At 69.6% G+C, this 112,306-nt stretch carries 106 protein-coding genes, 1 tRNA gene and 8 pseudogenes (1 of these 115 cut by a window edge); 55 read left to right on the top strand and 60 right to left on the bottom strand.

Going from position 1 to position 112,306, the window contains the following annotated elements:
- The 3 genes from J7E96_RS13650 to J7E96_RS37310 all read left to right on the top strand — a co-directional run.
- Window positions 1-831 carry the 3' portion of an FAD-binding oxidoreductase gene (locus tag J7E96_RS13650; RefSeq protein WP_215130934.1) on the top strand. Its footprint begins 552 nt before the window's first position, so the window shows 831 of its 1,383 coding nt (coding positions 553-1,383); its start codon lies beyond the left edge, outside the window; it ends in the stop codon at window positions 829-831.
- Between the two features lie 35 nt (window positions 832-866).
- Window positions 867-1,757 (top strand): arginase family protein, encoded by an 891-nt coding sequence (locus J7E96_RS13645; protein WP_215130932.1) that lies wholly within the window; start codon window positions 867-869, stop codon window positions 1,755-1,757.
- A gap of 91 nt (window positions 1,758-1,848) precedes the next feature.
- Window positions 1,849-2,598 (top strand): SDR family NAD(P)-dependent oxidoreductase, encoded by a 750-nt coding sequence (locus J7E96_RS37310; protein ID WP_251069849.1) that lies wholly within the window; start codon window positions 1,849-1,851, stop codon window positions 2,596-2,598.
- A gap of 248 nt (window positions 2,599-2,846) precedes the next feature.
- On the opposite strand, the pseudogene J7E96_RS37305 reads toward J7E96_RS37310, so the two are convergent.
- Both J7E96_RS37305 and J7E96_RS38165 read right to left on the bottom strand, forming a co-directional pair.
- Window positions 2,847-3,296: pseudogene (locus J7E96_RS37305) on the bottom strand (aquaporin); the annotation flags it as partial.
- 130 nt (window positions 3,297-3,426) lie between these two features.
- Window positions 3,427-3,549, bottom strand: coding sequence for a hypothetical protein (locus tag J7E96_RS38165; RefSeq protein WP_285439450.1), 123 nt, complete (start codon window positions 3,547-3,549; stop codon window positions 3,427-3,429).
- A gap of 320 nt (window positions 3,550-3,869) precedes the next feature.
- Here J7E96_RS38165 and J7E96_RS13635 point away from each other — a divergent pair, with 320 nt between their 5' ends.
- Window positions 3,870-4,031, top strand: coding sequence for a hypothetical protein (locus tag J7E96_RS13635; RefSeq protein ID WP_215130928.1), 162 nt, complete (start codon window positions 3,870-3,872; stop codon window positions 4,029-4,031).
- Between the two features lie 26 nt (window positions 4,032-4,057).
- Here the strand turns inward: J7E96_RS13635 and J7E96_RS13630 are convergent.
- Window positions 4,058-4,723: pseudogene (locus J7E96_RS13630) on the bottom strand (NAD-dependent deacetylase); the annotation flags it as partial.
- 122 nt (window positions 4,724-4,845) lie between these two features.
- Between J7E96_RS13630 and J7E96_RS13625 the strand changes: the two are divergent.
- Together J7E96_RS13625 and J7E96_RS13620 are read left to right on the top strand one after the other, a co-directional pair.
- On the top strand, window positions 4,846-5,472 hold the full coding sequence (locus J7E96_RS13625) for a histidine phosphatase family protein (protein WP_215130924.1): 627 nt from the start codon (window positions 4,846-4,848) through the stop codon (window positions 5,470-5,472).
- Window positions 5,473-5,549: 77 nt separating this feature from the next.
- Entirely contained in the window at window positions 5,550-5,792 is a 243-nt protein-coding gene (locus J7E96_RS13620) for a DUF6296 family protein (RefSeq protein ID WP_215130922.1), read from the top strand.
- A 24-nt stretch (window positions 5,793-5,816) separates the two neighbouring features.
- Here J7E96_RS13620 and J7E96_RS38765 read toward each other — a convergent pair whose 3' ends face one another.
- Entirely contained in the window at window positions 5,817-6,089 is a 273-nt protein-coding gene (locus tag J7E96_RS38765) for a dihydrofolate reductase family protein (RefSeq protein ID WP_374196666.1), read from the bottom strand.
- On the opposite strand from J7E96_RS38765, the gene J7E96_RS38760 reads away from it, so the two are divergent.
- The 3 genes from J7E96_RS38760 (at window position 6,021) to J7E96_RS13605 (ending at window position 7,588) form a co-directional block, all read left to right on the top strand.
- Window positions 6,021-6,221, top strand: a complete 201-nt coding sequence (locus tag J7E96_RS38760; protein ID WP_374196678.1) for a hypothetical protein — start codon at window positions 6,021-6,023, stop codon at window positions 6,219-6,221. The two genes, J7E96_RS38765 and J7E96_RS38760, sit on opposite strands and share 69 nt — an antisense overlap.
- Before the next feature lie 294 nt (window positions 6,222-6,515).
- Entirely contained in the window at window positions 6,516-7,232 is a 717-nt protein-coding gene (locus tag J7E96_RS13610) for a sortase domain-bontaining protein (RefSeq protein WP_215130920.1), read from the top strand.
- 68 nt (window positions 7,233-7,300) lie between these two features.
- Window positions 7,301-7,588 carry a hypothetical protein gene (locus tag J7E96_RS13605; RefSeq protein WP_215130918.1) on the top strand — a complete coding sequence of 96 codons (288 nt, stop codon included), beginning with the start codon at window positions 7,301-7,303 and terminating at the stop codon, window positions 7,586-7,588.
- A 294-nt stretch (window positions 7,589-7,882) separates the two neighbouring features.
- Here J7E96_RS13605 and J7E96_RS13600 read toward each other — a convergent pair whose 3' ends face one another.
- The 3 genes from J7E96_RS13600 to J7E96_RS13590 all read right to left on the bottom strand — a co-directional run bounded on the left by J7E96_RS13600 (window position 7,883) and on the right by J7E96_RS13590 (window position 10,658).
- Window positions 7,883-9,229, bottom strand: coding sequence for an MFS transporter (locus tag J7E96_RS13600; protein WP_215130916.1), 1,347 nt, complete (start codon window positions 9,227-9,229; stop codon window positions 7,883-7,885).
- Between the two features lie 81 nt (window positions 9,230-9,310).
- The gene (locus tag J7E96_RS13595; protein ID WP_215130914.1) at window positions 9,311-9,730 is read right to left on the bottom strand and encodes an Asp23/Gls24 family envelope stress response protein; all 420 of its coding nucleotides are present in this window, start codon (window positions 9,728-9,730) and stop codon (window positions 9,311-9,313) included.
- 169 nt (window positions 9,731-9,899) lie between these two features.
- Window positions 9,900-10,658, bottom strand: coding sequence for a DeoR/GlpR family DNA-binding transcription regulator (locus J7E96_RS13590; RefSeq protein ID WP_215130912.1), 759 nt, complete (start codon window positions 10,656-10,658; stop codon window positions 9,900-9,902).
- Window positions 10,659-10,731: 73 nt separating this feature from the next.
- On the opposite strand from J7E96_RS13590, the gene J7E96_RS13585 reads away from it, so the two are divergent.
- Window positions 10,732-11,919, top strand: coding sequence for an MFS transporter (locus tag J7E96_RS13585; RefSeq protein WP_215130910.1), 1,188 nt, complete (start codon window positions 10,732-10,734; stop codon window positions 11,917-11,919).
- A gap of 30 nt (window positions 11,920-11,949) precedes the next feature.
- Here J7E96_RS13585 and J7E96_RS13580 read toward each other — a convergent pair whose 3' ends face one another.
- Window positions 11,950-12,666, bottom strand: a complete 717-nt coding sequence (locus J7E96_RS13580; RefSeq protein ID WP_215130908.1) for a cation transporter — start codon at window positions 12,664-12,666, stop codon at window positions 11,950-11,952.
- The gene (locus J7E96_RS13575; protein WP_215130906.1) at window positions 12,666-13,001 is read right to left on the bottom strand and encodes a helix-turn-helix transcriptional regulator; all 336 of its coding nucleotides are present in this window, start codon (window positions 12,999-13,001) and stop codon (window positions 12,666-12,668) included. Before J7E96_RS13575 ends, J7E96_RS13580 begins: the two co-directional genes overlap by 1 nt.
- A 278-nt stretch (window positions 13,002-13,279) precedes the next feature.
- Between J7E96_RS13575 and J7E96_RS13570 the strand changes: the two genes are divergently transcribed.
- From J7E96_RS13570 to J7E96_RS13560, 3 genes are all read left to right on the top strand, one after another.
- Window positions 13,280-15,166 carry a protein-arginine deiminase domain-containing protein gene (locus J7E96_RS13570; RefSeq protein ID WP_308295935.1) on the top strand — a complete coding sequence of 629 codons (1,887 nt, stop codon included), beginning with the start codon at window positions 13,280-13,282 and terminating at the stop codon, window positions 15,164-15,166.
- A gap of 179 nt (window positions 15,167-15,345) precedes the next feature.
- A complete protein-coding gene (locus J7E96_RS13565) occupies window positions 15,346-15,501 on the top strand; it encodes a DUF6131 family protein (RefSeq protein ID WP_214967764.1) in 156 nt (51 codons plus the stop codon).
- 108 nt (window positions 15,502-15,609) lie between these two features.
- On the top strand, window positions 15,610-16,488 hold the full coding sequence (locus J7E96_RS13560) for a YhjD/YihY/BrkB family envelope integrity protein (RefSeq protein ID WP_215130901.1): 879 nt from the start codon (window positions 15,610-15,612) through the stop codon (window positions 16,486-16,488).
- Between the two features lie 35 nt (window positions 16,489-16,523).
- On the opposite strand, the gene J7E96_RS13555 is transcribed toward J7E96_RS13560, so the two are convergent.
- Together J7E96_RS13555 and J7E96_RS13550 are read right to left on the bottom strand one after the other, a co-directional pair.
- Window positions 16,524-17,387, bottom strand: a complete 864-nt coding sequence (locus J7E96_RS13555; RefSeq protein WP_215130899.1) for an oxaloacetate decarboxylase — start codon at window positions 17,385-17,387, stop codon at window positions 16,524-16,526.
- 120 nt (window positions 17,388-17,507) lie between these two features.
- Window positions 17,508-18,410, bottom strand: a complete 903-nt coding sequence (locus J7E96_RS13550; protein WP_215130897.1) for a LysR family transcriptional regulator ArgP — start codon at window positions 18,408-18,410, stop codon at window positions 17,508-17,510.
- A 68-nt stretch (window positions 18,411-18,478) separates the two neighbouring features.
- Between J7E96_RS13550 and J7E96_RS13545 the strand changes: the two genes are divergently transcribed.
- Together J7E96_RS13545 and J7E96_RS13540 are read left to right on the top strand one after the other, a co-directional pair.
- The gene (locus J7E96_RS13545) at window positions 18,479-19,102 is read left to right on the top strand and encodes a LysE/ArgO family amino acid transporter (RefSeq protein WP_215130895.1); all 624 of its coding nucleotides are present in this window, start codon (window positions 18,479-18,481) and stop codon (window positions 19,100-19,102) included.
- 121 nt (window positions 19,103-19,223) lie between these two features.
- Window positions 19,224-21,395, top strand: a complete 2,172-nt coding sequence (locus J7E96_RS13540) for a SpoIIE family protein phosphatase (RefSeq protein ID WP_215130892.1) — start codon at window positions 19,224-19,226, stop codon at window positions 21,393-21,395.
- Between the two features lie 123 nt (window positions 21,396-21,518).
- Here J7E96_RS13540 and J7E96_RS13535 read toward each other — a convergent pair whose 3' ends face one another.
- Window positions 21,519-23,210, bottom strand: coding sequence for a lysyl oxidase family protein (locus J7E96_RS13535; RefSeq protein ID WP_215130890.1), 1,692 nt, complete (start codon window positions 23,208-23,210; stop codon window positions 21,519-21,521).
- Between the two features lie 250 nt (window positions 23,211-23,460).
- On the opposite strand from J7E96_RS13535, the gene J7E96_RS13530 reads away from it, so the two are divergent.
- The 10 genes from J7E96_RS13530 (at window position 23,461) to J7E96_RS13485 (ending at window position 34,403) form a co-directional block, all read left to right on the top strand.
- On the top strand, window positions 23,461-23,931 hold the full coding sequence (locus tag J7E96_RS13530) for a GNAT family N-acetyltransferase (RefSeq protein WP_215130888.1): 471 nt from the start codon (window positions 23,461-23,463) through the stop codon (window positions 23,929-23,931).
- A 436-nt stretch (window positions 23,932-24,367) separates the two neighbouring features.
- A complete protein-coding gene (locus J7E96_RS13525; RefSeq protein ID WP_215130886.1) occupies window positions 24,368-26,509 on the top strand; it encodes a hypothetical protein in 2,142 nt (713 codons plus the stop codon).
- 75 nt (window positions 26,510-26,584) lie between these two features.
- A complete protein-coding gene (gene pelF, locus J7E96_RS13520; RefSeq protein ID WP_215130884.1) occupies window positions 26,585-28,087 on the top strand; it encodes a GT4 family glycosyltransferase PelF in 1,503 nt (500 codons plus the stop codon).
- A complete protein-coding gene (locus J7E96_RS13515) occupies window positions 28,084-29,436 on the top strand; it encodes a hypothetical protein (RefSeq protein WP_215130882.1) in 1,353 nt (450 codons plus the stop codon). The genes pelF and J7E96_RS13515 overlap by 4 nt, the downstream gene beginning before the upstream one ends.
- Before the next feature lie 51 nt (window positions 29,437-29,487).
- The gene (locus J7E96_RS13510; RefSeq protein WP_215130880.1) at window positions 29,488-30,489 is read left to right on the top strand and encodes an SDR family NAD(P)-dependent oxidoreductase; all 1,002 of its coding nucleotides are present in this window, start codon (window positions 29,488-29,490) and stop codon (window positions 30,487-30,489) included.
- Window positions 30,490-30,536: 47 nt separating this feature from the next.
- Window positions 30,537-31,250 carry a nucleotidyltransferase family protein gene (locus J7E96_RS13505; RefSeq protein ID WP_215130878.1) on the top strand — a complete coding sequence of 238 codons (714 nt, stop codon included), beginning with the start codon at window positions 30,537-30,539 and terminating at the stop codon, window positions 31,248-31,250.
- Between the two features lie 7 nt (window positions 31,251-31,257).
- Complete coding sequence (locus J7E96_RS13500) at window positions 31,258-32,148, top strand: NAD(P)-dependent oxidoreductase (protein ID WP_215130876.1); 891 nt, start codon at window positions 31,258-31,260, stop codon at window positions 32,146-32,148.
- A 37-nt stretch (window positions 32,149-32,185) separates the two neighbouring features.
- Complete coding sequence (locus tag J7E96_RS13495) at window positions 32,186-32,860, top strand: spherulation-specific family 4 protein (protein ID WP_215130874.1); 675 nt, start codon at window positions 32,186-32,188, stop codon at window positions 32,858-32,860.
- The gene (locus tag J7E96_RS13490; protein WP_215130872.1) at window positions 32,857-33,681 is read left to right on the top strand and encodes an endo alpha-1,4 polygalactosaminidase; all 825 of its coding nucleotides are present in this window, start codon (window positions 32,857-32,859) and stop codon (window positions 33,679-33,681) included. Before J7E96_RS13495 ends, J7E96_RS13490 begins: the two co-directional genes overlap by 4 nt.
- A gap of 62 nt (window positions 33,682-33,743) precedes the next feature.
- Entirely contained in the window at window positions 33,744-34,403 is a 660-nt protein-coding gene (locus J7E96_RS13485) for a DUF2278 family protein (RefSeq protein WP_215130870.1), read from the top strand.
- A gap of 100 nt (window positions 34,404-34,503) precedes the next feature.
- Here the strand turns inward: J7E96_RS13485 and J7E96_RS13480 are convergent, their stop codons facing one another.
- The 5 genes from J7E96_RS13480 to J7E96_RS13460 all read right to left on the bottom strand — a co-directional run bounded on the left by J7E96_RS13480 (window position 34,504) and on the right by J7E96_RS13460 (window position 39,145).
- Window positions 34,504-35,145: a carbonic anhydrase gene (locus J7E96_RS13480; protein ID WP_374196665.1), complete on the bottom strand. Its 642-nt coding sequence runs from the start codon at window positions 35,143-35,145 to the stop codon at window positions 34,504-34,506.
- A 216-nt stretch (window positions 35,146-35,361) separates the two neighbouring features.
- Window positions 35,362-36,276, bottom strand: a complete 915-nt coding sequence (locus J7E96_RS13475; RefSeq protein ID WP_308295934.1) for an AAA family ATPase — start codon at window positions 36,274-36,276, stop codon at window positions 35,362-35,364.
- Between the two features lie 3 nt (window positions 36,277-36,279).
- Window positions 36,280-37,527 (bottom strand): T4 RnlA family RNA ligase, encoded by a 1,248-nt coding sequence (locus J7E96_RS13470; protein WP_251069848.1) that lies wholly within the window; start codon window positions 37,525-37,527, stop codon window positions 36,280-36,282.
- 637 nt (window positions 37,528-38,164) lie between these two features.
- Complete coding sequence (locus tag J7E96_RS13465) at window positions 38,165-38,425, bottom strand: hypothetical protein (RefSeq protein ID WP_215130866.1); 261 nt, start codon at window positions 38,423-38,425, stop codon at window positions 38,165-38,167.
- Between the two features lie 138 nt (window positions 38,426-38,563).
- Complete coding sequence (locus J7E96_RS13460) at window positions 38,564-39,145, bottom strand: TetR/AcrR family transcriptional regulator (RefSeq protein ID WP_215130863.1); 582 nt, start codon at window positions 39,143-39,145, stop codon at window positions 38,564-38,566.
- A gap of 79 nt (window positions 39,146-39,224) precedes the next feature.
- Here J7E96_RS13460 and J7E96_RS13455 point away from each other — a divergent pair, with 79 nt between their 5' ends.
- Window positions 39,225-40,382, top strand: coding sequence for an agmatine deiminase family protein (locus tag J7E96_RS13455; protein ID WP_251069847.1), 1,158 nt, complete (start codon window positions 39,225-39,227; stop codon window positions 40,380-40,382).
- 28 nt (window positions 40,383-40,410) lie between these two features.
- On the opposite strand, the gene J7E96_RS13450 is transcribed toward J7E96_RS13455, so the two are convergent.
- Together J7E96_RS13450 and J7E96_RS13445 are read right to left on the bottom strand one after the other, a co-directional pair.
- On the bottom strand, window positions 40,411-40,959 hold the full coding sequence (locus J7E96_RS13450; protein ID WP_215130861.1) for a CchlQ: 549 nt from the start codon (window positions 40,957-40,959) through the stop codon (window positions 40,411-40,413).
- 85 nt (window positions 40,960-41,044) lie between these two features.
- The gene (locus J7E96_RS13445) at window positions 41,045-41,560 is read right to left on the bottom strand and encodes a hypothetical protein (protein ID WP_251069846.1); all 516 of its coding nucleotides are present in this window, start codon (window positions 41,558-41,560) and stop codon (window positions 41,045-41,047) included.
- 220 nt (window positions 41,561-41,780) lie between these two features.
- On the opposite strand from J7E96_RS13445, the gene J7E96_RS13440 reads away from it, so the two are divergent.
- Window positions 41,781-43,091 carry a phytase gene (locus tag J7E96_RS13440; protein ID WP_215130859.1) on the top strand — a complete coding sequence of 437 codons (1,311 nt, stop codon included), beginning with the start codon at window positions 41,781-41,783 and terminating at the stop codon, window positions 43,089-43,091.
- A 154-nt stretch (window positions 43,092-43,245) separates the two neighbouring features.
- Window positions 43,246-44,868 carry a sigma-70 family RNA polymerase sigma factor gene (locus J7E96_RS13435; protein WP_215130857.1) on the top strand — a complete coding sequence of 541 codons (1,623 nt, stop codon included), beginning with the start codon at window positions 43,246-43,248 and terminating at the stop codon, window positions 44,866-44,868.
- A 45-nt stretch (window positions 44,869-44,913) separates the two neighbouring features.
- On the opposite strand, the gene J7E96_RS13430 is transcribed toward J7E96_RS13435, so the two are convergent.
- Window positions 44,914-45,534: an L-threonylcarbamoyladenylate synthase gene (locus J7E96_RS13430; RefSeq protein WP_215130854.1), complete on the bottom strand. Its 621-nt coding sequence runs from the start codon at window positions 45,532-45,534 to the stop codon at window positions 44,914-44,916.
- Window positions 45,535-45,881: 347 nt separating this feature from the next.
- Between J7E96_RS13430 and J7E96_RS38160 the strand changes: the two genes are divergently transcribed.
- Window positions 45,882-46,013 carry a hypothetical protein gene (locus J7E96_RS38160; RefSeq protein ID WP_285439449.1) on the top strand — a complete coding sequence of 44 codons (132 nt, stop codon included), beginning with the start codon at window positions 45,882-45,884 and terminating at the stop codon, window positions 46,011-46,013.
- A 195-nt stretch (window positions 46,014-46,208) separates the two neighbouring features.
- Here the strand turns inward: J7E96_RS38160 and J7E96_RS13425 are convergent, their stop codons facing one another.
- The 3 genes from J7E96_RS13425 to guaD form a co-directional block, all read right to left on the bottom strand.
- On the bottom strand, window positions 46,209-46,757 hold the full coding sequence (locus J7E96_RS13425) for a hypothetical protein (RefSeq protein ID WP_215130852.1): 549 nt from the start codon (window positions 46,755-46,757) through the stop codon (window positions 46,209-46,211).
- Window positions 46,758-46,779: 22 nt separating this feature from the next.
- Window positions 46,780-47,424 carry a lipoprotein gene (locus tag J7E96_RS13420; RefSeq protein ID WP_215130850.1) on the bottom strand — a complete coding sequence of 215 codons (645 nt, stop codon included), beginning with the start codon at window positions 47,422-47,424 and terminating at the stop codon, window positions 46,780-46,782.
- A 332-nt stretch (window positions 47,425-47,756) separates the two neighbouring features.
- Window positions 47,757-49,241: a guanine deaminase gene (gene guaD, locus J7E96_RS13415; protein WP_308295933.1), complete on the bottom strand. Its 1,485-nt coding sequence runs from the start codon at window positions 49,239-49,241 to the stop codon at window positions 47,757-47,759.
- A 194-nt stretch (window positions 49,242-49,435) separates the two neighbouring features.
- Between guaD and J7E96_RS13410 the strand changes: the two genes are divergently transcribed.
- Both J7E96_RS13410 and J7E96_RS13405 read left to right on the top strand, forming a co-directional pair.
- Window positions 49,436-50,131: a L,D-transpeptidase gene (locus J7E96_RS13410; protein ID WP_215130848.1), complete on the top strand. Its 696-nt coding sequence runs from the start codon at window positions 49,436-49,438 to the stop codon at window positions 50,129-50,131.
- A 121-nt stretch (window positions 50,132-50,252) separates the two neighbouring features.
- Window positions 50,253-51,086, top strand: coding sequence for a class II glutamine amidotransferase (locus J7E96_RS13405; protein WP_215130845.1), 834 nt, complete (start codon window positions 50,253-50,255; stop codon window positions 51,084-51,086).
- Between the two features lie 25 nt (window positions 51,087-51,111).
- Here the strand turns inward: J7E96_RS13405 and J7E96_RS13400 are convergent, their stop codons facing one another.
- The 16 genes and pseudogenes from J7E96_RS13400 to J7E96_RS13325 form a co-directional block, all read right to left on the bottom strand.
- Window positions 51,112-51,600 carry an ATP-binding protein gene (locus tag J7E96_RS13400; RefSeq protein ID WP_215130843.1) on the bottom strand — a complete coding sequence of 163 codons (489 nt, stop codon included), beginning with the start codon at window positions 51,598-51,600 and terminating at the stop codon, window positions 51,112-51,114.
- Window positions 51,601-51,689: 89 nt separating this feature from the next.
- Window positions 51,690-52,373 (bottom strand): hypothetical protein, encoded by a 684-nt coding sequence (locus J7E96_RS13395; RefSeq protein WP_215130841.1) that lies wholly within the window; start codon window positions 52,371-52,373, stop codon window positions 51,690-51,692.
- A 52-nt stretch (window positions 52,374-52,425) separates the two neighbouring features.
- Window positions 52,426-52,941, bottom strand: coding sequence for a hypothetical protein (locus J7E96_RS13390; protein WP_251069844.1), 516 nt, complete (start codon window positions 52,939-52,941; stop codon window positions 52,426-52,428).
- A complete protein-coding gene (locus J7E96_RS13385; RefSeq protein ID WP_215130839.1) occupies window positions 52,938-54,203 on the bottom strand; it encodes an MCE family protein in 1,266 nt (421 codons plus the stop codon). Before J7E96_RS13385 ends, J7E96_RS13390 begins: the two co-directional genes overlap by 4 nt.
- Window positions 54,200-55,543, bottom strand: coding sequence for an MCE family protein (locus tag J7E96_RS13380; RefSeq protein WP_215130838.1), 1,344 nt, complete (start codon window positions 55,541-55,543; stop codon window positions 54,200-54,202). The genes J7E96_RS13385 and J7E96_RS13380 overlap by 4 nt, the downstream gene beginning before the upstream one ends.
- On the bottom strand, window positions 55,540-56,712 hold the full coding sequence (locus tag J7E96_RS13375) for an MCE family protein (protein ID WP_215130837.1): 1,173 nt from the start codon (window positions 56,710-56,712) through the stop codon (window positions 55,540-55,542). The genes J7E96_RS13380 and J7E96_RS13375 overlap by 4 nt, the downstream gene beginning before the upstream one ends.
- Window positions 56,709-57,692: an MCE family protein gene (locus J7E96_RS13370; RefSeq protein WP_215130836.1), complete on the bottom strand. Its 984-nt coding sequence runs from the start codon at window positions 57,690-57,692 to the stop codon at window positions 56,709-56,711. Before J7E96_RS13370 ends, J7E96_RS13375 begins: the two co-directional genes overlap by 4 nt.
- On the bottom strand, window positions 57,689-58,726 hold the full coding sequence (locus J7E96_RS13365; RefSeq protein ID WP_215130835.1) for an MCE family protein: 1,038 nt from the start codon (window positions 58,724-58,726) through the stop codon (window positions 57,689-57,691). Before J7E96_RS13365 ends, J7E96_RS13370 begins: the two co-directional genes overlap by 4 nt.
- The gene (locus J7E96_RS13360; RefSeq protein ID WP_374196664.1) at window positions 58,723-59,997 is read right to left on the bottom strand and encodes an MCE family protein; all 1,275 of its coding nucleotides are present in this window, start codon (window positions 59,995-59,997) and stop codon (window positions 58,723-58,725) included. Before J7E96_RS13360 ends, J7E96_RS13365 begins: the two co-directional genes overlap by 4 nt.
- 7 nt (window positions 59,998-60,004) lie before the next feature.
- Window positions 60,005-60,769, bottom strand: coding sequence for an ABC transporter permease (locus J7E96_RS13355; RefSeq protein ID WP_069930222.1), 765 nt, complete (start codon window positions 60,767-60,769; stop codon window positions 60,005-60,007).
- A gap of 53 nt (window positions 60,770-60,822) precedes the next feature.
- Window positions 60,823-61,542: an ABC transporter permease gene (locus J7E96_RS13350; protein ID WP_251060027.1), complete on the bottom strand. Its 720-nt coding sequence runs from the start codon at window positions 61,540-61,542 to the stop codon at window positions 60,823-60,825.
- A gap of 47 nt (window positions 61,543-61,589) precedes the next feature.
- Window positions 61,590-62,588: an ABC transporter ATP-binding protein gene (locus J7E96_RS13345; protein WP_215130834.1), complete on the bottom strand. Its 999-nt coding sequence runs from the start codon at window positions 62,586-62,588 to the stop codon at window positions 61,590-61,592.
- A gap of 100 nt (window positions 62,589-62,688) precedes the next feature.
- Complete coding sequence (locus tag J7E96_RS13340) at window positions 62,689-63,819, bottom strand: RNA polymerase sigma factor (protein ID WP_251069843.1); 1,131 nt, start codon at window positions 63,817-63,819, stop codon at window positions 62,689-62,691.
- Between the two features lie 86 nt (window positions 63,820-63,905).
- Window positions 63,906-65,075: a lytic transglycosylase domain-containing protein gene (locus tag J7E96_RS13335; protein WP_251069842.1), complete on the bottom strand. Its 1,170-nt coding sequence runs from the start codon at window positions 65,073-65,075 to the stop codon at window positions 63,906-63,908.
- 100 nt (window positions 65,076-65,175) lie between these two features.
- Window positions 65,176-65,475 (bottom strand): annotated as a pseudogene (locus J7E96_RS13330) (hypothetical protein); the annotation flags it as partial.
- A 258-nt stretch (window positions 65,476-65,733) separates the two neighbouring features.
- Window positions 65,734-67,842, bottom strand: a complete 2,109-nt coding sequence (locus J7E96_RS13325) for a SpoIIE family protein phosphatase (RefSeq protein WP_215130833.1) — start codon at window positions 67,840-67,842, stop codon at window positions 65,734-65,736.
- Window positions 67,843-68,218: 376 nt separating this feature from the next.
- Here J7E96_RS13325 and J7E96_RS13320 point away from each other — a divergent pair, with 376 nt between their 5' ends.
- Window positions 68,219-68,650 carry a VOC family protein gene (locus J7E96_RS13320; protein WP_215130831.1) on the top strand — a complete coding sequence of 144 codons (432 nt, stop codon included), beginning with the start codon at window positions 68,219-68,221 and terminating at the stop codon, window positions 68,648-68,650.
- Between the two features lie 115 nt (window positions 68,651-68,765).
- Here the strand turns inward: J7E96_RS13320 and J7E96_RS13315 are convergent, their stop codons facing one another.
- The gene (locus tag J7E96_RS13315; RefSeq protein ID WP_215130829.1) at window positions 68,766-69,617 is read right to left on the bottom strand and encodes a DUF817 domain-containing protein; all 852 of its coding nucleotides are present in this window, start codon (window positions 69,615-69,617) and stop codon (window positions 68,766-68,768) included.
- Window positions 69,618-69,794: 177 nt separating this feature from the next.
- Between J7E96_RS13315 and J7E96_RS13310 the strand changes: the two genes are divergently transcribed.
- Complete coding sequence (locus tag J7E96_RS13310) at window positions 69,795-70,283, top strand: cupin domain-containing protein (RefSeq protein ID WP_215130827.1); 489 nt, start codon at window positions 69,795-69,797, stop codon at window positions 70,281-70,283.
- A gap of 645 nt (window positions 70,284-70,928) precedes the next feature.
- On the opposite strand, the gene J7E96_RS13305 is transcribed toward J7E96_RS13310, so the two are convergent.
- On the bottom strand, window positions 70,929-71,585 hold the full coding sequence (locus J7E96_RS13305; protein ID WP_215130825.1) for a response regulator transcription factor: 657 nt from the start codon (window positions 71,583-71,585) through the stop codon (window positions 70,929-70,931).
- Window positions 71,582-72,832, bottom strand: a complete 1,251-nt coding sequence (locus J7E96_RS13300) for a sensor histidine kinase (protein ID WP_308295932.1) — start codon at window positions 72,830-72,832, stop codon at window positions 71,582-71,584. The genes J7E96_RS13305 and J7E96_RS13300 overlap by 4 nt, the downstream gene beginning before the upstream one ends.
- Before the next feature lie 133 nt (window positions 72,833-72,965).
- Here J7E96_RS13300 and J7E96_RS13295 point away from each other — a divergent pair, with 133 nt between their 5' ends.
- The 3 genes and pseudogenes from J7E96_RS13295 to J7E96_RS13285 all read left to right on the top strand — a co-directional run bounded on the left by J7E96_RS13295 (window position 72,966) and on the right by J7E96_RS13285 (window position 76,149).
- On the top strand, window positions 72,966-73,877 hold the full coding sequence (locus J7E96_RS13295; RefSeq protein WP_215130823.1) for an ABC transporter ATP-binding protein: 912 nt from the start codon (window positions 72,966-72,968) through the stop codon (window positions 73,875-73,877).
- Window positions 73,874-74,737: an ABC transporter permease subunit gene (locus tag J7E96_RS13290; protein ID WP_215130821.1), complete on the top strand. Its 864-nt coding sequence runs from the start codon at window positions 73,874-73,876 to the stop codon at window positions 74,735-74,737. The genes J7E96_RS13295 and J7E96_RS13290 overlap by 4 nt, the downstream gene beginning before the upstream one ends.
- A 181-nt stretch (window positions 74,738-74,918) precedes the next feature.
- Window positions 74,919-76,149, top strand: a pseudogene (locus J7E96_RS13285) (GDSL-type esterase/lipase family protein).
- A gap of 37 nt (window positions 76,150-76,186) precedes the next feature.
- Here the strand turns inward: J7E96_RS13285 and J7E96_RS13280 are convergent.
- The gene (locus J7E96_RS13280; RefSeq protein WP_215130819.1) at window positions 76,187-76,786 is read right to left on the bottom strand and encodes a TetR/AcrR family transcriptional regulator; all 600 of its coding nucleotides are present in this window, start codon (window positions 76,784-76,786) and stop codon (window positions 76,187-76,189) included.
- A 73-nt stretch (window positions 76,787-76,859) separates the two neighbouring features.
- Between J7E96_RS13280 and J7E96_RS13275 the strand changes: the two genes are divergently transcribed.
- Window positions 76,860-77,696 carry a class I SAM-dependent methyltransferase gene (locus J7E96_RS13275; RefSeq protein ID WP_215130817.1) on the top strand — a complete coding sequence of 279 codons (837 nt, stop codon included), beginning with the start codon at window positions 76,860-76,862 and terminating at the stop codon, window positions 77,694-77,696.
- Window positions 77,697-78,123: 427 nt separating this feature from the next.
- Here the strand turns inward: J7E96_RS13275 and J7E96_RS13270 are convergent.
- Together J7E96_RS13270 and J7E96_RS13265 are read right to left on the bottom strand one after the other, a co-directional pair.
- Window positions 78,124-78,197 (bottom strand) — tRNA-Met (locus tag J7E96_RS13270).
- A gap of 142 nt (window positions 78,198-78,339) precedes the next feature.
- The gene (locus J7E96_RS13265; RefSeq protein WP_215130816.1) at window positions 78,340-78,834 is read right to left on the bottom strand and encodes a hypothetical protein; all 495 of its coding nucleotides are present in this window, start codon (window positions 78,832-78,834) and stop codon (window positions 78,340-78,342) included.
- Between the two features lie 219 nt (window positions 78,835-79,053).
- On the opposite strand from J7E96_RS13265, the gene J7E96_RS13260 reads away from it, so the two are divergent.
- The 3 genes from J7E96_RS13260 to J7E96_RS13250 all read left to right on the top strand — a co-directional run bounded on the left by J7E96_RS13260 (window position 79,054) and on the right by J7E96_RS13250 (window position 83,059).
- A complete protein-coding gene (locus J7E96_RS13260) occupies window positions 79,054-80,460 on the top strand; it encodes a hypothetical protein (protein ID WP_215130814.1) in 1,407 nt (468 codons plus the stop codon).
- Between the two features lie 71 nt (window positions 80,461-80,531).
- Window positions 80,532-81,794, top strand: coding sequence for an AAA family ATPase (locus J7E96_RS13255; RefSeq protein ID WP_215130812.1), 1,263 nt, complete (start codon window positions 80,532-80,534; stop codon window positions 81,792-81,794).
- Window positions 81,791-83,059, top strand: a complete 1,269-nt coding sequence (locus J7E96_RS13250; protein ID WP_308295930.1) for a VWA-like domain-containing protein — start codon at window positions 81,791-81,793, stop codon at window positions 83,057-83,059. The genes J7E96_RS13255 and J7E96_RS13250 overlap by 4 nt, the downstream gene beginning before the upstream one ends.
- 261 nt (window positions 83,060-83,320) lie before the next feature.
- On the opposite strand, the gene J7E96_RS13245 is transcribed toward J7E96_RS13250, so the two are convergent.
- Window positions 83,321-83,779, bottom strand: a complete 459-nt coding sequence (locus J7E96_RS13245; RefSeq protein ID WP_215130810.1) for a nuclear transport factor 2 family protein — start codon at window positions 83,777-83,779, stop codon at window positions 83,321-83,323.
- 294 nt (window positions 83,780-84,073) lie between these two features.
- Entirely contained in the window at window positions 84,074-84,718 is a 645-nt protein-coding gene (locus tag J7E96_RS13240) for a TetR/AcrR family transcriptional regulator (protein ID WP_215130808.1), read from the bottom strand.
- Between the two features lie 245 nt (window positions 84,719-84,963).
- Here J7E96_RS13240 and J7E96_RS13235 point away from each other — a divergent pair, with 245 nt between their 5' ends.
- From J7E96_RS13235 to J7E96_RS13220, 4 genes and pseudogenes are all read left to right on the top strand, one after another.
- Window positions 84,964-86,295: a YncE family protein gene (locus J7E96_RS13235; RefSeq protein ID WP_215130806.1), complete on the top strand. Its 1,332-nt coding sequence runs from the start codon at window positions 84,964-84,966 to the stop codon at window positions 86,293-86,295.
- A 299-nt stretch (window positions 86,296-86,594) separates the two neighbouring features.
- Window positions 86,595-86,825 carry a hypothetical protein gene (locus tag J7E96_RS13230; protein WP_215130804.1) on the top strand — a complete coding sequence of 77 codons (231 nt, stop codon included), beginning with the start codon at window positions 86,595-86,597 and terminating at the stop codon, window positions 86,823-86,825.
- Window positions 86,826-86,883: 58 nt separating this feature from the next.
- Window positions 86,884-87,714, top strand: coding sequence for an ammonia-dependent NAD(+) synthetase (nadE, locus tag J7E96_RS13225; protein ID WP_215130802.1), 831 nt, complete (start codon window positions 86,884-86,886; stop codon window positions 87,712-87,714).
- Window positions 87,715-87,850: 136 nt separating this feature from the next.
- Window positions 87,851-87,949, top strand: a pseudogene (locus J7E96_RS13220) (IS5/IS1182 family transposase); the annotation flags it as partial.
- A 106-nt stretch (window positions 87,950-88,055) separates the two neighbouring features.
- Here J7E96_RS13220 and J7E96_RS13215 read toward each other — a convergent pair.
- The gene (locus tag J7E96_RS13215) at window positions 88,056-88,529 is read right to left on the bottom strand and encodes a carboxymuconolactone decarboxylase family protein (RefSeq protein WP_215130800.1); all 474 of its coding nucleotides are present in this window, start codon (window positions 88,527-88,529) and stop codon (window positions 88,056-88,058) included.
- 26 nt (window positions 88,530-88,555) lie between these two features.
- Complete coding sequence (locus J7E96_RS13210; RefSeq protein ID WP_215130799.1) at window positions 88,556-88,879, bottom strand: hypothetical protein; 324 nt, start codon at window positions 88,877-88,879, stop codon at window positions 88,556-88,558.
- Window positions 88,880-89,122: 243 nt separating this feature from the next.
- Between J7E96_RS13210 and J7E96_RS13205 the strand changes: the two genes are divergently transcribed.
- Window positions 89,123-90,109 carry an MsnO8 family LLM class oxidoreductase gene (locus J7E96_RS13205; protein ID WP_215130797.1) on the top strand — a complete coding sequence of 329 codons (987 nt, stop codon included), beginning with the start codon at window positions 89,123-89,125 and terminating at the stop codon, window positions 90,107-90,109.
- A gap of 241 nt (window positions 90,110-90,350) precedes the next feature.
- Here the strand turns inward: J7E96_RS13205 and J7E96_RS13195 are convergent, their stop codons facing one another.
- The gene (locus J7E96_RS13195; protein WP_215130795.1) at window positions 90,351-91,808 is read right to left on the bottom strand and encodes an MFS transporter; all 1,458 of its coding nucleotides are present in this window, start codon (window positions 91,806-91,808) and stop codon (window positions 90,351-90,353) included.
- 278 nt (window positions 91,809-92,086) lie between these two features.
- Complete coding sequence (locus J7E96_RS13190) at window positions 92,087-93,454, bottom strand: MFS transporter (protein WP_215130792.1); 1,368 nt, start codon at window positions 93,452-93,454, stop codon at window positions 92,087-92,089.
- 657 nt (window positions 93,455-94,111) lie between these two features.
- Between J7E96_RS13190 and J7E96_RS13185 the strand changes: the two genes are divergently transcribed.
- The 4 genes and pseudogenes from J7E96_RS13185 to J7E96_RS37295 form a co-directional block, all read left to right on the top strand.
- Window positions 94,112-94,423 carry a trypco2 family protein gene (locus tag J7E96_RS13185; RefSeq protein WP_215130790.1) on the top strand — a complete coding sequence of 104 codons (312 nt, stop codon included), beginning with the start codon at window positions 94,112-94,114 and terminating at the stop codon, window positions 94,421-94,423.
- A gap of 10 nt (window positions 94,424-94,433) precedes the next feature.
- Window positions 94,434-94,973, top strand: coding sequence for a trypsin-like peptidase domain-containing protein (locus tag J7E96_RS13180; protein WP_215130788.1), 540 nt, complete (start codon window positions 94,434-94,436; stop codon window positions 94,971-94,973).
- Between the two features lie 5 nt (window positions 94,974-94,978).
- Window positions 94,979-97,387, top strand: coding sequence for a tetratricopeptide repeat protein (locus J7E96_RS13175; RefSeq protein ID WP_215130786.1), 2,409 nt, complete (start codon window positions 94,979-94,981; stop codon window positions 97,385-97,387).
- A gap of 296 nt (window positions 97,388-97,683) precedes the next feature.
- Window positions 97,684-97,782, top strand: a pseudogene (locus J7E96_RS37295) (ATP-binding protein); the annotation flags it as partial.
- A gap of 223 nt (window positions 97,783-98,005) precedes the next feature.
- Here the strand turns inward: J7E96_RS37295 and J7E96_RS13165 are convergent.
- Together J7E96_RS13165 and J7E96_RS13160 are read right to left on the bottom strand one after the other, a co-directional pair.
- Window positions 98,006-98,605 carry a TOPRIM nucleotidyl transferase/hydrolase domain-containing protein gene (locus J7E96_RS13165; RefSeq protein WP_215130784.1) on the bottom strand — a complete coding sequence of 200 codons (600 nt, stop codon included), beginning with the start codon at window positions 98,603-98,605 and terminating at the stop codon, window positions 98,006-98,008.
- A gap of 983 nt (window positions 98,606-99,588) precedes the next feature.
- The gene (locus tag J7E96_RS13160; protein ID WP_215130782.1) at window positions 99,589-100,707 is read right to left on the bottom strand and encodes a sugar ABC transporter substrate-binding protein; all 1,119 of its coding nucleotides are present in this window, start codon (window positions 100,705-100,707) and stop codon (window positions 99,589-99,591) included.
- Window positions 100,708-101,141: 434 nt separating this feature from the next.
- Here J7E96_RS13160 and J7E96_RS13155 point away from each other — a divergent pair, with 434 nt between their 5' ends.
- Window positions 101,142-102,008 carry an N-acetyltransferase gene (locus tag J7E96_RS13155; protein WP_215130780.1) on the top strand — a complete coding sequence of 289 codons (867 nt, stop codon included), beginning with the start codon at window positions 101,142-101,144 and terminating at the stop codon, window positions 102,006-102,008.
- 229 nt (window positions 102,009-102,237) lie between these two features.
- Here the strand turns inward: J7E96_RS13155 and J7E96_RS13150 are convergent, their stop codons facing one another.
- From J7E96_RS13150 to kdsA, 5 genes and pseudogenes are all read right to left on the bottom strand, one after another.
- Entirely contained in the window at window positions 102,238-103,122 is an 885-nt protein-coding gene (locus J7E96_RS13150) for a hypothetical protein (RefSeq protein ID WP_308295929.1), read from the bottom strand.
- A gap of 301 nt (window positions 103,123-103,423) precedes the next feature.
- Window positions 103,424-104,290, bottom strand: a complete 867-nt coding sequence (locus J7E96_RS13145; protein WP_215130777.1) for a TIGR03620 family F420-dependent LLM class oxidoreductase — start codon at window positions 104,288-104,290, stop codon at window positions 103,424-103,426.
- Window positions 104,291-105,227: 937 nt separating this feature from the next.
- A complete protein-coding gene (locus tag J7E96_RS38755) occupies window positions 105,228-105,689 on the bottom strand; it encodes an SIS domain-containing protein (RefSeq protein ID WP_374196672.1) in 462 nt (153 codons plus the stop codon).
- 176 nt (window positions 105,690-105,865) lie between these two features.
- Window positions 105,866-105,994, bottom strand: coding sequence for a hypothetical protein (locus J7E96_RS38750; protein ID WP_374196671.1), 129 nt, complete (start codon window positions 105,992-105,994; stop codon window positions 105,866-105,868).
- Between the two features lie 43 nt (window positions 105,995-106,037).
- Window positions 106,038-106,715, bottom strand: a pseudogene (gene kdsA, locus J7E96_RS38745) (3-deoxy-8-phosphooctulonate synthase); the annotation flags it as partial.
- Between the two features lie 296 nt (window positions 106,716-107,011).
- On the opposite strand from kdsA, the pseudogene J7E96_RS13135 reads away from it, so the two are divergent.
- Window positions 107,012-107,230 (top strand): annotated as a pseudogene (locus tag J7E96_RS13135) (IS110 family transposase); the annotation flags it as partial.
- Window positions 107,231-107,624: 394 nt separating this feature from the next.
- Here J7E96_RS13135 and J7E96_RS13130 read toward each other — a convergent pair.
- The gene (locus J7E96_RS13130; protein WP_215130773.1) at window positions 107,625-109,637 is read right to left on the bottom strand and encodes an ABC transporter ATP-binding protein; all 2,013 of its coding nucleotides are present in this window, start codon (window positions 109,635-109,637) and stop codon (window positions 107,625-107,627) included.
- 425 nt (window positions 109,638-110,062) lie between these two features.
- Between J7E96_RS13130 and J7E96_RS13125 the strand changes: the two genes are divergently transcribed.
- Window positions 110,063-110,353 (top strand): hypothetical protein, encoded by a 291-nt coding sequence (locus J7E96_RS13125; RefSeq protein WP_215130771.1) that lies wholly within the window; start codon window positions 110,063-110,065, stop codon window positions 110,351-110,353.
- A gap of 5 nt (window positions 110,354-110,358) precedes the next feature.
- A complete protein-coding gene (locus tag J7E96_RS13120; protein ID WP_215130769.1) occupies window positions 110,359-110,685 on the top strand; it encodes a hypothetical protein in 327 nt (108 codons plus the stop codon).
- Window positions 110,686-110,705: 20 nt separating this feature from the next.
- Here the strand turns inward: J7E96_RS13120 and J7E96_RS38155 are convergent, their stop codons facing one another.
- Window positions 110,706-110,960 carry a DUF1427 family protein gene (locus J7E96_RS38155; RefSeq protein WP_215130767.1) on the bottom strand — a complete coding sequence of 85 codons (255 nt, stop codon included), beginning with the start codon at window positions 110,958-110,960 and terminating at the stop codon, window positions 110,706-110,708.
- Window positions 110,961-111,374: 414 nt separating this feature from the next.
- Here J7E96_RS38155 and J7E96_RS13110 point away from each other — a divergent pair, with 414 nt between their 5' ends.
- Window positions 111,375-111,542, top strand: a complete 168-nt coding sequence (locus J7E96_RS13110) for a hypothetical protein (RefSeq protein WP_215130765.1) — start codon at window positions 111,375-111,377, stop codon at window positions 111,540-111,542.
- A gap of 147 nt (window positions 111,543-111,689) precedes the next feature.
- Window positions 111,690-112,244 carry a quercetin 2,3-dioxygenase gene (locus J7E96_RS13105; protein ID WP_215130763.1) on the top strand — a complete coding sequence of 185 codons (555 nt, stop codon included), beginning with the start codon at window positions 111,690-111,692 and terminating at the stop codon, window positions 112,242-112,244.
- Window positions 112,245-112,306 lie beyond the last annotated feature (62 nt).

Here is a 112,306-nt window from a genome sequence, read left to right as displayed (position 1 = left end):
GCACTGCGCGGCGGCGGCGGGAACTTCGGCATCGTTACGTCGTTCAGCTACCGGCTCCACCCGGTGGACACCGTGGGCGTCGGGGTCACCGTATGGCCCGTCGACAGCATGCGCGAGGTGCTGCGCTGGTACCGCGACTTCCTTCCGGAGGCGCCCGACGACCTGAACGGCTTTTTCGCGTTGCTCACTGTTCCGCCCGGCCCGCCCTTCCCGGAAGAGATCCACTACCACAAGATGTGCGGAGTCGTGTGGTGCTGGACAGGGGACCTGGACCGCCTGGAGGAGACCCTCACGGTCGTGAACCAGCCAGGCCCGCCGGCCTTCCATTTCGCGGCACCGATGCCCTACCCCGCGCTGAACGGCATGTTCGACGCGCTGCTCCCCCCAGGCCTGCAGTGGTACTGGCGCGGCCACTTCTTCGACCGGATCACGGACGAAGCCATGGACGTGCACGCCAAGTACGGCGAAAGCCTCCCGACCGAGCTGTCGATCATGCACCTCTACCCGGTGGACGGAGCCGCGAGCCGGGTCGGCCCGGACGACACGGCGTGGAGTTACCGGGACGCCGTCTGGTCCGGTGTCATCGCCGGCGTCGACCCCGACCCAGCCAGCGCCGAGGCTGTCAAGCAGTGGTGTGTGGACTACTGGGAGGAACTGCGACCGCATTCCATGGGCGCCGCTTACGTCAACTTCATGGGCGCGGAGAGCCAGGACCGGGTCAGGGCCGCCTACCGAGGCCATTACGACAGGCTGGCGGCAATCAAGCGAACGTACGACCCGCACAACTTCTTCCACGCCAACCAGAACATCGAGCCGGCGGAGCAGTACTGAAGTAGCAGTACTGAACCGCCCGAAGGGGTTCGGCGGTGCGGCAACCAGCGGTCATCGAGGCGCCGTCCGTACTCGGCCTGCGGCCTTCCGGCGTACAGGACTTGCCGACGGCTCTCCTCGACACCGGTCTGCTGACGCACCTCGGGGCGGTGTGGGCCGGCCGGATCGAAGCACCGGCGTACGACCCCGGGCGCGACGCCGGCACCGGGATCCTGAACCCGGTCGGCATCGCGCAGTACTCGGTGCGACTGGCGGACCTGGTCGGCAGCGTCCTCGGCCGTGGCTGCTTTCCCGTGGTCCTCGGCGGCGACTGCAGCATTCTGCTGGGCAACCTCCTCGCTCTGCGACGGCGCGGGCGTTACGGGCTGCTGTTCCTCGACGGCCACACCGACTTCTACCAGCCGTCGGCGGAGCCGACCGGCGAGGCCGCGTCGATGGAACTCGCCCTGGCTACGGGCCGCGGCCCTGCGCTGCTCGCCGACCTTGAAGGCCGCGGGCCCCTCGTACGGGACGAGGACGTCGTCGCCTTCGGCTTCCGTGACGCCGCCGAGTCCGCCGAGGCCGGGATGCAGCCTTTGCCGCCTCGGCTGAACGCGATCGACATCGACGGGGTACGCGCGGCCGGAGCCGCCGCGGCGGCGCGCCGGGCGGTCGACCGGCTTGCCGGCGCTGGACGCGCCGGGTACTGGGTCCACCTCGACGTGGACATCCTGGACGACGCGATCATGCCGGCCGTCGACTACCGCCTTCCCGGCGGACTGACTTGGCTCGAACTGGAGAGTGTGCTGCGGACCGCGCTCGCCGGCGAGCGCCCCCAGGGACTCGACGTCACGATTTTCAACCCCCGCCTGGACCCGGACGGAACGATCGGCGTCCGCCTCGGCGAGTGCCTGCGCCGAGGGCTGTCGGTGCGCACAGGCAACTGAAGCTGAGCCACGGCCCCCTGGGGACGCGCGCGGAGTTGAGGTATGACTTGGTCGGACCATGGTCATACCAGCGATGCCAGGAGGACAGCCCATGTCACGTCCGGTCAGTCCGGTCACCATCGTCACAGGCGGCAGCCGAGGCATCGGCGCCGCCACGTGCGTCCGGCTGGCGGAGGACGGACACGACCTTGCCCTGGGATACGTCGCCAACAAGGCGGCCGCCGAGGAGACCGCGGCGGCCGTGAGGGCAGCGGGGGCGCGCTGCGTCACGGTGCGGGTGGACACCTCCGACGAGGCGGACGTGGAGCGGCTGTTCGACACCGCCGCGGCCGGCCTCGGCCGGGTGACCGGGTTGGTCAACAACGCAGGTGTGACCGGCCCGCTGGGCAGACTCGCCGATGCCCGCACCGAGGATCTGCGACGGGTGCTGGAGGTCAACCTGCTCGGCTACCTGCTGTGCTGCCGCCGAGCCGCCCGGGACATGGCGGAGTCCGGCTCCGGCGCCATCGTCAACATCTCCTCCGCGGCCGCCACGCTCGGCAGCCCGGGCGACTATGTCCACTACGCGGCCACCAAGGCGGCCACCGACGCCCTGACCGTCGGCCTGGCCAAGGAGCTCGGCCCGGACGGCATCAGGGTCAACGCCGTCGCGCCCGGCATCATCAACACGGAGATGCATTCCGCCATGGGGGATGCCGACCGTCCCGCCAGGGCGGCCGCTCAGATCCCCCTCGGCCGCCCCGGCGAGCCCTCCGAGATCGCCGGCGCCGTCGCCTGGCTCCTGTCGGCCGATGCCTCGTACACCACCGGCACGGTCCTCAGGGTCTCCGGCGGCCGCTGAGCCACAGAGCGAGCTGCGGTCCGTCCGTACACGATGGCCGCCAGGCCCACGCCGAGGAGTCCGCCGAGGAGTTGGGCGGCGATGAAGCCGGGGAGTGACGCGGGGGCGATGCCGGTGAGGGAGTCCGTGAGCGTCCGGCCCACCGTCGCGGCGGGGTTGGCGAAGGATCCCGACGAGGTGAACCAGATCGCCGCGCCGATGTACGAAGCGACCGCGACCGGGGCGAGCTGTGCCCGGCCTATGCGGTCCAGCCCGTACACCACCAGCACAAGCCCGGCCGTGGCGACCGTTTCACCGAGCAGCAGATGGCCGGCCGACCGTACTTGGGTGGACCAGACACCGGGCGTCCGGCCGAACATGGTCTCGGCCAACAGGGCTCCTGCGACGGCCCCGGTCAGCTGCGCCGTGATGTAGAGGGCGACCTGTTGGCAGCTGAAAGGGCTTTCGCCGCGTCGCTGCGACCACCACGCGAAGAGTGTGATCACGGGGTTGAGGTGAGCCCCCGAGACCGGGCTGAGCAGGACGATCAGCAGGCCGAGCCCGACCGCCGAGGCCAGTGCGTTGGCGAGGAGCTGGACTCCGGTGTCCTGGCTGAGGCCGGCGGCCTGGAGGCCGGAACCAATGATCACGGTCACCAGCGCTGCGGTCCCTACCAGCTCGGCAGCCGCCCGGCGTGGCAGTGCTCTGTCGATGACCATGATCTGGTTTCTCCCCCGGATGACGCTACAGCGGAAAATATATTCCGTATCTTGGAAAGAATGTAGAGGGGGAGGGGCTCGGAGGGCCGGTCATGCCGGTCAGGTGCGGGAGGCCGTTGCGAGCAGCACCTCATGCGTAAGCGTCGCGGCCTTCGTCCGTCAGCGTGATGATGCGTGTGCTCCCCTGACATACGAGCCGGGAGGCATCCAGCGCGAGCAGTGCCCGGGCGGTCATGGCGTCGGTGATCGCCACACCCAGGGCGGACCGGCGCAACCTGGCGCCCATCTCGTCGGCCTGGGTGCTGGGGCAGCATGTGGTCCTCGGTCTGGGAAGCGAGAGCCAGACGGCCCGGAATTTCGCCGTACGGCCGGAACTGGTTGGGGTCACGGCTTCCGCTCGGAGACGACCCGGCACCTGCCATGAGCCGCGCTGTGGGCACGCCGTAGGCTGCGGGGCACGGAGACCGGGCACGGGGGCGGCATGCTCCGGCGCTCCCCAGGGCGCCTACACTCGTCCTTCGTTCTGGCTGCCGCCAGAGACGGCACGTACCGACTTGAAGGGCCCTCTTCGACGTGAGTTCCGCAAACCGTGCCGAGGCACCGATCTATGCAGGCCTCATAGAGGAGCGGGGCGATGTACCCGCCGAGGTACGCCGGGCCGCCGAGGAGACGCTCCGGGAGGTCGAGCAGGCGATGGACTTCAGCTCTGTGCGTGCGACGGCGATGCGCTGGTAGGCCGAGCGGTACGCGGCAAGCCGGCCTCAGGCGGCCAAGTCCTTCAGCAGGGCGGGCAGCGCCATCCCGATGGGCTCGCGTACGACCTCGTCGGCCAGTGCGTCGTAAGGCGTCGGCTCGGCATTGACGACGATCAGCCGTGCGCCGTACTCCGCGGCTGTCCCCGCCAGCGAGGCGGCCGGCTGCACCTTGAGGCTGGTGCCGACGGCCACGAACACGTCGCTCGCTTTGGCGATCGCCAAAGCCTGAGCCATCACCGCGGGGTCGAGGCGCTGCCCGAACATCACTGTGGCCGACTTGAGGATGCCCCCGCACGCACGACACGGCGGGTCTTCCTCGCCTGCCCGCACCCGCGCCAGCGTCTCCTCCATCGGAGAGCGGCTGTGGCAGCCGGTGCACACCGACGTCCGGGCCGTCCCGTGCAGTTCGAGCACCTTACGGGCGGGCAGACCGGCGAGCTGGTGCAGCCCGTCGACGTTCTGGGTCAGGACCCTGACCGGAACCCCCGAGCGTTCCAGCTCGGTGATCGCCCGGTGCGCGTCGTTCGGCCGGGCCCGCAGCGCGGGACTGTCGACGCGCATGCGCCAGGCACGGCGCCGGACGTCCGGGTCGGCCATGTAGAAGTCGTACGTGACGAGCTTTTCGGCCTCCGGATCGCGTCGCCACAGGCCGTTCGGCCCCCTGAGCGTAGGCGGCGGGACACGTCGGCGTCGACGGGATTGAGGGCCTAGCGCCCCGGGGAACCGAGGGGGATGACTCGCGCGTCGATGTCCCCGATGCGCAAGATCGAAGACGTTCTCGGGGGACCTCGGACATGACGGACGGCACGGCCACTCGGTACCTCTACCTCGCCCGGCACGGTGAGGCGTCACCGGACGAGACAGCTCTGACCGAAAACGGGCGCCGCCAAGCCGTTCTGCTCGGTGAACGGCTCCGGAGTACGCCCCTGTCCGCGATCCATCACGGTCCGCTGCCCCGGGCGGCGCAGACGGCTCGGCTGATCGGCGAGCAGCTCGTCGGCGTACCACTGCACCAGTGCGAACCGGCCGGCGACTACATCCCCTACCTGCCGCGGAAGCAGGAGCTGCCGCCGGATTCGGCCGACCGCATGCTCAGCTTCCTCGCGCAGTTTCCGGAAGGTGAGCGTGAGCGTGGTCCGGCGCTCGCCAGGGAGGCACTCGCGGCGTTCGCCGGACCGGTGGAGGGTGACGAGCCTCGTCATGAGCTGGTCGTCACCCACAACTTCCTCATCGGCTGGCTGGTACGAGCCGCCCACGACGCGCCACAGTGGCGCTGGATGGGGCTCAACCACGGCAATGCGGCTCTGACGGTCATCCGCTATGCGCCCGGCAGGCCGTCCTCCGTGCTCTTCTACAACGACATGCGGCACCTGCCCGCAGAACGGCGCTGGACCGGCTTCCCGCGTGAACTCCACATCTGAGGTACGGCCGCCCCGTTCGTAATGCGCGACTATGGATGCATGTGTGCGGCGTAACGGCTTCTCACCGAGGAGGCGACATGGGCAGGTCTGATCACTACGAGTTGGTTTTCACACACCCAGGCGCACCCGCAGCCGTTCCGGAGGCCGCGGATGTCGTGGAAGTGCACCGTACGGATCGCAGTGGGCCCGGTGGCCACCCGGTGTACGCGGACGACACCGGCATCGTCCTGGCCGAGATAAGCGACCGTGACGAAGTACGGATTCTCGCCAGTGGCGGACATCAGGATCCCGCGGCGGCGGTTCAGGTACGTCCGGCTTGATGAGCCCGTGGCTGCGAGCGGCGGTCAGAGGCCCGGCGGTCCGGGGCCTGGCAGTGGGCAGTTTTTGCTGTGGCGCGGCCGACGCGTGTGATGGAAGGGGAGTGATCCATTCTGGATCTCGCATTGCACCCCGGCAGGGTGGACCCTGCCGCGGAGTGCGGCAGGAACTGCTTCGAGGCCTTCTCCGGCATCGCGCTTCAGCCGTCTGGACATCGGCACGATCACTACGTGCATTTCATCGACCAGCCCCGCGCGCAGGAACTGCTGAATGGTCGCGGCGCCTCCGCCGAGCCGCACATCCTGCCCGTCCGCCGCTTCGAAGGCCGCAGAACGGTCTCGGGGCCGCCGTCGGTGAAGTTGAAGGTCGTGCCGCCGTCCATGGCCAGTGACGGCCGGGGGTGGTGGGTGAGGACGAAGACGCCGTGGTGAAAAGGCGGGTTGTCGCGGCCCATGGTCGTCGCGCCGACGCCGGCCTCACTGCGGGCGACGAATTTCGTCGTCGAGGCCTTCCACCCCGCCCGGACCACGCATCGTCCGCGTCGCGGCGGGCCACGGCGCTGCTGCGTGGCGCACGCGTCCGAGGTGAAATCGAACGTACGCGTCGTTCGTTTCGCTATGGATCGAGGACGGGAACACCCGACCGGACCGCGTTGTTTTGACGGGAAAGCCGGCCACCGTCTCCTTACCTGAGACGTGTCCGACACCCTCTGCCCCCGGGATGCCATGTTGACTCCCCGCCCGCTTCCCGCCGCGCTCGCAGGCGCACTCATAGCCGTGCTGGTCGGCTGTGCCACCGGGGCCACCGGTGCCGCCGATGCGGCGCAATCGCCGGGCACCACCGCGGTGGCGTCGGCGACAGTCACCGAACCGACCCTCTCCTCGTCCCCTGCCGAGCCGGTCGTGCGCAAGAGCAGCACGCGGAATGAGACGGCACTGCTGGGCATCCCCTCGATCGGCGTCAAGAACCTGCGTGTCGTCCCGTACGAGGGGACGACCGACGACTGGCCGGGTACGCGCATCCAGAACCGTGGTGTGGCCGCCAGTCCGTACGGCGACGAAGGCGGTGTCGGGCCCGGCGAGGTCGGCAACTACCTGGTCACGGCCCACCGCCTCTCCTCCGGAGGACCGCTGCGCGACCTCCCGTCCGTCGGCAAGGGCGACTCCGTATTCGTCACGTCGGGCGGCAAGGTGTACGAGTACAAGATCGCCGACACCAGGAAGACATCCTTCCGCTCCGAGCGGTCACTGGCCGAGCAGCGGGCCGCGGTCCCGGGATCGCCGGGCAAGAAGCCGACCAAGGCAATGATCACTGTCTCCACCTGTGCGACGCCGGAGGATGACGCGGCCGGGAACTTCTGGCGTGACGACAAGGGCAATCCCGAGCATCGCATCGACAAGATCGGCGTGCTGGTCTCGTCGCGGGCAGCGCCAAGCGAGTAAATAAAGCTTGTGGGTGATGGGCGACGGGCAGCCGTGTCCGTGGGACGGCCTCGGCCGTTGCTTCGGGCATGATCAAAGCAAAGAGCGTCCTCGCCGTCGCAGCCCTCGCTGCCGGCGTCACAGCACTCGCCGCCCCCACCGCGTGCGCTGCCGACTCGTCCGGCCCGTACATGCTGTCCGTCACCGATGAGCTCGACAAGCTTGGCTCGACCGCCGTGCCTGCCGACCGCCGGGCGGAAGTGCCGACCGTCACCGATCAGCTCAGGGGGCTCGGCCAACTGCACAAGCTCAACGAGCTTCAGCAGTTCACTGGCATGGTTACCCCCGTCACAGGGCTGATTCCCGCCGTCGAGTAGTACGTGCCCCCGGGCGCGCTCCGTGATGCTGCCGCAGTCGCGGCAGCGCGCCCTGCGTAGGCTTTGCGGGTTTTACGAGGACCTCAGCCTCTACTCCTACTCGGACGACGGAGAGTCGTTCACCGTTTCCGTCGAGTGAGTACGTCGCGTCGCCGGACAGGGCCGGCCTCAGGCGACCGCTACGTCGTCGCCGTCCAGGTTTCTGCGGCGGCCCACCAAGGGTCTCCCCAGCGCCAGTGCGTCGATCCAGCCCGGCGAGCCGATCGGCACATCGGCGAAGCGGCGCGCCGGCCATCACCCCGACTCGTCCGGCGCCAGGGGCCGTTCGGCAGGGGTTGCCGCTGGCTGCTCGTGTCCCGCTCCGCCCGGCCGCTCCAGCGCACCCGGCCAGGCGGCCACGCCCGCCGCCACCGCCGTCGCGGCCGCCGCGGCGAGAAAGCCCCACACCGGCCCGGAGGGCTGGTCCGCGACAACGTTGAGCATTCGCTCCGGGACCAGCTTGCCCACCAGCTCCGCCTCCACCGTCAGTGCGGGCGCTATGACCGCGCCGGTGAGGAACAGGAGGCCGCCGAGGGCCACCGAGCCGGGCATAAGGGCCCACAGCGCGTAACCGGCCGCCAGCGCGGTCAGCAGCCAGGCGAACCGGCGGACCAGCGGCGCGGCGAACTGCCTGCTGCCGTACCAGATCCCGGCCACCGCGCTGCCGATGCTCCATACGGCGATCAGCACCCCCGTCGCACTCCCGGCGGCCGCCCCGTCATGGGCCTTGGTGAACGCCGCGATCGCGACCGGCGCGCCGCCGAAGGAGAAGGCGATGCCCGCGGCACACACCAGCAGCGCGGGCAGCCCCGGCTCCCGCAGCGGCCCGAGCCCGCGCGCCCGTGCACCGGCGGAAGCCGGACGCAGTTCGCGCATCGCGCGGCCACGGACCAGCGCCAGAGTCCCGAAGCCGGTACACAGGGCCGCGCCGGCCAGCGCGGCTGCCGGACCCGCGATGCCCGCGTCGGTGCCGAGGACGGAGCCGAGCGGCCCGCCGATCAGCATGAACCCCGAGAACAGCAGCGGGCCGACCACGAAGACCAGCTCGAAGAGCGTCGACTCGGCCGCCATCGCCGCCGTACGGGCCTTACCGCGGCCGCTCTCCGCACTCGTCAGTACGGTCCACGCCGCCCGCAGCGCGGGACTGATCGCGGGGAACGCGGCACCGGACACCGCCGCGATCACGCACAGCACCGGAACCGGAAACTCCGCCAGCACCGCGGCCAGCAGACCGAGTTGGAGTGCGGCGTACACAGCGGCGTAGTACGGCAGCACCCGGCCCGCGCCGAAACGGTCGGCCAGCCGTCCGGCCATCGGCGCCGTCACCGCCGTGGCCAGCGAGGTCGACGCGCCCACCAGACCGGCCTGGCCAAAGCTGCCGGTGGTCTCTTTGACCAGCAGCAGCCAGGCGAGCACCGTGACGCCCTGGCCGAGCCGGGCCACCACCCCGCCCACCAGGAGCAGCGGCGCGCCGGGGACGCGCCAGACCGTCGCGTACTGTCCGAAGGCTGTCGCGTGGTGCTCCCGCAGGGGACGCCGCGGCCCCGGAAGTGGCGGGCGGTGGCGACGACGGCAGCTTCGACGCCGGCCGAAGCCCGTCATGTGCAGAGCTGGGTTATGGACATGAGTAAAACCATATCCATAACGACAATCATTTTCGCCAACTCCACGCCGCCGGGTCGGCTAGCGAAGCTTTGGCTGCTCTTCTTCCTCTTCTTCCTCTTCGTCCGGAAGCTTCACGTCGGAGACGGCGATGTTGACTTCGACGACTTCCAGGCCCGTCATCCACTCGACGGCGGAGACCACGTTGCCTCGCACGGCGCCGGCGACATCCGTGATCGAGACGCCGTAGTCGACGACGATTTCCAGATCGATCGCCGTCTGCTTCTCGCCCACTTCGACCTTGACTCCCCGCGATACGGACTTTCCGGTGCCGGGCACGCGTTCCCGTGCGGCTCCGAAGGCGCGGGAGATCCCGCTTCCCATCGCGTGGACGCCTGTCACATCGCGGGCTGCCATGCCGGCGATTTTTTCGACCACACCGTCGGCGATGGTGGTCCGGCCCCGGGCGCTGGGACCGTTCTGCTGTCCGGTTTCGGTCATAGCTCGTTCCTTTCCAAGGAGAGGAGCCTGCTACCCGTCCCTCCACGTTAGGCACGTGACACCGTGCCGCGCAGCCTGGGCGCGATCTGAAAGCAGGGGCCCCCGGTCGTCAGGAACCGGGGACCCCTGCGCTAGGGGGGTGGGGGCGCGCCGGCGCCGGGTCGCGCGGTCACACCTTGCGTACGGTCGCGCCGGCTGTGGTCAGTGCGTCGGTCTCGTCGTCCGAGGCGGCGTCGTCGGTGACGACGAGGTGCAGGGCGGAGACAGGGGCGACGAAGGCGAGAGCGGTACGGGAGAGCTTGGTGGCTTCCGCGACGGCGATGACGCGGCGGGCCGAAGCGATCGCGGCGCGCTTGACGGCGGCGTCGTCCAGGTCGTACGCGGTCAGTCCGTCCGTCGCGTTCAGCCCGCAGCAGCCGATGACGGCGGTGTCGAACCGCAGGGCGGCCAGCGACGCCGTGGTCAGCGGGCCGGTCAGCGCCAGCTCGCCCGGCCGCGGTCGCCCGCCCGGCACCAGCAGCGTCAAGTGCGGCGCCGCGGTCAGCGCGTTGGCTCCGTGGAGGGACAGCGGCATCACGGTCAGGCGGCGGTGTTCCAGCGCGCGGGCCACTTCCAGGCAGGTGGTGCCGCTGTCGAGGACGACGGACTCGCCGTCGGAGATGAGTGCGGCGACCGCGGCGGCGATGCGCTGCTTGGTCTCCAGCCCCTCCCGTGCCCGCAGTGCGAAGGGCGGTTCATCGCCGTACCGCAGCAGACTTCTGGCTCCTCCGCGGTAGCGCTCCAGGACTCCCTGGTCGGCCAGGGCCTCCAGATCGCGGCGGATGGTCATCTCCGAAGCGCCGGTGAGTTCGGCCAGCTCCGCGACGCCCATGCGGCCCGCCTCGCGCACGGCATCGGTGATCTGCCTCCATCGGTCTGTGCTTGCCATGCCCTCATTGAACATAAGTTGCGTTTGAAATGCAACCTTACGAACATTTACTTTGTTCGTTATGTTCGTAGGCATGGAAAAAACACTGCGGGCAGGCCGTCTGGCCACCTTTGCCTATTTCGCCCTGAACGGCTTTCTCATGGGGATGTGGATCATCCACATCCCTGCCATCGAGCACCGTGCCGGGACGAGCCACGCCGTGCTCGGCTGGCTCCTGCTGCTGCTCGGCGCGGGAGCCTTCGCGGGCATGCGGATCGTCGGCCCGCTCGCCGACCGCTCCGGCGCCCGCATCGTCGTACCGGTCAGCGCGGCACTGTGCAGTGCCGCCCTCGTCCTCCCGGGCCTGGCCACGAACGCCTGGACGCTGGGTGCGGCGCTGCTGGTGCTCGGCTTCGGCAACGGCTGTCTGGACGTCAGCATGAACGCCCATGCCGTTCAGGTGGAGCGCGGCTACGAGCGACCCGTCATGTCCGCCTTCCACGCCACCTTCTCCATCGGCGGCGTCCTGGCCGCTCTCGTCGGCGCACGCACACTGAGCTGGGGTTCAAGTCCTGCGCTGTCCCTCGGCGCGGTGGCGCTGTTCGGCGTCTTCGTGGCCGTGCTCGCCGCCCCCGCGCTGCTGCGTCCCGAACCTGCCCGCACCGAGGAGGTCTCCGCTGCCGCGGCGAAGGCCCGCCGCGGCACACCCCGCCGCATCTGGGTACTGGCCGCTCTCGCCCTGATGCTCATGCTCTGCGAAGGCGTGGCCAACGACTGGAGCGCGCTCCATCTGCGGGACGTCCTGGACGCGTCCGCCGCCACGGCCGCCCTCGCGTACGGAGCCTTTGCCACGGCCATGACCATCGGCCGCCTGCTTGCCGACCGGGTGGCCGCGCGCTTCGGCCCGGTGGCCATCGTCCGGTACGGCGCGTCCCTGGCCGCACTCGGTCTGACGCTGGCGGCGCTGTCTCCCTGGATTCCGCTGGCGCTCGTCGGCTGGACCCTGTTCGGGACCGGGCTGTCCGGCTGCATTCCGCAGCTCTTCAGTGCTGCGGGCCACGCAGACCCGGACGCCGCCGGAGCCAACGTTTCCCGGGTCGCCGGCCTCGGTTACCTCGGCATGCTCGCCGGGCCCGCGATCATCGGACCGCTCACCCACTTCGTCCCGCTCAACCTCACGTTCCTTCTGCCCGTGGCGTTCTGTGTCGTCGCCGCCTGCGCGGCCGGCATCCTGCGGTCCCGGCACAACGCCCCGACCCCGCTCGAGGCTGAGGTCGTATGACCGGCCTCCCAATGCTCTGATCCGTCCAGATCAGCCGCAGCAGCCGCCCCCGGACCGGCAGCCGCACGCGTCCGCCTCGCCTTTGAGGACCGTCGCGGTGGCCGGTGCGGCGCAGCAGCCCTCACCGCGCCAGGCGTCGAAGCCCTCCTTGACCGCGATGACGGCGATGACGAGGGCGGCGATCGGATCGGCCCACGTCCAGCCGAGGGTGGCGTTGAGAACCAGGCCCACGAGGAGGACGGCGGACAGGTAGGTGCACAGCAGGGTCTGCTTGGAATCGGCGACGGCGGAGGCCGAACCCAGCTGCCGCCCGGCCTTGCGCTGGGCGGCGGAGAGGAACGGCATCACGGCCAGGGACAGGGCCGCCAGCACGATGCCGGGTATGGAGCGGTCGGCCTCGCCGGTGCCGGCCAGTGCGCGGACGGCGTCGACACCGACGTACGCGGCGAGCGCGAAGAACGAGACCGCGATGATGCGCAGAGTCGTCTTCTCGCGGGCCTGGCGGACGGCGTGATCGCGGGCCGAGAACTGCCAGGCGACCGCCGTGGCGGAGGAAACCTCGATGACCGAGTCCAGGCCGAAACCGACCAGCACGGTGGAGGAGGCGATCGTACCCGCGGTGATCGCGACGACGGCCTCGATGACGTTGTAGGTGATGGTCGCCGCGACCAACAGACGTATCCGGCGCGCCAATACCTCGCGGCGAGCGGGGGCCGGCTCCGCGTCGAGGGGTGTCCCGGCGCTCATCAGCAGCAGCCCCGCTCTGCCGCGTCCGGGCAGGTACGGTCCGCCTCGACCGCCAGCACTGTGGTCCGCAAGGCGTCCAGCGCGTGTCCCAAGCGCTCGTCCGCCAGCTCGTAGCGCGTGCGGCGGCCGACGGGCACAGCCACGACCAGGCCGCAGTCCCGCAGACAGGCAAGGTGGTTCGACAGCCTTGTGCGGGAGATGTCCAGGGCGTCGGCGAGGTCGGCGGGATGGGCCGGGGCCTCGCGCAGGGCGAGCAGGATCCGGCAGCGGATGGGGTCGGCGAGCGCGCGGCCGAACCGCGCCAGCACTTCGATGTCGTCAGCGAGAGTCAGCACCCTCTGAAAGTACACGAACACCTGAATTCAGTCGATCGTGAATCGTGGCCGGTCCGTGCCGTTGGCGGCTGACGCCGTTAGCCGAGCACGCCTCACATTTCGTCATGCCCCGGACGGACACCGCCTCCTCCGCCGGTCGCACCTCGCGATGCCTCCGGGATGATCCCTGCGCCGACAGGCAACGGACCGCTCGTTCCCAGCCTCTTCGGGCCCGAGGCCGACAGCCGGCCATCAGGAGGGGACACATCTTGGGTACGAGCCATGTGAGACATGGGGCAGTGGCCCTCACCGCGATAGGGGCCGTACTGGCCCCCGTGTCACCGGTGTTCGCGGCCGACACACCCCGGGCCGACCTGCGGGCCGACGTGAACCGGGACGGACGGGTGGACGCCACCGGCGCGACGGACACCGCCGGTGAGGACAGCTGGTCCCCCCGCAGAGGGGCCGTCTTCCTGCCCAACATCGACGACGACACCAAGCGGTGCGCGGTCAAAGGCCCGAACGGCAGGCCGCTGCCCGATGCCAAGCTCGCCGCGTGCAACGACGCGGCCGACACCAAGGTCAACGGCTCCGGCGACGCGGCCGACCTGGCCCGCGTCCGGTCCGTACCCATGACGAAACTGCCCGCGACGGCGACCGGCACGCTGAAGGCCGTGGCCGGTGGCACCAAGACGCGGGTCTTCGTCAAACGCTCCTCCGGCTGGACCTGGGTAACGGCCGGGACCCGTCTGTCCGCCGCCGAGCTCCGCTCAGGTGTGGAGTTCGGGGTCGAGGGCACGGACGTGATACGCGACAGCGCGGTCTGGGACGGCCGCGCCGTGATACGCCTGACGGTGACCTCCGGCGGGAACAGCACGTCGGACGACGTGACTCTGCGGGTCGCCCCGCTGCTCACCCACCACCACCTGCAGAATGCCCAGCAGTTGATGGTCACCAAGGTGCGGGGGACAGACGATTACGCGCGCCGGCAGCAGGCGTTCGTCAACGGCCTCGCGGCCGAGGTCAAGTCGGCCGGGATCAACAAGCCGCTGCTGACCTTCGACAAGTACGACGACATCTGGGCGCAGGACTTCGTCGAACCCGGCTACGTCAGCATGGCCGGTCCCGGCGGGAGGCGGCAGGCGATGCGCGTCATGCTGCGCTCCGCGCAGCCGGACCGCGCGGCCGGCCGGGAGCTGTTCGAGAAGCTGCGCGGCGACGGCGTGGGTGTGGTGCAGGTGTCCGGGGTGCGTGACTCGGAGGAGGCGACCCTCAACTCGATGGGGAACCTGGAAACCATCCCCCCGTACGCGCACGGCGGCCGGTCCTTCCCGGCCGGGCGCATCATCATGGGGGAGCGCAAGGACAACGGCTCCAAGCCCGCGAAGGCGATGCGTACGCTCCTGAAGTCCCAGGGCTTCCAGGACCCGCTGCTCCTCGACACCTCGTGGCTGCACGTGGGCCACGTGGACGAGTTCGTCCAGTTCCTCCCGGCGGACACCCCGCGCGGCTGGAAGATCGGAATCGCCGATCCCGAAGCGGGGCTGCGGCTGCTGCGCGAGGCGCAGGAGGCCGGCCACGGCAGGACGCGGATGTTCTCGGTGCCGGGCAGCTCGGGTATGCCGGCTCCCAAGGAGACCATCGACCAGGCGCTCGCATCGAGGTGGCTGGTGTCCGACAACACCATGGCCGCGAAGCGGATCAAGGCGAATCTGGAGGTGCTCCAGCGCGAGACGGGCGCGACCGACGCCGAGGTCGTACGGGTGCCCGCCCTGTACACCCGCGGTACGGAAGAGGGCGAGCGCGGCGAGCGCATGCCACGGCTGACGCGGATGGGCGCGGGCAAGGTGCCGGACGTAGTCCGCGAGTACGGGCAGCAGAAGGAGCTCGCGCGCCACACCGACCGCGCCGGTGCCGCCCCGGAAACAGTCATGACCAGCGCCTACGTCCCCGGTGCGGTCAACGGGATCGTGCTCGGCGGGGGCCGCTACCTGGCCCCGCGGCAATGGGGTCCCGTCATCGGGGGCAAGGACATATTCACGTCCGCCGTGAACGCCGCGTACGCCGGGGCCGGCATGAAGGTGTCGTACCTCGACGACTGGTACACGTATCACCTCGGCCAGGGCGAGGTGCACTGCGGCACGAACACCCTGCGCGATGCCTCCGGCGCCTGGTGGAAGCAGTAGCTCCGACCGGCTGACCATTCGGACGCACCATGGCTCTGTACGGCCGTCGGGTGCGGCCGCCCGCCTGTCCGGGAGGGCGGCCGCACCCGTCGGTCCACTGGGCAAGTGCGCAGGTTTGACCTGGTGGTGGCGGGGGACCAGCTGGGTAGAGAAACCGTTCTGCGAGATCGGCGGACACCATGATCGTCCTCGGAATCATTCTGCTCATCATCGGCTTGGTAGCCGACATCGGCATCCTTTGGACCATCGGGATCATTCTCGTCGCCATCGGAGCCGTCCTCTGGATCCTCGGATCGCTGGGGCGGGCGGTCGGTGGGCGACGTCACTACTGGTGAGGCACGGGTGCCCCGGTCCGCCGGGGCACCCACCCCTGCGCGCGGCCGGGGCACCCGTTCGGCGGCACGCCGGAGGCAGCGGGAGCGCTTGCGGGTACTCGACGGGACATGCCCCTGAAATCCGGTACGCCTCATGAGGGCGGCCCGCAGCACGGAAATCGGTTCGAGCGACTTCAGCGACGACTGCGGGACTCGGTGGTCGGGCTTACCTGGAACCGTGGGCGCGAGGTGGAGCTCATGCACCGTGCCATGGGCTTCGCGGCGCTGAGTTTCCTCACGCTCGTGCCCCTGCTGGTCGTCGTCGCCGCGGCCGACCTCGCGAGCGGGCAGGGCTTCGCCCGATGGCTGGTGGCGGGGCTCGGCGTGTCCGAGGTGTCACAGGCGGAGGTCGAGGAGCTGTTCGGCCGGCCGGGCCAGGCATTGCAGCGAACCACGGCATTCGGTCTCGCCGCGCTGGCCACGTTCGGCGTCACGTTCGGATCCGCCGTACAGAGCGGGTACGAACGCATCTGGTCCCTGCCGACCGCCCGATGGCACACGATGTGGCGCCATGTGGTCTGGCTGGCGCTGCTGGTCGCCGCCCTCCTGATCTTCGTCAAGACACCTGCTCCGGAACAGTCGTCCGCCCTCGTGACCACGCTTGTGGCCGGGGGCGATGTCATCGGCCTGTTCTTCTTCTTCTGGTGTTCGCAGCGACTGCTGCTGGGCGGCCGGATCCGGTGGCGTGCGCTGGCGCCGGGGGCCGCCCTGACGGCTGTGGGGCTGTTGGGCCTGCGGATCTTCTCGCAGTACGTCTTCTCGCCGCTGATCGCGTCGAACGCGGTGACGTACGGCCCGTTCGGGACGGTCCTGGTCCTGCAGTCCTGGCTGGTGGGAGTGGGATTCGTGGTGTACGGCGGGGCGCTGGCCGGGCGGCTCCTCCACGAGTGGGAGGCCCGGCGCAGCCTGAGCCCGACCCTGAGAGGGACGAACCGACGGTGGCGGTAGGCGGGTGGCGTCGGGCGCCGTACCCGACTGTCCGACTACGGATTTCCCCGCGTCGCCGTGCTGTGCCGACGGAGGTTTTCGGTCAGCAGTGCGGTGGCCTCGCCGACACCGATTCCGCCGCCGGTGGCGTGGGCGGCGGGGAGGCGTCCGTCCGTGGATTTGAGTTCGGTCATGGCCTCCTCCATCGCGCGGTGTGCGGCAAACAGGCACGGCGTGCTGTAGATCGCCACGTCGACGCCGAGCGCCGCCAGTTCGGAGAGCGACAACCGCGGTGACTTTCCGCCGGCGATCTGGTTGAACAGCAGCGGTTTGTTGCTGATGACTTCACGGATCCGGCGGATCGCCTCGGCACTGCGCACCCCGTCGACCAGCACCACGTCCGCGTCGGTCGCCGCCAGGGCTTTCGCGCGGTTCAGGATGTCCTCGTCGTCGGTGGCATCAGTCCGTGCGACGACGACCAGGTCGGTCCGGCTCGCGAGTACCTGGTGCAGTTTGTCGAGGTACTCCTCCAGCGGCAGGATCTGCTTGCCGTCGGTGTGGCCGCAGCGGCGTGGGCGCTTCTGGTCCTCAAGGATCACTCCGGAGATCCCCGACCGCTCCAGGCGCCGCACCACGTGACAGGCCAGTTCCGGGTCGGCGTAGCCGTCGTCGATGTCCACGAGCAGGTGGTGCCGCGGAAACGCGCCGCGCAGCCGTTCGGCGAAGGCCACCATGTCCGGCCAGGCGATGAACCCGATGTCGGGAAGCCCGTAGTAGGAGGCGGCGAAGCCGAAACCGGATACGAAGAGACCGTTGTAGTGCCCCGCGGCGAGGGATGCGGAGTACATGTCGTACACGCCGATGAGAGGTGTCGTCCCGGCGGAGGCGATCTCGTCGCGCAAGGCCTGTCCGTACAGCATGGGCTGGCTGGCTCCTGACGGTGGCGGGGAGGCCCGCGGGCGGGCATACGTTGATCACGCGGGATGATCAACGCGGGGTGCGCGCACCGGTTGCGACAGATCACCCCAAAGGTCGTCCGCTCAGGCCGGGGCCAGCAGTGCCTCGGCGGCGGTGCGGGTGACCGCGTCCGCCACGGCGGCCAGAGCCGGCGAGTCCAGCTTCCACTGCTGCCAGAACAGCGGGATGTCCACGGGGTGCCCGGGCGCGAGGAGGGTGAGCGCGCCCGCGCGGAGCAACGGCGCCGCCTGCGGTTCCGGCACCAGGCCCCAGCCCAGTCCGGCGGCCACCGCGTCGCAGAACCCCTCCGACGTAGGCACGTGGTGGCGTACCCGGCCCGCGCCCGTCCCGTCGTTCGTGAGCGATCGTACGAAGGCGTCCTGGAGGTCGTCACGGCGGTCGAAGACGATCACCGGGGCGTCGCGCAGGTAGCGCTCCAGAGGCCCGGTCAGATGACGCGCGGCGAAACCGGGGCTCGCCACCGGCAGGTACCGGGCCAGGCCCAGGCGGCGTACCGTGCAGCCCGCCACCGGGTCGGGCGACGACGTGACCGCCGCCATCACCTGCCCCTCCCGCAGCAGCGCCGTGGTGTGGGCCTCGTCCTCGCGGTGCAGCTCGAAGCAGACCGGCGGGTCCTGAGGTACGCGCCTCAGTGCCGGCAGGAACCAGGTGGCCAGGGAGTCCGCGTTGACCGCGATGGGCAGCCGCGCCGGGCCCTGCCCGTCGGCGATCCCCAGCTCTGCCCGCGCGTCCAGTTCCAGCCGGGCCAGCTGCCGCGCGAACCGCACCACGACCTGCCCGGATTCCGTCGGGCGCACCGGCTTCGTCCGCATCAGCAGAACCCGGCCGGTGCGCTGCTCCAGCGCCTTGACGCGCTGACTGACGGCCGACGGCGTGACGTGCAGGGCCGCCGCGGCCGCGTCGAAGGTGCCCTCGTCCACGGCCGCGAGCAGCGTAGGTACCTGGTCCAGGGGAAGCTCGTCCATCACAAACGCTAAGGGTACGTTAGAATCTTTAGCTGTACTGATGCCCGGTTGATCCATACCGTCGGGGCATGACCCACGGAATCCTCACGGCGGCACTCATCGGCTTCGGCACCGGACTCTCACTCATCGTGGCCATCGGCGCGCAGAACGCCTTCGTCCTGCGCCAGGGGGCGCGCAGGCACGCAGTCCTCGCCGTGGTCGGCATCTGCGCCGTGTCCGACGCGGTCCTCATCGCGCTCGGCGTCACGGGAGTAGGAGCCGTGGTGACCGAGTGGCCTGCCGCCCTGACCGTGGTCGGCCTGGCCGGCGGCGGATTCCTGATCTGTTACGGCGTCCTCGCCGCCCGGCGTGTGCTCAGGCCCGCACCCGGCGCCGCGCTCAGCACGCAGGGCGCCACGGCCGGGTCGGCCCGCAAGGCCGTACTGACCTGCCTCGCGATGACCTGGCTCAACCCGCACGTCTACCTGGACACCGTGCTGCTGATCGGTTCGGTCGCCGCCGACCACGGCTCCCTGCGCTGGGCCTTCGGGCTGGGCGCGGTGCTCGCCAGCCTGACGTGGTTCACCACACTCGGCTACGGGGCCCGCCTGCTCAGCGGCCTGTTGTCGCGCCCCGCCGCCTGGCGGGTCCTGGACGGCCTGGTCGCCGCCACCATGGTCACCATGGGAGGGATGCTGGTGGCCGGCGCCTGACGCGCCGTTCCTCCCGGCAGGTCCGCGCCGTACACGTTGCGGGTGCGCCATCAGCGGTCCGGGCGTAGCGTCCAGAGATATGTCTCTTGTGGGGCCGCGCGCACCAGCAGGACGGTAATCCATGGCATCGCCGGACGACGAGACCGGACAGCCGGAGGTACTGGACCGGCTGCTTTCCCGGGTGCTGCGCGAATCCGATGCCTACGGCGGCGGGATCTACGTGCTGACGTCGAGCGGCCAAGTGCTCTCGGCCGTGGTACTCGCCGGTGTGCCGTCCAGCCTCGCGATGCCCTGGGCCCGGGTGGGCATGTCCGCCTCGGGTCCGCTGGCGGAGGCGGTACGGGAGGGCCGCCTGGTCTGGGTCGGAGCGGAAGGCGAGCTCGCCCGCCGCTACCCGCGCATCGGCCTGGCGCTGCCCTACTCCTTCGCCCTCGCGGCCGCGCCGGTGGTCAGCGCGCAGCGGACCTGGGGCGGGCTGGTGCTGCTGTGGCCGGGCTCCCACCCGCTGGTGATCGAACCCGAGCGGCAGAGAGCGATCGAAAAGGCATCCGGATACGTCGGTGCGGCTCTGCGCCGCGCGGAGGAGAGCGGCCACCCCATCCGGCCCATGCCCGAACCGAGAATTGTGCCGGTGCCGCGGCGCCGCATGGTCACGCAGGTCGAGGCCCAGGCCGCGGTGGATTTCACCGAGCGGCTTCCGGAGGGCTGCTGCGCGCTCGACCTCGACGGCCGCATCACCTTCATCACCCCCAACGGGGCGGAGCTGGTCGGCAGCACAGTTCCCGCGCTGCTCGGAACACGGCCGTGGGAAGCCATGCCCTGGCTGGACGACCCCGTATTCGAAGACCGCTACCGGTCGGCCGTGATGAGCCGCAACCCCACGTCTTTCACGGTTCGGCGCCCCGATGACCTGTGGCTGTCCTTCGAGCTCTATCCCGACGCACGGGGGATCAGCGTGCGTATCTCCCGCTCCCGCGTGGCTGGAGCGGCAGCGGGAGCGGGAGCCGCGGCCGGAGGAGCCGCGTCCCTGCCCCAGCCCCCGCTGCCGGACTCCGCCGTGCCGCCGCCGGCGGGAGCCGCGCCGCCCCGCGCGGGGGTGCTCTACCAGCTCGCGCATCTGGCAGCGGCGCTCACCGAAGCCCTCAGCGTGCCCGACGTGATCAAGCTGGTGGTCGACCAGATCGCCCCCAGCTTCGGCGCGCACGCGGTCGCCCTGTTCGCCGTACAGGCCGGCAAACTGCGCCTTCGGGGCCACCATGGCTACGGCGCCGGGGAAATGGAACGGCTCGGTGACGTGCCCCTGTCGCCCGACCACCCCGGCGGCCGCGCGGTGACCACGGCCGAACCGGCCTTCTTCGCCTCCCGCCGCGAACTCCACGACGCCTTCCCGCTCGCCGTGGACGACGACGGCAATCACGCCTGGGCGTTCCTGCCCCTCGTCGCCGCCGGCCGGCCCATCGGCTGCTGCGTACTGGCGTACGACCGGCCCCATGTGTTCGGGCACGACGAGCGGGCCATTCTGACCGCGTTCAGCGGTCTCGCCGCACAGGCGCTGGACCGCGCGCATCTGTACGACACCAAGAGCGGCCTCGCCCGCACCCTGCAGGCCAGCCTGCTGCCCCAGGCACTCCCGGCGCTGCCCGGCCTGCAGGCGACGGCCCGCTACCTTCCGGCGACCCGCGGCATGGACATCGGAGGCGACTTCTACGACCTGGTAAGCCTCGACGAAACCACGGCCGCCGCCGTCATCGGAGACGTCCAGGGGCACAGCGTCACCGCTGCGGCCCTGATGGGACAGGTCCGTACCGCCGTCCGCGCCAACGCCATCGCCGGAGCGGCCCCCGACGATGTCCTCGTGCGCACCAACCGCCTGCTGACCGACCTGAATCCAGGGTTGTTCACCAGTTGCCTGTACGCCCAGATCGACCTCCGCCGCCGCCGGGTGTGCCTGGCGACCGCCGGCCACCTCCCGCCCCTCCTGCGACACCCCGGCGGACGCACGGAAAGCGTCGCCGTGCCCCCCGGGCTCCTGCTCGGCATCGACCCCTCTGCCCAGTACGAGGCGATCGAGACAGACCTGCCGCCCGGCGCCGTCCTCGCCCTGTTCACCGACGGCTTGGTGGAAAGGAGGGGCACCGACATCGAGGAGGCGACCGCCGACCTCGCCGACGCCCTCAGCGAGGGAGCGCGCGACCTCGACGCCCTCGCCGACGCGCTCATGCGGCGCGCACGTCCGTCGCCGGACCGGGTGGACGACACCGCACTTTTCCTGCTGCGCCCGACGCCGTCGTAACCCTGCGAGACAAGCCCATGGGCGCCGACTCCCCCGGCACCGCTCTGGCTCCTTGAGCCGCGCGCCACTTCGGCTCCCGAGCGCTGGGCTCGGGAGCCGAAGTGCTGGTGCGACGAGCGAACGTCAGTTGGCGTTCACCAGGTCATGAGCGGGGACGCTCACCGTACGGGCACCCGGCGTGCCGCCCAGGACGACCTTGCGCAGAGCGCTGTTGTTGGTGAGGCTGGTCTCCTTGAGCCGCTTCTCGGGGTTGGCCAGCACCTGGATGTAGTAGGTGGCGTTCGGCAGGCTGGAGATGTCGAAGGACTGGCCGGGAAGGTCCTGGGTGTACGTGTCGCCGGAGCCGACGTCGAGCACCTCCCGGACGGAGATGGAGTTCTCCTGGCCGCACGCGGTGGACAGGTCGGTGTTGTTCGGGTGCCAGTTGGCGTTCTTCACCGTGTAGTCGACGGCGTCGGTGTTGGCCAGGCAGAAGGCCTCCTTGCCGCTGCGCACCGACTCCTTCTGGTCGGCCTTGAGCAGGCGGTAGCTGGCGAAGTCGGTGAAGTGCCAGTGTTCGTGCCCCTTGCGCGGGTCCCACTCCATGGTGCCGGTCGGCGTGTAGCCGACCTGCTTCCCGTCGGCGTCGTAGAAGTACTGATAGGCGTCCATCAGCTTCTTGCCGGGGCTGCGGAATCCGTCGACCACCAGCTGTGCGGGACCCGCGTTCCACACGTTGGCGCTGAACGCCAGGTAGTCCTTGCCGCGGGTGCTGCCCTGCCCCTTGCTGATGGCGATGCCGTAGGCCGGCAGCGAACGGAGATCGGGCTTGGGCACGTCCGGAACGTCCGGCGTGCCGGTCGGCCGCTGCGCGGCGGGCTTCACCGCGGGAGCCTTCCGGGAACCGTCGGTCTGCCCGGTCCCGTCGCCCACCGGACCGGCCCTGAGCGCGGCCTTCTTGATCGCCCACGGGAGGGCGGGCGGTGCGGGAGTGTGGGGCCCGTGGCCGACGTTGTACGACGGACCCGCCCCGCTCGTCGCAGCGGCGGGCGCGGGCGCGCGCATCGCGCCGTGGCCGGAATGCCCGGCCGAGTGCGACCCGTGCTTCATGGCGGCCGGTGCGCCCGCGCCGTCGTCGTAACTGCGCTCCCGTACGGTGACCTTGATCGTCTGAGGCTTGTTCTCCATGCCGAACAGGACACGGTATGGCTTCCGCACGGACACCTTGGCGGTGTACTTCCCGGCCGGCAGAGCGACCGGGTCGGAGTAGTAGCCCGCGTAGGTGTTGGACGCCCAGCCGTTCTCTACACCCCACACCGAGCCGAGCGTGAACGGGTTCCCGGGACAGCTCTCGGGGTACTTCGACTTGGCCGGGGCATCGGGGCGGATCCGGCCGGAGGCGTTGTTCGGGCAGAAGGCCTCGGACTTGTTGACCACGGTCCTGCCGGCCGCGTCGGTGATCCGGATCTGAGCGAAGCCCGGCAGCCCCCCGAAGCCCTTCACCAGGCCCTGGGGAAGGATTTTGGTCCGGGTCTTCGTGCCCTCGCGGATGATCTGCGTGGCGACGACCGGGTCCTTGTAGGACTTGCGGGTCACCTTGAGTTCGAGGGGCCCGTTCTCAGCGGTTACGTACGTACCGAGGTCCAGGTAGACGCCAGGTTCTTCCTTCCACGAGTCGAGGGTCACCGACGACGACGCGGCGATCAGGCTGAGCTTCGGCGCGGTCTGTGAGTCTTCGGCATCGGGCGCGGCGGCGACCACGCCGGCGGTCACGGTGATGGCCGCACCGGCGGCGATCAGTGAACGCCATGGACGGGCCTGAGGGAATCTGGTCATCGTTCCTCGATTTCCGATTACCTGCTGGGAGGTGGACGATCGCGAAACCGTCTCCGGCCCGTGAGAGTTGGGGGAGGGCGGTGTGGGTTGTCTGTGGCTTCGCGAGTCGCGGATCGTTGTCCGAAAACAGATCACGGAGATCGGATCAAGCCGTCTCGGCGCTGTTTCGCCCCGTGCCTTCCTCAGCTGTGATATTGGGCGTGTCCGGCGCGCGGATAATCACTTGATCACCGGGATTATGGTTTTCCGCATGACGACTGCGCTCCGCCTGGAGAAGATCACTGCCGACAACTTCGATGCCGCGATCGGCCTGCGGGTCCGTCCCCACCAGGAGCACTTGGTCGCGCCAGTCGTGAAGTCCCTCGCCGAGGCGTACGTGAACCCTGGCGCGGCGTGGCCCCGGATCGTCGTCGACGGCGACCGGCTCGTCGGCTTCCTCATGGCCTTTTTCGACATCGACTTCAGCGGCGATGGCAAGGGCACCGATATCCGCTCGGGCCTGTGGCGTCTCAACATCGCGGCCGGCGAACAGGGCCGCGGTTACGGCCGCTTCGCTGTCGAGTCCGTGGCCGCCGAAATCCGCCGCCGCGGCGGCACCCGCCTCACCACGACGTGGCACCCGGGTGAGGACGGCTCCGAGGGCTTCTACCTGGGACTCGGGATCCGCCCGACGGGGGAGATGAGCGGGGGGCAGAAGGTGGGGGAACTGGAGCTGGACTAGGCACTGGCGTGGGAAGCGTGCGCTCCGACGTGCTCCCTTGTTACGCCGCTGTGCGCCGGTGTGCGCCTGGGGTGAGCCCCAGAGGGGGTTGGCTGGATTCCCTCTCGTGCGATTCCGCTTTCTTTTCTTTGGTCTAGTCCACGCGCGCAGGGGGTCCGGGTAACCGCCTGCGCCATCCGCCACCTGCGCTTGGACGCGATACCGGCGGTGGATTCCGCAGGCGCGAATTCGTCCGCCCGTTCGCCGGGGTGACCTTCGGGCATGTGTGCGTTTCGCGCCAGGTTTCACCATGCCCTCACAACTTCTCCTCCGCGCACCTCACTATGTGATCCGACAGTGCGGGACAGCGTCGGCACCTCACGGAGCCGGCCGCCGCAAGGGGGGCGGGGCAGGCCGGTTTGACTTCCGGTGTGCTCTTCTGGGGAGGACACACGACATGAGACGCACGGGACACACCGCTGCCGTCTTGGGCGCGGCCGCAATGCTGTTCACGGTCGCAACGCCCTCCGCCGGCGCCGCCGCGCCACCGCCACGGATCGACCTGCGCGTCCTGGTGGTGGACGACGGGGGACCCGCCACCGCCGCGATCGCCGCCGAACTGGACGGTGCCGGGACGCCGTACACCTCCGTCGATCTGTCCAGGGACGACCGTCCGGTGATCGACGCGGCCTTCCTCTCCGACACGGTCGGGGGACGGCCGCGTGCCAAGTACCAGGCCGTGGTGCTGCCCAACGACAACCCCTTTGGCACCGGTTCCGCGGAGATGACGGCTCTCGTCGCGTACGAGAAGACCTTCGCGATCCCGCAGGTCGACGCGTACACGTACGCCCGTCCAGAAGTCGGCCTCGATCAACCGGCCAACGGCGGCTACAGCGGATCCCTCGACGGGGCCCGCGCCGAGGTGACCGCGGCGGGCAAGGCCGGCCCCTTCGGCTACCTGGAAGGGGCCGTGCCGTTCGAGGACAACGCGCCGACGGTGTCGGAGAGTTACGCCCATGCGGCGAAGCCCGCACCGGGCGCCGACTTCACCACGTACGTGGACGTGCCACTGCCGGGCTCGGCCGGACGCGGCTCCCTCGTCGGCGAATACCGGCACGACGGGCGCCGCGAGCTCGTCGTCACATTCGTCTACAACCGGCACCAGCAGCAGTTCCGCCTGCTGGCCCGCGGCATCGTCGGATGGCTCACCCAGGACGTGCGGATCGGCGCCTCCCGCAACTACTTCGCCGTACACGTCGACGACGTCTTCGCCGCCGACGACCGCTGGGACAGCCAGCTCAACTGCACGCCCGGCGACGTGGACTGCCCGCCCGGACAGGGTGAGGCCGACTCCATCCGGATGACGGCCGACGACGCCCGGTACGCCACCCAGTGGTCCCGCTCCCAGGACTTCACACTCGACATGGTGTTCAACGGCGGCGGCAGCGAGCTCTACAAGGAGGAGAACGCCGGCAGCGACCCGCTCGCACAGCAGCTCGCCGCCGACAAGAGCGCGTACCGCTGGGTCAACCACACGTACAACCACCCCTTCCTCGGTTGCGTCCAGGACGTCAGCGCCGTCCCGTGGAGCTGTGCGAAGAACCCCGACGGCAGTACGCGCTACGTCAGCCGCACCGAGATCGCCGGGCAGATCCGGGACAACCGGCAGTGGGCCGAGCGCACCGGACTGCCCCTGGTCAACGCCGAACTGGTGACCGGTGAACACTCCGGTCTGAAGGTGCTGCCCCAGCAGCCGGACGACAACCCGAACCTCGGACCGGCACTCGCCGACAACGGCGTCACCTCGCTCGCCTCCGACAACTCGCGCGACCGGGAGCAGCGCAAGGTCGGCCCGGCGCTCACCGTGCCGCGCCATCCGATGAACATCTTCTACAACGCCGGCCGGACCGCCGACCAGATCGACGAGTACAACTGGATCTACAGCCGGTCCGCCGACGGCGGCAGCGGCATCTGCGAGACCGCCGCCAACTCCACCTGCCTGCCGGAGCCGCTCGATCCGGCCACCGGCTACGCGGATTACGTCGTTCCGCTGGAATCCCGTATCGCCCTGGGGCATGTGCTTTCCAACGACCCCCGGCCGCACTTCATCCACCAGTCCAACCTCGCCGAAGACCGCATCGCCTATCCGGTGCTCGACCGCGTCCTGAACGAGTACGCCGCGCTGTACGCGGACAGCGCCCCGCTGGTGAACCTGCGCCAGCGCGACATCGGCGCCGAGCTTCGCGACCGGGCCACCTGGAACACCGCCGTCAAGGCCGGCCGGGTGACCGCGTACCGCATCGGTGACACCGTGACGGTGCAGGCCCCGAGCGGCGCCCGGGTCCCCGCCACCATGCCCGCCGGAACCCGGCAGAACCTGCTGCTGGGTACGGAAGCCTTCGGCACGCCGTACGCGGGCACGGTCTCCGGCTGGGTCGCGGCCGGCCTGCTCCAGGACCGGGTCAGCCTCACCCTGCCCACCGGTCCGGCGGCCGCCACGGCGCGGGCCGACAAGAGCGAGCCCGTACGGCGGACGGCACCTCTGATGCCACTGCCGCCGGGTGTACGCACCCGCGTGCCCTACGGCGTCACCGGCTGAACCGGGCCTCGGCTCTCGCTACCGCCCGCCGCACCGTCCCCTTCCACGCCCCGCACCCCAGGAGAGCACTCCCGCATGCTCGAAGCGCTACCTCCGGCAGCGTCCGGCACCACCCGTGTCACCCTCCTCACCGAAGGCACGTACCCGCACAGCCACGGCGGCGTGAGCGTGTGGTGCGACCAACTCGTCCGCGGGCTGCCGGACTTCCGCTTCGACGTCACCGCGGTGACGGGCACGGGGCGGGAACCCCTCGCCTGGGACCTGCCCGCCCATGTGTCACCTCCGGTCGGCGTTCCGATGTGGGGCCCGGCGCCGGCCGGGGCCGCCCCGCGCGGCCGACGGCTGCGCATGCTGACAGCGGCGTACGAACGGTTCCTCGGCGCCCTGCTCGACCCCGCCGCGGAAGCGGACTTCGCACCGGCGCTGTACGAGCTGGCCGAACACGCCCAGCGGGGAGAGCTGGCGCCCGCCCTGCGCGCCGATCCGGCCGTGCGCGTCCTGGCAAAGGTGTGGAACCGCCCCGGCCTGGCCGTACATGCCTCCCGCCCCACCATCCACGACGCGCTCACCGCCACGGACCTGCTGGAGCACGCACTGCGGCCGCTCGCCGCGCGACCGCCCACGGACGGCGTCGCCCATGCTGTGAGCGGCGGGCTGGGAGTCCTGCCGGGGCTCGTCGGCAGCCGACTGCACGGGGTGCCGCTGCTCCTCACCGAGCACGGCGTCTATCTGCGCGAGCGCTATCTCGGCTACCGCACCGGTCCCTACCGATGGCCCGTCAAGGCGCTGCTGCTCGGCTTCTTCCGGCTCCTCGCCGAGGAGACGTACCGGACGGCCGCGCTGATCACCCCGGGCAATCAGTACAACCGGCTGTGGGAGGAACAGGGCGGAGCCGACCCGCAGTTGATACGGACCGTCTACAACGGCGTCGACCCCGCGGCCTTCCCGCCCGCCGGGCCCGAACCGGACGCACCCGTCCTCAGCTGGGCCGGCCGCATCGACCCCATCAAGGACCTGGAGACGCTGATCCGCGCCTTCGCGCAGGTACGGCGGGAACTCCCGGCGGCGACGCTGCGGCTCTTCGGCGGCACGCCGCGCGGCGGTGAGGCGTACCGCGAACGCTGCGAGGCGCTGGCGGCGGAGCTCGGGCAGGGCGAGTACGTCACCTTCGAGGGGCGGGTGGACGACATCCGGGACGCCTACGCCGCAGGCAGCGTGGTCATGCTGTCCAGCATCAGTGAAGGGTTTCCGTTCACCCTCATCGAGGCCATGTCGTGCGGGCGGGCCACCGTCTCCACGGACGTGGGCGGGGTGCGCGAGGCGGTCGGCGACAGCGGTCTCGTCGTCCCGCCGCGCGAACCGGAGGCGATGGCCCGGGCCGTGCTGGAACTGCTGCGCGATCCGGCGCGCCGGGCGGCGATGGGGGAGGCCGCGCGAGGGCGCGTGATCGAGCAGTTCACGCTGCGGCAAACTGTCGACACCTTCCGCGGGATCTATCTGCGACTCGCGGAAGGCGAACCGGCGCGGCGCGAACTCGCCGACAGCGCACAGGAATCCGCCGGGGAGGCGGTGGGATGAGCGGCCCGCTGCGCCTGCTGCCGGGCGAGGGGGACAGCCTCCCCGCCATACCCAGGTCCCACCCCCGCACCCGCGCCCGCCCGGGCTGGGCGAAGGATCCGATCGACGAGCTCGCCGAGCGGCTCGTGGAACAGGTCTCGGGGGCCGTCCACCCGTACGAGGTCGCCGCCCTGCTGGAGTCCGACGGCATGACGGGCGACCGGATACGGGACCACTACGGCCGCGCGGGCCTGTTCGCCCTGGCCGAAGACCTCTACCACCGGGTGCCGCGCCACTACCCCGAGCCAGCCCCTTCCCCCGATCCCTGGAAGCCGGACCACTGGCGGTGCGCCCTGCGCGGCCTGGTGTTCGCGCTGCCGGGACTGGGCTACGTACTGGGCGCGGACCTGTGGCGGGGTACGCCCGACGTCACCGGACTGATCGCCGCCGCGCTGGTGGCGTGGGCGTGGAACCAGGCGCTCAGCCACCGGGCCTACCTGCGGCTCGCGGCCGAGGGCCCGGCGGGCGCCGGCCGGGCCCTGCGGTCCGGCGCCCCGGCGGGCGCGATGGCGGCCACGGCCGTGGGCCTGCTGGTCTCCGGTCCCGGCACGGCCGCCGCGTTCGCCGCCGGGCAGTCCTGCTACGTGGCCGCGGCGACCGTGCTGCTGGTCCTCGGCCGCGAACGGACCCTCGCGCTCACCCTGTTGCCGGTGGCGGCCGGTGCGGTGTGCCTCCTGTGGTGGCGTACGCCGGTCGCCGTGTCCTCAGGACTGCTGCTGGTGACGGTGGCGCTGGCGGCCCTCGCGGCCGGGCACGCGATCCGCGGCACGCTGCGGGCGGCTCCCAGCGGGGGCGGCACGCTACCTGCCCTGCGGGACTCCCTTCCGTACGGGCTCTTCGGGCTCGCGGCCGGAGCGCTGACGATGTCGGGCGGCGACGGCACGGCAGGGGCTCGCGGCATCGTGGTCCTCACACTGAGCATGGGTTTCGCCGAGTGGCTGCTGTACCGCTACCGGGGCATGGCCGTCGCCGCGCTCCGGGCCAGCGCCACCGTCGCCGGCTTCACCCTGCGCGCCGGGCGCGCCCTGGCCATGTGCCTGGCGGCGTACACCGCGCTGCTGCTGGCCGGAGCCCTGGCCGTGGGCGCGGACGCCGTCGCCCTGCCGGCGCTCGGGGCACTCCTGTGGACCGGCCTGCTGCTGCAGGCCTTCGCGCTGGCCCGGCCGCCCGCGCTCGTCTGTCTCGCCGCAGCGGTGGCATCGGCCGCAGGCCGCCCGTACGGCATCGACCCGCTCGTCTGCCCGGCGGCCGCGGCCGTGCTGTTCAGCTGGGCCTGGCGGCACCTCGGCCGCCCCTCCGCACACCGCTGACCTCTCCTGTCCCACCGTCACCGCACCACCCCACCGAAGGAGCAAGCACCCATGTCCCTACCCTTACGCGTCGCCGTCACCGGAGCCGAGGGCTTCATCGGCTCGCATCTCACCGAAGCGCTCGTCACCGCCGGCTTCCGCGTCCGCGCGATGGCGCAGTACAACTCCTTCTCCTCCTACGGCTGGCTGGAGACGCTCTCGCCCGAGGTGCTCGACCACGTCGAGATCGTCCTCGGCGACGTCCGCGACCCCGGCTCGGTCAACCAGCTCGTCGAAGGCGCCGACGCCGTCTACCACCTGGCGGCGCTGATCGCGATTCCGTACTCGTACCAGGCTCCGCACAGTTACGTGGACACCAATGTGACCGGCACCCTCAACGTCCTGGAAGCCGTACGCCGCCTCTCCGTCCCCCGACTGGTGCATACGTCGACGAGCGAGACGTACGGCACCGCCCAGACCGTGCCGATCACCGAGGACCACCCCATCAGCACCCAGTCGCCGTACGCCGCTTCGAAGGCGGGCGGGGACCGGCTGGCCGACAGCTACCACGCCAGCTTCGGCACCCCGGTCGTCACCCTGCGGCCGTTCAACACCTTCGGCCCGCGCCAGTCGATGCGGGCCGTCATCCCCTCCGTCATCGGCCAGGTCGCGGCGGGCGAGCGCGTCATCACCCTCGGAGACCTGCGGCCCACACGTGACTTCCTGTACGTGAAGGACACCGCCCGCGCCTTCCTGGCCGTGGGCACCGCGCCCGCCGACGCCGTGGTCGGCCGCACCTTCAACGCGGGCACCGGTGGTGAGATCTCGGTCGGCGAACTGACCGAGCTGATCGGCAAGTTGATGGAGACCGAGCTGGAGGTACGCGAGGACGCGCAGCGCATCCGCCCCGCGGCATCAGAGGTGATGCGGCTGGTCGCGGACGCCACCCGGCTGCGCACGGCGACCGGCTGGAGCCCCGAGTACGACCTGGAAGGCGGCCTGCGGCACACGATCGACTTCTTCCGCGACCCCGCGAACCTCGCCCGCTACAAGACCGGCATCTACAACGTCTGACCGCCCGTCCCCAGTCGGCTCACCAAGCTCACACAGAGGAGAAGACGATGCACGCAGTGATCCTGGCCGGTGGCAAGGGCGTACGCCTCCTGCCGTACACCACCGCCTTACCGAAGCCGCTCGTACCCATCGGAGACCAGCACGCCATCCTGGAGATCGTGCTGCGCCAGCTGGCCGCCGCGGGCTTCACCAGCTGCACCATCGCCATCGGCCACCTCGGGCACATCATCCGCGCCTACGTCGGCAACGGATCCCAGTGGGGCCTGCGCGTCGGCTACTCCACCGAAGACAGCCCCCTGGGCACCATGGGCCCCGTACTCACCATGATGGACCGCCTCCCCGAGCACTTCCTCGTCATGAACGGCGACATCCTCACCGACCTGGACTTCGGTGACGTGGTCAGGCAGCACCAGAAGTCCGACGCCCCGCTCACCGTCGCGACGTACGCCCGCAAGGTCGCCATCGACTTCGGCGTCCTCACCACCGAATCCGGGCGCGTCGTCGGCTTCGCCGAGAAGCCGAGCATGGACTACCGGGTCTCCATGGGCGTGTACGGCCTCTCCAGGGACACCCTCGCCGCCTACACCCCCGGTCTCCCGCTCGGATTCGACGAGCTGGTCCTGGACCTGCTCGCCGCCAAGACCCCGCCCCACGCGTACGACTTCGACGGCTACTGGCTGGACATCGGGCGCCCCGACGACTACGACCGGGCCAACGCCGAGTTCACCACGCGCCGCGGCGAACTGCTCAAGGGAGCGTGAGCGTCCCGTGCGCGTTCTCCTCCTGGGCTCCACCGGATACCTGGGCGGGCACACCGCCGAGCGACTGCGCGCCCTCGCGGGCGTGCGGCTGTTCGTCGGCGGCCGCTCGCCGTCGGCCGACGTGCCGTTCGACCTGGCCGCCGGTCCGGGCGAACTCGCGGACGCGCTGCACGCGGCCGCACCCTCCGTCGTCATCAACTGCGCGGGCCTGGTGGCGGGCAGCCCCGTCCGGCTCGTCGACGCCAACGCGCGCGGGCCCGCCGCGCTCTGCGAGGCGCTGCGGGAGGCCGCGCCCGACGCCCGCCTCGTCCACCTCGGATCGGCCGCCGAGTACGGGCCGGGAGCGCCGGGCCAACCCGTGACCGAGGACGCCGCGACCAGCCCGCTCGGCCTCTACGGAGCGACGAAGCTGGCGGGCACCCTGGCCGTCACCGGAAGCGGACTCGACGCGGTGGTGCTGCGGGTCTTCAACCCGGTTGGCCCCGGCGCGCCGGCCGCCGGGCTTCCCGGACGGCTCGCCGCCGAGCTGCGGGCGGGCGGCGACGGATGCGCCGTCAAGGTGGGCGACCTGTCGGCGTACCGCGACTTCGTCGACGCGCGGGACGTGGCGCGGGCCGTCGTGCTGGCCGCGACCGCGACCGGCGCGCTGCCACCGGTGCTCAACATCGGCAGCGGCACAGCCACCGCGGTACGCGACATGGCGCACGGCCTGCTGCGGGCGTCCGGCCGGCGGTGCCGGCTGGAGGAGTCGGGGGCCGGATCGGAGCGCTCGGCCGCGGTGTCCTGGCAGTGCGCGGACGTCTCGGCCGCCCGTTCGGCGCTCGGCTGGCGCCCGGACCACTCGCTCGACGACTCGCTGCGTGACCTGTGGCAGTCGTCGGCGGTGGCGGTCCGATGAGCGGTCGGCCGAGTGGTCGGCTGAACGGGCAGCGGCGATGACCCTGCTCGTACCGATGTACGCGCACCCGGCCGTGGACCCCGGCGCCTGGGCCGCTCTGGCCCGGTCCGCCCCCCAGCTGTACGGCGTGGTGCTCAACGTCGCCGACGGCCCGGGGACGCGTCCGGACCCGGCCTTCACCGCCGCCGCCCGCACCCTGCGGGCGGCGGGCGTCCGGGTCCTCGGCTACGTCGACGCCGACTACGGGCGCCGCACCTTCCGCGTCGTGCGCCGCGACCTGCGGCGCCACCGCGAGTGGTACGCCGTCGACGGGTTTCTGTTCGACCAGGCACCGGCCGACGCGGCGGGGATACGCCACTGCCGCCGACTGGCGCGTGCGGCGAGGGCCCTCGGCGGGCGTACGGTCGTCCTCAATCCAGGGGTGCATCCGGCAGCCGGGTACGCCTCGTTCGCCGACCTGCTGATCACCTTCGAGGGCGACTGGACCGCGTACTGCGCCGCTCCCGCACCCCCGGCATGGACGGCCGCCCACCCGCCGGAGCGTTTCTGCCACCTGGTGTACGGGGTCCCTCCGGGACTGCTCGGGCTCGCGGGCCGCACGGCGGGGCTGCGCCGGGCCGGCGTGCACTGCGCGGTGCCCGGCCACGGCCCCAACCCGTGGTCGGCCGTGCCGCCCGGCCTCGTGCCGGCGGCCGCGGGGGAGGAGGCGTGAGCCGTCGGCGGGCCGTACTCCCCCTGCTTCTCCTGCTCCTGCTGGCGGCGGGCTGCTCGGCGCCGGGGCCGACGGCCGAGAGTCCGACGCGCGAGAGTCCGACGCTGCCCGCGACGCCGGAGCGCCGGTGGCAGCCGAAGCCGGGCACCGCGTGGCAGTGGCAGCTCGACGGCAAGGTCGACCCGAGCGTCGATGTGCCGGTCTACGACATCGACGGCTTCGAGAACGGCTCCAGTACCGTCCGCCGGCTGCACCGGGACGGGCGCAAGGTCATCTGCTATCTCAACGCAGGCGCCTGGGAGTCGTTCCGCCCGGACCACCGGGACTTCCCCGCCGCCGTCCGCGGCCGCCCCAACGGCTGGCCGGGGGAGCGGTGGCTCGACATCCGCCGCCTGGACGTACTGCGGCCGCTGATGGCCAAGCGCTTCGACATGTGCCGCGCGCGGGGATACGACGCGGTCGAGCCCGATCTGCTGGACGCGTACCTCGAAGACACCGGGTTTCCGCTGACGGCCGGCCATCAGCTGGCGTACAACCGCATGCTCGCCTCACTCGCCCATGAACGCGGCCTGTCAGTGGGGCTGAAGAACGATCTGCCGCAGATCCCCGAGCTGGTGGACGACTTCGACTTCGCGGTGAACGAGGAGTGCGCGGAACTGAACGAATGCGCGGCGCTCACCCCGTTCGTACGGGCGGGAAAGGCGGTGTTCCATGTCGAATACGCCACCCCGGTGGGCGAATTCTGTGCGCAGTCCCGCAAACTCGGACTGAGCTCCATGCGCAAGCGGCTCGACCTGGGAGCGTGGCGCCGGCCTTGCTGAGAGTGGGGGCCGCTTCCGCGCGTCCCGTACCTCCGGCCGGGACCGGTGGTTGACTGGGCGGCATGCCGCTCGACGCCTACGGCGTGCTGTCAGGAACCCTGCACCGCCACTTTCGCGACCAGCCCGACACACAGGGCCGCTGGTTCCACGTCAACCTGGAGGTCGACGCGCCCGCCGGGCGGTACCGGTGCGCCGTCGACGTGGACAGCAAGCAGTCCAGCACCGGCGTCCAGTGGAAGGCCTTCACGCTGGACGCCTCGGCGCTCGGCCCGGTGGCCGCACTGGCACCGGGATACCACGACCTCGCCCGTACGCCCGGTTCCGGGGCGCTCGACTTCGTACGGCACCCGGCCCTGCTGCACCGCTCCGGCTGCGTCTTCGTGAGCCGGCCGCCGGCCTGGCTCAGGGCGATCCTCAACAGGCTGAATCCACCACGCCCATGGATCTCGGGTTCCAACCTGGACGCCGCACGGGCTCTCGAGCCCATCCTTGTCCCCGGCCGGGCGATCATGGTTTTCGGTGAGCCGTTCAACCAGGGTCTTGGCATGCACAACATCCACCAGAACCAGGGCGACCCCTACGGAAGCCAGTGGTGGCAGGAGAACGGCATCTGGCAGGACGGGGCGACCCTGACCCGCGGAGGCGACGGCCGGTTGGACGTGTTCCTGTCCAAGTTCTCCAGCCAGGCCGACCGAACCGACGACGACGGTCACCCGGCATAGGCACAGCAGGCCGTCATCGGCCGCCCGGCCCTTAGGGCTGCCCGCGTGACCGGAGGGCACGTCGGGTACGAGAGCCTGCGCCCGGCACCGGCCAGGTGGGTCAGGTGATGGTGTGGACGCGTTGTGAGTGGAGCTCATAACGGGCGCCGACGATCGCGAGCTTCCCCGTACCCACCCTGTCGGCCAGGTCGGGTTCGGCTGCGAGGCGCGTACGGATCATGCCGACGTTGCGGGTAATGGTGGAGTCGATGCGGGCGTCGCCGTGCCGGCTGTGGTCTATGGCCGGGCGTATCTCATCGGCCACGTACTGGATGTGTCTCGGAAGTCGCTCTCCCGTCTCATCCGCGCGGACGGCGGCGGAAACCGCGCCGCACGACTGGTGCCCGAGGACCAGGATCAGCGGTACGCCCAGTTCCAGGACGCCGTAGGCGATGCTGCCCAGGACGGCTTCATCCAGGACCCCGCCGGCCGACCGCACCGTCATGAGGTCTCCGAGCCCCTGGTCGAAGACCAGTTCCGGCGGCACCCGTGAATCGATGCATCCCAGGACGACGGCGAACGGGTGCTGCCCCGAGGCAAGCGACTGGCGCACGTACGGCGTCTCGTGAGGATGCCCCTGCTGGAATGTCCGCCACCGCCGATTGCCGGCTGCCAGCTCGCGCAGCGCCTCGCCGGGGGTGCGCGGCGTACTCGTCGCCATGGCCGGGGGCGCGGCCGTGGCGGACGAGGTGCCGAGCGTCATGGCCGCTCCGGCGGCGGCGGTTCCCGCTACAGCGGCTCGCAACAACGCTCGGCGCCCCGTGCCCGCCGGCCTGGATGAGGTGTGTCGATTCAAGGTCACGAGGGGAACGTAGCGGTCACGTTCTGGCCTGAGATTCATGATGGTGATCTGTTGGCGTGCCCTTGAGCAAATCATGGGCGGTCGCAAAGCATCACCGGCCGGCCCCTCACAAGGCCCCTAGAAGTTACCGTAGTTGACCTGCCAGGTCGGCAGCCCCATACGGCGCCACAGGGCAACCACCCGGTCACGATCGTCCAGCGACACCCGAACCGCGTACCGGTGACGCACGTGACGGTCGAACAACTCGGCCTTCACGACATCGTCGCGCCGCCCGTCGCCGGCCTCGCGCATCCACAGCTCGTCGTAGGGCACCTCGTGCCGCCGGAGCCACGTCTCGGTCTGCGCGCGATACTCCTCACCGCGTCCGGACAGGAGCACGATGATGTCGCTGTCGGCGCGCCGGAAGGAACGCAGCGCCTGCCGCACCGGCACGTTCAGCAGGTCGACGTCGCATCGCGTGAAGTCGTACGGCCCACGGTCGCCCGTCAGGGCAAGCGTTCCGTCGATGTCGCACATCACCGCCGCCGGCAGCGCCGGGTCGGGTACGTACGGCTCGACGGGCGGCTGGTCGTTCAGCCACGCTTCGGTGAGCCGCCATCCGCCCCTGGTGGCCCGCGCGTGCTTGTCGGCCAGGATCCGGATGATGTCCTCGCTGACGGGCCGCTCCCGCTCGCCGTCCCGGCGTACGCACTCATCGACCGGTACGCCGGTGAAATCGTGCACGACGAACGTCGCCAGACCGGCGACCGCGGCCTTCAGCCGCTTGGGGATGTGGGGCGTCAGGTGCGTGTTGTCGACGACCACGTCGAAGCCGTCGTCGACGGCCGCGCACACCGCGGCGTCCTGGATCGCCAGCACCGTCTGCTCATGCGTACGCGACCTGCCCCGCTCGGCCGAGGGCAGGTCGAGCATGGCGCGCAGGTCGTCGAGGCTGACGCGGCGCATCCGGCCCCCCGCCTCCGCCTGCAGTTGTCGCGCGGCGGTCGTCTTCCCCGACGCAGGCAACCCCGTCATGACGTGTACTACGGGCACTGGTCAGTTCTCCTCATCGGTCTTGAACGGGTCCGACGCCTCCGGCCGCACGGCCCGCCACACGACCAGGTCCGTCGGGCGCCCGTCGAGCCGCAGGAACATGGCGGCCCGGATCTGCGCGTCGGGCAGTTTCCGGACCGCGCGGGCGAACGCCCCCCGGTCGGCGGCCAGATGGGCCACCTCCCCGAACGCCTCGTCGATGGCGCGCTCGCGCGCCGCCGCCTCGGCCTCCAGGCGCGCGATCACCCCGCGCACCCAGGCGTCGAACTCGTCCGGCACCTGCTCCAGCAGGGCGTCCAGCGGCCGCCCGCCCGCCGCCGTGATGCCCCCGAGTTCGGTGCGCGAGCAACCCAGGCCCTGAGCCAGCCGCTTCGCGGACATGCCCGCGAACCGCTGGATGCCGTGACTGCGCCAGATGTCCCGCTCCGTGACGCCCGTCAGCACCTTGTGCAGTCGTACGTACTCCGAGAGCTTCGCCTTCGCCCGTACACCGGAAGCGAAGCGCAGTACGAAGCCCTCGGCGTCGGTCCCCGAGGCGGACCGGCCGCCGGGCATCGTGTTCGACGTGGTCAGCGCGATCAGTTCGGTGATCGGCATGGCAGGCCACATCTTGACCACGGACCCGATGCCCTGCCACGCGGCCCCGGCCTCGGCCATGGGTATCTCCGCGCCGTCCTTGCCGAACGCCGCGAGGAGCACCAGGTCCCGGCGGTCGCCGTAGTCCACGACGATACGGTTCTGCGGGTACAGGATCTCCGCCAGGTACGTCACACCCGGCGACAGAGCCGATGTGTCCCTGCCGTCGAGCCGGCGCTGCGCCCACCGCGCCTGCGCGCTGATGAAGGATCCCTTGGACGCGACCTGCCACCGGCCCGCGTAGTGGAAGACCACCGCGAGGCTGCCGTCGACCTTGTCGTACACCTCGAACGGCTCGTCCGGCAGGGCGGGCGCGTAGGGCTGACCGGCCTCGTGCTCGCCGACGTTGAAGAATTTCGGCAGGGGAAGCGCGATGATCTCGCCCGTGATGTCGTCGGCGACGAGTCCGCGGCAGCGCGTGGTCACCCGGTTCCAGATCCGCTCGTACTGGCACGTCCGCGTGTACGTGTAGATGGACAGCGGAAGTTCGGGATGCGGCTTGCGGGTGACGTGCCCGGCGTCGAGGGCTGCCGCCAACTCCGCGGGCGGCAACAGCTCTTGAAGCATCAGATGCGTCTGCCTTCGCGTCTGCGTCTGCGCGTGCGCCTGGCTCATGGGTTCCTCCCGGTTTCTGGTGCCCATTCTTTCGTGCGGGAGGCCGCGGCCGGTAGCGAATATGTGCGGGCCGCTGTCGAGAGGCGCAGGTCATAGGGGTGTCACGGCGAGGGATTCCCGCACCGCGCACTCAGCGGCGCGTGCCCCGGCGATGGCGGTGGCTTCGTACGACGGCACTGTCAACAAGTGCCAGCAAAGCCAGAACGGCGAAGAGCAATGAGACAGCTCCCAGAGCCCAGGCATCCGGAGCAGTGCCCTCTTGCGACCGCCACGCCCATACGCCGAACAGCACGGCAAGCGCCAGGAACAGCGGCATGTGGACCGTCGCCAGTATGCGGCGCAGCCTGTATGCCCGGCGTCGGCCCTCGGGCGGAAGAGTGCCGGCCTCCGGGCGCCGTCGCTTGCCCTGGTCGGGACTGTAGTCGCGCATCGACCGCTCCAACGGGAGGAATCCCTGTGACCAGGGTAGTCCTGTCCCTCGGGGCGACGGGAGCACGCTCCACGCGGCTCAGCTGGAATCACGCCGCTGACCAGGGATGATGTCGCTCTGGGGGAAGATCTGGCCCATCGCACCGTGCTGAGGAACCGGCCGACGCAGAGGGCGAGCCGGTCCTCGGCCAGTGTGTGAAGGAGCCGGTTACCGCTGGTGCGTGTTCTGCCGGTCCAGCCCCAAGGTCGACGTGGTGCTCGCGAAGGTGTCCGTGTCAACAACCGGACCGGGGCCGAGCACGGGCTCCGTCTGCCGGTCCATCAGGTGGGCGAGGTCCAGGGACGTTTTGGTGAGGGCGTCGGAAGCGCTGAGGGCGAACTGTTCCGGGCCGGCGGCCTGCGCCGAAGCCGCACTGCCGAGTACAAGGAGATTGAGGGCCGCGGCCGTTACGGCTGACCGGAGTTTCATGAGACCACCTCTGTTGCGGGGACGTTCGCGACGATCAACGAACGCACCGGGTGAGCGTTACGAACCCGCCGCCGTACGGTGTCCTCCGCCGGCGTGCAACGCGGCGCAGACACCACCACCAGCCGGCACTCGGCCGACTCATTCTCCCGGGATGCGGAGTTCCGAGACGAGGGCGCCCCGCAGGAGTTCGCGGGCGCGGCGGAGCGAGGTCGAGCCGCTGAGCCAGCGTTCGCTGAGTCCTTCGACGAGCGTCGTCAGGCGCTCCGCCGAATCTGCGGCGATCACGTCCTGACCCACGGTGCCGGCTTCCTGCGCCTTGCGGATGAGTTCGGTGGCGTACTCGACCCACTCGTACGTGGAGTTCCGGAGCTGCTCGCGCAAATCGGATTCGAAGACGGCGGTCGCACGCAGCTCGCCCCAGGCACTGCTGTTCTCCACCACCGCCGGTACGTCCTGGAGCTCGAGCAGCAGCATCTGCTCCAGGTGCGCCCGCGGATCGGACTCCGCACTGGCAGCGGGCTCGGTATAGCGCTCGGCCCGGTCGCTGATGAACTCCAGGGTCCGGCGCATCAGGCCGGCCCGGTCGCCGAAGTGGTAGTAGATGAGCGCCGTGGAGACCTGGGCCTCCGCTGCCAGCTCTTCCACGCGCAGGCCACGTACACCGCGCCGGGCGATGAGGCGGGTGGCGGCCTGAAGGATCAAGGTTCGGCGGTCTGACACAGTCCCTCACCGTACCGGCAGGACAGTGTTAGCCTGGCATTCCTGACTGAAATTTCAGTCAGGATCGACATTCTGCTGGTTGGAGACAGTCGTGAAGGAACGCTCCCGGCGGGCACTGCTCAAGTCCGGCACCGCTGCCGCACTCGGCGGCGCCGGCTTCCTCGCCTCGGCCTGCGAACCCGCCCCGAGCCGCGAACCGGCCGGGGGACCGACGTCGCCGGACGCTTCGGCGGGGCGGCGGATGCCCGCCGAGTCGCAGCGGCATGAGCGTACGTTCATGGCGTGGCCGCCGTCGGATTCGGTCTGGGAAGACGCCGCCCCGGACGTCCAGCGCGATGTGGCCCGCATCGCCCGGGCGGTCGCCGAGTACGAGCCGGTCACGATGCTCGCTGCCCCGCGGGAGGCGGCCGGTGCCCGGCGAGCATGCGGAGCCTCGGTCGAGGTCGTAGCGATCGCCGTGGACGACTTGTGGATGCGCGACAGCGGTCCCACCTTCGTGACCGGGCCGGGCGGCGAAACGGCCGGTATCGACTTCCATTTCAACGGCTGGGGCGGCAAGCAGGAGCACCGGCGCGACGCTCACGTCGCGGAGCAGGTCCTGGGCCGGGACCGCGTGGCCCGGATCAGTGCGCCGATCACGGCTGAGGGCGGCTCCCTGGAGGTTGACGGCGCCGGCACACTGCTGGTCACCGAGAGCTCCCTGGTCAACCCCAACCGCAACCCGGGCCGCTCGCGCGCGGACATCGAGGCGGCGCTGAAGGATCTGCTGGGCGTCACCAAGGTGATCTGGTTCGAGGGCGTACGGGGCAAGGACATCACCGATTACCACGTCGACGCGCTGGCCCGCTTCGCCGAGCCCGGCGTCGTTGTGCTGAGCCGGCCACCGGCCGGAGCCAAGCCGGATGTGTGGACGCGGGCGTACGACCAAGCACGTGAGGTTCTGAAGTCGGCGACAGACGCACGCGGCAGACGACTGGAGATCGTCGAGATGCCGGAGCCGGCCCCGGCCGCGCTCGGCGAGCGGGGGCCGGACTTCCTGGGCTCGTACGTCAACTACTACGTGATCAACGGCGCGGTAGTCCTCCCGCGCTTCGGTGACCGCAAGGCGGACGACCGTGCCGCGTCGATCGTCCGGGACCTGCACCCCGGGCGGGCCGTCCTGCAACTGGACATCCACACGCTCGCCGAAGGCGGGGGCGGCATCCACTGTGCCACCCAGCAGCAACCGGCCGTCTGACCGCCGCGTCCGCCTTGTGGGTCGGGGCTCACGTTCCCGAGGCGGGTACTTCCCGGCATATCGCGCACCGGTCCGCGCCGTCCCACCCTTCCCATCCGAAGGCGTCGGGTGAAAGGGACCGCCCCTCAAGCTCTTCGCGCACCGCGACCCGGTACACCCACACCGAGCCGATATAGGGGTGGTAGGCGTCATGGAAAGCCGCGGACTCGATCGAAGCCCCTGCCGCGATCGCACGCTGGAGACCACGGAGCCGCTCGAACATCACCTGTCCGGCGCCGGCGACGGCGGTCGTCGCGTCGATGAACAGCCTTTCGCGCGCTTCATAGATACCGGCATCACTCAGTGCCGCACGAGTGGCGGACTCCAAGTCGGGCTCGGTTGCCGGGCCTTGGGCGATATGCCGCAACCGCGCATGGCAGACCCCGGCCGCGCTGATGAACTCGATGTACACCGCGCGCCTGCGTGCACCGACACCGCGGTCGTCCTCGCGGCGATGGCGCAGGTAGTCGGCCAGAACGGTGCCGGTGATGGCGATCGAGCCACCACTGACCGTCGCTACGAGCGTTCCCCAGTCCATTTTTGCCCCCGTAGTGATCCAAATGGTCGAAGTCCGAATGTACGGATGTCTCTTCTCGAAGGTCGGCGGTTACCGGGAAAAGGCCTCACTTGCTCAGTGCGTTCGCGGCGATGATGAACAGCCCGAACAACATGTCCACGCCGCCTGCCCGGCACGCTGCCGCCCAACCGCGGCCGGCCACCCGCGTCGCCCACAGCCCCCAGCCGAACAGCGCCGCTGTGTTGACCGCCAGGGCTGCCGCGAGAGCGGAGCTTTCACTCCACCATCCAGCCTGGGCGCTGAGCAGCGCCGCGACGGTAGGGAGTACGGCGGCCATCAGAGGCCACTCCGCCAGCACGGACCGGAACGTGCTGACAACCGCTGGGTCGTGGGCCACTCGGTGGGCGAGGGCATGGGCGTAACCGTGCGATGCCGCGGCGGCCACGGCGGCTACCAGGACCCACAGGGCGTCGTACCCGGGATTGGGCGGCCCGTTGTCATTCTCCAGAGCGGCGGCCAGAGCACTGGCGAACACCGTCCCGTACACGCCGCCGAAGAGCACCCGCTGCAAGGGCTCCGCACGCCGGGCCGGACGGTGAGGACTGCTGGGGCTGCCTGACAAGACGTCATCTCCCAAGGAAGGTCATTTCGCTCCGAGAGATGTACCAGCATGACCGTGGCTTCTATGAAATTTACGGACAAAACTGCTCAGTGAAATCTGGGCCAGGAGTGAGTTCACGGCCCGCACACGTACGTATTGCCTGTCGGACGGCTCGCGGCCACCCTGCGGTTGGATGCTCACGCCCGGCGATCGGCATGGTGCCAGCAGTAAGGAGACCTTCATGAGTACGAACCGTTCTGTCCGCTCGGCGGCCCTGATTGTGGGGACGGCGTTAGCGGCCATCGCCGCACTCGCGCCCGCCCAAGCGCGCACTCACGCCTCCGAGTCGCTGCCCGCCGTCACCCCGCGAGCCGAAACGCCCACGCTGTACGACGACGAGGCGGGCGGCAGCGCCAACGCCGACGACCCCGCGATCTGGCGCGACTCCGCCGACCCGGACTCCAGCCTGGTGATCGCCACGGCCAAGGAGGGTGGCCTGCGGGTCTACGACCTCGACGCCCGGCAGGTGCAGTCGATACCGGCGCCTTCCACGCCTGGCCCCGGCGACGCACCCGGCCGGTTCAACAACGTCGACCTGGTCCACGGCCTGCGGCTGCAGGCCGGGCGCGCCGACCTGGCGGTGGCCAGCGACCGCGGCCACGACCGGCTGCGGATCTACCGCATAGACCGGCGCCACCCCGGGGGCCCGCTCACCGATGTCACGGACCCGTCCGCCCCACGCGTCTTCTCAGCCGGTCAGGACGAGGTCAACGAGCAGCACACCGCTTACGGTCTCGCGACCTGGACGGACTCGGCCAGCAGCCGCTCCTACGCTCTGGTCAGCCGCCGCAACCGCACCGCCATCGCCCTGCTGGAACTCGTCTCCACCCCCGGCGGCACGGTCACCTATCGCAAGATCCGGGAGCTCGGCCTCCCGTCCGCTTTCAGCCTGCCGAACGGCACCTCGTGGACGCCGTGCGCCGAACCCGGCGAACTGCCGCAGGTGGAGGGCATGGTGGTCGACCCGGCCAACGGCACTCTCTATGCCGGACAGGAGGACGTCGGTATCTGGCGCATGCGCGCCGACCTCACGGGAGCGCCGAAGCTCATCGACAAGGTCCGCGAATACGGCATTCCGGGCGCGTACGACGAGGAGACCGAGGAATGCGCCCCCGGCTCCGACCCCGGCTTCGGCGGTGAGCGCCTCGCGGCCGACGTCGAGGGGCTGACGCTGCTCACCGAGACCGACGGCGAAGGGTACATCCTCGCCTCGAGCCAGGGGGACGACACCTTCGCCCTGTACGACCGCGAGGTGGAGGACGACAACGAGTACGAGGGCGGATTCCGCGTCGTCGCCGCCGGCCGGACCCTCGACGGCTCCGAGGAATGCGACGGCGCCGCCGCCCTCAACGCCCCGCTGGGCACGAAGTACCCGCGTGGCCTGCTGGTCGTCCAGGACGGACACGACACGCCATCGGTCCCCGAAGGCCGAGAAGCGACCGGGTTCAAGTTCGTCGACCTCGGCCGCGTCATGGACCGTATCGACGACTGACGACTGGATCTCTCCCTGCACTACGACGCCGCCCCCCGGGCCACCCGCCATAGAACGCGTGTGCTTTTCTGTTATCCCCCTCCACGCAGCCGGTCTCCCTGGTGTCGGACAGAACAGCGAGGAAACGGGCGCAGCCCGAGGAAGAGAGCCGAGTGTGGGCAGCGAACGTGAAGCCGCAGTGGTCAAGGCGGCCCAGGGCGGCGACCAGCGGGCGCAGGACGAGCTCGTCACCGCGTATCTGCCACTCGTCTACAACATCGTGGGCCGGGCACTGAGCGGGCATGCCGATGTCGATGACGTAGTGCAGGAGACGCTGATCCGCGCGCTCGGTGGCCTCGGCTCGCTGCGCGATCCGGCAAGCTTCCGGTCTTGGCTGGTGGCCATCGCGATGAATCAGATACGCGACCGCTGGCAGGCCCGTCGCGCGGACCAGGCCGGCAGCGAGCTGGCGGAGGCCCTCGAGCTGGCTGATCCCGGCGCGGACTTCGTGGACCTGACCATCGTGCGCCTGGGCCTGTCGGGACAGCGCCGGGAAGTCGCGGAAGCGACCCGCTGGCTGGATGCCGACGACCGCGCGCTGCTGTCGCTGTGGTGGCTCGAGGCGGCGGGCGAGCTCACGCGGGCCGAGGTGGCTGCCGCGATGGAACTGTCACCCCAGCACACCGCGGTGCGCGTGCAGCGCATGAAGGCGCAGCTGGAGACGGCGCGCGTGGTCGTACGCGCCCTGTCGGCGGTGCCACGGTGCGTACTGCTGGACGATGGCCTGGCCGTGTGGAACGGCGTACCGTCCGCGCTGTGGCGCAAGCGGCTGGCGCGCCACGCCAGGGACTGCACGGTCTGCTCCGGGTACGGCGCGGAACTGGTGCCGGCGGAAAGACTCCTGGTCGGCCTGGGGCTGATCCCGGCGAGCGCCGCGCTGGCCGGTGCGGCCATGTCGGGCGAACGCGAGGCCATTGGCCTCGCGGCGCACGGTGACGCCCCCGTCCAGCTCGTGCCCGGCGGCCGCCGTCAGGAGCGGCGCGGCCGACGGTCGCGGCGCCGGCGGGCGGTCGCGGCCTCGGCCGCGGTGCTGCTGGTGGGCGGCGGGGGATACGCGGGCTGGACGACGCTGAAGCCGGGCGGGGCCTCGGAGACGACCCGGTCACGGGCAGCCGCCGAGGCGGCCCTGCCGCCCGTCGCGGCTTCTACGCCGCCTGCCTCCCCGACGACGTCCGCGCCTTCATCCCCCTCCGCCGCCCCACGCGCCTCGGCCAAGCCGTCGCCGGCCAGGAAGCCCGCGAAAGCAACCCCTCGGCCGACTCCGAGCAAGCCCTCCTCCAAGACCTCCGCCAAAACCTCCCCGCGCCCAGCGGCCCCAAAGCCCCGCCCCGCGGTCCAGTCGGGCACAAGCCCCTCGTCCTTCAACCAGCAGGTCACTGATCTGGTCAACACGGAGCGGGCAGACAACGGCTGCGGCCCGGTCAGCCAGAACAGCCGCCTGAACACGGCAGCCCAGCGCCACTCCGCGGACATGGCCGCCCGTGACTTCTTCGACCACACCAACCCGGACGGCGCGGGCCCCGGCGAACGCATCACAGCCGCGGGCTATGCCTGGAGCACGTACGGCGAGAACATCGCCATGGGTCAGCGAACCCCGGCTCAGGTGATGGAGTCCTGGATGAACAGTTCCGGCCACCGGGCGAACATACTCAACTGCTCCTTCAAAGAAATAGGCATCGGAATCCACGACGCCTCCGGTGGCCCTTGGTGGACGCAGGTCTTCGGCGCATCCCGCTGACGCGGCAGCAGTGGTCACGAACGCGAACCGCAGTGCGTGGCGCGGTTACTCGAACCGGGCGGTGTCGCCTGCCCCTCGGCGTACGATCTCCGCTTCGCCGCTGGAGAAGTCGATGACCGTGGTCGGCTCGGTGCCGCAGTCGCCCGAGTCGACGACGGCGTCCACGACGTGGTCGAGCCGTTCCTTGATCTCCCAGCCCTGCGTCAGAGGTTCGTCCTCGTCGGGCAGGAGCAGGGTGCTGGAGAGCAACGGCTCACCGAGGTCGGCGAGCAGGGCCTGAGTGACGACATGGTCGGGAATTCGTACTCCGACGGTCTTCTTCTTCGGGTGGAGCAGCTGGCGCGGCACCTCCTTCGTCGCCGGCAGGATGAAGGTGTAGCTGCCGGGCGTCGCTGCCTTGATCGCGCGGAACACGTCGTTGTCGACGTGCACGAACTGACCCAGCTGCGCGAAGTCCTGACACACCAGGGTGAAGTGGTGACGATCGTCGAGGTTCCGGATCGAGCGGATCCGGCCGAGACCGTCACGATTGCCCAGCTGGCAGCCCAGTGCGTAACAGGAGTCCGTCGGGTACGCGACGAGCGCGCCGGACCGGATGCTGTCAGCCACACTGCTGATGGTGCGCCGTTGAGGATTCTCGGGGTGCACGTCGAAATACTTCGCCATCCGCCGAGTCTAGGTGATCAGGACGGCACCGCCGGGCCGAGAGCGCGCCCAGCTAACAGCAGAGGTTTGATCAGATCGTACGAAGACGCCAGCTAACGGCTCGATGACGGTGGCGTTGCAGAAGGGATGCCGGACGGTTCCGATGCTCCGGGCAGGCCGTTGATCCGGGCATGGAGGCATTCGGTAATGACCCCGTCCCGGAGTTTGGCGCTTCACTGCTGGGTGCGTACTGGCTGGACTCGCCGCTGCATGGAGGCGGCGGCGACTGCGTGTGGTGTGCGCAGATGCGTCAGAGCGGCAGCACCTCAGTCCCGCGTGCCACTGCGGCAGTTGAGCCGGAGCCTGCCGTGAAGGGCTCTGCGCCTGGCGTGTGGCTGCGGTCCGAGGGCGGCCGGCTGGCCGGGCCGGTGCGGATGGTGATGCTGTCCGTTGCTGTGTGCACGGTCGTTTCGGCGATGCTCACCGTGGTCCTGGCGTAACCGTTCATGGTCCCATTGGTCTATACCTTGACTCGATCATGACATCACGCTTGAGTGTGGATCCTGGGCGTCCGCACCGGCTCGAATCTCTACTGCGGAGAGACTGGCCACCCCCTCGACCGGCTGCGGACCGGGGAGACATCGTCCTCCGGTCCGCGGCCGCACCATACGCCTTACGTTCCATCCTGATAGCCGTCACGTGCGCCGCCGTTGCTGCGGACCCCACCAGTCCGGTGACACGTCGAGCATCCATACGTCGCCCACCTGGCGCTCCTCCGGCTCGTCCGGACGGTGGTCGCCATGCCCATACGGGTCGGGATCCGCGACGACGAAGATGCGCGCACCGGATTCCGGTACCCGATAGCGGTGTACGTCGCTCGACTCGTCCTCAAGTTCGACTGTGCGGCCGAGCGACCGGATGGCGGCCCGCAGTTCCTCATGTCGGACCCTGGGCGCGAAGGTCCCGTATTCCTGTGAGAGCGGTGGCGGCACGACGTTCGCGGACTGGCCGTGGAGCAGCCGGTGGGTCTTCACGCCGAAGGCGACGCAGGACATCGGCCCTTGAGGTCTCGGCGCGAATGTCACCTCCACGAGCCCGTAGTCCCGGCGCAGGAGCCCACCACCGGGATCGTCAAGGTAATCCGGCCCCACAGCGGCTTCCCAGCCGTCGCGATCGGAGCCGATTCCTGTTCCCAGAACGTCGCATCGGGTGGCGACGTGAGCATAGAAGTCCAGGTCGGACACTCGGTGATCTCCCTGCTCGTCGTCAGCCCGTGGCTGCCATGGTTTCCTTCGCCAGTTCGTACGCCGGCAGCATCTGCTCGTGCTGCCACGTGTCCAACCCGCCCAGGTGCAGTACCACCGCACCGCGCGGGGTGCTGACGGCGAGCGCCCGTTCCTTCTTCGGCTCGTCCGCGAGCTCGGTCGTGCGGACGTAGGTGACCTCGGTGGCGGGGAGGTCACCGGCCTTCGTCTCGCGGTAGCGGACTGTCGTGGCCTTGGACTCCTCCGCCATGAATCCTTCGAGAACCTTGCGCGGGGTGGCGGCGTCATCGCCGGTCCAGACGCGAAGGTAGCCGATATTCCCGGCGGGCTTGGCGTCGATCTCACAGGCGAGCTTCACGGTGCCCTGTTTGGCGATCGAGCCGAACACGGGGTCGTCGCCGGCCTTCACCTTCTCCGCCGTCCAGTCGGCAGCGGTGGTGAACGAGACGGGCAGAACGCACGGCGTACCGGTGCCGCCGATGCTCGCGCCCTTGGCCGTCGCCCCGGCCGGCGCGCTCTCGCTCGGCTGCTTGGCCGACTTGTCCCGTCCGGTCGTACCGCCGTCCGGCGCCGACGAACAGCCGGCCAGCATCAGTACTGCCAGCGCCGCCGCCGGGACGATGCCCCGCGCGAAGTCCTGCCCCATGAAGTCCCCACCCCTGAGCGTAAATGATCACCGCAGGCTACCTCAGGCACGCCGACGAGTACGTCCGGTGTGGGGGGAGGAGCGCCGGTCAGGCGTCAGGCGGCCCAGTGGGCGAGGTCCATGCCCGCGTAGGTGAGGGTAGAGCCGGGTGGGGGTCCGGGTGCACATTGATTTCGCCCTCGCGGGCGATGAACACGGCTTCGAGCTGGGTCCGTCCGCGCCGTCCTGTACGAGCAGTTCATGCCGAGCGAGCTCAGAATCTTCGGGAAAACCATGCGCGGTGCCCCTCCCGGGTGGATCCGGACGACCCACTTCGAACCAGACCAATTCGGTCAGCTCGCGTTGTTGTCGCGGTCGTGGACGAGGCGTCCTTGGGCGTAGGTGGCGGCGACAGCACGTTCGTCGCCGAGGATCATCAGCGCGAAGAGGCGCTCGGCGAAGTCCTTGGCGACGTCGGTGCGGCGGGCCAGGGTTTCGGTGGCGGTGAAGTCCAGCACGGTGAAGTCGGCTTCCTTGCCCGGGCGGAAGTTGCCGATGGTGTCGTCGAGGTCGAGCGCCTGCGCGCCGCCGAGTGTGGCCAGGTAGAAGCCGCGGTAGGCGGAGAGGGTCCTTCCCCGCAGGGCGGTGACTTTGTACGCCTCGTTGAGGGTGGTCAGCAGGGAGTAGCTTGTGCCGGCTCCGACGTCGGTGCCCAGTCCGACGCTCACCTTGCTCTTGCGGGCGGCGTGGAGGTCGAACAGACCGCTGCCGAGGAAGAGGTTCGAAGTGGGGCAGAAGGCCACCGACGAGCCGGCCGCAGCAAGCCGGGCACGGTCGGTGGCGTCGATGTGAACGCAGTGGGCGAACAGGGAGCGTTTGGTCAGCAGGCCGTAGCGCTCGTAGACGTCGATGTAGGAGCGGCCGCCGAACAGCTTCTTCACCAGCGCGACTTCGTCCTTGTTCTCCGCCGCGTGGGTCTGCAGCCACAGGTCGGGGTGCTCTTCGAGCAGCCGGCCGGTCATGGCCAGCATCGGCTCGGTCGAAGTCGGGGCGAAGCGGGGCGTGACGCTGTATCCCAGGCGCTCCTTGCCGTGCCAGCGGCCGATCAGCTCACGCGTCTGCTGCTCGGCCTCGGCGACGCTGCGGTCACGGAGGTAGGCCGGTGCGTACGGCTCCCGGTCCATCAGCACCTTGCCGCACAGCATGCGCAGCCCCCGCTGCAGCGACTGCTCGAAGAACGCGTCCACCGAGGCGGGATGGATGGTGGGAAACACGGTCGCGGTCGTGGTTCCGGCCGCCAGCAGCCGGTCGAGGAAGAATCCGGCCAGCGCCCGGGCGTGCGCCGCCCGGTCGAACCTGGCCTCCGCCGGGAAAACGTATGTCTCGAGCCACTCCAGCAACTGCTTGCCGTAGGAGGCGATCACGTCCACTTGTGCGGCGTGAATGTGGGTGTCGACAAATCCCGGCACGATCAGCCGCCCGCGGTGGTCGATCGTCCGCGCGCCACGGCGCAGCCGCTCCGGCAGGTCACTGGCCGGCCCGGCGTAGGTGACCGTGCCGTCCCCGCCGATCGCGAGTGCTCCGTCCTCGAACAGTTCCCATGCCGTGGGGTCGGGCGGGTCACCCGGATCCTCGAGGAAGTGCAGCACGTGGCCGAACACCACGGTCGGGTGTGTCTGCTGCTGCCCGGTACGGGGCGGCGCGTGAACCGCCCGGCCGATGGCATGGGCCGCAGACGGGGCGGAAAGAGCCATGGCCGGAACCGCGGCCGCGCCCATACCGGCCAGCAGGCTTCGACGACCGGGCCCGGAGGCGTGTGTTGCTTTCTCGTCACTCACAGCCCGAGCTTCCTCGGACCCGCCGCTCCACCGTCGCAGGACTCCCACGCGCCACCGGTGTCTCACCCGTATGCACCGCACCCTGCCGCGGCACGGAGTTACGGAACCGTCTCCTTCTTGCGCGCAACTCCTCCGGCCTCTCCGCCGTCTACCACACGGAACGTGAAATGCGCGCGGACAAGGAGGGGACAGCCGTGAGTGACATACGCCGAAGAGGAATTGTCATGCTCGGGATCACCGCACTGGTGGCCCCGCTGACTGTGGTGATGGGAAGCACAACGGCTCAGGCCGCGTCGTGCACGACGCGGACCGGGACCTACCAGAAGCAGGTCGAGAAGTTCCTCGGCCGCCCGGTGGACGGAAGGCAGTCGTCCGCCGACTGCAAGGCGATCCAGGCATTCCAGACGAAACACTCGATCAGTCCGAACGCCGGGTTCGCCGGCCCCATCACCTGGGGCGTCATGGACCTCATGAACAAGCAGAAGGCTGTCGGGAAGAACCCGAACAGGGCCGGCAAGTGCCCGACGAACAAGGGCCGTATCGCCTGCGTCGACCTGACACTCCAGCTCAGCTGGATCCAGGACGGCAAGGAGCTGGCGTACGGACCGGTCCCGGTGCGTACCGGCCGTAACGGCTACGAGACCCGCACCGGCCTGAAGAAGATCTACTGGCGGAACATCGACCACGTGTCCAGCCTGTACAACGTGCCGATGCCGTACAGCCAGTTCTTCGACGGCGGACAGGCCTTCCACTCCGTCGGTATCAGCGTCTGGGCGCCGCCCGGCTCGCACGGGTGCGTAAACATGACGAAAAGCGACGCCACGAAGTACTGGAGCATGCTCCGCAACGGCGACGACGTCTTCGTCTACGGCCGGAAGTCCGGCACCTGAGCCGGCTGTTTCCCGCCGGTGATGCGGGGCATCCGCCCAGAGGACGAGCGGCCCGGCGCCCGTGGCGCGCCGTGGCCGTCGCGCGACGCGGGCGGCGTCGACCGAAAGGGGAGTGCTCTCCATGTGCCGATGGCTTGCCTACTCCGGAACCCCTGTTCTGCTGGGTGACATTCTGTACAAGCCCGCCCACTCCCTGATCGACCAGAGTCTCCATTCACGGATGGGGGTCGAGACGACCAACGGCGACGGATTCGGCATCGGCTGGTACGGATCCGACGCGGGTACGCCCGCCATCGTCCGGGACACGGGCCCCGCCTGGAACAACCGCAACCTGCAGGAGATCGCGGACCACGTTCGCTCGCCGCTGTTCTTCGCTCATGTCCGCGCCTCGACCGGTGCGGCCGTGCAGCAGACGAACTGCCACCCCTTTCGCCACGGCCGGTGGATGTGGATGCACAACGGTGCGATCGCCGATTTCCACCGGATGCGGCGCGATCTCTGTCTGGCCATCGACCCCACGCTGTTCTCCCTGCTCGAAGGGTCGACGGATTCGGAAGTGATGTTCTACCTGGCGATCACCCTGGGTCTGGACCAGGACGCACCGGGTGCTGTTGCCCGGATGGCCGGGCTGGTAGAAGGGCTGTGCCGGGAGCACGGGGTGGAGTTTCCGCTCCAGATGACCATCGCGGTGACCGACGGTGAGCGGCTGTGGGCTTTCCGGTACTCGAGCCAGGGGGCATCGCGGTCGCTCTTCTACAGCAGCCGCGCCGACGCCGTGCGGGCGCTCCACCCCGACCTCGATTTCCTGCGGGGCGTCTCCGCGGAGACGCGCCTCATAGTGTCCGAGCCATTGGGTGATCTTCCGGGCGTCTGGAACGAGGTTCCCGAGAACAGCTGCGCCGTCGTCCAGCCGGGCTTGGACGAGCTGCTGTCCTTCGCGCCGCAGCCGGTGTAGGCCGGTCCCTGGGTGAAGGGATTGCTCAGGTTTTCCGGTCGCCCAGGATTTGCCGCGCCTCGAATCCGCCGTGCCCGTCGAACCGCACCTCCGTCACGGTGTCGAACCCGTCGGAGAGCGCCGGCTTGCGCAGCCGCTTGAGCGTGGCGAAGATTCCTACGTCCGGGACGCGGTCCCGCCCCTCCCGTGCGGCATTGCGTCGCAGGGAGCCCTCGACGTCCGGGGGAAACCAGTACGCCGTCACGGTCGCATCGTGGGCGTGCGCCAGACCTACCAGCGGTCCCCACTCCTGCGGCGACGGGTTGGTGTTGTCGAGCGCCACCGGTCTTCCGGCGGCCAGCGACTCTTCCATCAGGCGCATCTGCCGCTGCTGCTTGTTGCGGGCGGCGCGGGGGAACAGGTCCTTGCTGACCAGCGCGTAACGGCCAGAGAGATACTGCGCGTAGAAGGTCGATTTCCCGGCCGCCTGCAGCCCGATGAGCACGGCCACGTCAAGCCCTCTGTCTGCCTGCATCCGCGAGAGACACCTCCTCGTAAGAAAGTACTTCTTTGTGTCACGGATCAGCCATACCGGCCCCCCGCACCGGACACCCCCTGCGCCGGCTACAGCGCGTCCACCGCTGAGACCTTCCAGGCTTGCGGCGTCCGTACGAGCGTCATCCGCACCCGGTTGAGGTCGAGGCGGGGGCCCGAGACCTGGGTGCTGGTGGTGAGCTGGTTCATGAAGATCAGGACCACGGCCTTGTCCGGGGAGGCCGACACCACCGAGGCCGCCGGGGCGTCGCCGCCCGGGGGCTTCGCGACCGTGGCCTTGACCACGCCCCGGTACTTCTTGGCAGTGGGCGCGACCACGGCCTTGGTGGTCTTGCCGTACTGGTCGAGAAACGGGGCGGTGAGGTGGCCGCGGGCCGCGGTGAAGTCGCGGTCCAGGTGGCGGTAGTCGTACGAGAGGATCACCGGGGCCGCTTTACGCGCCGCCGCGAGCGCGGCCACGCGTGCCTGCGCCGTGCGTTCGGCCTCTCGGTACTGCACGCCGAGCGTGGCGGTGGCGACCAGACCCACGAGGGTGAGGACGGCGAGCACCGCGCTGAGGAGGCCGGGGCGGCCGCGGGTGCGGCTGGGGGCCGGCTCGGCGGGCGGTGTGTCCGCCGGGTCCGGGGCCGGGGCGGGCTCGGTGGGCCGCCGCGTCCTCTCGGAGCGTTTGGCCGCCGCCCGGGCGGCCGCGGCCACGGAGCGCTGCCGGGGGGCGCCGGTGCCGCCGCGGCCTCGGAGGGTCGGGTTCGCCACGGTGTTTCTCCTCACGGGGATGGTGCGAAGTGCCAGGGGGACGGGGGATGCGTCAGCCGACGAATTCGACGTTGGACGTCAGCCACCGTCCGCCCTCGAGGACGAGGTCGAGCTGAAGGCGGTAGTTGCGGGACGTGCCCTGGGGAGCCGCGACGTTGGTGACCTTGCTGTCGGCCACCACCAGGACCCGCGCGGTGCGTTCGTCCGCGTCGGCGATGCCCGCGTCGAGGATCTGTCCCTCGGACACCGACTTGTTGCCGGCGACGATTTTCGTCAGCTTCTCGGTCTGCGCCGAGAACTGCTTCTCGAAGTCCCCGGTCGCGCCCTTCAGGACGTTCTTGCTGTCCCGGTCGTAGTGCCGGTAGTCGAGCGAGGTGAAGTTGAGCGCCGACTGCCGGGCGGCGACCAGGATGTCCTGGTGCCGCCGCTCCGTCGTGTGGCGCTCGTACACCTGGACGCCCAGCCAGCCGGAAGCGGCCGCGAACACGGCGGCCACGACGGCCAGTACCGCCACCGCGCGCCGGTGGCGCAGCGGCCGTGCTGCACGGGTCAGGAGTACGCGGATCATGCCATGGGTCCCACCAGCAGCCATTGCCAGGAGTCCTTTCCGAAGAGGCTCTGTGCTCCGCCCGTCGAGCCGATCTGTACGGGCTTTCCGTCCGGGCCGCTCGCGGCGCCCGTCTCGGGGTCGTAAGCGGTTACGTGCGACGCCCGGCCCGAAGTGCCGCCCGCGCCCGGGGCGTTCTGGGCTCCCCGGACCGACGTGTCGCCGCCGCGCGGGGCCGTGCACCGGGCACCGGTGTTGGCCGCGCGTTCCCTGGTGTCGGCGGGGTCGCGGCGCTGGGTGTCGTAGCCCTGGCGGCAGGGCGGCGGGTCGTCGGCGTTGGTCACCATGCCGAAGTGTGTGGTGCCGTCTCCGGGGAGGACCGTGTAGCTGCCCGAGACCACCACGGGGAAGGTGACCAGCGCCTGTTCCACACCCGGCAGGCGGGCGACGGTGACCTGACCGCCGCTGATCAGGTTGCCCAGCAGAACCGGGAGGTGGGTCCGGTTGTCCTTCAGGAGCGAGTCCACCTGGCGGGAGGCCGAGGTGCCGTTGTCCATCAGGGCGCGGATGTCGCCGTCGCTCGTCTTCAACTGGGCGGTCAGCGCCGCCAGGTCGCGGGAGAAGGACTTGATCGCGGAGCCCTGGTCGGCCTGTGTCTTCAGGACCTTCCGGGAGTCCTCGATCAGCGCGATCGTCTCGGGGAGCGAGTCCGACGCCGACTCGACCAGGGCGTTGCCCGAGTCCACGAGCCGGCTCAGGTGCGGGCCGGTGCCGGCGAAGGCTTTGCCCAGCTCGTCGACCGTGACGCGCAGGTCCTTCTTGTCCACCGAGTTGACCAGCCGGTCCAGGCTGAGGATCAGCTCAGTGGTGGGTACGGGCACCCGCGTGTTCCGGCGCGGGATGGTGCTGCCGTCCCGCAGGCCGGGTCCGTCACCGGAACGCGGCTGCAGGTCGACGTACTGCTCGCCGACGGCCGAACGGTTCGCCACCACGGCCAGGCTGTCCGCCGGGATGCTCGGGGAGTCCTCCAGATCCAGCGCCACCGATACGCCGCCGGCCCCGGTGAGCCGGAGATCGCCGACGCGGCCCACGGGGACCCCGCGGTAGGTGACCTCGGCGCCGGAGTAGATGCCTCCGGAATCGGCGAACTCCGCCCGTACGGTGTAGCCGCGGCCCAGGACGCGGTCGACCAGTCCGGTGTACTCGACGCCGACGTACGACACCCCGAGGGCGGTGATGATCGCGAAGGCGAGCAACTGGAGCCTGACCATGCGGGTGATCACGGCATCATCCCCTTCATCAGCAGTTCCGCGAGGGACACGTCGACACCGCGCGGATAGCCGCTACCGGCGCCCGCGGAGGGCGTCGAGTACGCGGCGTGGGTGCCGGTGCACAGCGGCAGGCACCCCAGGTCGCCGTCGTCCCCCGCCCCCGGCGGCTCCGACGGAGGCGAGGGATCCGAGGGGACGGGAGGTACCGGCGGCGCCGAAGGCGAGTCAGGCAGGCCCGGTGTGTCCGGCAGCCCGGGCGTTTCGGGGAGTTCAGGGGTATCGGGAAGGCCGGGGACGCCGGGAATGTCCGGGGCGGGTACGCCGGGAAGCTCGGGCTTGCCCGGCTTCTTCGGGTCGTCGGCGAGATTGCCGTAGATGCTCGCCAGGTCGAGATCGGCGGTCACCTTGAGGTTGACGTAGTCACCCTTGATCGCGTCCACCACATTGCGGGGGAACGGATACGTCGTCATCAGCTCCAGCGCGTTGGGCAGATCGGCGCCCGCCTTGTTCAGCTGGTTGAGAATCGGCTGGAGATGGCGGAGATTGGCGATGACGTCGGCCCGTGACGCCTTGATCACCCGGGTGCCCGTCTTGCCGAGCTTCGACAGCGAAGTGAGCATCCTGGTCAGTTTCGTCCGCTGGTCGGCCAGCACCTTCAGCGCGGGCGGCATGGTGGTGAGGGCCCTGTCGATCGTCTTCTTCTCCTTGGCCAGGGTCTTCGACAGCTTGTCGATGCCCTCCAGCGCCCGGATGATCTCCTTCTTCTGCTTGTCGAGGCCGCCGATGAAGGTGTCCAGCTCCGTGAGCAGGGACTTGACGCGGTCCTCACGGCCGTCCAGGGCCTTGTTCAGCTCCACCGTGATCGTCTTGAGCTGAGCGACCCCGCCACCGTTGAGCAGAGCCGACAGGGCCGACAGCACCTCTTCGATCTCGGGATTGCGTCCGCTGCGGGAGAGCGGGATCTTCGCGCCGTCGGTCAGCCTGCCCACCGGCTCGGTGTCCGTCGGCGCCGAGAGGGCCACGTACTTCTCACCGAGCATGCTGGTCTGCCGCAGTCCGGCGATCGCGTTGCCGGGCAGCTTGACCGAATCGGAGATGCGCAGCCGCACCAGGGCGTGCCAGCCGCGCAGTTCCACCTTTTCGACGGCGCCGACGGTGACGTTGTTGACCTTCACCGTGGACTGCGGGACAAGATCGAGGACGTCCTGGAATTCCACCGTGACCCGGTAACTGTTGCCGTCCGCGGCCGCGCCGCCGGGCAGCGGAACGTCGTACAGCCCTTCGAATTCGCAGCCGGTGAGCAGCAAGGAACCGGCGGCCGCCCACAGGGCTGCCTTCCGTGGAGCTGTCATGAACGGGCCTCCAGGATTCCGCCGAGCGTCTTGTCCGTCGAGGCCGTCGAGCCTGTTGAGCCCGTCGGTACCGCTCCGGTGACCGCGTCGGCCTCCGGCAGCTCGGGCAGGGAGTCGAACAGCTTCTTCAGGTCCCGGCAGTCGGCCGTCTTCCCGGCCGTCTCCCCGGTCGTCTTCAGCAGGGAGCAGAGAAGCGAGGCCGGGTCCTGGTGGAGCTGTTCGGCGTTGTTACGCGTGTCGAGCGTGCCGGATTCGGGGTTGTAGGCGTTCTGGAGGTTGGACAGACCGGCGGGGGCCACCTCCAGTACCTCCTCCAGGGCCGCGCGCTGCGTGACCAGCACGCTGGTCACCTTGCTCAGCCCCTTCACATTGGCGGTCAGCGACTTCTTGTTCTTCTTCACGAAGTCCGACACATCGGCGAGCGCGGCCGCCAGGTGTTTGATGGCTGCGGCAAGGTCCTTGCGCTCCCCGGCGAGCTGATCGGCGACCTTGGCCAGGCTGTTGTTGAACGACCGGACGCTCGCATCGTCGGCCGCCAGCACAGCCGTGAACTCCTGAAGGTTCTCCACCGTCCCGAAGAGGTCCTGCCGGCCGTCGGACAGCGTGGTGACGGCCTGCGAGAGGTCCTCGACCGTCCGGTGCAGTTTGCCGCCCTGCCCCTGGAGGTTGTCCGCACTGACGGCCAGGAGCCGGGACAGCGAACCATCCTTGTTGGCGCCCCGGGGACCGAGCGCCTCCCCTGTCGTACGCAGGCTGTCGAAGACACGGTCGAGCTCGACCGGCACGGCCGTCCGCTTCTCGGGGATTACGTCGTTGCTCTTCATCGCCGGGCCGGAGCGGTAGGCCGGGAGCAGCTGGAGGTAACGGTCGCTGACCACCGAGGAGTTGATGATCGCCGCCTTGGCGTCCGCCGGGACCTTGTATTCATCGGCGTACTCCAGCTCGACGCGCACCCGGTCACCCTGCGGCGTGATCTTCTTGACCTCGCCGATCCGCACGCCGAGTACGCGCACGTCGGACCCCGGATAGATGCCGACCGTACGCGGGAAGTACGCCGTCACCCGGACCACCGGCGACTTGGACAGGTGGACGAAGGTGAGGCCGGCGCAGACCACGAGGACGGTGGCGAGCGCGATGCGGCGTACGGTCTTGATGCGGTCGGTCGTCATCGTGACCCTCCCGTCCGTGGTTCCACCGGTGTCGGGGCGACCAGGTTCTGGATGTAGCTGTCGAACCAGCGGCCGTTGCCGAGGGTGTTGGTGAAGACCCGGGTGAAGGGCGCCAGCAGCTTGACGCTGCGGTCGAGGCTGGCTTGGTTGCGTTCCAGCATCTTCACCACGGTGTTGAGGCGGCTGAGCGCGGGCCCGATCGCCTCTCGGTTGTCCTTGACCAGGCCGGACAGCTGGATGCTCAGCGCGACGGAGCTCTTCAGCAGCGCGTGGATGACCTGGCGCCGCGCGTTGATCTCCTCGAACAGCTTGTCGCCGTCCTTGACCAGCTTGCTGAACTCACCCTTCCGCTTGGCGAGCACACCGGTGACGCCGTTGGCATGGCGGAGGAGTTCGCGCAGCGACTCGTCACGGGAGGACACGGTCCGCGAGATCTTCGACAGCCCCGCGATGGAGGCTTTGACCTCCTCGGGGGCGTCCTCGAAGGTGGCGGAGAGCGTGTCCAGGGCCGTGGCCAGCCGCTCTTTGTCGATCTTCTCCGTGGTGGTGGTGAGGTCGCTGAAGGCCTCCACCACGTCGTACGCCGCAACGGTCCGGCTCAGCGGGATCTCACTGCCCGGCTCCAGCATCCCGGAGCCTTTCGGCTCCAGCGCGAGGTACTTCGCGCCGAGGATCGTCTTGACGCGGATGGACGCACCGGTCCGCGTCCCGAACTCCGGGTCTCCCTTCACCCGGAAGCTCACCTTGACGTGGCCGCCGTCCAGGCCGACGTCGTCGACCTTGCCGACCTTGACGCCGGCGATCCGTACCTCGTCGCCGGGCTTGAGCCCGCCGGCCTCGGAGAACGCGGCGCTGTACTTCTCACCGCTGCCGATCAGCGGCAGGTCCTGGACGTTGAACGCGGCGGCGATCAGCAGCGCGATCGTGGTGAGGCCGACGGTGCCGATCACCACGGGATTGCGTTCACGGAAGGGAATCAACGGCCGCACCTCGCTCGCGCGACATGGAGTTCAGGAGTGATGACTTCGGCGGTCTTCGGCAGCACGATCCGGCCGTCGAAGTCGCACAGGTAGAAGTTGAACCAGGAGCCGTACGAGGCGGTGCCGGTCAATTTGTTGAGCTTGTTGGGCAGCCGTCGCAGGACGCCCTCCACTGTCTTCTCGTGGTCGTTCAGCGTCCCGGTGAGCTCGCCGAGCTCAGCGATGTCCCTCTTCAGCGGCGGGCGGGCGTCCTTGAGGAGCCCGGAAGTCGCCTCCGCGAGGCCGTTGATGCCGGCCAGCGATTCCCCGATGGGCTTCCGGTCGGCCGACAGCCCCGAAATGAGCCGCTGCAGTTGGGAGATCAGGTCGGAGAAGCGGGTGCTGCGCTTGTCCACCGTCTTCAGCACGGTGTTGAGGTTGTCGATCACCGACCCGATCAGCTTGTCCCGTTCGGCGAGCGTCGTCGTGAGCGAGGCGGTGTGCGCGAGCAGACTGCGGACCGTACCACCCTCGCCCTGAAGGGTCTTGACGATCTCGGTGGCGAGCTGGTTGACGTCCTTGGGGCTCAGCGCGGCGAACAGCGGCTTGAACCCGTTCAGCAACGCGTTGAGATCCAGCGCCGGCTCGGTGCGCGACAGCGGGATACGCCCACCGGGCCGCAGCGGCGTCGCGTCCCCCGTGCCTTCCATCAGCGCGACGTACCGCTGCCCGATCAGACTCCGGTAGCGGATCGCGGCGCGGGTGCTGGTGAGCAGCGGCCGGTCGCGGGAGACGGTGAAGGTGACCTCGGCCAGCGTCCGGTCCTTGATGTCGATGCTTTCGACCTCACCGACGCGCACCCCGGCGACCCGGATGTCGTCGCCCTCCTCCAGGCTGGTGACATCGCTGAATACGGCGGCGTACGTCTCCTTGGGGGTGAAGGAGAGGTTGACGATGGTCGCCGCGAGCACGGCGGTCGCCGCCACCGTCACCACCGCGAAGATGCCGAGCTTGATCAGCTGGGGAGCTGTCGTCCTGGCGTTCGTACGGCTCATGCGACACTCACCGCCGTTCCCCGTGCCATCGGACCGAAGAGCAGGGTCGTGACCGCCGGCACCTCGTCGGCGGGCACACCCATGGCCGGGGCCACGAGCGAGGCGACGGCGTTCTGTTCGGCCGGCGTGCCGGAGACGGAAGGCACACCGCGCGGGCTGTGCGACGCCGACGTACCGTCGTTGAGTTTGGTCGGTGGTGCGGGAACGTGAGGGTGGGGAAGACCTCTGCAGTTGGGGCCGGAGCGGTCGGCATAGCGCGGTTCCTCGCCGGGTCGGTAGGAGGGACGTTGGGGGACGAATTCGAGGGTGATGCGCATCTTCCCGCCCTTGAACGCCTCTTCGGACGCCGCTTCCTGCCGCACCAGCCCGGCCAGCAGGCACGGGTACTCCGGTGAGTAGCGGGCGAACAGGGCCAGCGTGGGACGGGAGACGCGGCCCAGGGTGATGAGCCGTTCCGAGTTCTCGTCGAGTACGCCTTCGGTGGTGTTCGCGGCGGTGGCGGTCGAGGTGAGGACCGACGCCAGCTGGTCCTCCTTCTCGACCAGGGTCCGGCTGGTGGTGAGGGTGTTGCGCAGGATCCGCAGCAGGTCGGGGGCTGCTTCGCCGTACACCTCGGCCACATCGGCGAACCGGGAGATGTCCTGCTGGAGGGACGGCATGTGCGGGTTGAGCCGGCGCAGGTACTTCTCCAGCCGTACGAGGTTGTCGCCGATCTTGTCTCCGCGCCCTTCGAGGGCCGTGGAGAAGGCGGACAGGGTGGCGTTCAGCTTCGCGGGCTGCACGGTGCGCAGCAGCGGCAGCAGGTCGTTCATCAGCTGCTGGAGCTCGATGCCGACCTTGGTGCGGTCCTGGGTGATGACGTCACCGGCTCGGATGTGCCGCGTGGAGGTGTGAGGGGTGGCCACCAGGTCGACGTACTTCTCACCGAACAGCGTCTTCGGCAGCAGCCGGGCGTGCACATCGGCCGGGATGAGGCGGACGTGTTCCGGCTTCAGCGCGATGCCGAGGGTCGCCTTCTCGCCGTCGGCCCGCACCTCGCGCACCTCACCGACCAGCAGGCCGCGCAGCTTGACGTCGGCGCGCGGCTCCAGCTGGTTGCCGAGGGTGTCCGCCTCCAGGGTGATCCGCACGACCGAGGTGAAGACCTGCTGGTAGACGGCGACCGTCAGCGACAGCAGGAGGGCGATGACCGCGATGAACACGATCCCGTACAGCCGGAGTTGGGTGGGCCGGGCGAGAGTCACCGGCATCTTCGGTATGCGTATGCGCATCGGCCCGCTACCCCGCTATCCGTACGGTCGTGTTGGCGCCCCAGATGGCGAGGCTGAGGAAGAAGTCGAGGATGTTGATGGCCACGATCGACGTCCGTACGCCGCGTCCGACCGCGACCCCGACGCCGGCCGGGCCGCCGCTCGCGTAATAGCCGTAGTAGCAGTGCACCAGGATGATCACGACGGCGAAGACGATCACCTTGCCGAAGGACCACAGCACGTCGACCGGTGGCAGGTACTGCTGGAAGTAGTGGTCGTACGTTCCGGTGGACTGCCCGTAGTAGCCGGTGGTGATGGTGCGGGCGGCGAAGTAGGAGGAGAGCAGCCCGACGACGTACAGCGGGATCACCGCCACGAAGCCGGCGATCATCCGGGTGGTCACCAGGAACGGCAGCGACGGTACGCCCATCACCTCCAGCGCGTCGGTCTCCTCGCTGATGCGCATCGCGCCGAGCTGGGCGGTGAAGCCCGCGCCGACCGTGGCCGACAGTGCGAGCCCTGCCACGAGCGGTGCGATCTCGCGGGTGTTGAAGTACGCGGAGAGGAACGCCACGAAGTTGGACGTGCCGAGCTGGTTGAGCGCGGCGTACCCCTGAAGGCCGACCTCGGTGCCGGTGAAGAAGGAGAGGAACGCGATGACGCCGACCGTGCCGCCGACGACCGCAAGGGCGCCGCGGCCGAAGCTCACCTCGGCGAGCAGGCGCAGTACTTCCTTCTTGTAGCGGCGCAGGGTGCGGCCGGTCCAGGCGAGGGAACGCCCGTAGAAGACCATCTGCGTGCCCAGCTCCTCCAGGGAGCGCAGCGGGCGGTCGAGAAGTCGCACAACTAACCTCTCTGCGGGACGATTTGGAAGTACACGGCGGTCATCACGAAGTTCGTCACGAACAGCAACATGAAGGTGATGACCACGGACTGGTTCACGGCGTCGCCCACGCCCTTGGGGCCGCCCTTGGCGTTCAGGCCCTTGTACGAGGCGACGATCGCGGCGATGGCCCCGAAGACCAGCGCCTTGAGTTCGCCCGCCCACAGGTCGGACAGCTGGGCGAGGGTGGTGAAGGAGGCCAGATAGGCGCCGGGGGTGCCGTTCTGCATGATCACGTTGAAGAAGTAGCCGCCGGCGACCCCGACGACGGAGACCAGGCCGTTGAGGAGGACCGCCACGAGCATCGTGGCCAGTACGCGGGGCACGACCAGGCGGTGGATCGGGTCGATGCCGAGCACCTGCATGGCGTCGATCTCCTCGCGGATCTTGCGGGCCCCGAGGTCCGCGCAGATCGCGGTGCCGCCGGCGCCCGCGATGAGCAGCGCCGTGACGATGGGGGACGCCTCGCGCAGTACGGCGAGCACGGAGGCGGCGCCGGAGAAGGACTGGGCGCCGAGCTGCCGGGTCAGGCTGCCGATCTGGAGGGCGATGACGGCGCCGAAGGGGATGGAGACGAGGGCGGTGGGGAGGATGGTGACGCTGGCGATGAACCAGGCCTGCTGAATGAATTCCCTGAGCTGGAAGGGGCGCCGGGGGAGGGTCCTGAGGACGTCCAGGGCCATGGCGAAGAGGCTGCCGGAGTGTTTCAGCGCGCCCGTGGGGGACAGACTCACGCGTCCGTCACCTCCTTCTTCTTCTCCGTCTCCTCCGCCTTCTCCGTCTTCGGCTGGTGGAGCGCCGTCTCGCGTTCGGCGATCGCCTGCCAGCGGGGCGGGCGGGTGACGCCGGGGCTGGGCAGCAGGCGCGGGGTCATGACCGTTGCGGACGTTTCCTCCGCGCTCTGTCCTGTGCCGTTGCCGTCGCCGCTGTTGAGCTCAGCGAGCTCCTGCTCGACCTGGGCGGCGTCCTTCTCCTCCGCCATCCCGATCGGCCCCTGCATACGGCCGTTGAGGAACTGCCGTACGACCGGTTCGTCGCTGGTGAGCAGTTCCTCGCGCGGCCCGAACATCACCAGTTCGCGCCGGAAGAGCAGCCCGATGTTGTCCGGGACCAGGCGGGCCGAGGCGATGTCGTGGGTGACGATCAGGAAGGTCGCGTCGATCTGCGCGTTCAGATCGACGATCAGCTGGTTGAGATAGGCCACCCGCACCGGGTCGAGCCCGGAGTCCGGCTCGTCGAACAGGATGATCTCCGGGTCGAGCACCAGCGCCCGCGCCAGTCCCGCCCGCTTGCGCATCCCGCCGGATATCTCGCCGGGCAGCTTGTCCTCGGCGCCGATCAGACCGACCATGTCCATCTTTTCGAGGACGATCTGTCTGACCTCGCTCTCCGGCTTGCGGGTGTGCTCGCGCAGTGGAAAGGCGATGTTGTCGTACAGGCTCATCGACCCGAACAGGGCGCCGTCCTGGAACAGCACACCGAAGAGCTTGCGCACCTCGTAGAGGTCGCGCTCGCGGAGCTTGGTGATGTCCTGCCCGGCGATCGTGATCGATCCCCGCTCCGGCTTCAGCAGGCCCACGAGCGTCTTGAGAAACACCGACTTTCCCGTACCCGAGGGGCCGAGCATGACGGATACCTCACCGGCGGGCAGCGTCAGTGAGACGTCCTGCCAGATGACCTGGTTGCCGAAGGATTTGGTCAACCCTTCCACACAGATCTCGACACCCATCCGGTTCACCCTTCAGCGGGGAGCAGCTCTGACATCTGCTCTACGGGGGAGGGCGGCGGATCCGTCGCGAAGAAGTCGAGAAATTTTTACGGGGCGGAAATCAGGGGCGTACGCCGGTGTGCGGGGCCTCGTCCAGTACGTCGGTGGGTGCGTCGGTGGGAACGGCTCCGACGGCGTCCGGTACGGCGGTGGTGTCGGGGAGCGGTGGCGCCGAGGGAAGCGGCGGTGCGGCCGGGAGTCGTGGTGCCTCCGGGGCGGCCGGCAGCGGCGGCGAGACTTCCGGCAGAGCCACCTCCGGCACCGGAACCTCCGGCACCGGAACCTCAGGCACCGGAACCACCGGCAACGGCGTCGGGAGCCCCGTGGGTGACGCCTCCCCGCTCCGCGCCGCAGAGCCTGCGGCATCGGGGCGAACGGACGAGGCAGGGGAGGCCGAGGAGTCCGGAGAGGCCGGTGAGACGGACCGGGCAGCCGGGTTTTCGGAGTAACCCGCCGTGTCCACGTCCTCCCTCGCCTCCGAAGTGCCGGACCGCACAGGCCCCGGCGGAGCCGGCTCGTACGCGAAGGGCACGATCAGCCCCACTACGGCCAACGTCGCCGCGGCGGACGCTGCGGCCAGAGCCTGGGCATGCCCGCCCGCCTGACTCGCCTGACCCGCTTGATCCCGGCCGCGCCCGACCAGCCACAGGCCGAGTGCCAGCGTGCCGGCCAGGGAGTTGCGGAGCGTACGCCGGGCCCTGGCCAGCAGGGACTCGACCGCCTCGTAACTGAGATCCATCTCGCGGGCGATCTGACCGATGTCCCGGTCCTCCGACTTCAGCCGGAGTGCTTCCGCCTGGCGGGCGGGCAGTTCCTTGCTCTGGTACGCAACCCACCTGGCCTCCGCCCGGTCGCACACCGCCTCCTCGACCGGGACAGGGCCGGGGGCGGTGAGCGTGCGGGTGCCGGACACCTGGGCCTCGCGGTGGACCTGCCGGTACCGGTCGACGCACAGGCGCATGGTCACCGTCGTCAGCCATGCGCCCATGCGTGCGTCGTCGAGGTGCGTGTGCTGCGCGCCGCGCAGCATCGCTTCCTGTACGGCGTCCTCGGCGTCCTCCGCGCTCATGGACCTGCGGCGCGCCACCTTGAGCAGTTGCTCGCGATGGGCCCACATGTGCTGCCACCGCAGATGGGCCGCTTCCTCGCCCGGTCGCGACGCCAGGTATGAAGGATCCATATCCGTCGTCATGAAGCCCCTCCTCGCGCGTACTCCTGATCGCCCGGAGGTTACCGCCCGGTATTCGGAGTTGTGGAGGGGTGCGGCGGGAGTGAGTCCTAACCGTTGCCGGTCAGCGTCCCGCTGTCCGCGTCCGGAAGGACGCCTTCACCGTCTCCCGGCAGCCCGATGCCGGCTCCGGGGTCGGTGCCGGGAGGGGTGGGCAGGGGTGCCCCGGGCTTCACGCCGCCCGTGGGCCGGTCCGACGGCGAGGGTTTCGGAACGGGCTTCGGAGTGGGCTTCGCGGAGGGCTTGGGCGAGGACGAGGGCGGCTCGGACGCCGGCCGTGAGGGTGTCGCGCCGGTACGTGGCCCCGCATCGCCCGGCTTGCTCCGCGCGGTGCCGGGCGAGCCCGGCTTCGTACCAGAACCGGAACCAGAGCCGGAGGCGGAACCCGAACCCGCACCCGCACCGCTCCCGTCCAGCACCACATGGTGCCCGTCCTTGAAGTAGCCGTACCAGGACAAGACGACGCGAAGGTACTCCCGCGACCGGTTGTAGGACAGGATCGCCCGGTCGAGGTCCTGTGCCCGGGAGAGGTCGCGCCCGCCCGCGCACAGGTAGCGGCCCGCCGCGAGCGCCGCGTCGTAGACGTTGTGGGGGTCCGTGCTGCCGTCGCCGTTGCCGTCGGCGCCCCACCTGGCCCAGGTGGACGGGATGAACTGCATGGGGCCGACGGCGTGGTCGTAGGAGGTGTCACGGTCGTACGCGCCGCCGTCGGTGTCCCGGATCTGGGCGAACCCCTGGCCGTTCAGCTGCGGACCGACGATGGGCGCGTACGTCGTACCGTCCGCGTCCACCCGACCGCCGCGCGCCTGACCGGACTCCACCTGACCGATCGCGGCGAGCAGCTGCCAGCGCAGATCGCATCCCGGGGCACTCCGCGCGAGCGCCGCCTCCGCCTTCCGGTACGCGGCGAGGACCGTGCCCGGCAGCGTTGCGCGGCCGACCGCGACGACGGGGCCGCCCGAGGACGGCTGTGCCGACGGGCCGGCCATGTAGCGCACCCCCAAGGGGGGAAGTTCGCGATAGTAGTGGGTATCGCCCGAAATCTCCTGGTCCGGTGATGTGTTGGCACCCTCGGGCGTGGAGGCGCCCGCCGCGAGACCCGGCGCCTGCGATCCCGTCAGCGCCGCCATGGCCGCCGCCGCGACCGCCGTCCCCGTAACACCTCTGCGTATCCGCCCCGACAACCGTCCTGCCAACTGCGCGGCCAACTGTCCAGCCATACGTCAGACCCCTCCCCATCCCGCTGCCGCGCCGAAGGGGCGCGGACACTGTCACCTGTCTCTACGGGGGGAGGGGGCCGGTCCGTCGCGCCAAGTCGGGTCACAGGCCCGCGTCGCGGTGGGTGGGGCGGCCGTCGAGGACCGTGAGCAGCACCGGGAGCCGGGGCAGATCGGTGGACGGCGTGGTCAGAGGGTTGTCGGCGAAGACGGTCAGATCGGCGCGGTGACCGACGCGCTCCTCGCCGATGCGGCGCAGGGTGTCGTCCGGCACGGTCTCGATCTGCTCGACCCGGTGCCGTACCCCGCCGTCCCCGGTGGCCAGGGCCTTCTCGACGGTGTCGAGGACATGCCGTACGGCCGCGTCACCGATGGCGTGGGTGGCGGTGGGCACCTGGGCCCGGCGCCCTCGGTCCGCCACAGCGTGCCGCCGGTGCCCTGTTGCCCTGGGTCACCACCAGGTGCTCCGTGGGGGTCCCGTCGGCCTCTCTGCCGGCCGTCGATGAGCCGCGCCCCTTCTTGGTACACCGCGGGCGTCAACTGCGCGGCCGCCCTCTGCGTGAACACGCTGTACACGGGCCTGCTCGCCGACGCCCCGGACGCGGTCGCCCAACTGAGGCGCCTGCACCGCGGAGTTGTCGCTCCGAAGATCCGAAGACCATCAGCCGGTGGCATTGGGCGGTGTCTGGCTGCTGCGGCCGGATGTGCTGCCGATGCGGGCGGTGAGCAGGGCGATGTCGTCGTCGGCGGATGCCGGGACCAGACGGGTGATCAGCAAGTCGCAGAGTTGGTCGAGCGGTCGCTGGGGTTCGGTGAGCAGGCGGGTGAGGTCGGAGAGGCGTTCGTCGATGTCACGGCCGCGGGCTTCGATCAGTCCGTCGGTGTAGAGCACAAGGATGCTGCCGGGAGGCAGGGTGATGTCGGTGGTCGTGAAGTCGATGCCGCCGACGCCGAGCGGGGCGCCGGGCGGGGTCTTGATCAGGTGGACGGTGCCGTCGGGCTCCGCCGCGGCGGGCGGGGGGTGGCCGGCGCGGGTGATGGTGCAGCGGCCTGTGGTGGGGTCGCAGACGGCGTACAGGAAGGTGGCGAGCATCGGCTCGGCCAGGTCGGCGAGAGTGGCTTCCAGATGGTGCAGCAGTTCGGTCGCGGGCATGTCGAGGCGGGCCAGGGCCCGGACGGTGGCGGAGAGCCGCCCCATGACCGCGGCCGCGGCGATGCCGTGACCCATGACGTCGCCGATGAGCAGGGCCGCTTTGTCGTCGGGGAGATGCAGGACGTCGTACCAGTCGCCGCCGACTTCGTTGACGTCGCTGGCGGGCAGGTAACGGTGGGCCACTTCGATGCCGGGCGGCGGAGTGATGTGCTGCGGCAGCATGCTGCGCTGGAGTACGACCGCGGTCTCGTGCTCACGGTGGTATAGACGCGCGTTGTCGATGCTGACGGCGGCGCGGGCGGCGAGTTCGCCGGCGAGGGTGACGTCGTCGGATCCGAAGGGGCCGACGGGTCGGGTGCGGTAGAAGGTGGCGACGCCGAGGACCAGGTCGCGGGCGACGAGCGGAACCATCATGAACGAGTGCACCCCCGCCTTGAGCAGCTGGGCCGGTGCGGTGGAGTGGCGGGCCGCGGGGGCGATGGCCCGCTCGTCGAGGCGGGCGATCAGGAACGGCTGGCGGGCGGCGAGTGCCTGGGTGTACGGGGCGGCTGCGGGGAAGCCGAGGGTTCGGCCGAGCGGGGCCAGGATGTCGGTGATGTTGGAACCGGTCAGCGGGGCCTTGCCCAGGCGCCGCAGCGCGACGCCGCCGGTCAGCCCCATGTCGGGCTCGTCGCCACGGGCAAGGATGTCCAGGATGTCGACGGTGACGGCATCGGCCAGGTCCGGGACGGCGAGGCCGGCCAGCTCCTGGGCGGTACGCTCCAGCTCCAGGCTGGCACCCATGCGGACGCTGGCCTCGCTGAGCAGGGCGAGCCTGCGGCGGCCCGCCTCCGCCTCGGTGTGGGCCCGCTGCTGCTCAGTGATGTCGAGCAGGGAGGCGATCACGCCGATCGGCCGGCCGGCGGGATCTTCCACCCGTACATACGAGCATGACCACACCCGGTCGTGCTCCGGATCGGCCGGCGTCCGCCCGGTACGCCGCCGGTCAAGGACCGGCTCCCCGGTGTCCAGCACCTGCCGCATCGCCTCCTCCATCTCGCCCGCGTTCACCTCCGGCAGCAACTCGGCCAGGCGACGGCCCACGTGTGCGGACTCCGCGAAGCCGTTCATCGCTTCGAGCGCCGGGTTGACCTGCAGGAACCGCAGATGCGTGTCGAGGACGGCGATGCCGACCGGTGAACGGGAGAAGAGCCCGTCCCACACCGCCGACGACCCTCGGATACGGCGCGCCGCGTGGGCATCGGCCGCGAAGACCAGCACCGCCGAGGCCCCGTGCCGCCCGCTGTGTACCGGACAGGCCCAGATCTCGAGCTCCAGTGGGTGCCCGTCGCGGTGCCACGCCGTCACCGTGCCCATCACCCCGCGCCCCGTGGCGGCGGTCTCCCAGAGCGACCGGCCCAGGCTGCTGTCGGCCCCCGGATGCAGAAGGTCGGCGATGTGCCGCCCCACCACTTGCGGCGGGGTGTAGCCGAGCAGTTGCTGCGCGGTGTAGTTCCACCGCACGATCGTCCCGTCGGCACTGGTGGCCACCTGCGCGACCTGCAGGGCACCCAGCCACCCTCCGGCGTCCTGGGCGGCGCCGCTGATCAGCTCATTGACCGGTATCTGCTCATTCATCCGCAACCTGCCCCCTCTCGGGCAGCCACAGGCCTCACATACCCATCCTGGTCCCGCCAGTCCCGGACCGCCCCCTGGCCGACAGCCTGCGGGAGTGGGTGACCGGGGCTGCTGCGCTGCTTCTGCTGCCTCCCGCGGTAGAACGGCTCATCGCCACGAATGGGACCCACCTCGCCCGTACTGCCGCAGCGGCGCAGGAACTGATCCCGGCCCGTTGGGACAAGTGTGGCCCGGACTGGCGTTTCGACGTGCGCGGCGGCTTCTTCGTGGGCGACGGTGGACCCGCCCTGGTTTTGCGTTCGTGCCCCGTACGGTCGTCGGCTTCGCCAAGGGCGAGCCGTTCGGCCGGCCCCGCTGGCGTTTTGAGGAGGCTCTCATGAACTGGACACTCGAAGTCGTCCCGGTCCCTGTCACCGATATGGACCGGGCGAAGGACTTCTACGCCGACAAGATCGGCTTCAAGGTCGACCTCGACGACGAGGTCGCCCCCGGTATGCGCATCATCCAGCTGACCCCGCCCGGCTCGCGGTGTTCGATCGCGATGCTCCAGGGAATGCCGAAGGCGCCAGGTATGAAGGAGATGGCCCCGGGCACGCTGCAGGGCCTGCAGATCTGTGTCACGGACATCGAGGCGGCCCGCGAGGAGCTGCTGGGCCGAGGCGTGGATGTCTCTCCGATCCGCCACGTCGGCGCGACGGGCTGGGAGGACGGCAAGGGGGACACCTGGAACTCGTTCATGTCCTTCGAGGACCCGGACGGAAATGGATGGGTGATCCAGGAGGCCCCGTCGGAGCTGTCGGAACGCTGACCAGGCGCGTAGAGCAGTAGCGGGCGGGACGGGAGCCAGCTGCCTGGCTTCCGCCCCGCCCGTCGTTTCGGCCCTGGTCTTCTCGCTCTGGAACGAAAGGTCCAGTGGGCTCGCCTCACACCGGCGGCAGCCGCCTGCCGGAAACGCTGGTCGAGGCTGGTGAGGTGAACGCAGTCGGCTGAGGCTGAGGCGGCGAAGAGGTGCTTTCGGCTGCCCGGCGGCGTCCGGCGACCATGACGAATGTGACGCTGATCAGCAGCGCCCAGGCGGCGATCTTCATGGGGGAGACCGGCTGCCATCCGTGGAGTTGATTCGGGTAGCTCCATGCTCCGACGCAGGTGGCGGCGTTTTCCGCGACCCAGAGAAAGAACCCGATGAGGGTGAAGCCCAGCGCGAGCGGCATACGGTATCGCCGCTGCCCCACCGAGTAGCCGACTGAGGTTCCGATGGTGGCGAGCAGCATGAGGGCGGCGAGAACCCAACGGGCGTCAGGCAGCCAGTGGTGGCTGAAGAAGTTGACGTACACGGCAGCGGCCAGCGACACCATCACGCGCGGCCGGTAACCGGTGAGTTGGAGTGACATGAGCCGCCACGCCCGGCAGACGTAGCTGCCGACGGCCGAGTAGAGGAAACCCCCGTACAGCGGCACGCCGGCAAACTTGGTGACGGCGTCCTCGGGATAGCTCCAGGAGCCCAACTGGACCTTGACCAGCTCGAACAGCAGCCCAATGAGATGACAGGCGGCGATCACCGCAGTATCCCGGGCGGTGTCCCAGCCCACACGGCGGGCCAGGACCGTGAGGAGTACTCCGTAACCGAGCAACAGGTCGTAGCGCGCCACGGAAAGCTCCGGCAACAGACCGGATACGGCCACACCACCCACGAGCGCGACCGCGAAGGCGCAGCAGCGCGCCTGCTGCCACCCGAAAAGGAGAAGTTGCCGAAATGCGTGCTGCACGGATGTCATACCCGCAAGACGCCTGACCTGGGATGCGGGGTTGCGCGACGAGACGTGAAGCACAAAATTGACCCATGGTTCATGCATCAAAATGCACCCTCTGTCAGGTCGCTTGGCTGCCTAGAGTCGTAGTCACAAGGGCCGCGGGAGATGCCGACGGCCGAACTCAGCACAGGGAGTACGACTATGAACGCCTCCGCACTGATGCCGGTTCTCACCCGCGCCGCCTCCGCCGAGACCACCGGCGACCCCAGCAGTGTCATGACCCTGCTCGCCGACTGTGGCACCGACGGCAGCTCGCTCACCAGCTACCGCTCGCGGTTCGCCAAGGGAGCGGTGGGCGCCCCGGCTCACTTCCACACCAGGGCGTCCGAGCTCTTCTTCGTCATCGGCGGCTCGCTTCAGGTGCTCATCGACGACGAGGTCAAGATCCTCGATGAGGGTGACTTGCTGCTCGTACCGCCGCACACTCCCCATGCCTTCGCTGCGGCTCCTGGAGCCGAAGCCGACGTGCTGTTCGTCTTCACGCCGGGCATGCCGCGTTTCGACTACCTGCGGTTGCTGGGCCGGGTGATGCGGGGCGAGGCAAGCCCGCAGGAAATCAAGGAGTCCTCCGAGCACTTCGACAACCACTACGTCGACAGCCCGGTGTGGCGTGCCGCCCTGGAGGGCTAGGAAACGTGGCCGGCCTGGTTTCCGTGAGTCGAGGTCGTCGGCGTCAGAGCACGCCGGGTGCGTGTGGGGGTGTTCTTCCAGCAGTCCCACGGCGACGAAGGCGCCGCACTCCGCGCGGTGTCCTCGTCAGGTGACCGCACCAGTCGGCAGGCAGATCTCGGCTGCGTGGGTCGGGTGCCATTCCCCGCCCCTGATGACGTCGCTGTTGAGCACGTCGCCGTGCGCCTACGACTCAGTGAGGCACCGCGAGCGCACTGCGAGTCGCCTGAGCCACAGTGTGGGGTCGAAACGCTCACGTGAGGGTCGGAAGCGACACAGCTGAGACGGATGGGGTTGCAGGGGCGTTGCGGCTCGTCAAGTGCCGGGTTCGTCGCGTTCCGAGGCCTCGAGCCGGGCGACAGGGCCGCCCGAGTTACCCGCCCACCAGGCGGATGGGCCGCCGAGCTGACGAGCCGCCACCCCAGCGGTACCTGTCGCACCAACCGCACCGGCCGTCCCGACAGTCGTCCTGTTCGTCTCATCACCCTCCCCGCCCGTGGGTTGAAACGCTCCCGCGATGACCGCAAGTGGAAATGGCCGGTGTGGTGAACGCTGGGCGGGCAGGACAGGAGGCCCCGTCACGGCAACGCCTGACGGCGCCGTCCGTCATCGGGACGGCGACACCAGTCCCACCTCGTAGGCGATGATGACGAGTTTGACCCGGTCGCGGACGCCGAGTTTGGAGAGCAGGCTTGCCACGTGCGTCTTGGCGGTCCCCGGGCTGATGTGGAGGTGAGCCGCGAGCTCGCCATTGGACATGCCGCGGCCGACGAGGGTCAGTACTTCGCGTTCCCGCGCGGTGACGCCGGCTAGCTCCGCCGGCGGTGGGGCCGGTTCCGGGCGGCCGGCGAACTCCGCGATGAGGCGGCGGGTGACGTTCGGCGCGATCAGGGCGTCGCCCGCCGCCACCACGTGAATGGCCGTGAGAATGTCCTCCAGGGCCAGGTCCTTGACGAGGAAGCCGCTCGCACCTGCGCGCAGCGAGGCGTAGATATTGGTGTCGCTGTCGAAGGTGGTGAGGATGACGACGCGGCTCCCCGGGGAATCGGCTGTGATCATCTGTGTGGCCTCGATGCCGTCCATGCCGGGCATGCGGATGTCCATGACGACCACGTCGGGGCGCAGTTCTCTGGCCAGGCCGACCGCCTGGGTGCCGGTCTCGGCCTCGCCGACGACGTCGATGTCCGGGCTGTGCTCAATGACCATGCGCAGCCCGGCGCGGACCAACGCCTGGTCGTCGGCGAGTACGACGCGGATTGTCATGGGGCCTCAGCCGTCGAAGCCGTCGTAACTGTCGAAGTCGTTGGGGCCGCCGCGGCGGGTGGCAGAGGCAGGCGTGCCGTGACGCGGAAGCCGCCTTCGGGCCGTGGCCCGGCGGTGAAACTGCCTCCGAGGAGCGCGACTCGCTCGCGCATGCCGCGGATGCCGTAGCCGGAGTTGGCGGTCGCGGTGGCTGTGCGGCCGGGCCCGTCGTTGACCACCTCGACCAGAAGTTCGCGGGGCCGGCAGTCGACCGTCGCCCGGCAGTGCTGGGTGGCCGCGTGACGTACCACGTTGGTCACCGACTCCTGGATGATGCGGAAGGCGGACTGGTCGACGGCGGTGGGCAGCGGGCGCTGTTCTCCGCGGCGCCGTACCTCCACCTGGACTCCAGCCTCGGCCGTCGTCGAGACCAGCCGGTCGAGGTCCGTGAGCCCCGCGAACGGCGCCCGTTCCAGGGACGGCTCCCGCTCCGGCTTCGTCTGGCGGAGTAGATCGAGCATGTGCCGCAGACCCCGCAGGGTCTCCCGGCTGGTGGCCTCGATGGCTTGCAGCGCGCTCCGTGCCTGCTCGGGCTCGCTGCCGATGACCCGGCTGCCGGCGCCGGCCTGGATCGCGATGACGCCGATGCTGTGGGCGACCATGTCGTGCAGTTCGCGCGCGATGCGCAGCCGCTCGGCCGTAACGGCCTGGGCGGAGGCTTGGTCGCGCAACGCCTCGCCGTACTCGCGCCGTTGGCGGACAGATGTGCCCGTCAACCAGGCGAAGAGGACCGCGAGGGCCAGGCAGGTCGTCAGTCCGAGATAACCCGGAGCCAGTACGCGGGCCCAGCCGCCGTCCCTGAAGAGGGCCAGTTGCAGGACCGTCTCCTGGACGGCGAGCGCGACGACTGCCGCGGCGAGACCGGCGCGGGGCGCCCGCGTGGCCGCGACCACGCCGACCAGGAGGTGCCCGGCCGGAAGGAGTGGCCATATCTGCTCGGCCCGCAGTCCCAGAGCCGCCGCGCCGGCCGTTTGGGCCAGGAGTACCGCGAGGACCGGCCACGGCTGTCGCCGTATCCACCCGAGCGGCGCCGCCATCGCGAACGCCACCCCGGCGAGGGCGGCGCCCTGGCTCTCCTGCCCGACGACTGGTACCGGGCCGCCCGCCATCGTCGCGTACAGCGCCAGACCCAGCGCAGCCACCCCGAGACAGATCAGCAGTCGCTGAAGCGGTGGAGCGGGAGGCCGGTGCGGCGTGATGTCGGGCACGCTCGCGATCGTAGATTGCCGCTCACGCCCCGGCATCAGCCTGCAGGTGTATGCCTTCAGGCAGATGCGGCATCTTCGATTCCTGCCCGTGGACCGATGTGGCACGGGCCTGGCCGGCGGCAACGTGGACCGCATGATCGAAGTCAACGGACTGAGCAAACGCTTCGGCGACGTTCTCGCCGTCAACGAGCTGACTTTCACCGTACGGCCCGGGAACGTCACCGGGTTCCTCGGACCGAACGGCGCCGGCAAGAGCACCACCCTGCGCATGATCCTCGGGCTGAACCGGCCCACCGCCGGAACCGCCACCATCGACGGGAGCCCGTTCGCCCACCGGCAGGCCGGCCTGCACCACGTCGGTGCGCTGCTGGATGCCGGAGATGTCCACCCCGGCCGAAGCGCCGCCGCTCACCTGTCGGCGCTGGCCCGCAGTAACGGTCTGCCCCGCCGCCGGGTGCGGGAGGTTCTGGAGGAGGTGGGACTGGCCGGCGCGGCGCGCCGTCGCGTCGGCGGGTTCTCCCTGGGGATGCGGCAGCGGCTCGGCATCGCGACCGCGCTCCTCGGCGATCCGCCCGTGCTGCTGTTCGACGAGCCGGTCAACGGCCTTGACCCGGAGGGCGTGCGGTGGGTGCGCGACCTCTTCAAGCGGCTGGCCGCCGAGGGGCGCACGGTGCTCGTATCGAGCCATCTGATGAGCGAGATGGAGAACACCGCCGACCATCTCGTCGTCATCGGCCGTGGCGAACTGATCGCGGAAGAGACCGTCACCGCGTTCGCCGCGCGCGGCACCCGTACCCGCGTCACCGTGCGCACGCCCGACGCCGTTCGGCTCGCGGGCGTCCTGACCCCGGAGGGTGCGGGCGTACGAACGGACGGAGCCGAGTCGCTCACGGTGACGGGGCTGACCGCGGCCCGCATTGGTGAGCTCGCCTTCGAACACCGGATCATGCTGCGTGAACTCGCCTCGCGCAGCGCCTCGCTGGAGGAAGCATTCATGGAACTGACCGCAGACCGCGCCGACTACCTCGCGGGTGATCGCCGATGACCGGGGTAACCCCGCTGACGACTTCCCGGCCGGCCACGACCGCCCGTTCCGTGCCGCCGGTCGAACCGCGCGCCCGTATGAAGGACCTCATCGCCGCCGAGTGGATCAAGTTGTGGTCGCTGCGCTCGACGTACTGGGTGCTCGGGCTCGGCGTCCTGGTACTGATCGGGCTCGCCGTGCAGAGCAGTCTCGACACATACGGCAACTGGCAGGACTTCGGACCGCAGGAGAAGTCCCACTACGACCCGATGACCGAGGCGCTCAGCGGTGTCGGCGTGGCCCTCCTCATGATCGGTGCGGGCAGTGTCGGGGCCCTGACGATCGTCGGCGAGTACGCCTCAGGCCTGATCCGCACCACGCTGACCGCGGTACCGGCCCGCCACCGGGTGGTGGTGGCCAAGGCAGTGGTGGTCGCGGGCGTCATGCTCACCGTCGGCGTGGTCGTCTCGGTGGGTACGTTCAGCGCGAGCCAGGCCATCTTGTCCGGCCGCGGTATCGGCCTCTCGATGGGCGAGCCCGGCGTCCCCCGCGTGCTCGTGGCGAACGCGCTGCTCGCGCCGGTGGCGGCGCTGGTCGGCATGGGCATCGGAGCGGTCCTGCGGCATACGGCCACCACCGTCGTCACGGCCTGTGGCGTCCTCGTCGTCCTGCCGGGCTTCTTCAAACCGAGCGTCCACCAGTGGGCGAATGACATGTACGGCATGTTCCCCTACTACGCCTGGCGCACCTGCCTGTCCCAACTTCAGCCCCGCACCGGCTCCGCCCTGCCCACGGTGGCCGAATCGTGGACGGCCTTCGCGCTCTGGCCGCTCGCCGCTATAGCGCTCACCGTGCTCGCCGTGCGGTGGCGTGACGTGTGAACGTGCAGCCGCGGACACTGGGCGTGGGCGTGGGCGCGGCTCGGGTTCGGGGAGGTCGTGTCACTGGCCATTGCGAACAGTCGGCGGCACCCTGTGTTGCTGCGTACGGCTGCGCCTGCAAGCAGGGGGTGGGCGGAAAACCATTGGGTGGACCATGCATCCGACCGACAGAATGGCAACCATGAACCACCGGCGCGACGACGTCCCCGGCGCCCCCACGGCGGCCCGGGCGACGGACTGGACCACCCCGCCCATCACCACACCCATCACCACGGACCTCCTGCGCGGCGCCCTGGAACTGGAGCGCACCGAACACGGGTTGCTACCGCACCGGCTGCCCGCCCGGGCCCGTGCACAGTGCGCCGATGGGCAGTTGGCCATGGCGGAGGCCCAGCCCTCCGGCGTACGGCTGGTGTTCCGCACGCGGGCCACCGCCGTCGAGCTGGATGCGCTCCGCACCAAGAATGCCTACCTGGGCGCCCCGCCCCGATGGCGTGTACGACCTGCTCGTCGACGGCCGGCTGACCGCGCAGGCCAGTGTGACCGGCGGCAACATCCTCATGGTGGACATGACCACCGGGTCCGCGGAAACCCGGCCCGGCCCGGTCGGCACCGTCCAGTTCTCCGGCCTCTCGAACCGCGTCAAGGACGTCGAGATCTGGCTGCCGTACAACGAGATCACCGAGCTGATCGCCCTGCGCACTGACGCCCCCGTCGAGCCCCGACCGGACGATGGGCGCAAGAGGTGGCTGCACCACGGCAGTTCGATCAGCCACGGCTCCGACGCCGCAAGCCCCAGCACAACCTGGCCCGCGCTGGCCGGCTCCCTCGGCGGCGTGGAACTGACCAACCTGGGCCTGGGCGGCAGTTCCCTGCTCGACCCGTTCACCGCACGCGCTATGCGCGACACCCCCGCGGACCTGATCAGCGTCAAGATCGGCATCAACCTCGTCAACACCGACCTGATGCGCCTGCGCGCCTTCGGCCCCGCGGTGCACGGCTTCCTCGACACCATCCGCGAGGGCCACCCCACCACTCCACTCCTGGTCGTCTCGCCCATCCTGTGCCCCATCCACGAGGACACCCCCGGCCCCAGCGCCCCGGATTTCAGCAACCTCACCGCTGGAAGACTCCAGTTCCGGGCCTCGGGCGACCCCGCGGAACGGGCCGGCGGAAAGCTGACCCTCAACGTCATCCGGGACGAACTGACCCGCCTCGTGAAGCAGCGGGCAACCGACGACCCGCACCTGCACTACCTCGACGGCCGCGACCTCTACGGCGAGGCGGACTTCGCCGAACTGCCGCTGCCCGACCAGCTCCACCCGGACGCTGCCGCACACCGCCGCATCGGCGAACGCTTCGCCGCCCTGGCCTTCGGAGTCGGCGGCCCGTTCGCCGCCCAGCGTGCCTGAACGTGAACTGATCTTTGGTGTCGCTGCTAGGGGCCGTTCATGACCGTGGTTCTTGTACGACGCCGGCGATGACCGCGGTCACGACCTTGTGGACGGCTCCAGCCTCCGGACGGGCACCTTTCCGGTCGGCGAAGAGCATGTGTCCGGTTCCGATCAGCGTGGGGGCGAGGGCGTCGACGTCGGCATCCCCCGCGATGCGGCCCAGTTCGCGTTCGGCGGTGAGGTAGGAGGCGATCATGGCCGTGGCTTCCGTCAGTACCGGGATGCCGGTCGGTGTGGTCTGGCGGAGCCGGGCGCGCAGATCATCCCGGGAGGTGACGAGGCCGACGATCGCCACTGCGACCGACCCGAACAGGTCCGTCAGAGCGCCGGTGAGGTTGTTGGCAACGGTGCCGGTCCCGGCGGAGTTGCGCAGTGTGGCTTCTTGGCTGTCGATCCGGGCGATGCGGTCCAGCACGAGCTCGGCGAGGAAGGCGTCGAAGTCGGCGAAGTGCCGGTGCAGGACGCCTTTGGCGCAGCCTGCCTCAGTGGTGACCGCGCGGCTGGTCAGCGCGCTCGGCCCGTCGCGGATCAGGACGCGCTCGGCGGCGTCGAACAGCTGCTCGCGCGCGTCGCGGATGGCTACTCCCGTCGGCACCGTGTATCTCCTCTTTCTCTCGCTCAGCCCGTTCCGATTGACGAGTGGGCGTCTGCCCATTCATAGTGGGCGCATGCCCACTCTACCTCCGGAGCCAGCGCCTCTCTCGGGGCATGAGTCGCATCAACACCGCCAGGTGGCGGAGTCGTTCGGCTCGGATGCCGAACGCTACGACACGGCTCGCCCCCGCTACCCCCAAGCCATGGTGGGCCGGATCGTCGCCGCCATCCCCGGCCCCGGCGTCCTCGACGTCGGCTGCGGGACCGGAATCGCCGCCCGGCAGTTCCAGGCAGCCGGTTGCAGGGTGCTCGGGGTCGAGCCCGACGCGCGGATGGCCGACCTGGCGCGGAACCTCGGGGTCGAGACTGACGTAGCGACGTTTGAAGCCTGGGATCCGGCCGGCCGGGAATTCGACGCGGTCGTCGCCGGCCAGGCCTGGCACTGGGTAGACCCGGTCGCGGGAGCGGCCAAGGCCGCGCAGGTGCTGCGGCCCGGCGGCCGGCTGGCAGCGTTCTGGAACGTCTTCCAGCTTCCGCCCGACGTGGCCGGAGCCTTCGCCGCGGTCTACCGCCGGGTGATGCCCGACTCGCCGTTCAGCCTCCAGGCGATGACGAGTCAAGCCCTGGACGGCTACCAGGTGCTGTTCACCAAGGCTGCCGACGGTATCCGAGAGGCGGGTGGATTCAGCGACCCGGAGCAGTGGCGATTCGACTGGGAGTGGTCCTACACGCGGGACGCGTGGGTGGACCAGTTGCCTACCCATGGCGCCTTCACGCAGCTTACGTCGGACAAGTTGGCAGAGGTGCTCAAGGGTGTCGGGGCCGCTATCGACGCCATGGGCGGCAGTTTCACGATGCGTTACGCGACGGTAGCGGTCACCGCGGTGCGTAACGGGCGCTCGCTGACCTGAGAGTGAGCCGCCCGCTCCCTGGACGGGCCGCCGTGCCGCCCTTCGGGGAGCACTGTGCAGGGACCGACGCCGTGAGCACACCAGTTGCCAGCACATGGCATCGACCGCACCGACCGCATCACACGGGGAGCCCCACATGCGTACCTTCATCCGCCGCCCTGCCGTACTCGCCGCGACCGCCGTAGCCGCCCTCAGCCTGACGCTCACCGCCTGCGGCAACGGCACGAACGTCTCGGGCCACGCCTGCACGTAGTGGGCCGAGCACGAGGCGCGGCCTGGTGGGAAGGGCCCGCCTCTTGCTCAAGAGCCGCCTCCTTGAGCCACGCTGGGACTGGCGTGGGCGTCGTCGTGTCTCCGAACGCAGTTTGCTCACCGACCGCATGACAGAAGGGCCCGGATCCACCAGGATCCGGGCCCTTCTGGGTAGTAGCGGGGACAGGATTTGAACCTGCGACCTCTGGGTTATGAGCCCAGCGAGCTACCGAGCTGCTCCACCCCGCGTCGTTAAACACCACTCTACGGCACTGTTGGGCCGGCAACGGCCGCCGTTTTCCCGGACCGCGTAGGAACCGGCGTTCCTCGGTTGTGGCGGGCGCCCTCGTCGGCGGATTTCGCCAACCCGGATGCTCAGGATTCGGCCGCCCTATATCGGCCGGGTACAGAGAAAGCACCCCTCCCAGTGCGGCAGTGCGCTCAAGATCCGGTGTTGCGCGCAGCAGGCCAGCGCACGTTCGCCTGGGCTGGGGAAGACTCCGGTGCGATGAGCACCCTCGGTGGGCACGAACGACTCGACCATGGCCTTGAACTGGCGCAGATAGTCCTGGGCGAAGGGAGGTTCGTAATCCAGCTCGCTCCAGCGGTGGCGATTCATCGCCAGGCCGGTGGCGCGCAGCACGAAGTCTCTCGCATGCGATCGTTGCTGTGGCGTCGTGCCCCAGTCGATGTCTTCCAGGTCGAATCCGACAGCCCCGCGACCCATGGCGCTCTGATCCTGCAGCGTCAGAAGCGCCGCGAAGCGGTAGTCCCACACGTCATCTGCGAGATCAGAGACCGCCAGCATCAGCACGTCGATGAACACCTCCGTGCCGCCGTTGGAGAGATACAGACTCCGCGGCCCACCACCAAAAGTATTTCCCACCGTGCCACGGTAGCCCGTCAGCGACTCGCTCGGCCGACGCGTCCCACGGGCGCCACGCACACCCCTGACCCGGCCTCAGTCGATGCGTACCACCAAGTGACCCCGCCACTGAGCACGCCAATTGGCCTGGCCGATCGACGTGGCGAGCGTTATGATCGCCGCGATGATGACTCATTCTGTTCACAGATTGGGGGTCCCGTCCGCGCAAGGTGAGTGCTGATGCTCACCCAGACCGCGAACAGGGATTCCCGCCTTTCCTTCTGGCTGCGCGTGCGTGATTTCGCCGTGCCGTCATCCATGATCGAGACTGCGACCACCCGCCGTTGTGCCGGGGACTGGGCGGGGGCGTGCGCCGCCGCAGGCATCGATGTCGACCTCAACCTTCGTTCCGTGGCGCGTACCCATGGCCAGGAGCTCGCGGCCCACATCCGGGCCGATCTCCGTCATCTGGCGCCCGACCTGTTGCGCTGGCACATGCCGAGGATCGCTCCTGACGGGCTGCTGCGCCCAGGCCTGACCATCGCTCTGGCTCGGTACGACGCCACCGGGTGTGACGGCGCAAGCGCGTTGCACCTCGTGGCCCGGACTCCGCCGGCCTGGGCGGACTCGGGGCAGCGGATCAGCCTCGCGCTGTGGGACGGGTCCCACTCCGGGGCCGGCGCCTCCCGTCATCCGCACCCTCGCCCCAACCAGCGGTTCCGCCTCGACCTGCACCGCCACTTGTGGGACGCGCGCAGGGCCGATGAGCTGCGGATCCGGTCCGGGGCCGATCGGGTGCCCGCCGACGGCGGCGCTGTGCCGGCCTCGGAGCTGCTGGGTATGGTGCCGCAGGGGCACCGCTGCGCAATCGACCGGTGGGCGGCCGAGGCGGGGATTCTGCTGCACGCCGAAGGGCGATCCACCGGAACCGTCACCGTGCGGCTTGGTGCCCGGTATCGGCTGGTACTGGACCTGGTCGCGGAAAGGGACGGCGTACGGCCGCCCGCACTGAGGATCGCGGCGGCGTCAACAGATCGCGGCGCCTTCGCGCTGCCCGTTCTGCCCGACGCGGCGACCTGGGTGCTGCCGGACCTGGAGCTGATCCGCACCGGTTCGATCGAGGCCGATCGGCTGCACCCGCTGGTCGCCTCGGCACTCGTACCGGATCATTCGCCGGCCGGTCCGTCCCGGACTCCGGACCGGGCAGGACAACCGCGCCTCGTGGAGTGCCGGGGAGCTCAGCACCGGATCGGCCTGGTCGACGGAGTACTGGCCCCGCTGGACCACGACCCGGACGAGATCCGCCGGGAGGAACTGCTGGCCGCACTGACCGGCACTCCGCTTCCGTGCCTGCGGGCAATCGACGAGGCGCACCGTCATCCGGACTGCCTCACCGGCGTCCGCGAACGCCTTGACCATGGCGACACAGCCGGTGCGCTGGCCGTCGTCGAGGGCCTGCTGGGGCCCGACGCACTGCTGCGCACCGGCGCTCTGCGGGACGAACTGGAGAGGGCCGCGCTGCGGCGGATCACATACGGGCTGTACAGGTCCGGTCTGATCGGACGCGGACCTGGCCCCATCCGTCCGGATCGTCGCCGTCCGTCCCGTGACCGCCGCTCACACACGCGCCGGGCGACCTCTCGCTGACCGGGGACCTCCGTCCCCTTCCATCCGCTTTCCATCCACTCCGCTCACCACGAACCCATAGGTGATCAAACATGCCCACATACACCCCGTTCGCTGCCTCCGGCACCCTCTCCGACCCAGTCCACCCCTCCCAGCTCGACGTCGCCGGCGAGTTGCTGACCCTGCTGCGCGACGTAACCACCGAACCGCGCCCCGACACACAACTGGAGGCCCTGACTCTGTCCGTGGCCGCCGACCTGCCCGTGCTCCTGTGGGGTGAGCCGGGGATCGGCAAGACCGCGGCCCTGACACAGCTCGCAGCGGCTCTCGACCTCCCGCTGACCACAGTGATCGCCAGTGTGCACGAGCCGTCCGACTTCTCGGGGCTGCCCATCGTCGGAGACGATCCAGCGGAACAGGGTGTTCCGATGGCCCCGCCGGACTGGGCAGTGCGCCTGGTACGGGCAGGCCGGGGTTTGCTGTTCCTGGACGAGCTGTCCACCGCGCCGCCGGCCGTTCAGTCCGCCCTGCTCCGCCTCGTGCTGGAGCGGCGGATCGGCTCCCTGCAACTGCCGCCAGGGGTACGGATCGTAGCTGCCGCCAATCCGCGGTCCTCCGCCGCCGACGGCTGGGAGTTGAGCCCGCCCCTGGCCAACCGGTTCGTTCATCTTCAGTGGACCCACGACCACGAGGTCGTTGTACGCGGCCTCGGTGGGACCTGGCCCCGGGCAACACTGCCACGGCTTGACGCGGAGAAGTTGTCAGAGGCCGTGAACCTCGCCCGCCGCGCGGTGTGCGGGCTCCTCACCGCCCGCCCCGCGCTCGTGCACCGGTTGCCCAGCAATGAGACTCGCCGCGGCGGCCCCTGGCCGTCTCCCCGGAGCTGGGAAATGACACTGTGCCTGATCGCCTTCGCGACCGCGGCCGGCTCCTCGCGAGAAGTACTCTCCCTGCTGGTCAGGGGCACCGTGGGAGACGGTCCGGGACTGGAGCTACTGGCCGCCCTGGACCGGATGGACCTCCCCGACCCCGAGGTGCTTCTCGCCGACCCCGCTGGTGCCGTCCTGCCCGAGCGGGGGGATCGACGCCAAGCCGTGCTCGACGGCGTGGTGGCGGCGGTCCGCCGGCGCCCGGAGAAGGCCCGTTGGGACGCGGCGTGGGCGCTCCTGGTCCGGGCGGTGCAGACCGGAGCGCCGGACCTGGTGGTCGTACCCGCGACCACTCTCGCCACCCTGCGCCAGGAGGACTGGGACGTTCCGGCATCGATCGAGGGTCTTGCCGGAGCGGTGTCCCTGTCCCGGCGAGCGGACCACGCTGCCGCGCGGGCCGCGGTCGCCGCGAAGGCGGGCCGGTGACCCCAGACGCACCGGGGACCGGGACTCTGGACCTCGACAAACTCTTCGCCGCCCGACTGCACGCCGCGCGGGTCCGGCCCTACTTGGCGACGGCCCTTTTCGCCCTGTCCACCGTCGAGTCGCGGCGGGTACCGACGATGGCCGTCGACCGGCACTGGCGGTGCTACGTCTCGCCGGCGTTCGTGGATCGCACACCGGTGGAGGAACTGGCCGGCGTATGGGTGCACGAGGTGTCGCACCTGTTGCGCGACCACCACGGGCGCAGTGACCGGGTCGCTCGGGAGCGTGGGCTGACGGGCCCGGGGGAGCGGCTGCGGATGAACATCGCCGCGGACTGCGAGATCAACGACGACGTGTTCGGTGACGGGTTGGTCCGGCCCGAAGGCGCTGTCGTACCGGCCGCCTTGGGGCTGCCCGAGGGGGAGCTCATGGAGGACTACCTGCGTCAGTTCCGGCTGGGGCCGCGTACGCAGCACATCACCTGGCTGGACTGCGGCAGCGGAGCCGACGGACTGGAACGGGAGTGGGAGCTGGGACCGGACGGTGCCTACGGCCTCAGCAAACAGGAACAGGACGCGGTCCGGTTCCGGGTGGCGCAGGGCATCACCGCCCGTCCGGGGAACGCCGCGCAAGGGTGGCAGCGGTGGGCGGAGGAGGCGTTCCACCCGCCGCAGCCGTGGCGGGAGTTGCTGGGAGCGGCGGTCCGCTCGGCGGCTTCCGGCTCCGGTGCGGGCGAGGACTACACGTACGGCCGGCCGTCGCGGCGCTCGGCCGGGGTGCCCGGCGTTGTTCTGCCGAGCCTGCGGCGCAGGCCGCCTCGGGTTTCCGTGGTCGTAGACACATCCGGCTCGGTCAGTGACACCGAACTGGGCAGCGCGCTCCTCGAGGTTGCCGCGATCTCCCGTGCCGTGGGCGGCCGTCGCGACCTGGTCACCGTGCTGCCGTGCGACGCGGCGGCCCGGATCGTGCACCCACTGTGCCGTGCCGAGGGCATACCGCTGGTGGGCGGCGGGGGTACGGATCTGCGCACGGGCTTCGCCAGGGCGCTCCGAGCGCAGCCCCGTCCCGATGTCATAGTGGTGCTGACCGACGGCCAGACACCCTGGCCGGGCACGCGACCACCGTGCCGGACGGTGGTGGGTCTGTTCCCTCGCCGGCATGCGGCCCGGTCGTGGGACGAGGACGATCCCGAGTACGTTCCGGATTCGCCGCCGGCGTGGGCAAGAGTGGTTGACATAGGGCCGTCGTCTCCTGCGGCTCGGTGAGCCTCTCAGAACGGCGCGGACAAGTCCTGTGCTCCGAGTAGTGCTTGGGATGCTTCCTGTGCCGGCGAGACCTTGAGGACAGTTGCCGCCTGACGCCCAGCTGGCGATCCGTGATTCCCGAGTAACCCAGGAGACCAATGATCACCGCTACCCTGGGAGTGAACCTCCCATCGCAATGCGCCAACTGCGGCGGCGTGCTGGTCCGCGACGTCGGTCAGTTCATCGACCGGGAACAGCTGCACTGGGGCGTCGTCCGTACCCTCATGGGGTGCAGGCCTCGGCGATCGACAGGCTGTTCTCGTAGAGGTGGTGCCGGGTGATCCGGCCGTCCTCGACGGTGAGGTGCAGCGCGAACGGGCCCTCGAAGGACTTCCCCGTCGCTCGTACGGTCCCCGACAGGTGCCCCATCAGGACGGCGTCGGCGCCGTCGACGAGGAAGCTGTCGACGGAGGCGCACGCGTCCTCGGGCACGGTGTGCTCCATCAACTCCGTGAACTGGGCGGCGCAGTCGGCGGCCGTGGACCGCGGGCGGATCCACGGGACGGCGGGGTTCTCGGCGATCAGCCAGTCGACATCGTCGGCGAAGAGCCCGACAAGCCGCCCGGTGTCCCCAGCCATCCTGGCGGCAAGGAACTCCTGCACGACGGCCCGGGTGGCCTCGGGGAGGGGACTCGCGGTGGTTGCTGAACTCGTCGTGGTGGCAGCGGACTTGACGGACATGGCGCTCTCCTCGCGGCGGCGGTCGGATCTCGGCGGGGGTTCCCGTCGATGCGCTTGATCCTGCCAGGGGAGGGGGAGAGCGGTCGATTACCTCGGGGGTAATGAGCTGGGCGCTTTCGTTTCATCACTGGCGGACGCGGACCAGAGGAAGATGCCGGCTCGATCCACGGCTGTTGTCCGCCTGTGCTGGAGGAGACGGCATAACGGCACAGGAGCCTGCATGGACTCGCCGACCCGTGCGGTGCGGCCGGCGCGTCGCGCGCCTCGGCGTACCCGAAAGCACCCCAGGGGCCTTCAGCCGGCGGGCCGCAGCAAGGCCAGCAGCAGGCGGACGAGTTCCTCGACGACCTCGTCGAGAGTGCCGTCCACCCAGCCGGCGGACCAGTCGTGCAGAAGACCGTTCACACTGCCGATGAAGGCGGCCGCGGCGATGCGGTAGTCACGATCAGCGGCCTCACCCCTCAGCGCGGCGGCCGCTGCCTCGGCGCACATCAGGTCAATCCATCGTGCCCGGCGGGCCAGCCGTTGCTCGTCCATGCGAGGGCTTACGCCGACGATCTCGGTGAAGGTCATGCGTATGCGGCGCGGATCCACGGCGATGCTTGCCGCGTACGCACGGAACACGGATCCGTAGCGTTCGGCGAGGGGTTGGCCCTCGGTCTGGGTGAGGGCTTCTATGACAGCTTTCTCGGCCCAGTCGTTGACCTGCAGGTGCAAGGCGGCAAGCACGTCTTCAAGGGTGCGGAACTCTTCGTAGAACTGCCGGGTCGACAGTCCGGCCGTCTCACAGAGGGCGGCTACGGTCGTAGACCGGTAGCCGGGGCCGGCCCCGAAGAGCTGCAGTGCCGCATCAAGGAGCTTCTGGCGCCGCTCGGCGTGCCGCTCGATGGCCGTCTTGCCTGCGTAACGACCGGTTGACTGTCTGTGCCGCTCCCTCACGCATCCCCCTCACTGTGCTCCCGGCCATCTTCTCTCGTCCGGGGGGTTGAGGAACCGCGCCCCCGTCGTTACCTTCAAGTAGCCAAAAGTGAAGCGCGGCGTTTTCACATTGTGCGGCCGGGACGCCCTGCACGGGAGACGCCCGATCGCAGTTCCAAGCGCACCCGCCTACATCGCTGTCATGAGCGGAACAAGTTGACGTAGGTCAGCCCACCCGAAGCAGAGTCGCTACGCGGAGGAAAGTCATGTTCGAGTCCAAGAACCCTCACGCGGAGTCCGGAGCGTCTGCGCCCCGGACAACGGAAACAGCGTACGTACCGCGCCGCAAGCGCAGGCTCCCTCTGGCCGCTGCCTTAGCGATCCTTGCCGCAGTCACCACGACCAGCGCATCAGCTGTCGAGCCCAACCCGGCCCAGGGCGCCGCAGCCCTCCAAGAAGTGATGTTCGTAGGCAACAACTGGGACGGCACCGCCGACGTGATCGAGTCCAGCGGCACCTTCGCGAAACTTGGACGGATCAACGTGATCCCCGACAAGCGGAAGCGCCTGGCGGAGATCTACGCCAACCCCGTGAAGCTGATCTACTTCCTGGGCATCCGCAACGGGCCGGGTGAGGGACATGACCAGTTCGTCGACGACATGTACTCCACCCCCGACGGGACGGCCATGGTCGTCTCACGCCCCAGTTTCGCCGACGTCGTCTCCATCGACTTGGCGACCGGGAACATCAAGTGGCGCTTCCCCGTCTCCGGCTACCGCTCCGACCACATGGCCGTGTCCCCCGACGGCAAGCGCGTAGCCGTTTCCGCCTCCACCTCCAACACCGTTCACGTCCTCGACATCACCACTGGGAAGGAAGTCGGTTCGTTCGCGACCGGCGACAAGCCCCACGAGAACGTGTTCACCGAGGGCGGCAAGTACATCTGGAACATGGCCATCGGCGACGTCAACACTGACACCGACGCCCCGTTCCTGGACTGGACGAAGGGCGACCGCAAGATCACCGTCGTCGACGCGGAGACCTTCAAGGAAGTGAAGGTCATCGACATGCGCGACAGGCTCGACGCCTTCGGCCGCAAGGACCTCAACGACGCCGTGCGCCCAGTAGCCTTCACCCCGGACGAATCCAGGCTCTACTTTCAGGTCTCCTTCTTCAACGGCTTCCTCGAGTACGACGTTGCCAGCGACAAGATAACCCGCGTCAAGACCCTTCCGAAGAATCCCAACACCAGTGAGGACCGCACCACCTGGGTCAACGACTCCCGCCACCACGGCATGTCGATGAGCCCGCGGGGCGACAAGCTCTGCATCGCCGGAACCATGGACGACTACGCCACCATCGTCGATCGCGCGACCCTGCGGGAAGGACCTCTGGTCACCGCTTCCAAGCCCTACTGGGCAACAGTCAGCGGCGACGGCAAATCCTGCGTCATCTCAGAAAGCGGAAGCGACCAGGTAACGGCCATCGACTTCACCACCGGGAAAAAGACCGTCTCGGTCCCCGTCGGAGACCACCCGCAACGCGTCCGCATCGCCCACGTGCCGACCGACTGGACCAGCCCGGCCACGCTCGGATGACAACAGCAGCAAGTGCAGCAAGAGACCCCACCCGGAGGTCGAGCAGGGTAAGCCCCGAAAACTGGCTGAGTGGCGAAGCGTTCCCGGCGGACGTGGACGTTTTGGCCGCCGTAATAGCCGTAATCAGGCAGGCGGCCCCCCGCCCCTCCGTCGGGCGAGCTGGTGAAAGCTCCGCGAGTGCAGTTGGGTCCGCTGGTCCTTTCGGAGCCGTACCGGTCACGAATCCCACTCAGGTCTTCGAGTGCGATGCCCTGGCCGGTGCGTTCACAGCGGTGGTGATGGGCCCAGACCGTCCAGATATGGGTTGCGCCTACCTCTTGATCTGCCACCTCGGCTGCGCCCTGCGCGAGTGGCTGGCCATCAGGGGCAGCCACCGAGGCACGATCAGGTCCGACGGCCGGGCGGACGACGCCGACCGCGTGCCGCTCCTCGACGACGGTGGGGAACCGGTGACGACCTTCGCCCGCTGGTACACCGGCTGGCTGGAGAGGGCCGAGCAGGCGGTACTGCCGACGTCGTCGGACCTCTGACGCACTCCTGGGTAGGGTGGCCGCGACAGCACATCGTGAACCGGAACAAGGAGCAGACGTGAGCGAGCCGGCGTCCGTCGCCCTGCAGCAGGAGATCGCCCGGGATCTCCAGGTCGCCGAGACCTTCGAGGCCGAGCGGGAGATCGAACGCCGGGTGGCCTTCCTCGCCGAGCGGCTGACCTCCACAGGTCTGCGCGCCCTCGTGCTCGGCATCAGCGGCGGCGTCGACTCCACCACCACTGGCCGGCTCTGCCAGCTCGCCGTCGAGCGGGCCCGGGCCGCCGGGCACGAGGCGCGGTTCTACGCGATGCGGCTGCCCTACGGGGTCCAGGCCGACGAGCACGACGCCCAGCTCGCACTCTCCTTCATCCGTGCCGATCACGTGCTGACCGTGGACATCAAGCCCGCCAGCGACGCCGCGCTGGAGGCCTCGCTGGCCGCCGGCGTGAGCTTCCGCGACGCCCACCAGCAGGACTTCGTGCATGGCAACATCAAGGCCCGGCAGCGCATGATCGCCCAGTACGCGGTGGCCGGAGCGCACGACGGCCTGGTCGTCGGCACCGACCACGCCGCCGAGGCGGTCTCCGGCTTCTTCACCAAGTTCGGCGACGGCGCCGCCGACCTCGTTCCGCTGACCGGCCTGACCAAGCGCCGGGTGCGCGCCGTCGCGGACGCGCTGGGCGCCCCGGCCGAGCTGGTGTGGAAGATCCCGACGGCCGACCTGGAGACCCTCGACCCGGGCAAGGCCGACGAGGATGCGCTCGGGGTCACGTACGACGACATCGATGACTTCCTGGAGGGCAAGCCGGTGGACGAGCGGGCCTTCGAAACGATCGTCCACCGCTACCGCCTCACCGACCACAAGCGCCAGCTGCCCGTCGCCCCCTGAGGCCGCTCCCTGCGAGCGCTGCACTCCCTGATTGCCATCGCCGCCCTGGAGACCGTACTGCGTGACAACCTCGGCCTGCCCGACATCAAGAGCGGCCACCGGGAGCGGACCCGCCCCGGCCGAGGAGCTGGAGAACCTGCGAGGACGCGGCATCCGTACGGTCATCCCGGTCCCGGCCGACCAGCGGGCCCACCGGATGCGGCGAGGCGATCGAGGCGGCAGACCGCCCGCCTTTGCCCCGCCACGATCGACCCGACCGGGCTCTACGTCATCACACGCACCTTCTTCTGGTCCACCCGGTGACACACACGAAACCGTCCCGGCGCGGTAGTCCCTCCTCGTTATCCGAACTGGCCGGGCTGGTAGTCGCCCGCGGGCTGCTGGACGATGACGTTCCCGCGGTTGAAGGCGTTGATGAGGGCGATGAGAAACACCAAGGCGGCGAGCTGGTCCTCGTCGTAGTGCTTGGCGGCATTCGCCCATGCCTCGTCGGTGACACCACCAGCAGCGTCCGCTATGCGGGTGCCCTGCTCCGTCAGCTCCAGGGCAGCACGCTCGGCAGCGGTGAACACCGTGGCCTCCCGCCAGGCCGCGATCAGGTTGAGGCGAGTCGAGGTCTCCCCGGCGTGCGCGGCGTCCTTGGTGTGCATGTCGGTGCAGAAACCGCAGCCATTGATCTGACTGGCGCGGATCTTCACCAGTTCCTGCGTCGCCGCCGGTACCGTCGAGTCCGCGACCACCTTGCCCGCAGAGGTGATGTGCCTAAGGAACTTGGCTGCGAGCGGGTTGCCGAAGAGGTTCAAGCGAGCATCCATGATGCACTCCTTGCCGTTGTTGGTGGCTACACCTCTCCGACGGAAGCAGCCCGGCAGGATGTGACATGAGCCAGTGTGACGTGCGTCTCTGTGTGGCTGGCCCGCATGGATGTACGGCGGTGGCCGTACTCCGACAGCCTGCGGTCCTCCGCCCGGAGCGCCGCCAGCGCCTCCCGGACCGGCGGCGGGGCGAGGTGTCCGTGGCGGGTGAGCGAGGCCAGGGCGGCGCTGAACGTCCAGTGCAGTTCCCCGTTGGCGACGGACGCCGGCACAGTCGCCTCCGCCTGCGCAGGTTCCGCCATCGGCGGTTCCCACGGCTGCTTGTACGGCTTCGTCTCACCGGGGAGCATCGGGTGGTTCTCTCCCCACGCATGGAGCACCTCCCGGAGATCCCCGGCCAGCCAGCCCGGCGCAGCCTCGTTGCGTACGTCGTCGTCCGGTGATCGCAGCGACTCGGGTTTGCGGTGAGCCGCGGAGCGTGGGCTCCTGAATGCGGCGGCACAGCACGCGGCGCGCGCACAGCGCCGAGTGGGGCCGCGGCCGGGCGTTGTGATGGCTCACAGCCCCCACAACGCCCGCTCTATGCTGGCGACATGGTCGACATACCTCTTTCAGCGCTGGAAGTCGCGGTGGTTCAAACGGGCTCCCGAGCCGTGGACACCCTGCGGGACACCGCGGCCTTCGCACAGGGACTGGAACAGCTGGGTTACCACCGCATCTGGTACGCAGAGCATCACCACTCGCCCGCGATCGGCGCGTTCCCACCAGTCGTGTTGACCGCGCACTCCGCCGCTTCGACCTCGGTCATCCGTGTCGGTTCGGGAGGCGTACTGGCCCCCAACCACGCACCCATCACGCTGGCGGAGCAGTTCGGAACGCTGGCCGCCTTGCACCGGGACCGCATCGATATGGGCATCGGCCGCGGTCCTGGCACCTTTGACGAGGCCACCGCACGGGCACTTCGCCGCGGAGCCGGACCGGCGACGGATGCGGAGTACCAGGGCGACGTAGCCGCGATCCTGTCCTTTCTGGTCGACGAAGTCGTACTTGGCCCACTGCCGGAGCCATGGCTGCTGGCCTCCAGCACCGCAGGTGCCGCTCTGGCCGCGCGACTCGGCCTGCCGATCGCCATCGCACACCACATCCGCCCGGACAACACCCTCGCGGCGCTGGAACGTTACCGGGGGGCTTTCGTCCCGTCCCGTTGGTGCGAGCAACCTCGGGTGCTGTTGTGCGTGGAGGCGGTGTGTGCCGAGACGGAGGAAGAAGCCGCGTGGCGGGCCGGACCGATCGAGGTCGTCAAAGCCGGGCTCCTCGAAGGACTGAGCGAGATGCCCTTCCCCACGCCTGCGGAGGCGGCCGTCCACCCCTTCACGGCGAAGGAGCGAGAGGCGCTGGCCGGCTTCCGTGCACAGCAGGCCGTCGGGACACCCAAGACCGTCGTACACCGGCTCACGCAACTGGCTGATGAGACCGGAGCAGACGAACTGATGCTGACCACACCCGTTTACGACCTTCGCGACCGCATTCGCTCCTACGAGCTCATCAAGAAATACTCCGAGGCCATGACAGCACCGTAGGGACAATGCCGGGAAGGACGTTGGTTTCTCGCGCCACCGCGCACAAGTACGTACGTAGGTGGGGGGCCGGGGGCGCGGCTGGTCTGTACGACCGCTCCAGCCGACCGCACGCTACGCCGCACCTGCGCGGCACCAGCGGTGAGCGCGTGTCTGCGAACTGCGGCCGGCCGGGCGAACCGCCCGGCCGGCGCAAAAGCTGCACTCGCCCCGGACAACAGCTTGGGGCCGGCCGCCGCGGCGGCTATTCGGTTGCCGTGGTGGTGGTGCGGTTGGGCAGGAGGAACATCAGCGCCCACATGGCCGCCAGCGCTCCGATGACGTACCAGAGACTCCCGGCGAAGGCCGTTTTCATCGCGGGGCCGCGGGTGCCCACCTGGATCTGGTTGAAGAGTACGACGGTGGTCAGGGCGGTGCCGAGCGCGATGCCGAGCTGTGTTGAGGTGTTGAAGAGGCCGGAGGCGGAGCCGGCGTGGTGGTGGGCGACCCTGCCGAGGGTGAGGTCGGCAAGCGGGGCGCCGACCATCCCGAGGCCCAAGCCGACGGCGAGCATGGGGGCTGCGGTGATCACGATCCCCATGCCGGCTCCTTCGGTGGTGATGAGGTGGTGGTAGCCGGCCAGGGTTGCGGCGGCGAGCAGGGCTCCGGTCTGCGGGACGGCGCGGCCGTGGCGGCGGACCATGCTGATGGCGAGCCAGGCGCCGGCCATCTCGCCGAGGGAGGCAGCGACGAAGCCGACGGCGGCCTCACCGGGGTTCAGGCCGAGTCCGTCCTGCATGAACAGGGTCCAGGACAGGAAGAACACGCCGGAGAGCAACCCGAAGATCAGTTGGGTGGCGAGGCCGGTGCTGAAGCCGCGGCCTCGGAAAAGGGTGAGCACGATCAGCGGTGAGCCGCCCTTACGGGTCTTGAGCCGCTGCTGGGCCACGAACACCGCCAGGACCAGGACACCGCCAATCATCATGGCGAAGGCCCAGGCGGGCCAGCCCTGCTCGCCGCCCACGGTCAGCGGGAGGGTAATCAGCAGCAGGCCGAGCGCGGAAAGGCCCATGCCGAGCAGGTCCGGACGCCGACCGGTGCGGTCACGGGACTCGGGGATGAAGCGCAGGCCGAGGACGACGGCGGCGATCCCGATGGGCAGGTTGACAAGGAAGACGGGACGCCAGCCCAGTCCGAACAGGTCGGCCTGGGTCAGAACGCCCCCGAGGACGGGGCCGGCGACGCTGCCGAGCGACATGACCGTCCCGTACAGGCCGAACGCCTTCGCCCGGGAGTGCATGTCGAAGGTGACGTGGAGGGTGGCCAGGACCTGCGGCACCATCGCCGCGGCCGCCGCGCCCTGCAGGACTCGGGCGCAGATCAGGAGCGCCGGATCGGTGGCGATCCCGCACAACAGGGATGCCAGCGTGAAGGCGGCGGTCCCGGCGATGAAGATGAGCTTGCGGCCGTAGAGGTCGCCGAGCCGGCCGCCGGTGATCAGCCCCAAGGCGAAGGTCAGGGCGTAGGCCGCGTGGATCCACTGCAGGGCGGCGGTGGACGCTCCGGTGTCGGCCTGGATGGAGGGCAGCGCGGTATAGACGACGGAGCCGTCCAGGGCGTTCATCAGCTCGGCGATCAGGACGACGGCGAGGGTGATGGTCCGGGTTCGGCCCGAGGTGGAGTTGGCGGACCTGTCGGTGCCGGGGAGAGTGTCATGAGACACGGCAGAGAGGGTTCCTGTTCCGGTGGTGTTCGGGGTACGGGCAGGCCAGGACCTCCGCGTACGCCGACTGCGCACAGGAAAGGGGTGAAGGGGGCCCAGGCCGGGAGTGGGTTGCCGTCATTGCAGTCACAGCACCTCACAGGTGCTGTGACTGCCGGGAAGACGGTTACTGGGCCTGGTCGATACGTCGTCACCTCACATCGTCAACCGGCGGAACATGTCCGCGACTTAGGGGGAACGGGGGAACGGGGGAAGATTAGGGGGCCGCCGGCTGTGGGTCAGGTGCGCTGAGCCGGCTTGGGCAGCCGGAACATCAGGGCCCACATCACCGCCAAGGCGGCGATGACGTACCAGGTGCTGCCCGCGAAGGCCAAGGTCACAGTGGTGCCGTGGCTGCCCGCGGGGGCGTGGGCGAAGAACACCACGGAGGCCATCGCGATACCCAGGGCGGTGCCGAGCTGCATGGCAGTGTTGAACAGTCCGGCCGCGGAGCCCGCGTTCTCGTGGTCGACCTGGCTGAGCGTGAGTCCGGCGAGTCCGGCGCCGATCATGCCGAAGCCGAAACCGAGCAGGATCATCGGGGCGACGGCGGCCGCGAACGCCATACCGGTTCCCTGACCGGAGACCAGCAGCTGATAGCCCGCCAGGGTGCCGGCGACCAGGAGGGCGCCGGCCTGCGGCACTCGCCGCATATGGCGTGCGGCCCACTTGGAGGCGAGCATGGCCCCCGCCATACCGCCGACCGAGATGGCGATGGAGGCCGGAGCGAACTGGCCGGGGGTAAGGGCCAAGCCGTTCTGCATGAACAGCGTCCAGGTCAGCAGGAACACGCCGGAGACCAAACCGAAGACCAGCTGGGCGGCGAGCCCACCGGCGAACGCCCTGCTCCCGAACAGGGAGAGCGCCACCAGGGCGGAGCCGCCCTTGGCGGTCTTCGCCCGCTGCTGGACCACGAAAACGGCCAGCACGGCGACCCCTGCGCCCAGCATGACGAAGCTCCAGGCGGGCCAGTGACGCTCGCCACCCACGGTGAGGGGGTACGCGATCAGTAGCAGACCCGCGCTGGAGAGCACCATGCCCAGAGGGTCCAGACGCCTCGCCCGCTGCTCACGGGACTCGGGGATGAACCGGAGGCCGAGCAGGACGGTGGCCAGGCCGATAGGCAGGTTGATCAGGAAGATCGGCCGCCAGCCCAATCCGGCAATATCGGCGGCGGTAAGGACAGCGCCCAGGACCGGGCCGAGCACCCCGCCGAGCGACATGATCATCCCGTACAGGCCGAACGCCTTGGCACGCGACGCCCCGTCGAAGGTGACGTGGATCGTGGCCAGGACCTGCGGCACCATCGCCGCCGCAGCAGCGCCCTGAAGAGCCCGCGCCGCGATCAGGACGGCGGGGCTGGTGGCGATTCCGCACAGCAGGGATGCCGCCGTGAAGACGGCGGTCCCGGCGAGGAAGATCCGCTTACGACCGTAGAGATCGCCGAGGCGCCCGCCGGTGATCAGCGCGAGGGCGAAGGTGAGGGTGTAGGCGGCGGGGATCCACTGCACCGTGGCGCTGGAGGCGCCGGTGTCCGCCTGGATCGACGGCAGCGCGGTGTAGACGATCGATCCGTCGAGCGCGTTCATCAGCTCGGCGATGAGCACCAGGACCAGTGTGATCGTGGCAGCACGGCCGGTCCCTGTGGGGCGTGGGCGGCCGGTGGTACGGGTGTCGGTTGGACACGGATGAAGTTCCTGTTCGCGTACTGGGAAATGGGCGTAGGGGCAGGCCTGGGCATGCCCCTACGCCTTCAGCACGACAGGGGAAAGCAGGGTGCAACGAACCCAGGCCATCGGGTGCGCCGCCGTCGAGGCATACGTCGGAAGCCCGCCATGGCGGACGACCGGAAAGAGCCTCAGAACGAGCGGCTACTTGGCCTGGGAGATACGTCATCACCTCAAAACACATCGTCGGGCCCCGGACGGGCACCAACGGAACTGGAACAGACTAGAAGCCCCCCGACAGCTCTGCAAACGGATTATTCCGCTCACAGCGACGGCGCTGCGTGAGTTGTCGTGCGGGTTGAGAGACGTCTGACGACTCAGTAGCGGAGGCAGGGCGGGGAAGCGCGAGCCCGTCCAGCGGCTTACCGACGGGCGAACCGGCCGCCCGGGGTGACTTGCCCGTACAGCTCCGAGCTCGGGTTCGGCTCGTGCGTGAGCGCGCCCGCTGCCGGGTGGACAGGCCAGGGGGCTGGTACGTGATGATGTGGCTCAGCTCAGTAAGTGGTTGCTCAGAAGAGCCGGTTGGGGGCTCTGCTTGTGAATGATGCGGTTGAGTTGGCGGACATGATCGCGCAGCTGCGCCGGGAACTGAGTCGGGCGATGACGGCCGGTGAGGACTCCGAGCTGCGGTTCAAGGCGGAACGCGTGGAGCTGGAGCTGACCGTGGGGGTGGAGCGGACCCATGAGCCGGGGGTGAAGGTGAGGTTCTGGGTGTTCGATGCCAGTACGGCGGCGAAGCGGTCAGCCACTGTCACTCAGAAGCTCACTTTGACGTTGCAGCCGGTGCGGGCGGACATGCCGGATCAGATGGCGTTGATCTCCGGAGACGAGCTGCTCGGTGAGGACTGACGGGGCGACCGTGAGCGGAGGACTCGACCCGCACCGCATCGCGGAGGTCATCGTCACCACCGCCGCCGGGGGCGGACGGCGGGGGTCGGGGTACCGAGTCAGCGACACGGCGGTGCTGACCGCGTTCCATGTGGTGGCCGGAGCCGCGGGCGTGCAGGTGCGTTTCGATGCCGACCGGCCGTCGCAGTGGTCAGCGGCGGCGGTGGTGGCATGGTCGGACACCAGCACCGATGTGGCTGTGCTGACCTTCGCGCCCCAGAAGGGCGCGATCCCTGTCGCGCCCGCACGGTTCGGAAGAATGGGCGACGACCGTCATGCCCTCGTTGCCGTGTACGCAGCGGGCTTCCCGTTGTGGAAGCAGCGGCGCCGCACCGACGGGAGGCCGTTCCGGGAGCTGCATCAGGCGGACGGGACCGTGGCGGCGCTGTCCAATCTGAGGACCGGCACCCTGGAGATCACCGTTCCGGTGGCGGCTGCCGACCCCGCGACCCCAAGGTGTCGCCATGGTCGGGGATGTCGGGCGCCGCCGTGTGGGCCGGGAGCCACATAGTCGGGGTGGTTGCCGAGCACCACCGCTGGGAAGGGCTGGGCCGGTTGACGGCTGCCCGCATCGACCACGCCCTTCGCGGGGTCGGCGAGCCACACCGGGAAGAGCTGGCCGAGCTGTTGGGGATCAGCGATCCGCAGGCACTGCCCGACGTGGGTCCGGCGCCGGACTCCCCGGAATCCGTTCCCCTGAAGGCGGGTTCGACGGTCATCGGGTTGCCGGTCACGCACGGGCTGGAGTTGTTCAAGAACCGTACTGAAGTACGCGAGTTGATCGGCCGCCACCTCTCGAATCCGGCCACCCGCATGGTGACCATCACCGGGCGGCGGGGCATGGGCAAGAGTGCGGTCGCCGCCAAGGTCATGGAGACGCTGGAGCGGGGCGAGTGGCCGGGGCACTCCCAGGCGCCCGTTCCGTCGGGGCTGGTCAATCTCAGCACCCGCACGTCGGGTATTTCCCTGAAGCGCCTCTACATGGACTGCGCCCGCCTGCTCGGCTCCGATCGCGAGACGCGTCTGCTGGACGTCTGGGCCACGAACCGCCCCGTACAGGACAAGATCGGTGAGTTGTTCGCCGCGATGGGGGACCGCCTCTTCGTCATCCTGATGGACAACCTGGAGGACCGGCTTCAGGACGACGGCCGACTCGACGACGAGGAACTCGCGGTCTTCCTCGACTGTCTGTTCCGGGCAAGGTCCACGCCGCGGCTGCTGGTCACGTCGCAGATACCGATGCGGCTCGCCCCCGAGTTGCGCCGTTTCGCCGCGGAGGTCGAGCTGTCCGAAGGGCTGCCGCCCGCCGAGTCCGTCCAGCTGCTGCGCGAACTCGACCAGGACGGCAGCCTTGGTGTGGCGCAACTGTCCGACGAGCAGCTGCTGCAGGCGGCGGTCCACGTCCACGGGGTTCCGCGCGCGCTGGAGCTGTTGGTGGGCGCCATGGCCGACGACACGCTGACGTTGCCGACGCTGCAGGACGTACTGGAGGACTTCACCCTGCGCGGGGACGTCGTCGTCGGCCTCGCCCAGGACCGGTACCAGCGGGTCGGCGCTGAAGGCCGCACCGTGCTGAACGTCCTCGCGGTGCTGCGTACGCCCGTGCCACGTGACGCGATCGAGTGGATCGCGGGCGGCCTCGACCGCGGCCTCGACGTCAAGCGGGTCCTCTCCCACCTGCTGCGGATGCGCATGGTGTCGGTGGACCGGACCAGCCGCACCTTCGCGCTGCACCCGATGGACGCCGACCTGGCGTACGGCGCCATGCCGCAGGACGGCACGCTGGGACGCCGGTCCGTGGAGCGTCGGGCAGCCGACTGGTACGCGAGTATCGCCCCGCCCCGCTCCAGTTGGCGCAGCCTGGACGACGTACAGCCGTACCGGCGCGAATTCGAGCACCGTGTCCGCGCCGGGGACATGGACGATGCCGCACTGGTGCTGGGCCCGATCAGCGAATGGATGATCTGGCGGGGCGCGGTGCTCGCGGTGATCTCGATGCACATGACCTTGGAGGGACAGGTGACCGACGACCGGGCGCGCCTTGCTCATCTCATCGGCTTCGGACACGCACGGCTGAGTGGAGGCCCGATGGCACACGCGGCCGAGCTGTTCGTCGAGGGGGCCGCCCTGGCCGAGCGCCTCGGTGACCGCGAGGCGCTGCAGAACGCCAAGTTCGGCCTGGGCGACACCTACCGCCAGCTGGGGCGCCTCGACGCCGCGGTGGACCCGTTGGCCCGGGCTGGGGAGCTGGCCCATGAGACCGGCGATTTCGAACGCGAGGTGCACGCGCTCCTCAGCCTCAGCCTCACCCACGCCTACCTGGGCGACGGAGCGGCGGCTCTCGCCGGTGCCGACCGGCTGCGCGACCTCGCGCGCACATCCGGGGATCTGCTCACCGAGGCCCGTTCGTGGAATGCGCGCTCGATCGCTCTGCTGGTCCTGGGCCGCTGGGAGGAGGCGGTCGAGGCGGGCGACGGAGCCGTGCGCGCGTACCGGAGCGCGGACAGCAAGGAAGCGGTCACCTACGCCCTCAACGCCCAGGGCATCGCCCTGATCGCATTGGGGCGTACGGGAGAAGCGCTGGCCGCGCTGGAGGGGGCGCTCGACGAGGCGTCGCAGATCGAGAACCCGCGCGCGGAGGGAGTCTGCCTCTACAACATGGCGTGGGCCTACTGGACCGATGGCCGGTACGAGCAGGCAACGGGGGCGGCCGAGCGGGCAGCCGCCTCACTTCAGCTCGCGGGGGCAGCGGAAGCGGCGGCGGCGCAAGCGCTCGCCGAGGCGGCTCGTGCCCGGACGGTGCCCGACCCGCGGGCGGCCGCCGGCGCGCTGATCAGGGCCGCCGACGGCGTCGGAGGCAATGTCGAGATGGTTCGCCCGGCCTGGCTCATCGAGGAGGCACGGCGATTGAACGTCGGGCCCTGACGCCGCGCTGCCCGGGCGCGCAGGCAGGGGCAAGCGGTCAACAGCGGCCAAGCGGGGTACTCAAGCGTCCTGCTACCGCTGCCTTGAGGGAGCCCTTTGGCCCGTGATGGCGATTCTTGAAAACGTCCGGTGTTGCTCTCCGCTGCCACATGATCAGCTCCTCAATGGAGTGGAGAACTGCGGTGATCGCGGAGCACGTGTCGAGCAGGGGCCACCGCCTGATCCATCAGCGTTCGGCCACATCGGCCATCCGAGGCGCCTACGGCGTCCGGGTGTGAGGCCCCTGGCTCGGGGAGTCGATCATCCTGACGTCGAACGAAACGGTCAGCGAATGGGGGCAGATCTTCGGCGACGAAGTGCTCACCACAGCCACCCTCGACCGTGGAACGCGACACGAACGTGGCCAGTGGCCATCGGCGGCGCCACTGTGAGCTCCTGCTGCTGGCGTAGGGCAGCTACGTTTTCAGCAACGCGAGTGATCCAACGACCATTGCTCCCCCCCGCCATGAGGAGGGTCACCGCCTCCGATCTGTCGCGTTGTCAGGGGGCAACACACAGAACTCATGGCCATCGGGATCGGACATCGCCACCCAACTGACAGCCCTCCTGTCCACCAAGTCACAGGCTCGTGAGGAGGTCGTCGAGCGGGGTCGGTGCCTGTTCGGGATCGAGGGCCTCGACGAGGAGGTGGCCGTAGCGGATCTTGCGGCCCTTCTTCGTGCCGAGGAAGCGCCGCAACTGCTGCTGCCGGGGCCGACCATGGTGTGCGGGCTGACGCAGGAAGGTCTGCCAGGCCCGGAAGTCGCCCTCGGCCCGGAGGATCTCCTCGACCCGCGCCGTGCTCAGCGCGCGGATGAGCTCGTCCTCCAGGTCCGTCACGCACACGAAGAAGTTCCGGCGCGGCGCCCGTGCCCGCTTGAGACCGCGGTCGTAGAAGCGCTGCTCGCCCTCGTCGCACAGTCCTGCTAGGCGCAGGCCAAGGCCGGCATAGCGGCCGACGCTCATCGCCCCGCCCATCGACACGACGCACACCCCCTCGGCGGCCAGGTCCCGGCCACGCCGTGCGGCCAGCGTCTCAACGGCAGCGAGGTCGCTTGGCCCTTCCAGCAGCACCGCTGTCCGAACCCCCAGTCGCACAGCCAGATCACTCGCCGGCCCGCCGGGCCCGCCGGCCGCCCAACCACTCAACTCGCCCCGGAACGCGCGCATGTCCGCCATGGAGGGAGTCTGCACCTCCACTGACGCCACGGCACGGGATTATTCGACGGCCCTGCACCAAGATTACGATCTTGGGCTATGGAAAGATGCCATCCATGATTGATGTTCGAAGCGGCCGTGCCGCGTAGAACGCCAGTTTCGCTTCGACAGCGGGAACGCGGCTGGCAAAGATCCTGGGTGCGGTATCGCGATGTCCCGCGACTGTCGGGGGCAGCGAATGCAGCTGTCCGCGTGCTCGAACGGGAGCACCTGACTCCGGGCATCGTTTCTGTCGCGCTGAGCGTCTGGACTGCGCGCGTCCACGGCACCGAGCGCCGTTGGAGACTGTGGGAGGCCGAGTTCACCTGTGCGTGCTGCGGCGAGGGCTGGGCCCGGGACAAGTTGCAAGAGGCTCTGTCCATGCTGCCGCCGAAGGCCGCCGCCGAACTCCGGGTGCAAATCGACCACATCGATGAGGCACTACTCAGACGAACACATCACGAACCTATGGCAGACCCGGAGCTGCCGTGGTGGCATCGCAGGTGCTGACCGTACCTGTGCCGCTCACTGACCCGTTGTCTGTTGTGTGACTGGTCGGGGAGATCCGACAGAGGTGGAGTGGCGAACCAGCTACCGCATCCTACGACTGCACGGCTTATGTCATCGCCAGGTGCTGGCCGACGACTCCCGTCCTTCTCGCCGCAGCGGCACGCGCCGTGGGACAGGGGGATGGCCATGGCAGCTCCGTGGGTGGACGACTTCAAACACCAGGCCGAGTTCGCGCAGCGCGGCGACGGTTCTAGGAGGGGCGGCGCAGTCTCGCGGGACCCTGCCAGGCGGCACCGGTGCAATCGACCCGGTGCCGCGCGGCGGGCCACTAACTGACATGACGACGTGCACGCCCGAGTTCAGCTCGCAGTACCGGCTGGTGGTCTGGGGGCGGTTGGCCGCCGTAAGGCCCCGGTGAGTAAAGGGGTACGGGGTACGAGGCCGGCCCAGCGGGGCTACTCGAGGCCGAGCTTCTCGCACTCGGCCTGGACCTCGGGGGCGCAGATCTGCTCCACCGTGTAGAGGCCGTCAGCGACGACGGTTTCCTTGATGTTGTCCTTCGTCAGCGCGATGACGGGGATGCGCACCGTCGGGACGGACTTCTCGGTCGGGGTGTCGATGTCCGTGTGCGCGGCGGCGCCGAGCGACATATTCCTGGCCAGCAGGATGGCCATCTCCGCGGCGGCCTCTGCCTCCGGTGCGTACTGCTTATAGACGGTCATGTACTGATCACCGGCAACGATGCGCTGCACGGCTGCCAGTTCGGCGTCCTGGCCGGTGACCGGCGGGAGGTCGGTGACACCGGCGGCCTTGAGCGCGGCGATGATGCCGCCCGCCATGCCGTCGTTGGCGGAGTAGACGCCGGTGATGGCGTCCTTGCCGAGGGAGGCGATCGCGGCCTCCATGTTCGCCTTGGCGTTCTCCGGCTTCCAGTCCTTGGTGTCGTACTCGAGGCCGATCCCGACCTTGCCGTCGAGCTCGGTGTGGGCGCCCTTCTTGAACATGGCGGCGTTCGGGTCGGTGAGGGCGCCGTTCATCATCACGACCTTGCCCGACGCGGGCCCTGGCCTCGAACCGGGCCCGGCGTCGCCCTTGAGGGCCTCCAGCAGGGACTTGCCCTGGATGTGGCCGACCTGTTCGTTGTCGAAGGAGACATATCCGTCGATGGGTCCCTCGGCGAGGCGGTCGAAGGCGACGACCGGGATGTTGGCGTCGTCCGCCTTTTCTATCGCGCCGGCTATGGCCTTGGAGTCCACCGCGTCGACGATCAGCACGTCGACCTTGTCCTCGATCATCGATTCGAGCTGTTGCGTCTGCTGATCGGCGTCGTGCTTTGCGTTGGCGTAGCGGACCGTACCCTTGCTGTTGGTGAGCAGCGCCACGCGCTCCTCGATGACCGGCTTGTCGAACTGCTCGTAGCGAGCGGCCTGGTCCTCCGGGAGCAGCAGACCAACAACGATGTCGTCACTCAGCCGCACACCCGGCGGTTCCGCGGTCGTCCCGCAACCGAAGAGGGACATGGCCATCGCGGGGGCGGCGGCTGCGACGGCGGCACGACGCAGAAGTGCGTTCATTGGTTGAATCCATTTTCCCTGGCAGGCCGCATCAATTGCGGCCAAGGTGGCCGAAAGCCAACTCTGTGGTTGAGGAAGCGTCAAGATGCGTCAGATTAACGTGACCGCAACGTGATTCTCTGTAATCAAGCGCTCGAGCATCTCTGATCGCAGGGGCCGGGAGCCGAGGCCCACGGTCTGACATCCGCGGTCGCCGCTGGCGGCCAGTTGCGCACCCTGGGCAGGGCGTGATGCATGAAGCGATCGTCGAGGCTGTCCGTGATTGCGCTGGTGCGGGCAGCCTGCCTGCGCCAGCGACACCGGCGGCGGTCACGGAGGCAGAGGAAATCATCGGCTGCCTTCCCAAGTCCCCAAGTCCCAAGTTCCCAAGCCCGCACCACGCCGGCCAGTGGAAACCGGGTGCGGACTGTCGGTGCGTGGTGTGTGATCGGGGTATGGCGATTGTGTTGGGCAAGCCGGGAGTCGACGGGCTGAGCGAGGCCGTGGGCGTGCTGCGGGAGTGGCAGTACGACGGGGCGCCGATGCAACTGCATCCGGGGGACCTGGGCTGGTTCTGGCGGTCAGGTGCGGAAGCGACCGCCGCGGCGGTCAGGACGTGGAGCCGGGACGGACAGATTCTCGCCGTCGGGCTTCTGGACGGTCCCGGGCTGTTGCGGCTGACGATCGCGCCAGACACTCAGCGGGACGAGGAGCTGGCGCAGCAGCTGGTTGAGGACGTGACCGAGCCGGAGCGCGGCGTACTGCCCGAGGGGAAGGTGAGTATCGAGGCGCCGATGGATGCACTGGTCCAAGATCTGCTGTTCGAGGACGGCTGGAAGGCCGACGAGCCGTGGACTCCGCTGCGCCGTGACCTCACGGAGCCAGTGAAGGACCCAGGCGTGCGGATAGAGGTGATCGGGCCGGAGCAGGCGCACGTGTTCGCCGCCGTACATCGGGCAGCGTTCGACGGGTCGAGGTTCACGGACGAGCGCTGGCACGCGATGGCGGTCGGACTGCCGTACGCCGACGCCCGGTGTCTGGTCGCGTACGACGACCAGGGCAACGCGGTGGCGGCGGTGACGGTGTGGTCGGCCGGTCCGGGTAGGCCCGGGCTGCTCGAACCGATGGGCGTGCACCGGGAACATCGCCGTCACGGCTACGGCGAGGCGATCACCGTCGCCGCGGCGGCCGCACTCCAGGAACTTGGCTCGTCGAGCGCGATCGTCTGCACCCCGAGCTCCAATGTCGGCGCCGTCGCCACCTACACGTCAGCCGGCTTCCAGCAGCGCCCCGAGGTCCGGGACCAATACCGGGACGCCTAGCGCCTTGTCTCCTCGATCACGAGCGGAGCCGGATAAGGAGTGCGGCAGCGGTAAGCCAGGTGTGCCTCGCGGCTGGCCATCTGGGTCAGCGCGGCGGCGAACAGTTCCTCGACCACGGTGAGGGGCTGAGGTATCTGTCGGCCCGTCCGGTGATCTCGTTGCCCCCTCGGTGGCCACGGAGACCGGACCCGTCAGGCCGGTCTGACGGGTCCGTGGAATTGGCGGTGCGTCAGCGGGCGGCGTCCGGCAGGACCATGCCGAACCACTCCTGGGATGCGCCGGAGAGCCCCGCCGCTGTGCCGGTGACCGATACCACCCCGCTGGTGGAGAGCCCCGAGGTGGCGCCGCGCAGCACGGTCGCCATGCCGTAGCTGTTCTCCTCCGGCGCCCCGACCACCAAGTCGGATCGGCCGTCGCCGGTCAGGTCCCGGAGAGTGAGCGCGTGCCCGAAGTAGTCGTAGCGCTCCGGGGCTCCGGGTACGCCCGCGGTGTCCTGCGTGATCATGCGGGCCCGGGTGGTGGTCAGGCCGGTCTTCGAGCCGTACAGGACGGTGACGGCCCCCGCGTCAGCGCTGCCGGCCAGGTCCTCATAGGGGGCTCCCACGGCGACGTCCGCGTATCCGTCCTTGTCGATGTCACCGACGGCCACGCTCACGCCGAAGCCGTCAGCGCTCTCACCACCGCCGGGGACACCGGGGGTGTCCTGGTGGACGACGGTGGGCCGCTGCGCCGGAGCGGGGCCGGTGGGGCCGCCGTACCAGACGGTGAGCTGGCCGCCCTTGTGCCCGCCGTTCCTGTCGCTGCCCGGGTCCAGGGGGTCGCCGACGACGAGGTCGCCGTACCCGTCGCCGTTGACGTCGCCGACGGCCGCGGCGTTCCCGTCCGCGCCGGTCAGCTCCGTGGTCACGTATGTGGTGCCGCCGGTCCACCTGACGTAGGAGATCACGCCGGCGGGGTCGTCGGTGGTCCCTCGCGGGTACAGGCGCTCGGCCGCACCGTCGCCACTGAGGTCGCCCGCGACCACACCGGTGGTGCTGCCCAGATTCTCCGTCTGCTGACGGGCGGGGGCACCGGTGCCTCGCAGCTTCGTGCACGCCTCGCTCCTGCCTGCCACCAAGGCGCCGCAAGCGCATAGTGTGTCCGCGGCCTTGGCAACGCGGCGTCTTCCCGCACGGCCGACCCGAAGCCCTTTCCACAATCGCGTCATGTGCGCCTGCGGGAGCGCAAGATTGCTCAGGGCTCGGGGGAAGAAGAGGGCTGATGTACGAGTCCCGGCTCCGCATCTTCCGGGACGAGAACGGCCCGTGCTGCCGTAGCTGAACGGGCTTTTTCGAGGCTGGGTCAGGCGGATGCCGGCGGTGCGGGCCATGGTCCGCACCGGCGCCTCCTTCACGCTGGAGGAGACATACGACTGACTACGTTGAGAGCAGTTCTGGGGCGAGGTCACGCCATGCCTGGCGGGCGAAGGTGTCTGGGTTGTCAGTGACTATCTGGACGGCAATGTGGTCGGCTCCGGCCCGGCGGTGATCGGTGAGCCGGGCACCGATCTCGTCTGGTTTGCCCCAGGCGAACAGCTCATCGATCAGCCGGTTACTGCCGCCATCGGACAGGTCCTCTGCGGTGAATCCCCCGCGTAGCCACGCTGACTGGTAGTTGCGCAGCTTGAGGTAGGGAGCGAGCATCGTCCTGGCTTTGGCGCGGGCTGCTTCGGCGTCGGTGTGCGGGATTACCGTCTGCTCCAGTGCCAGCAAGGGTCCCTCACCTAGCATCGACCTGGCCCATGCGGTATGGGCTGGGTTGACGAGATAGGGGTGCACTCCCGTGGATTTGGCTGCTGCCAGCCGGGTCATCTGCGGCCCGTGCGCTCCGATGATTCGCGCGGTCGACGGCAGTGGAGGAGTCACCGCGTCCAACGCGTCCAGGTAGGAGCGCAGCGCGTGGTACGGCTCCCGGTATCGGCCGGCGATTTCGACGTGACTGACGCCGAGTCCTACCAACAGCCGGGCCCGTTGCTGCTGCGGGAGTGCGTGGTAGGCGGCAGCGAGCCGGTCCGGGGACCTGTCCCAGATGGACACACACCCTGTCGCGACGGTGATCCGGCTGGTCGCGGACAGGACCCCAGCTGCCGTGACCAGGTCCGCGCGGGGGTTGCCACCCGGGCTGCCGCCAAGCCAGATGGCACCGTACCCGAGCTCCTCCAGCTCAGCCGCGGCATCCCGCGCCTCGGCGCGGTCCCCGTGCGTGAACGCCAGGCTCCAGATGCCCATTGTTCCGAGATTCATGACGAAGCCTTCCTGGGTGTGGAAACTCCGTTGTAGCGGTGCAGGCGAGACGTGCCTCCCTGAAGGCTCTGTCCTGTCTGGAAGTTGATCGTCAGCGTCTGATCACACCACCTTGACGGCCACTACCCATCGGGAAACGAATGCCCGGAGCGCGGCAGGAGTCCAGCCTCGCCCGCGAGATGAAGTCCGGGGCCGGGCTGGGGACTCAAGACGGCCGTCTTCGCGAATAGCTACGGCCAGGTGGCGTCCACCGGGTCCACTCGGTGAGGTAGCCCACCGGCGCTCTTCTCCTGGCCGCTGTCCCCGCCTCCGCCGAACCGGCACCCGGCGGCATGAACCCCACCGCCTCGGACGGTGGCAGGGGCCTCGCCGATGACGTCGCGCAGGGTCCGGGTGACCTTGCCGGCAACATCACCGACTTCGTCAACGGTGTCCTCGACAAGATTGGAGCAACTACCGGGGACACTGACCGAACGTAGGCAGACAAAGCCTCGCTCCGACCGGCGCGGTGAGGTTCGACTGGCCTGATACGGACGGGTCACGCGGCCGCAACCTCTCGCCGGGCCTGGGGCCAGCCGCCGGGCGCGCCTCCACCAGCCGATGGAACGCTCCACGAACCACCTTCGTGGGAGCAGTACGAAGCCGTTCGCGGCCGACGCCGGTGGGCCGCTCGACGGGCGGGCCGGGCTGGCCGACCGGGCCCTCGGTCGCCCGGGCACCAGGACCTCCAGCTCCTCCCGCGGCCGGAAGGGCCGGGGGAGACCCTGGTTCAGCGGACCACGCACACCGACTTCGCGGCCCCTACAGCAGCGCGACCGCAGCCCCGCGTAGTTATGAAGCGCTACATGCCACCTGGCCGCAGCTATTCGAGAACAGGGCCACCACCGCCGACTTGCCCGCCCTTTCTTGGCGAGCGGGAGCGTGTTGGGTGTGGTGGTTATCGCTGTTGCCGTGCGAGGTGGCCGAGGGTGCCCGAGGGGTGGACGAGGGCGAGGTCTTCGTGGGACCAGCCGCGCCGCTCGGCGAGCGGCATCGCGAGAGCGTCGCCCAGGGCCCGCGCGACGGTGCTGCTCGCGGTGGGCAGGGCGCCCAGCGGGCAAGCCTCGGTTGCCGCCGAGGCGTCCAAGACCACGTCCGCCACGGCGGCGAGCGGCGAGGCCGGGTTTCCTGTCAGCGCGATGACGGGGATGCCCGACTCCCGAAGGCATACGGCCGTCTGCAGGGTTTCCTCTGTGTGGCCGCTGTTGCTGACCGCCACCGCCGCATCCCCGGCCCGCGCCACACCGAGGCCGCCGTGCAGGGCGTTCGAGGCGTTGAGGTACAGGGCGGGCGTGCCGGAGGAGGTGAAGGTCGCGGCGAGTTTCGCGGCCACCAGACCCGACACCCCGGTACCGACCATGACCGTGAGGCGGGTGCACGCTTGGAGCAGGGACAGCGCGGCATGGACCGCGGGTTCTTCCAGCCGGCCGGCCGCTGAAGCGATCGCCTGTGCCTCGTGCAGCATCCGCTCCCGCACCGCACCGCCTGCACTGGTTGCAGTGGCAGCCGTGTCCCGGCCGGCGGTCTCATCCACGCTCACGCCGTCATTCCCTTGACGAGGTCGTCCACTGCCTTCAGCCCGGCCAGCAGACCGGGAAGCTGGTCCAGGGCCAGACTGTTGCTGCCGTCGCTCAGAGCATGGGCCGGGTCCTCGTGGACCTCCATGAACACCCCCGCCACTCCGACCGCCACCGCAGCCCTTCGCCAGGTGCGGGATGAACGCCGGCTGCCCGCCGGTCGCTTCACCCGTCCCCCCGGGCAGCTGCACACTGTGGGTCGCGTCGAACAGGACCGGCGCGCCGGTCTCCCGCAGCATCACCAGCGACCGGTAGTCCACCACCAGGTTCTGATACCCGAAAGTGAACCCGCGCTCGGTGACCATCACCTGGCTGTTGCCCCCGGAGCGGGCCTTGGCGACCATCGGCACCGCTTCCTGCGGGGACAGAAACTGGCCCTTCTTGATATTCACCGGCTTTCCCGCGCCGCACACGGCCAGCAGGAAGTCGGTCTGCCGGCACAGGAACGCCGGCGTCTGCAGTACGTCGACCACCTCGGCCACCGCCGCCACGTCTGCACGCTCATGCACATCGGTGATCACCGGCACACCGACCTCGGAACGGACCTCGGCCAGAATCTCCAGACCAGCGTCCAGCCCCGGACCGCGGAAGGAACCCACCGAGGTCCGATTGGCCTTGTCGTAGGAAGCCTTGAACACGTACGGCACACCCACCCGCCCCGCGATCTGCGCGATCCGCTCGGCATGCCTGAGCGCCGAATCCCGGCTCTCGATCACACACGGACCGGCGATCAACGTGAACGAACCACCCTGGTCCACCACCAGATCCCCCACCCGCACTCGCACCGGCGCCACACCCCTGACCGTCATGGACCCTCCCCGTTCAACGCCAGCCACGGACAAGCAGACGTAGCCCACCGACCTTGCCCTCCAACCACTGCAGGACAGGACGTCAGGCAGACATCCCAAAACGCTGATCAGGCTAGAGGCGTAACAGCCGAATTCCCGGGCCCACGACCGGACTCGGCTGGATATCGCCGCACGGCCAAGAGCCAGTGGCGCACCCTCGCACCGCCACACCCGTTCCGAGCGGTGAGCACCACGTCAGGGTCTTTCTCCATCCAAGATCACTTCTTAGCGCCAACGGCTGTACCGATGGCCCCCACGACTACTGGGCGCACAAGGGCGCGCTGGTGTCGCTGACCGGTTACCAGACCCCCGGCGGGATACGCCGCCGCGGTCGGGCGCGGCTGACGGCCTGGCTCGCCAACCGCGATGTCCGCGGAGCCGACACGGTCGCGGCCACCGCGCTGGAGGCTGCCCGCGCCCAGCAGAGCACGCTTCCGGGTGAACACGTCGCCGCCCAGATCGTCGCCGCCCTGGCCGCGCTGTATAGGCGGTCATCGACAGCATCCCCATCACGGTCGCGGCAGGGACGACCGGCGATGTCGGTAGCGATAAGCACCGGCTTCTTCGCGTGCCGGTCGGCGAACGCTCCGGCGGGCAGGGCGATCACGAGCGCAGTCAGCGTCGCGAAGAACGCCTGAGTCGCTACCTGCCCCGACGTCGGCCAGCGCCACCACGTGCACCGACGAACCGGCGAGACTCGTCGCCTCCCCCGTCAGGTAGAGGGTGAAGCCCCTCTTCTGCCGTAAGGAGTGGATGGGGCGCCGCCTCTCCGGCGAAGGAGGTGAGGTGGCGCAGGGCGTGCGGGTCAACGCCCGGTACCTCGCCGCCAGGTGGGGGAAGGGCATCCGAGCCGGGCCCCGGACCCAGCGATCACGGCGTCACCTGCTCGTCTGCCGCCGACCGGGAGGCGGTGCCGCTGCTCTGCATGGGGACCGCGGGAGCGAGGAACTGGCGGGCCTGGAGTTCGTACGCTTCACGGAAGGCGCCCGTGCCGGTGGCGGGGTCCATGAGCTGTTCGAAGCTGCCGTGCTCTACGACGCGGCCTTCGTCCAGGACGTAGATGAGGTCCGCGTGGCGGACACTGTGGAGGCGGTGGGTGATCAGGAGGGTGGTCTGTCCGCTGCCCGCGAGATGGTGGATCTGGTCGAAGACCCGCTGCTCGGCCACGGGGTCGAGGGCGCTGGTCGGCTCGTCGACGATGAGAACCTGTCCGTCGCGGTAGCGGGCCCGGGCGAGTCCGATCTTCTGCCACTGGCCGCCGGAGATTTCCTGGCCTCCCCGGTAACCACGCACCAGGAGCGTGTCTTTGCCGCGGGGAAGGTCTTTGATGACCTCGCCGGCCCCGGCGTATGCGGCAGCGGCGTCCACGGCTTTGTCGTCGATCGGCGGGACCGGGCGGCCGATGCCGATGTTCACTCGTGCGGTGAAGGGCCAGCGGTGGAAGTTCTGGGCGACCATCGCGATCCGGTCGAAGATCTGGGCGCGCTTGGCCTTGGCCGCGTCCACGTTTCCCCAGATCACCCGGCCGGTGTCCGGCATGTAGAGGGCGCACGGCAGCTTGGTGATCGTGGTCTTGCCCGATCCGTTCCGTCCGACCAAGGCGACGGTTTTACCCCTCGGGATGAGGAGGTCGACGCCGCGCAGGGACGGCTTGTCCGCGCCGGGGTAGGTGAAGGTGACGTTCTCGAAGCGGATCTCGGAGAGGTGTTCCGGCAGGTCGAGACCCGTTGTGGGGATCGTCCGCCGCGCTGCCTCTTCGCAGAGCGTCTCCAGGTCGGCGACGAACAGCGATTCCTCCTGTACGTCGGTGACCCGCAGGACCAGGTCGGTGATGCTCGCCGACCCGGTGCGGATCGCCAGTACGGCCGTCCCGCCGACCGCCAGTGCCATCTCCCCGCTGACCAGCAGCAGCCCGAGCACCGCATACGTGGCGATCGTGGCCACTCCTCGCGCCGCGTCGGCGAGCAGACCGGTGCGAGCGCCGATGCGAGCGAGCCGGGTCTGCTCCCGTTCACTCGTCTCCGCCATACCCCGGAAATGCTGCAGCAGGAACGGCCCCACGTCGTGGACGCGTACCTCACCAGCGGCCTGCTGGTCGATCAGCAGCCGGCTCAGCAGCTGCGCGGCGCGGGCGTGCTGGACGAACCGGTGCCAGCTCACATACCGGTGGCGCGCCATCGTCAGCGAACTCCACGCACTGGGCAGCGCCATGGCCAGCAGGAGCGGGAGCAGCGCAGGATGCAGCACGGTGAGCACGCCGGCGGCGGCGATGAGCGAGATCGCCGAGGTGACCACGGCCGTGCAGTAACCGACCATTCGCCGGGCGGAATCCGCGCCCCACTGAGCCGAGTCCATCAGTTTGTGGAAGGCGTCGTCCTCGATCGCCTCCATCTCCACCCGCGCCACGAGCCCCAAGTACCGCTCGGTGGCCACGCGCTGAACCTTCGGTTCAAGAATGCCCGTGGCGGCCGAGGAAGCGGACTTCAGTACCGACCCCATCACCGCCAGCACAGCGATGACCACGAGCGACGGCAGGGCCGCACGCAGCCGCTCGGCGGTGCTCCCTTGCGCGAGGAGCTCGACGAGAACCGCGTTCACCGCCACCAGCGAGATCGCCTGCGTGATGCCGCGCCCGATCTCACTGCCGGCCACGACGTACAGGGCCCGGCGGTCGGCCTGACGGGCCAGCCGTACCGCGATCGCCACCTGCCGCGGGAGACCTGCGGCCATAGACCGCAGGCTCAGCTTCAGCCACGCCCCATGATGCTGGCTCCAGCCCAGGTCGTACGCGAGCTCTCCGCCGAAGAGCAGCCTTTCGGACGCCGACGGCTCCGAAGCCGAGGTGTCCTTGCCCGGCCTTGCGTCCTCAGTCGCGTCTGTCATGCCAGCCACCCCGCATCCGGGTGTGCTGCGCGGTCTGCAGCGGCGTCAACACGGCACTGGTCTGGTCCGTTCACTGGGGCGATGGGCTGGAGGTGTTCGATTAAGGCAGGTGTCTTCGCGGGGGCGGGTGCAGGATTCACGGTGTCCTCCAGATGGGTGCGCGAGGGGTACTGGTGCTCTAAAGAACGGCCATGAAGAGGGCCTGTAACGGGTGCATCGGAGGCAAAGAGTGAACACATGTTCCATGACGCCGAGAGGGTCAATGGGCGCTTGGGATTGCGCGGTTGGGGTTCGCTCGAACGGATCGGGTCACTCCTTCGAGGTATTGCCAGGCTCAGGTGCCGGAGTGGCTCGCTCGTGGGCGCGTTGTGGCTATCGGTCGCGGCAGGGGCGGCGCTGCACACCACACGGCAGGTAGGAGTCATGTGGCCACTGACGAAGCAGTCCCCGCGACAGAAGAGGGTTTCACGTCCGTCCTGGGCAGCGCCAACGATGCCCCGAGTGCGCGGGATGGAACGCGCCGAAGCGGCGCGCAAGGAGCTGGGGGAGCGGGCCTGGGGGAGGCCACGGCCCATACGTTCTGGTGGGGTTGCGAGCTCTGTCTCGACGCTGAGGCCGCCGAGGACGCGGCGAAGGTCCGCGAGCTGATCGGTGACGTCGCGGGCAGCATCCTGCCGTCGCCGTTCCACGAGATCGTTGAGGGATCTGCAAGCTAAGGGCCGTGTTGATCAAGGTGGCCAACGGCTGCGGCTGCAAGCTCGTCTCGCCATGGATCGCGCCCGGCGAGCTCATCCCGATCCGCCTGCAGAACAAAGACGACCCGGGCCTGTGGTGGACCGTGCTGGGTACGACAGCCCCGTGGAATATTGACCAGCGGTTCACCGCGCACTACACCGCCGCCAACCCCGTCCTGGCCGTGTTCCAGAACAAGCTGTACTGCGTCCACCGCGGCAACGACGGAGACACCAACCTGTGGTGGGCCTCCACCTCAGACTGCGTCAACTGGAGCGACGACCAGCAGTTCAGGGGCCACCGCACCCGGTTGTGACGGCCCATAACGATGGCCCATCACGACGGCTGGTGCTCGACGGCCCGTGGTCGACGGCCGGGCTGCATGCGGTGGCGGCGCAGCCGGGTGCGAGTCGCTGTGGCGGCACGCTCGCCCAAGCCGATGCCCAGCAGGCCGGTCAGGCCGAGCAGGGTCGGCGCGGGTGCGGGGACGTCCAGGCACCAGTAGACGCTGCCCATCACCAGTCCCACGGTGAAGGAGATCCCGGCCGCGCGCGCGAACGCCGCCGCGCGGGTGCGGCGACCGGCGGTCACAGTGCCTCCAGGGCGGTATGCCCGAGCAGTATGCCCGAGCAGGCCGAACAGTGCGACGGGCGGGGGAGCGGGCGCCTTCACCCGCAACGCGGCGTACAGGAAGCGACCAGCGCCCCGGCCAGCAGTGCTTTCGCGTAGGTCACCGGTCGGCTCCCGGTGCGCCACTGGTGGTCGGGCAGGCCGTCATGGAAAACCTCCGGGGGCGGGGGGACCGGAAACAGTTGCGTCAGGGTACCTGACGGTCTGGCCGGTCATTTCCTGGAGCGCGCGGCCTTGATGTCGATACGTCGATCGTGAACGAAGCCGAGCCGTGGCCATGCTCGTCATCCCCACGCCTTCAGAGGAGTCATGGGGGAGTCCGTACGGAACCTGTCCCAACTGCCGGTCCAGGCCAAGCGCTGATTCGAAGGCGCGTTGCTTGCCAGTATGCAGGCCGCGGGCGAGCGATCGGCGACCGCCGCCCGGGCTGCCGTCTTCGCCGCCCTTGATGGGGAGGGCGAGCGCATCGCCACTGCCGCCACCGCACTGCGTGAGGCGCTGGTCGCACCCTGGGGTGAGTCGCCCCTGGTGGAAGCGCCGTGACGTCGACAGTGCTCCGCGCGCGGCCGGGGCGCCGTTCGGGCGCCGCTCTCTGACTCTTGCGTTGAGCGCGTTCTCGCGCACCGCCGCCCCTCTTGAACGTCAGGCACCCTGACGATATGGTTCCGGTTCCCGAGTCCGGAGGTTTCCATGACCATGGAGTTCGCCACCCGCTACCGCTCGCGCATCCCCGCCGAGCCCGGTACGCCGTACTTCATCGAGAAGGGCATGGGTGACCGCGCCCACCTGATCAGCGACCTGGTCACCGTCTACGCCGGCGGCGAGCAGACCGAGAACAGCTTCAACTTCTTCACCGTCGAGGGCCCCAAGGGGGACACCATCCCCGCCCACACCCACGCGGACACCTACGAGGTCTTCTACGTCACCGACGGCGCGGTGCGGCTGTTCGTCGAGGACCTTCAGGGCGAGCAGCAGGAAAGGCTGCTGACCAGCGGCGACTTCGGCTTCGTGCCGAAGAACTGTCCGCACGCCTACCGCATCGAGCGCCACCACAGCCGGGTCGTCGGTGTGGCCGCCGGCCCCGGCACCACCTTCGAGCGGTTCTTCGAAAACCTGGGCACCCCCACCGAGGAAATCGGCATGCCGAACCGGCCGCTCATCCCCGGCCCGGACAAGTTCCGCGCCGCCGAGGAGAACTTCGACGTGCGGTACCTGCCCGGCCACCAGTGGCGCACCGGAAGCTGATGGACCAAGGCCGGGAAGGGGGCACATGGTGCCGCTGCCTGCCGCTGCCTGCCGCTGCCTGC

The organism is Streptomyces sp. ISL-96, assembly GCF_018614035.1.
Taxonomy (GTDB): domain Bacteria; phylum Actinomycetota; class Actinomycetes; order Streptomycetales; family Streptomycetaceae; genus Streptomyces.
This window is presented reverse-complemented; position numbering and strand designations above follow the sequence as displayed.

Excerpts from the sequence above, each read along its gene's own strand:
- J7E96_RS37310 (WP_251069849.1), top strand. The coding sequence starts at position 1,849 with ATGTCACGTCCGGTCAGTCCGGTCACCATCGTCACAGGCGGCAGCCGA.
- J7E96_RS13625 (WP_215130924.1), top strand. The coding sequence starts at position 4,846 with ATGACGGACGGCACGGCCACTCGGTACCTCTACCTCGCCCGGCACGGT.
- J7E96_RS13620 (WP_215130922.1), top strand. The coding sequence starts at position 5,550 with ATGGGCAGGTCTGATCACTACGAGTTGGTTTTCACACACCCAGGCGCA.
- J7E96_RS13610 (WP_215130920.1), top strand. The coding sequence starts at position 6,516 with ATGTTGACTCCCCGCCCGCTTCCCGCCGCGCTCGCAGGCGCACTCATA.
- J7E96_RS13605 (WP_215130918.1), top strand. The coding sequence starts at position 7,301 with ATGATCAAAGCAAAGAGCGTCCTCGCCGTCGCAGCCCTCGCTGCCGGC.
- J7E96_RS13600 (WP_215130916.1), bottom strand. The coding sequence starts at position 9,229 with ATGACGGGCTTCGGCCGGCGTCGAAGCTGCCGTCGTCGCCACCGCCCG.
- J7E96_RS13595 (WP_215130914.1), bottom strand. The coding sequence starts at position 9,730 with ATGACCGAAACCGGACAGCAGAACGGTCCCAGCGCCCGGGGCCGGACC.
- J7E96_RS13590 (WP_215130912.1), bottom strand. The coding sequence starts at position 10,658 with ATGGCAAGCACAGACCGATGGAGGCAGATCACCGATGCCGTGCGCGAG.
- J7E96_RS13585 (WP_215130910.1), top strand. The coding sequence starts at position 10,732 with ATGGAAAAAACACTGCGGGCAGGCCGTCTGGCCACCTTTGCCTATTTC.
- J7E96_RS13580 (WP_215130908.1), bottom strand. The coding sequence starts at position 12,666 with ATGAGCGCCGGGACACCCCTCGACGCGGAGCCGGCCCCCGCTCGCCGC.
- J7E96_RS13565 (WP_214967764.1), top strand. The coding sequence starts at position 15,346 with ATGATCGTCCTCGGAATCATTCTGCTCATCATCGGCTTGGTAGCCGAC.
- J7E96_RS13560 (WP_215130901.1), top strand. The coding sequence starts at position 15,610 with ATGCCCCTGAAATCCGGTACGCCTCATGAGGGCGGCCCGCAGCACGGA.
- J7E96_RS13555 (WP_215130899.1), bottom strand. The coding sequence starts at position 17,387 with ATGCTGTACGGACAGGCCTTGCGCGACGAGATCGCCTCCGCCGGGACG.
- J7E96_RS13550 (WP_215130897.1), bottom strand. The coding sequence starts at position 18,410 with ATGGACGAGCTTCCCCTGGACCAGGTACCTACGCTGCTCGCGGCCGTG.
- J7E96_RS13545 (WP_215130895.1), top strand. The coding sequence starts at position 18,479 with ATGACCCACGGAATCCTCACGGCGGCACTCATCGGCTTCGGCACCGGA.
- J7E96_RS13540 (WP_215130892.1), top strand. The coding sequence starts at position 19,224 with ATGGCATCGCCGGACGACGAGACCGGACAGCCGGAGGTACTGGACCGG.
- J7E96_RS13535 (WP_215130890.1), bottom strand. The coding sequence starts at position 23,210 with ATGACCAGATTCCCTCAGGCCCGTCCATGGCGTTCACTGATCGCCGCC.
- J7E96_RS13530 (WP_215130888.1), top strand. The coding sequence starts at position 23,461 with ATGACGACTGCGCTCCGCCTGGAGAAGATCACTGCCGACAACTTCGAT.
- J7E96_RS13525 (WP_215130886.1), top strand. The coding sequence starts at position 24,368 with ATGAGACGCACGGGACACACCGCTGCCGTCTTGGGCGCGGCCGCAATG.
- pelF (WP_215130884.1), top strand. The coding sequence starts at position 26,585 with ATGCTCGAAGCGCTACCTCCGGCAGCGTCCGGCACCACCCGTGTCACC.
- J7E96_RS13515 (WP_215130882.1), top strand. The coding sequence starts at position 28,084 with ATGAGCGGCCCGCTGCGCCTGCTGCCGGGCGAGGGGGACAGCCTCCCC.
- J7E96_RS13510 (WP_215130880.1), top strand. The coding sequence starts at position 29,488 with ATGTCCCTACCCTTACGCGTCGCCGTCACCGGAGCCGAGGGCTTCATC.
- J7E96_RS13505 (WP_215130878.1), top strand. The coding sequence starts at position 30,537 with ATGCACGCAGTGATCCTGGCCGGTGGCAAGGGCGTACGCCTCCTGCCG.
- J7E96_RS13495 (WP_215130874.1), top strand. The coding sequence starts at position 32,186 with ATGACCCTGCTCGTACCGATGTACGCGCACCCGGCCGTGGACCCCGGC.
- J7E96_RS13485 (WP_215130870.1), top strand. The coding sequence starts at position 33,744 with ATGCCGCTCGACGCCTACGGCGTGCTGTCAGGAACCCTGCACCGCCAC.
- J7E96_RS13480 (WP_374196665.1), bottom strand. The coding sequence starts at position 35,145 with ATGACGCTCGGCACCTCGTCCGCCACGGCCGCGCCCCCGGCCATGGCG.
- J7E96_RS13470 (WP_251069848.1), bottom strand. The coding sequence starts at position 37,527 with ATGAGCCAGGCGCACGCGCAGACGCAGACGCGAAGGCAGACGCATCTG.
- J7E96_RS13465 (WP_215130866.1), bottom strand. The coding sequence starts at position 38,425 with ATGAAACTCCGGTCAGCCGTAACGGCCGCGGCCCTCAATCTCCTTGTA.
- J7E96_RS13450 (WP_215130861.1), bottom strand. The coding sequence starts at position 40,959 with ATGGACTGGGGAACGCTCGTAGCGACGGTCAGTGGTGGCTCGATCGCC.
- J7E96_RS13440 (WP_215130859.1), top strand. The coding sequence starts at position 41,781 with ATGAGTACGAACCGTTCTGTCCGCTCGGCGGCCCTGATTGTGGGGACG.
- J7E96_RS13430 (WP_215130854.1), bottom strand. The coding sequence starts at position 45,534 with ATGGCGAAGTATTTCGACGTGCACCCCGAGAATCCTCAACGGCGCACC.
- J7E96_RS13420 (WP_215130850.1), bottom strand. The coding sequence starts at position 47,424 with ATGGGGCAGGACTTCGCGCGGGGCATCGTCCCGGCGGCGGCGCTGGCA.
- J7E96_RS13405 (WP_215130845.1), top strand. The coding sequence starts at position 50,253 with ATGTGCCGATGGCTTGCCTACTCCGGAACCCCTGTTCTGCTGGGTGAC.
- J7E96_RS13400 (WP_215130843.1), bottom strand. The coding sequence starts at position 51,600 with ATGCAGGCAGACAGAGGGCTTGACGTGGCCGTGCTCATCGGGCTGCAG.
- J7E96_RS13390 (WP_251069844.1), bottom strand. The coding sequence starts at position 52,941 with ATGATCCGCGTACTCCTGACCCGTGCAGCACGGCCGCTGCGCCACCGG.
- J7E96_RS13380 (WP_215130838.1), bottom strand. The coding sequence starts at position 55,543 with ATGACAGCTCCACGGAAGGCAGCCCTGTGGGCGGCCGCCGGTTCCTTG.
- J7E96_RS13375 (WP_215130837.1), bottom strand. The coding sequence starts at position 56,712 with ATGACGACCGACCGCATCAAGACCGTACGCCGCATCGCGCTCGCCACC.
- J7E96_RS13365 (WP_215130835.1), bottom strand. The coding sequence starts at position 58,726 with ATGAGCCGTACGAACGCCAGGACGACAGCTCCCCAGCTGATCAAGCTC.
- J7E96_RS13360 (WP_374196664.1), bottom strand. The coding sequence starts at position 59,997 with ATGCGCATACGCATACCGAAGATGCCGGTGACTCTCGCCCGGCCCACC.
- J7E96_RS13355 (WP_069930222.1), bottom strand. The coding sequence starts at position 60,769 with ATGGTCTTCTACGGGCGTTCCCTCGCCTGGACCGGCCGCACCCTGCGC.
- J7E96_RS13350 (WP_251060027.1), bottom strand. The coding sequence starts at position 61,542 with ATGGCCCTGGACGTCCTCAGGACCCTCCCCCGGCGCCCCTTCCAGCTC.
- J7E96_RS13345 (WP_215130834.1), bottom strand. The coding sequence starts at position 62,588 with ATGGGTGTCGAGATCTGTGTGGAAGGGTTGACCAAATCCTTCGGCAAC.
- J7E96_RS13340 (WP_251069843.1), bottom strand. The coding sequence starts at position 63,819 with ATGACGACGGATATGGATCCTTCATACCTGGCGTCGCGACCGGGCGAG.
- J7E96_RS13335 (WP_251069842.1), bottom strand. The coding sequence starts at position 65,075 with ATGGCTGGACAGTTGGCCGCGCAGTTGGCAGGACGGTTGTCGGGGCGG.
- J7E96_RS13325 (WP_215130833.1), bottom strand. The coding sequence starts at position 67,842 with ATGAATGAGCAGATACCGGTCAATGAGCTGATCAGCGGCGCCGCCCAG.
- J7E96_RS13320 (WP_215130831.1), top strand. The coding sequence starts at position 68,219 with ATGAACTGGACACTCGAAGTCGTCCCGGTCCCTGTCACCGATATGGAC.
- J7E96_RS13315 (WP_215130829.1), bottom strand. The coding sequence starts at position 69,617 with ATGACATCCGTGCAGCACGCATTTCGGCAACTTCTCCTTTTCGGGTGG.
- J7E96_RS13310 (WP_215130827.1), top strand. The coding sequence starts at position 69,795 with ATGAACGCCTCCGCACTGATGCCGGTTCTCACCCGCGCCGCCTCCGCC.
- J7E96_RS13305 (WP_215130825.1), bottom strand. The coding sequence starts at position 71,585 with ATGACAATCCGCGTCGTACTCGCCGACGACCAGGCGTTGGTCCGCGCC.
- J7E96_RS13295 (WP_215130823.1), top strand. The coding sequence starts at position 72,966 with ATGATCGAAGTCAACGGACTGAGCAAACGCTTCGGCGACGTTCTCGCC.
- J7E96_RS13290 (WP_215130821.1), top strand. The coding sequence starts at position 73,874 with ATGACCGGGGTAACCCCGCTGACGACTTCCCGGCCGGCCACGACCGCC.
- J7E96_RS13275 (WP_215130817.1), top strand. The coding sequence starts at position 76,860 with ATGCCCACTCTACCTCCGGAGCCAGCGCCTCTCTCGGGGCATGAGTCG.
- J7E96_RS13260 (WP_215130814.1), top strand. The coding sequence starts at position 79,054 with ATGCTCACCCAGACCGCGAACAGGGATTCCCGCCTTTCCTTCTGGCTG.
- J7E96_RS13255 (WP_215130812.1), top strand. The coding sequence starts at position 80,532 with ATGCCCACATACACCCCGTTCGCTGCCTCCGGCACCCTCTCCGACCCA.
- J7E96_RS13245 (WP_215130810.1), bottom strand. The coding sequence starts at position 83,779 with ATGTCCGTCAAGTCCGCTGCCACCACGACGAGTTCAGCAACCACCGCG.
- J7E96_RS13235 (WP_215130806.1), top strand. The coding sequence starts at position 84,964 with ATGTTCGAGTCCAAGAACCCTCACGCGGAGTCCGGAGCGTCTGCGCCC.
- J7E96_RS13230 (WP_215130804.1), top strand. The coding sequence starts at position 86,595 with ATGGGTTGCGCCTACCTCTTGATCTGCCACCTCGGCTGCGCCCTGCGC.
- J7E96_RS13215 (WP_215130800.1), bottom strand. The coding sequence starts at position 88,529 with ATGGATGCTCGCTTGAACCTCTTCGGCAACCCGCTCGCAGCCAAGTTC.
- J7E96_RS13210 (WP_215130799.1), bottom strand. The coding sequence starts at position 88,879 with ATGCTCCCCGGTGAGACGAAGCCGTACAAGCAGCCGTGGGAACCGCCG.
- J7E96_RS13205 (WP_215130797.1), top strand. The coding sequence starts at position 89,123 with ATGGTCGACATACCTCTTTCAGCGCTGGAAGTCGCGGTGGTTCAAACG.
- J7E96_RS13165 (WP_215130784.1), bottom strand. The coding sequence starts at position 98,605 with ATGGCGGACATGCGCGCGTTCCGGGGCGAGTTGAGTGGTTGGGCGGCC.
- J7E96_RS13160 (WP_215130782.1), bottom strand. The coding sequence starts at position 100,707 with ATGAACGCACTTCTGCGTCGTGCCGCCGTCGCAGCCGCCGCCCCCGCG.
- J7E96_RS13155 (WP_215130780.1), top strand. The coding sequence starts at position 101,142 with ATGGCGATTGTGTTGGGCAAGCCGGGAGTCGACGGGCTGAGCGAGGCC.
- J7E96_RS13145 (WP_215130777.1), bottom strand. The coding sequence starts at position 104,290 with ATGAATCTCGGAACAATGGGCATCTGGAGCCTGGCGTTCACGCACGGG.
- J7E96_RS38755 (WP_374196672.1), bottom strand. The coding sequence starts at position 105,689 with ATGGTCGGTACCGGGGTGTCGGGTCTGGTGGCCGCGAAACTCGCCGCG.
- J7E96_RS38750 (WP_374196671.1), bottom strand. The coding sequence starts at position 105,994 with ATGGAGGTCCACGAGGACCCGGCCCATGCTCTGAGCGACGGCAGCAAC.
- J7E96_RS13130 (WP_215130773.1), bottom strand. The coding sequence starts at position 109,637 with ATGACAGACGCGACTGAGGACGCAAGGCCGGGCAAGGACACCTCGGCT.
- J7E96_RS13105 (WP_215130763.1), top strand. The coding sequence starts at position 111,690 with ATGACCATGGAGTTCGCCACCCGCTACCGCTCGCGCATCCCCGCCGAG.